This is a genomic window from Enterococcus sp. DIV0724b (assembly GCF_050531475.1).
GTDB classification, from domain to species: domain Bacteria; phylum Bacillota; class Bacilli; order Lactobacillales; family Enterococcaceae; genus Enterococcus_L; species Enterococcus_L haemoperoxidus.
In genome coordinates this window covers 980,414-1,095,756 of the sequence record NZ_CP172890.1, presented here as the reverse complement: position 1 = coordinate 1,095,756, position 115,343 = coordinate 980,414, and the positions used below count along the sequence as shown (strand labels likewise).

Here is a 115,343-nt window from a genome sequence, read left to right as displayed (position 1 = left end):
TTAAGCAAGGCTTGTTGTACGCCTTCACCTGAGACATCTCTTGTGATTGAAACATTTTCACTCTTACGGGCAATTTTATCGATCTCATCAATATAGATAATGCCTTTTTCAGCACGCTCTACATTGAAATCTGCTGATTGTAACAGTTTCAATAGAATATTTTCTACGTCTTCTCCTACATAACCTGCTTCCGTCAAGCTTGTCGCATCTGCGATCGCAAATGGTACATTCAATGTTCTAGCCAATGTTTGGGCTAAAAATGTTTTCCCAGAACCTGTTGGGCCAATTAAACAAATATTGCTCTTTTGTAATTCTACATCTTCAGAGCTTGAATTTTCTGATTGATTTACACGTTTATAGTGATTATAGACAGCCACTGCTAGTGAGCGCTTTGCCTGATCTTGTCCAATTACATATTCGTTTAAGACATCCAATATTTCTTGAGGTTTTGGGACATCCGTTAATTCACGTACGGCTTCATCGTAAAATTCTTCATCAATAATCTCTTTACATAAGTCGATACATTCATTACAAATATAGACACCAGGTCCAGCAACGATTTTTTTCACTTCTTCTTGTGTTTTACCACAAAATGAACAGCGAACTGCACCATTGTTGCTATTTGTATTATCGTACATGCGTGTCACCCCTCTAAAATTAAAAATGACTGTCGTTACAGTCTTAAAATATAATAGCATAAATCAAGTGAAAATGCGAACATTGGATTTGTAAAGATTTGCTAAATAAAGGAATTCTTATGGTATACTAAAAGAGTTAAATCAATTGCTGATTTTGATCAACATTCAGTAAAAAATGGAGGGAATTTCATGCTGGAACAAATGTTATTAGGAACTTATACACGTAGAGAAAGTAAAGGGATTTATCAGATAGCGCTGGATACAGATAAAGAAACACTTTCAGACGCAACGTTGTTAGTAGAAGAAACGAGTCCAACCTACTTAGCTCTAAATCAAAAGGGAGACTTGTTTAACGTCACTTCTGTTGATGGTGAAGGCGGTATGGCTGCTTATAAAAACCATGACGGACACTTCGACTTATTAAATAAAGTCACTGAAGCTGGCGCTCCTCCATGTTATGTTGCACTTGATGAAGAAAAACAACTGGTTTTTGGTGCTAATTATCACCAAGGAATCGTTCATGTTTATCGTATTTTAGCCGATGGACAATTAGAACATACGGATAAGATCGTTCATGATGAACCAACTGGACCACATGAAAATCAAGACAATGCCCATGTGCATTATACAGACTTAACGCCAGATCGTCGTTTAGTAGTCTGTGACCTTGGGACTGATCGCGTGTACACATATGACGTCAGTGAAGCTGGCAAATTATCTGAGGTTGCCCAATATGTAGCAGAACCTGGAACTGGTCCTCGTCATTTAGTCTTCCATCCAAATAATCAATTCGCTTATCTGTTTGGTGAGTTAGATAGTACAGTGACGGTTTTAGCTTATAATGCAGCTGATGGTTCTTTTGAACATGTTCAAAAAGTATCCACTTTACCTGAAGGGTTCAATGAATTTAACGGTGGTGCTGCGATTCGTATTTCTGCGGATGGACGTTTTGTTTATGCATCAAACCGCGGACATGATTCGATTGCTGTTTTTGCAACAAAGGAAGATGGTAGTAAAGTAGAGCGTGTACAATTGATTTCTACCGAAGGCGAAATTCCACGTGACTTTGATTTAGATCCAACAGGAAAATTTGTTGTTGCGGCAAATCAAAATACGGATAATTTAACTCTTTATCGTCGCGACGAAGAAACTGGTCTTTTAGAGATGATTCAAAAAGATGTTTATGCACCTGAATGTGTGTGTGTTTATTTTAAATAGTTATTAGGATCATTAAAAAACGACTTCTCGTGTTTCTTAGCTTTCGCTGAATTCATGAGAAGTCGATTTTTTTATATTGAGTTTTCTATTCTAAAAATTTTGTTTTAACTCTGTTCCTATAACTTTGAATGAAACATCGGTATAATGTTTGTTTAACTCTTCTGTTTTTACATTCATTAAACTGACTTTCACAAATTTATCCAAAGTGAAGCTACTGTTGCTTAGATTAACTCGGTGTTCAGAAAATATTCTTTTGGTATGTCCAATTATTGAAAACACATAAGTTAGCACTTCTTCCTTCTTAATTTCTTTGAATAAATCCTGATATTTCTCTAAATAATCAGAATTATATAGTTCATTTGACCGTTGAATCATTGCTAATACATTCCTTTTTTATAGTGAGCGTTACAAAAAAACTACTTCTTTTGGTACAGATACTAAAATCATTATTAACTCATCTAGAACTTATACGCTCTACGTATGTTTAGGGCACTCACCCCTTAAACTAATCCTCTTAATAATAGGTTATACTTCCTAATGGTACCGAGCGTTTCGCACCTGTTGCACTTGGTACATTTCCTGGACAGTGTTGTAATGTTTGATTTGCTAAAATCGCCATTGCAATTGCCTCTTTTGCTTCTGATGAAAAACCGATTTCTTCTTGGATAAGCACTTTAACTTCTGGCAACTCAGCTTTGATCATAGCAATCAGCGTTTGATTGTAACTCCCTCCGCCACCAATGATCAATTCAGTTTTCCCAATTACAAAAGGTTTAACAGCTTCTGCAATCGATTTAGCTGTAAACATTGTTGCTGTTGCAATCAAATCATTTGGCCCAACTGACCATTTTTCCAATAAAGAGCTAGTAAACTGTTTCCCAAAATCTTCTCGCCCCGTTGTTTTTGGGGGTGATTTTTTTATATAAGGATGGGCCATCAATTCTTCTAATAACTGATGATCAACTGTGCCTTGACTAGCATAAAAACCATCTTTATCATACTCTTGTTTAAAAAAATACAAACATAGCTCGTTCATGATTACATTTCCTGGACCTGTATCAAAGGCAATCATATCTGCTATTTCTCCTGATTTAGGAATAACGGTGACATTACCGATTCCACCAATATTTTGAAGTAGGCGCGTTGTCTCAGGTTTTTGGTATAGTATATACTCTGAATAAGGAACAATCGGAGCACCTTGACCGCCAACTGCCATGTCGCGTTCTCTAAAATTTGAAACAACCGTTGTCTTTGTCCGCTCACAAATTACAGCTGAGGCACCTATTTGTAAAGTTGATGCATAAAAACCATCTCGAGCATAAGGAATATGAAAAAGAGTTTGCCCATGACTGCCAATAAAAGCCAAATCATTTAAAGAAATTTCTGCTTTGTTACAAACATCCAGAACAGCTTGAGCAAAGCATTCACCTAATTCAATGTTTAAAGAACAGATTTTTTCTACATCTGAACTTTCTAATGATAAAGCTTCACGAATGTTTTGAAGTGTTGTGCCTTTAAAAGGAACTGTTAAAAATTTGACCAACTTAACAGAAGTTGTTTCATTTTTGCCTGTGATATCCACCAAAGCTGCATCGATACCATCTAAGGAAGTACCTGACATTAAACCAACTGCATAAACCATGAATTTCGCCTCGATTAACTTATTTTTGTATTTGACTTTTATCGCCTATTGTTTCACTTCATGAAAAGCAAATTTTTGCCAAGGTCTTAGATAAGGTAACAAAATACGGTCAGCTTCCGTAATTTTACCAACAACATTTGATTTACCTGAGTTTTTCATCGGCAATAATGCCACCTGCAGCTCGCCTGCATAATGGGCATATAATGACGATTCAATAATAATATCTCCTGTTTCCATATCAATTGTATTAAATGGAACAAATTCGTGCCCTTTGTATTTTACTCGACTTTGCGTTGAACGAACTACGTAATCAGAAATATCTCCACGATTAAAATGAAATTCATCTAAAATAATTGTTCTTTCTAATTCTGGTGTCTCAGAGTCAATCACACAATCAAATGTTAGACGATAAGGATCGATTTCACTTAAAGCTTTGAGCTCTTCTTCTGAAGCAAAAGCATTAGCGATTATTACATCATCGATCACGTTTGTTGCCCATAGATGTTTAGCTTGAGTAGTGATTGGCCACGTTCGGTGTATTTCTAATGTACACAAGCCTTCTTCTACAGGCCAAGGACCAATAGTTGCTGAAGGAGAATTGATCAATGCTGCTGTCCCGATTCCATGTTCTTTGTATACTTCTGAAGTTGCAAAAAAATGCTCATAATTTAGTCCTGTATAGCGATGAGGATAAAAATTGTGACAACCGAATAATTTGTCCGAATTAGCCTGATAACTTAGAATATTTTCTAGATAACGAGTGCCAGAACTAATATTCAACACGATATCCAACTCTTGTTCATTAAACGTCATAATTGATTCTTCATTTCCGGTAAATCCCATATCCAAACGAATGCCATCTACTCCTATTTCTTTAAAAAAGGTCAAATCCTCATAGCTAATGCCTAATTCTCCAAAAATTCTAGGACTAACATCGGCAATAACATCCATACCTAACCCTTTTCCATAAAGAATCGTCTCTGTAAACTCATTTAAAATCTGCTCTTTTCCTTCTTCAACAGATAATAAGCAAGTAAAAACACGTTTAAAATTATACTTTGCCGCTAAATCCATATACGCCTTTATTGCATCTACGCTACTATGATTTGGATAAACTGAAATCCCTAATTTTCTCATTATCTTAGCTCCTTTACAATCATTTTATTCTATCTGATTTTCGATTCACTTTTCTGATGCTTTTGCTCTACTAGTAAACGACTGCTTTCAAAAAAGATAACTGCCAATAAACCACTAATACCATACACTCCTTGTTTGATGATTTCTGGCATATTTGGAAACATAAGGTTTGGAATCAACGCAATCAAAAAAACAGAACAACCAATCAACCAGCGATTAGGTAGTAGATTCTTCTTTTTTAATTGATGGGTCATTATCAAGCCGACAACAATAAATAAAACACTTGCTACCATAAAAACTATTTTAGTCATTTTTTTGCCTCCTACCTTCTGGCTTTTAAAGAAACAACGGAATGGAAAATCATTAAAGTGTTTTTTCCATTCCGTCTTTTTTTATCTGTTACTCTTATTTTGCGATAGCATGTTCTTTTTCTAATTCATTATTATCGTAAATCATTACAAAAGGATAGTAAATCACTACTGAAATAATAATCAGTACAATATTCAACACAGCTGCTCGCCAATCTCCACCTGTTGCCAAGTATGCGCCAATTGGCCCAGGCAAAGTCCAAGGTGCTGTAAAGATCACACGATTCACTAAGCCAAATTGAGTAGCGAACCACGCAATAGTAGCGGTAACCATCGGTGTTATAATAAACGGGATGATTAAAATCGGGTTCAACACGATCGGTGTTCCGAAAATCAACGGCTCGTTAATATTGAAAATAGCTGGTGCTAGTGTTGCCTTTCCTAATTTTGAAGCGAATTGAGATTTCGTTTTAAAAGCGAGTAACAATGCTAATCCAATCGTACAACCTGAACCGCCGATCCAAATAAACCATTGATAAAATGGCTCTGCTGCGATATTCGGCAACTCTTTTCCAGCAGCCATTGCAGCCGTATTTCCATCTAATAATTGCAGCCATAATGGTCTCGCTAATGATCCAACGATAGAGACCCCGTGAATCCCAAACGACCAAAAGAATGTAATCATGAAGATCAACAGTAAAACACTCGGTAAACTATCCGCTGCACTAACTAAAGGGCTTACAATTTTAGAAATTGTTGAGTGCCAATCAAATCCGATAAAGTAAGTCAAGGTAGAGATTCCTAGAATAACAATCAATGTCGGTGTCAGCGTTTCAAAAGATCTAGCAACAGCTGGAGGCACTTGTTCTGGCATTGTGATTTTAAATCTTGATTTATCCGTGATACGATAAATTTCAACAGCTAAAATCGACGTAATAATCCCAACGAACATTCCTCCACCGCCTAAATTGGCCATCGGTAACACAAACCCAGTAGTTCCTGCTGCATCAAGTGCTTCTGCCGGAATATTAACTGGAACAAACGTTAAAAGAAAAGCAATCGTCGCTAAAATTCCACCTGAAATAACGTCTAAATTATATGTTTTAGATAAACTTGCTCCAATACCAAAGGTTGCGTAAAGGGTCATGATGTACATCGTCATGCGATACGGCAATAAAATCGTCGCTGCATTAGACGTTAGGAACTGCGTGATGCCCCAATCTGCTGGAAGTGGGGGAAAAGCAATGATCAAGAAAAACGATCCAATAATAATCAATGGCAAGGTCGCAATGATCCCATCTCGGATTGCACGCAAATGGCGCTGATTGGCTAATTTTGCCATCGGTCCTGCTAAATGTTCTTCAATAAATTCAGTAAACTTTTTCAATCTTCTCATCTCCTATTTACATTCAACTCATCCATAAAAGCCCTTACAAATAACAATTAAAAAAAATGAATTACAACATAATTGCGTGAACACATTGTTTTATTAGTCAATCTACCAAACGAAACAGCAACTACGCATCTAACTAAATTACTTGAACCTGATTTTAACCTCCTGTCTTTCAATTTTCCGTTTTTCCAGTTCTTCACCTATTTAAAACGTATCGATATTCACCTGCTACACTCATCGACAACCCCATCATACAGTTAAAGAACTATTTTTTCAACATTTATATATAAAAAACGAAATAAAATTTCAATATTCACAATTATAAATCTAAATAAGAAATATTATTCATACTAATATAAATAAATATATTAAAGTTGTATTTTTTGAGTGAAATTTAATTCCTGAAAAGTCATTCAACCATTTTGAGTGAAAATAATAATCAAAAAAAGGTTTTTTTCGACTATTTTTGATTTAAAACTAGCGCAAAATAACTTACATATATATTTTTTCTTAACTCAATCTACATCAAAAATCATAAATCATTATTACCTATTCAGAAAGTAGCCTTTTTTGAACACTTTCGACTAAAAAATGAGAAAAAACTAATCTATACTAAATTTAATTCAAAGGAAGAAGGTTAGTAAAAATGAAAAAGAACAAATTCTATATCTCTATGGGGGTGTCGATATTAACATTAGTAGCAACTGGTATTTTAAATACAACAGATACTTATGCTGAACCTGTAAATAATAAAAATTTAGCGAAAGCCGAACAAAAAATGATGCAACGATATCCTGGTGTTCAATCTGAACTCATTCAGTCAGAAGATACAACTATCTACCGCAAAAACCAATTAGATAATACTTTTGGGGCTAGTAATAACCAATCCAGTGGTGTTTATAAAAGAAATACTGACAGCATTACAATCTACGTTGACGAAAATACAGATCAAACAGCACTGCCAACATATACGATTTCACCGATTATTTTAAATCAATATCTTGATGGGCATCCACAGAAAATTGCTTTAAAAAAAGGAAAAAATACGATCAACAATGCCAGTCAAGGGATTATTCATCTTCAAAATATTACTGCTACAACAACACAGCAAAAATTACTCGTAACTGTTGATGGTGGTATAAAGCTCCCTCGTTTTATCTTAGGTAAAACAACTGAAGCTGATTGGCAAAATCAAGTACGTCAAAGTCCAAATACGCCAGGTTATGAATTAGTAGGAACTCATACCTTAGTCACTGGTTCTAAAACTACTTTGAATCAAGTAAAGGATCCTCAGCGTATTATAGAAACCTATGATAAAGTAGTAAAATTCCATGACGAATCCTCTGGTCTAGATAACAGCACTTCTTTACATAGACAGGATCGCGGATTGATTCAACATATGCGTGAAACACAAGAATCCGGTTATTATATGTATGCTTGGTTCAGCCATACAGCCTATTCGAAAGATTCAGGTATGGCAAAGCTTCTATCCGCTAGCTCTGACACACTTTGGGGACCTATGCATGAACTTGGGCATACCTATCAAATGAATCGCATGACGTGGAACAATCAAACGGAAGTGACTGTAAATATCTATAGTATGAGAAGCGAAAAGAAATTTGGCGACAGAAGTCGTTTAGAACGCGAGAAAGTATACGATAAAATTTTTACTTACTTCAAATTATCTAATAAAAATTATGACAATAATAAGGATCTGTTCGTAAGGCTTGGAATGTTCTGGCAGTTAGAACTCGCTTTTGGTGATAGTTTCTATCCTCAATTGCACAAATTATACAGAGAAGAAGCAAAGGACTTACGTAGCGACTCAGCAAAACAGCAATACTTTATCTCATCCACTTCAAAAATCGCTAATAAAAATTTGCTGCCTTATTTTGAAATGTGGGGCTTGCCAATCACTAATGAAACAAGGCAAACCATTCAAAAATATCCAAAATTAACACATAAAATCTGGGAATACCGTGATGAGATGAAAAATCCAATTAGTCCGATTGATCCTATACAACCAGAAAAACCAGCTACACCGGTAACTCTTTCCATTCTTGATGTAGAGCATAACTTCGTAAAATTCAAATGGACACAAACGCAAGGGGACTCGTCAATAAAAGAGTATATCGTTTATAGAGATGGCAAAGAAATTGGCAGAACAACAACAACAGAATTCACTGACAAAACGGTTCAACCAATGACTACCTACAATTATAACGTTGTGACTATCAGCACAGTTGGTGGAACTTCTGACAAGAGTGCAAGCTTAAAAATAAAAACACCAACAATACCCAGTGCCGAAACACCTGCTCCAACCAAACCAACAGCCATTGTTTCTACTACTATCACTGAAAACTCGATTTCCTTAACTTGGTCTCCTTCAAATAGTTCAGTGGGTATTGCCGGATATAATGTTTACCGTAATGGTGCAAAAATCAGTACAGTAAATGCAACATCCTTTACAGATACTAGTCTCCAAGCAAATACCACCTATACGTATCAAATTACAGCTTTTGATCGCACTCATAAAGAATCAATCAAAAGTGATAGTATTACATTAAAAACAAAGCAAACTGAAACACAACTCTCTACATGGGATAGCAATAAAATTTATACAGCAGAAAATAAAGTCTTCTTTAACGGGGTAGAGTACAAAGCAAAGTGGTGGACACAAGGCAATCGTCCTGACCAATCAGATGTATGGGAATCTCTGTCTAAGAACACGATGGAATGGGAATGTAACAAGGCTTATAACGGTGGAGACAACGTAACATTCCAAGGAAAAACCTATAAAGCAAAATGGTGGACACAAGGCAATCAGCCAGGATCTTCACCCGTTTGGGAAAAGATTTAATTGCATTTTAAAAAGAGAGCGACGCAAAACTGGAGATCAGTTTTGCGCCGCTCTCTTTATTCGAATAAACGATGAGAAAGAATAGCTAATTATTTTTTCTGTTTTTTTAATTTATACGCATACTCGCTTGCTTTGAAAAGTAACCCATTAACTGGCAAATCAAATTCACCAATAAATTCATTCACAGTCGGATTGAAGTTAGATTTAAATTTAATCAACCCATCACTCAAGCTACCTTCCAAACCGCCCATATTGCAAGAAGTACAGCCGCGTTCAAAGCATTCATTGATTGCATCAAACCATGTAACATATGCTGGCATATAGCGTTTGTAACGGTCATCCATCCCTGCATATAAAATTTCACTAGTTGAACCAAACGTGATTGCTAGAGCCCCAGCAACAATTGCAACATCACCAGAATGCGCAATATTTTCTTCCAATTCTGTCATTTCACGTGTTAGAGAAAAATCAAGCTCTTCTAAGTTATGGCGTTTTTTTACTTGATTTTCTTTGAGATTCGCTAGGTCTTCTTTATTTTTATCAAACCGTTGTTTTGTTTCCTCAAAACGTTCTTTCAAATTCACTTGTGCCAACATAATAAATGAATTTTCAGGATAAATCGTTAATAATTTTTCAAAATAGTCGCTATTTCGCAGTGAAATATTTTGGCGTTCTGTTGTTGATTCGATAACTTTAGCAAAATCATCTACTAACTCTGTATGCCCCATTTTAACAATGACACCTTTTTTTTGCGCTTGTTTCATCATTTTCTTTGTGCTTTTTGATAATTGTTCTTCACTGAAATCTTCTTTATAAATATTAGCTTGAAAACGTGGTTGGATCGTTGCATCCATAGCCATGGTCAATCCTTGATGCTTCGCACCGCTTGCGATGATATTATCAATTATTGATTGGGCTGTGGGATCAATCGTTTGTTCTTCCCCTAGATGGAAATCTTTATAATGAACCGTTGGATCCATTTTTACAAATAATGCTCGTTTTTTCTTACCGAATTGTTTTAGCTCTTTTAAAAAAAAGGAAACAAGTTCTGAATTTGTATAATCCATAATTGGTCCACGAGGTGTATAAAGCATCGAAAATTTCATTGGTAGTGGTCTGATCAATACCAAGCTAGAGGCAACTAAGGTACCATTTTCGTAAACACCGACAATCTCTGATCCCCAGTTATCCTTCACCTTAGCCCATGAAGATGACTGTAATAAGTTGCATAAGGGGTGGTTTTCAACAAATTTATCGTGTTCTTTGGCATCAACGCCAATTTTAAATTCAAACATTATATAAAACTCCTCTACATTTTAGCTTCTGTATTACCATATCATAATTTATTAAACAGGAACAGTAAAGTTTTTCATGAAATTGGTTAGAAAACTTTAAGAGACTAACTCAACATTACAACAGTCTTGAGTCAGCCTCTTACAAATGAATTATTACTACTTTTTTTTATTGATCAAAGTCGCTTTTCAAAGTGAACGGATTTATTTATCCAGTACATCACAGGTGCAGCCACTGCCATTGTTACAAACTCACTAAGTGCTAATGTTGCGTAATTCCCCCAAAAGGCTGCTCCGCCTGCTGGTGCTAGCATAAACGCAATAATACACATAGTTGCTGTAAAAAATAGCGTGTTCAGTGCTAAACGTGCGATAACATTAGGTACTCTTTTTTGTAATAAAGCTGTTAGCCCAAGTGAAATAAATGATTGTAATCCGCCATACAAGGCATCCATGGCTCCAAAGCCAAAGAAAAAATTATAGACGACTACTCCACCTAAAACGCCCCACATCAATTTCCGATTGAAAACAACTAAATGATTCAAACTTTCAGAAATTCTAAATTGGATTGGTCCTGACGAAACGGGTGCTACTAAAATCGTTAAGCCAAGATACAACGCCATCACAATAGCGTTCATGGTAATTGCTTTTACTTTACTGTTTGTTGTCACAGTATTTTGCATAGTTTCCCCTTCTTTCTCCTAGTTTTTTTACAAGGGATGGTTGATGAACCTTGTCGAGGATCTGTTTCCTCAAAAAATGATACGTAGGCATTATAGCTCATAATCACTCGTTTCACAATGATAAATTACATTTAATAAATCTTTCAACATTCTAGTTCTTATTTGTATTGTTCAAGCATCCATTATTCTTAATTTTTCACATGTCTGTTATAATAAGACTTTGTACAAGGAGGAAACAAATGAAGAAACATTTTTATCTCGTCATCAATGAGAATGCTGGTAGTGGCACTGGGCGTAAAGCTGCCGATAAGATCATCAAACAACTTCAAACAGCCAACATTGATTACACAACGTTTTATACAGATCATGCTGGACATGAAATAGAGATCGTACAAAATTTAGCACAAACTACATTGATTTCTTGGAACACTGAGCTGGACATCGAAACATTTCCACTGCTAGTCGTTCTTGGCGGAGATGGTACTTTGCATAGTGTACTTAATGCCTTAGATTCCTTTGATTCTAAAATCCCAATTGGTTATATCCCTTGTGGTTCTGGAAATGATTTTGCTCGTGGTGTGGGAATAGCTAGACAGACCGAAAAAGCTTTTTTCCAGTTACTAAAAGCTGAAGTACCACAAGAAATCCAAATCATTACGTATGCTGAAGCTATTCAAGATGAAGTGGGTCTTGCCGTCAATAATATTGGTATCGGTTTAGATGCGGCAATCGTCAATGCAGCTAACACTTCTGCTTCAAAAAGTACATTAAACAAATTTAATATGGGGTCTTTATCTTATATCTTTTCTATTTTAAAGGTATTATTTACCCAAAAAGGGTTTCCCATTCTTGTTGAAATTAACGGAAAGAGTCTTGAATTTGATCGTGCTTTTTTATGCACAGTGACAAAACATCCTTATTTTGGCGGCGGTGTGCCGATTGCGCCTGTTGCTGATCCAAGAAAGCCTGTTTTAGATTTTGTTTTGGTAGAACGGATCAACCTATTTAAGATCTTTTGGCTGATCCTGCTATTGATTCAAAAAAAACAGATGAAATCAAAATACTTTCATCATTTTCAATCTAGTAAATTCCGAATCGTTTCAACAGTTCCTCAATATGTTCATGCTGATGGTGAAATTTTAGGGAAAAGAAGCACTGACATTTCTTTTGGTACAGAAACTAGATTATTTTGGTTTTAAAGATAAAAAAATAAGCAGGAAAAAACAAGTTTGTGTTTTTCCTGCTTATTTTTTAGTTTACTGTTTCAAACGCTTGTTTTAAATCAGCAATCAAATCCTCGCTTGCTTCGATTCCTGTTGAAATCCTCAATAAATCTGGCGTTAATCCATAAGACTCTCTTAATTCTTCTGGAATATCCGCATGTGTTTGTGTTGTTGGATAAGTGATCAAACTCTCAACCCCACCCAAACTTTCTGCAAAAGTAAAAATCGATAAGTTTCGTAAAAAATCTTTGATCGATTCTTGATGTTTGATTTTAAAACTCAACATACCTCCGCGTCCAGGATAGAGAACTTCTTTAACTTTAGAACTGTTTTTTAAAAACGCTGCAACTTCCTGAGCATTTTTTTCATGTCTTTCCATCCGCAAAGACAACGTCTTCATCCCTCTGATTAAGAGCCAGCTGTCAAATGGCGATAAAACAGCTCCGGTTGTATTTAAGCTATAAGCTAATTGTTCGCCTATTTCTTGTGAACGTGTAATTACAGCTCCAGCCAATAAATCATTGTGCCCACCAAGATACTTCGTTGCACTATGAATCACAATATCAGCGCCTAAATCCAGTGGTCTTTGAATCAATGGCGTGTAAAACGTATTATCGACGATCAATTGAGCCTGATGCTTTTTAGCGAAAACTGCTACCTTTTCGATTGATACTTCACTCATCAACGGATTGGTTGGGGTTTCAATAAATACAGCTATCGTTTTATCTGTAATTTCCTTTTCGAATCCTACTTCATCCTCTACATAAATAAAATTATATATCCCCTGCTTTTCTAATTCTTTGAAGTAACGGTAACTGCCTCCGTATAAGTCTCTAGAGGCGACGATTTGACTGCCTACTGGAAATTGGCTGAATACTAATTGAACCGCGCTCATTCCTGAACTAGTCGCTAAACCAACTGCTCCGTTTTCTAAAGTTGCCAGTGCTGATTCGACAACTTCTCTTGTTGGATTTTTGGTTCTGGTATAATCATAGCCCGTCGACTCACCTAGTGTTGGATGCTCATACGTCGTTGAAAAATAAATAGGCGTATTAATCGATCCAGTCACTGGATTTTGATGATTTCCAATTTGTGCCAAAAAAGTGTCTGTTTGAACATTCCCAGATTGTGATTTCTTTTCCATAAACTTCCCTCTTTTCTAGTAAAATAAACTACCTTCATTTGTAGTTGAGCACGTTTCCCGTGTTGCTTTTCATTATATACGCCGAGCGGATCTTAACGCAAGAAATAGTTCAGCAAAACAAAAAAACTGAAGCAGCCGTTTAATGCGTACTCCAGTTTCTCGATCAATTATTTCATGAAATCATAAGGGGTCATCTGTTTCATTCCAATCATCGGATCAATAGTTTGTGATTGTACCAAATCAGGTGTCAGCAACCGATCGATCTCAGATTCAACTTGCTCATCAATTTCTTGAACAGCTTCACTAAATAATGAAATTTCTTCCGTTTTTGTTGAACTTTTTAAGGGTTCGACTGCTTCTTCCACTACCGCAACTGGCTCATCTTCCGTTGCATCATAAACAATAGATTTTTTCTCTTCGGTATCTGTAAATGGCGATTCCTTGTTCAATCCTTCTTCATAGGCTTCTAGCTGCATTTTTGTTGTTAAAGTCATATCGTCAGCACTTATGATCCGCTCTTTCAACATCGTTAAACGACTAGCTGATTCATGCGTAACACACGTGTTAAACGCTTGAACCTCCCCTAACAAAATTAGGATGTCCTTACTTCTGGTCACAGCAGTGTATAATAAATTTCGCTGCAACATACGATGATACTGATGCACCATTGGCAAAATAACCATCTTAAATTCACTACCTTGTGCTTTATGGATCGAACAACAGTAAGATAGAGTGATTTTATTCCATTCATTTCTTTTATAGCTGACTTCATTATTATCGAACTGAATCACTAATTCATCCACTTTATCTTCGGATTCCTTAGCCAAAATAATTCCGACTATTTTACCCATATCACCATTAAAAACATTGAGTTCCGGTGTGTTGACTAAATGCAACACTTTGTCACCGATTCGATAAACTGATTCATTCCATTTTACTTCTTTTTTTGTTCCGTCATTGGGATTAAAAATTTCCTGCATCATTTTATTTAAAGCATCGATTCCAGCCGCACCTCGATACATTGGTGCTAATAATTGAATGTCTTGTGGCGAGAAACCTTTTGCTTTTGCTTTAGATACGATTTGACGAACATACGTCTCAATATGATAAACATCACTTGGGAAAAATGAACGATCTTTTTGATTCACTGTGAAATCTTGCGGTAGTTTTCCTTGTTTGATTTCATGTGCTAAGGGAATAATACTTGAACCATCCCCTTGTCGATAAATTTCTGTCAGTTCTTTTTGAGGAATTTCATTGATTTGCAGTAGATCGTGTAACACTTGCCCCGGTCCAACAGAAGGCAGTTGATCTTTGTCACCAACAAAAATCACTTGCATATTGGTTGGAATCGCCTTAAACAAGGTGTTTGCTAGCCAAGTATCTACCATTGACATTTCATCTACGATCAATAGCCCGCCTTCTAATTCTTTGGCCGTCATACTGGGATTTTTTTCCCGTCCTGTTAAACCCAATAAGCGATGAATAGTACTTGCCGGAAGCCCTGTCGTTTCGTTCATTCGCTTAGCCGCACGCCCTGTAGGAGCTGCTAATAATATAGGAAACATTTCTTGTGTATAATCTTTTATATCTAAGGAAAGGCCATTCAGTTCTGCAAACAAAGAAACAATACCATTGATAACCGTCGTTTTCCCTGTTCCTGGACCACCAGTCAAAATAAAGAGCGGTGCTTTGATTGCTTCTTCGATTGCGGCTTGTTGGGAGTCGCCATATAGAATCCCTAAGCGTTTTTCAATTCCGCGGATATTTTTTTCTATGTCTTTTTTATCGTACTTAATCTCTTTTTTTCGGGAAAGAAAACGTTGAATCGATGTGCCAATCCCCCACTCTGAAAAATACAAGCTGTTCTCAAAAAGTTTAGTCCCTTCTTGTTGTATTTTTCCTTCCTCCACTAAATGAATGATTTGTTCAGCTACCTGATCTAATGAAATTTCAACTGGACGACTAGCTTCAAGTGTATTGATCGTCTCTCTAAGGAGCATCTCCGCTTCTACATAAGTATTACCTGAGCGAACAGAGTGTTGGAAGATTTCATGAGTAATTGCTGCGCGTACTCTTTTATCAGAATCTGCACCAATTCCTAGTTGTTCAGCAATATTATCTGCTCGTTTAAACCCAATCCCTTCGATATCTTCAACTAATTGGTAAGGATTTTCATGAATAACATCTAGTGTCTCTTCTTTATATGTTTGATAAATCGCAAATGAAAGCTGACTACCAAATCCATAACGATTTAAACCAACTATCACTTGTTCCATTCCATGATTTAAGCGGATCGTCTCAATAATCGTTTGACGTTTTTTTTCATTTAATTGGGGTACTTGTTCTAAAACATCAGGAGCTTCAATAATCCGATCAATTGCATCTTCACCTAAGATTTCTACGATTTTTTCAGCAGTTCGTTTTCCAATCCCTGGAAATTTTTCGCTAGAAAGGTAATTTACGACACCGCTGGCAGATGTTGGGCGCTCTTGCTGATAACTATCTACTTGAAATTGTTTACCATAACGAGGATGATCAACAAAATGACCAAAAAAACGATAAATTTCTTCTTCTTGAATTTGACCGAAACTACCTGTCGTTACAATTTCCTTTTCTAGATAATCTGTATTCGTATCTGTAATCTTCACTAACAATACTTTGTAAAAATTGCTAGGGTTTTGAAAAAAGATTGCCTGAACTTGCCCAACCACATATTCTTTTTCATCTTCTTTAAACAACGTATCCACCAATCTCACCTCCCTTTATCAAAAAAATATTTTATTGTAAAAATGAATCATCATTCCATAATTTTAAGGTGTAAGATTGCTCTTTTTCATCATTCTTTGTTTCTAATATCGACAAACTATTATTTTTAAGCCCACCCATACTGCGTAACTCACCTAACTCTTTTCCTGAAAGTGACTGGATCGCCGCTGTTAACGATGCCCCGTGTCCTACAAAAAGGTAAGGCCCATCACCTGTGTCAACAGCTGCTTGGACAACTGATGAAATTCGTGAAATAGCTTGTTCGATTGGTTCACCTTGAAATACCTCTGGATTATATCGGTCTAAGCGAAAGCGCATATGATCCATTTCGTCACTATAAATTTTTCTCATTTCCATGATCGATTGGCCTTCTAACTTCCCTAAACCCAACTCTTTTAACTCGTCAGTAAAAATGATTTCTACTGGTTGTTCCAATTCTTGGTTAATACCTTCTGCTGTTTTTCGTGCTCTCAATGAGGTACTTGAGAAAATTTTTTCAAAAGGTACATTTTTAATTGTCTGACCCAATAACTTTATTTCTTCATAACTTGTTGGAAGCAGTGGTGAATCTCCGGTCATCCCCTGAAACCTAAGTTCCTGATTCCATTCTGTTTTTCCATGACGAGTAAAATATAATTTCATGTTCCTGCTCCCTTGATTCTTATTTATTGAATTTCTACTTTTTGAATTTCCGCTTATTTATCTTATCTAGTGTATCATTTTCACTGGCAAAATTCCATTTAACTATGATGTTTATAAAAAATCAAACAGTCTGATCGTGTTTCAAAAAAAAGAGGAAAAATAGGGTATAATGAAAGAGAAAAACTATATGGTAAGCTAAACAGTCTGTTGCGCTTTTATTTTAAGGAGGAGATCGAATTGTTTTTTGAACAGATTCATCACATCGCGATCAATTGCTCGGATTATGATAAAACAAAAGAGTTTTATGTAGAAAAACTTGGTTTTGAAATTATTCGAGAAAATCGTAGAGAAGATAAAAATGATGTCAAACTTGATTTAAAATTAGGAAATTACGAATTGGAAATTTTTATTTCTCCTGTTGCTCCAAAACGCCCATCTTATCCTGAGGCTTTAGGTCTGCGTCACTTAGCGTTTAAAGTTGAACAGATTGAGGAAGTTATTGCTTTTTTAAATTCTAAAGAAATTGAATGCGAAGCGGTTCGAACAGATACGTTTACAGGAGAAAAGATGACATTCTTCTTCGATCCAGACGGCTTACCTTTGGAATTGCATGAATAATTATTCCTATACACTTACTCTTAATAAACAAAAAACTGTTTCCTCAAAAACAAAAGGGAACAGTTTTTTGCTATTATTTTTTAATCCAACTTATCATTCTCATAATGATGCTTCAATTCCAATGCTGGGAAATTCTGTTGACGCAACGCTTCATAAACTACCAATGCAACTGTATTTGACAGGTTCAGTGAACGAACATGTTCATCATTCATTGGAATTCTTAAACATTTTTCTTCATTATCTCGCATAAATTCTTCTGGCAATCCTGTGGTTTCTTTACCAAACATAAAATAATGATCTTGATTGTCAGTATAATCCATTTCACTATACGTTTGATTCGCAAATTTTGTGATCAAATGTAGTGGATGATCACCTATATAAGTTAAAAAAGCAGCCAAATCCTTATGGTACATAATATTAACGTCATTCCAATAATCTAATCCAGCTCTTTTTAAGTGTTTATCATCGGTTGAAAAACCTAACGGCTCGATGAGATGTAAGGGAGAATTTGTGGCAGCGCAAGTTCGGGCAATATTGCCTGTATTTGCTGGAATTTGAGGTTCAAATAATACAATATGATTTGTCATGATTACAGTTTCCTTTCAATTGAATGACACATTATTTATTTTTTATTCACAAAAATCGACATAAAAAAAACGTATCGCCTCGGTGTCAATCACTGCGAGTCGCTACGTTAGTGAAGCTCTTTTCACTAACTTTTATCAGAACAGGAACCTGATAAAAACCAATGAAAAAACAACTTGTATGTAATATAACACCATTACCGTAGCTTTGCAATACCTTTTAGCAAATTTACCGATTGTAAGCGCTATTTCACTTTTCCTTTTAACATGCGAACGTCAATTGTGATTTCCGATAATGGATTTTTTTTAATTGCTTCTTTTACCTTTTCTGCTACCCCCCACTCAAGTGGAGACATTTCTAACAGATCTAAACGATATTCTTCAGGAACAGAAAAAGTAAATGTTATTTGTTCATTAATTAAAACATCCATCTCTTTAGAAAATTTTGCTAAAACTTTTTCATTTGAGTACGTTTGTTTAGTCTCATCTTCAGGATAAAACGCTGCTCGTAACTCTTTCAAGTACTCCGCTTCAGGAATTACTTTGATGACGGTCCCATCTTTTTTTAAGACTCGCTGAAATTCTTGATAGTGAGATGGAGAGAAAATATTCAAAATCGTATCCATCGATTGATTTGCAAATGGTAGGTTCGTTAAATCCGCCACACACCAAAAAGCATCGATTGGTTGATTACTAGCTAAATAAATCCCATCCTTTGAAATATCAAAACCAAACCTTGAACCTGTTAGTCCTAGTTTAGACAATTCAGATAAAAAACTGCCCTCACCACATCCAACATCTAATGTTTCCCCATTTAAATCCATCGAAGCAATGATTTTTTCCAATAAAGGCTGGTACATCCCACTTTGAATCAATCTACCTCTGTGTAGTAGCATTTTTTTATTATATTCTGTTTGAATGCTATGAGAAAGAAAATAGATTGTGCCTTTTTTTGATAGGTCAAATTGATGGTTCTCTTCACAAATCAAACTATAGTCTTTTAACTGCAATGACTTTTTACATACTGGGCAAAGCAATTGTTCTTGATGTGTTTCTAAAAAATTACGTGCTGAATCAATTTTTTTCAACATAAGGTTACTTCCTATTCACTATAAATTCTGAATCAAGCCGCGAAACTATCGCTTTTTATCTTACAACGAGAAGAAGACTTTGGCAACAGCTAGAATTATGGTACAATGCCTGTGAAGAAAAAACAAGGAGTGAAACGAATGATCAAAGAATTTTGTGCTGAAAATTTCACAAATATCCCAACTGCCATCCGAAATGGTGCTGGACGTATCGAATTATGTGATAATCTCGCTGTCGGTGGTACAACCCCTAGTACAGGTGTTATTGAAGAAGTAGTTTCATACGCTGGAGAAAAGTCGATTCCAGTAATGACGATCATCAGACCACGAGGCGGAGATTTTATTTATAATGATATCGAACTTAAGATCATGCATACAGATCTTATCGAAGCTAAAAAAATCGGCACAGATGGTGTTGTTTTAGGTTGTCTGACAAAGGATAATTGGTTAGACGAAGAAGCACTTGAGTTATTGATCGATACTGCTGAAGGTTTGCAGATCACTTTCCACATGGCTTTTGATGTGTTAAGTAAAGAAAATCAATTTAAAGCGATTGACTGGCTAGCAGAACATGATGTACATCGGATTTTAACGCATGGGGGACCTTCTGGAACAGCTATTGAAGACAATTTTGACCATTTAAATGAATTGATCGCTTATGCTAATGATCGGATTATTATTTTACCTGGTGGCGGTATTTCAGATAAGAATGTTGAAACAGTTATAAGTACTTTAAACGTTAATGAAGTTCACGGCACAAAAATAGTAGGATAATAACTTGATAAAGGGAATAATCAAACTCGAAGTGATTCGATCTGGTTATCTCTTTTTTATAGTCAAAAAAGCCCCCATATCTTCCGACTGGGGGTAACTTTCTTTATCAAACAAAATACTGCATAAATAAACTAGCAATATTAAAATAAATCAAGACACTAGTTAAATCACTCAATGTCGTAATAAACGGGCCACTAGCAACTGCTGGATCAAATCCTAATTTGTCCATCAGCATCGGAATCAAACTACCTGCCAGGTTCGCTACAGTGATCGCACAAAGCATCGCCATCCCAATCACAAAGCCTAACGGAAAATTATGTTGCCAGATGCCAACGACGATGAAAATCGCCACACCTGTCACAGCACCCGTTACAAGCCCGGTTAAGACCTCACTAAGAATCAAACGACCAAAATTATTATCTTTTTCATCTGATACGGCCAGACGTCTGACTGCAACCGCCAATGATTGCGTACCGGCATTTCCAGCAGTCCCTGTAATCAATGAAATGAACACAGCTAAAATACTTGCTTCACTAACTAATTCTTCATAATGGCTGATTAAAGTTGCTGTAGACATTCCTAAAAACAATAACGTAATTAACCAAGGCAGACGTTTCGACGCAGCTTTGATTGGATTTTCACTGACTTCTTCAACATTTACCCCAGCTAAACCAGAGTAATCACTAGCTGCTTCATCATCAATAACATCGATAATATCATCAACCGTAACGATTCCTAAAAGGTGGTCATCATAATCTGTGACTGGTAATGCTAGAAAATCGTAATCACGAATTGTTTGTGCAACATCTTCTTGGTCATCGCCCACATGAACTGAGATGACCCGCTCACTTAATACATCCGAGATCATTGTATCGTCATCATTAACAATCAAATCACGTAATGAAATAACTCCTACCAAATGGTTTTCCTGATCTACCACATAAACATAATAAATCGTTTCAGCTACATCTGCCTGATTTTTCAACACATACATGGCAGAACGTACAGTTTGATTTGCAACGATCGAAACGAATTCTGTTGTCATAATCGATCCTGCTGTATCATCTTCGTAGTGCAGTAATTCTTTGATTTCACCAGCATCTTCTGTACTCATCAAGCTCAGATATTTTGCCTTCTGACTTTTATCCAACATATTCAATAAGTCAACTGCGTTATCTGTATACATTTCTGACAACATTTCTGCAGCGTAACTTGGACGCATTTCCGCAATATAATCCTTCATGTTTTCGTTATCTTCTTCGATAACATCAAACATATCTGCCAACTCTTTTGGTGACAAATAACTATAAATTTGTTTTCTATCTGCTTCATCGATTGATTGATAAAATTGTCCTTGCTCATAAATATGAAGTGTTAAAAATAACTCGCGAAATTCAGCCATTTGCTGCTCTTTCAGTTTTTCTAACAACAATGAGAAATGCTCTTCCATTTCTTGTCCTTCATTCACCTTAACCTCTCCTTTCACTCTATAGTTGATCTACAATTTGTTTCATATCTTCTGCTAAAGGAGAAGTTAGATTTAATCGTTTTTTTGTAAATGGATGGACAAAGCTCAATTGACAACAATGTAACGCCTGTCGAGCAATACCACTATTCATTTTACCACCATACATGTCATCGCCTAACAATGGACACCCAATCGCTTCAAAGTGAACTCTGATTTGATGTGTTCTCCCTGTATGTAGCTGAATGTTTACTAGCGCTTCATCACCCTTACGTTTCGTCAGCCAATACTCTGTTTCAGCCTGTTGGCCTGTTTCGACTATAGTTCTCTTTAATATAGAAGATAGATCACGGCCAATCGGAAGCTTGATTGTTGTATGCTCTTTTAATTCAGATACTGTACCTCCAACCAAAGCCTGATAAATTTTGATGACTTCTTTTTTCCGTAATTCCTGATCCAACATAGCATGGGCAAAACCGTGTTTGGCAAATAACATCAAGCCTGTTGTATCACGATCTAATCGAGTTACTACATGGATCACCTGATTTTTATACTGTTGCTTCTTAAAATATGCCTTCACTCGATTAGCCATAGTACCATTTGGATGGTACTGAGCAGGAATTGATGCAACCCCTGCTGGTTTATTCACGATTAAATAATGTTCATCTTCAAAAACAATATCAATCGGTACATCATCCACGAGTAACGTCTCATGTTCTTTTTCATCAGGGATCGTGATTGTCACTTCGTCACCTAAAGATAACTTGAATAATACATTTTCAACAGAATGATTGACCTCGATTTTACCACCTTGAAACTTGATTTTAGCTAACAGACCTTTAGAAATCCCTTGCTCTTTTAAAAAATATTTAACTTGCTGCGGTTCTTTTTTTTCTACTGTCCAATTAAATTCCATTAATTTATTAATCCTCACTAATAAAGGCATCTTTAACTCGATGCCAAAAATGCATATGTCGGTATGATGCGAAATGAATACGTTCATCTGCAATTCGATAATAAATCGATTTGATATCGTCTTGATAGATGTCCAGTTGATCAACTGTAATCAAATAATCATTACTTTCCTGCAACTTGATTTGAACCCATTCAGTATGAGCAATCACGATCGGAGAACCTAATGTTCGAAAAACCCGATTATTCAATGAAGCAATTTCAGCAAGTTGAAACGCATTGATGCTTGGATGCAAGACCGCACCACCAATACTTTTATTGTAAGCTGTCGATCCCGTTGGCGTTGATACAGATAAACCATCTCCACGAAATCGCTCAAATAACTCATCTTTGATAAAGACATCTGCGACCATCGTACGATTTGCACGCTTGATTGTTGATTCATTCAATGCTAAAAAATGCTTATCTGGTTTATTACCATGAAAACTAATTTTCACATCCAACAAAGGATAACTGATACTTTGCTCTTGATGAACTAACAAGCTTTGAACTAATTCTTCTAACTCATAATCTCGCCAATCTGTATAAAATCCTAAATGCCCCGTATGGACGCCTAAAAAACTGACTTCATCCAGTCGATGACTAAAACGATGAAATGCTGATAATAATGTCCCATCTCCTCCAACAGAAATCACTAGGTCTGGTTGATGGTCATCAATTTCGATTTTATTCTTTTTTAAAAGCAGGAGTAAATGACGGGTAACTTCATTTGATTTGTGTTCATGATTATGAACGATGGCTACTTTCATTTTCCTCCTCCTATTCTTGATCTAACTTCTCTTTATTATCATTGAATTTTTGATAATAATTATCTTTGGATTTTCCTCGTCCATGTGAAAATAGATGTTGCGCTTCTTGAATTTCTTCTCGAATCGTGGACATTTCTTCATCTAATTGGTAAGCTGCTTCAGCTGCACGTTGCAATCGCTCTTTCATTTCTTCTGGAAAAGCACCTTGATATTTATAGTTTAATGAATGTTCGATCGTGGCCCAAAAATTCATTGCTAATGTACGTATTTGGATTTCAGCTAAAATATTTTTTTCACCTGTGATCAATTGGACAGGATATTCTATCACCAAATGATACGAACGATAACCGCTCTCTTTTTTATTTGTAATATAATCTCGTTCTTGAATGATTTTCAAATCTTTTCGATTGCGGATGATATCCACCACTTGCCGAATATCTTCAACAAACTGGCACATGATTCGAAGACCGGCAATATCTTGCATTTCTTCTTCTAAACGATTAACAGGGATATTACGTAATGCCGCTTTTGTTAAAATACTATCTACAGGTTTTACTCGACCTGTTACAAACTCAATAGGTGTATGTTTATTTTGTTCTCGAAACTGCTTGCGGATTCCGCGCAGCTTAACTTTCATTTCTCCAACAGCCTGTTCATACGGTGCCAGAAAAAGCTCCCACTCTTTCTCCATCCTCATCCCTCTATTTCTTTGAATTTGATTCACAGCTTATTTTACCATAGAGCCGAGAAAAATAGGGTAATTTGAGAAATTGTATAAAATTTTTCAACAATAGCGAATTTTTTAACTTCTAGTTCACTTTTCTTGACGTAAACAGGTAAAGTATGCAAAAATTGAATTAAATTAAAGAAGGTAGGTCAAAAACTAGTGAGCGAGAATTTAGAAATAGAATTTAAAACATTATTATCTATTGAAGAGTTTTCACACACCGTTGACTACTTTCAACTAAAAGAAGAGCAATTTTTTACGCAAAGCAATTATTATTTTGATTCAGCCGATTTTCAGTTAAAAGAAAAACATATCGGTTTAAGAGTTCGTATACTATCAAATAATGCAGAAATCACTTTGAAAATCCCTGAAAAAGTCGGCTTGCTTGAAATCAACGATGCGCTTTCTATTGAGGAAGCTCGGCAGATCGTTGAATCGACTACACTTCCAGGTTCTGGAAATGTATACAACAAGTTGACTATTTTAGGAATCGACAAAAACGATTTACGTTTAATCGGCAACTTAACAACTAAACGAGCAGAAATAAAACTTCCCCAAGGTTTACTCGCGCTAGATGAAAGTTGGTACAATGAGCAACATGATTTTGAATTGGAGTTAGAAGTAGATGACGTCGTTAACGGAAAGAAAGATTTTCTTGCCTTATTGAATACTTTGAATATCAAAGAATCCCCGTCACCAAACAAAATCCAACGCATGATGCAAAGCTCAAAAGAGAAAGATTAAGAAGTTATTATAGTAAAAACATATCATTTCATTTTTCCCAGATTTTCTGATAAATTAGGGACACTTAGTTGAGAAATGATGTCTAGTCGCAAAAGGGTCAAATTGGAGGAAGTATGAATGATTGAAATCTATCTGTTCGTTAATCCTTTGGGGGGCATTTGTCTCAACGTAGAAAAGGATATTTTAAAATTGGTTGAAACTGAAAATAAAAAAATTCAATTTCGTTTCATTCCGCTAGTTAATATGCGGACCATAAATCATCTTATAAAGTTGTTTGATATTCCAACACATGATATTGAGCAACGTAATCAATTGTTTGAAGATATTTATTCAGCTGCATTAGATTATAAAGCTGCACAACTACAAGGAAAGAAAAAAGGCCGCCATTTACTCCTTGGCTTACAACAAGCTGTGGCAGTAGAGAACATTCCCTACTCCACAGAACTAGCCGAAAAACTTGTAGTAGAAGCTGGTGGTGACTTGGATATGTTTAAAGCCGATCGAAAGTCTAACTTTGTAAAAGAGTCTTTTCAAACAGATCAACAAATTGCTCGTGAAATGGGAATCGTAAAACACCCATCTGCCGTAGTTTATAACTATACATGTGATCGTGATTTTGGTGTTCTAGTAGAAGACTGCGAGTCAATGGATGAGATTAAAAAACTTTGTGAAACATCTGAAGATAATCTACAGTATTTTCATGAAAAATTTGAATTGAATCATTACAATGAACCTCGAGTTCCACATGGACATTTGCATTTGCTTTAATTTTCAATGATAAAGAGAATGATTAAAAAGTAACCCCTTCGGTTTGATTACGAAGGGGTTACTTTTTCTATTTTTTATTGTTCTAAGGTTGCCACAAGTTCTTCTAATTCACCTAGTCTTGATTCAAAGACTTTCATAGCATCTTCAATATATTGTGGTTTTGTCATATCTACTCCAGCTTTTTTCATTACTTGGATCGGGTAATCACTACTACCTGACTTCAAGTAAGTCAAATAATTTTCCAAAGCATGCGGCTCATTTGCTAATATTTTATTCGCCAATGCAGATGCAGCTGAAAAACCTGTAGCATACTGATAAACATAATAATTGTAGTAAAAATGAGGAATCCGTGACCATTCTAATGAAATTTCTGGATCTTTCATCACTTCTGGACCATAATACTTCTGATTTAATTCTCCATAATAATCACCTAAATACTCACTAGTTAATGGAGTGCCTTTAGCATCTTCAGTATGAATAAAATGTTCAAATTCAGCAAATTGTGTTTGACGGAAAATCGTTCCTTTAAAACCATCTAAATAATGATTCAATACATATGCACGAATTCTAGGGTCTGTCTCTGTTTCCAATAAATATTCTGTTAAAAGATTTTCATTCGTTGTTGAAGCTATTTCAGCTAAGAAAATTGAATAATCTCCATAAACATACGGCTGATTGTTACGGGTAAAATAACTATGAACGCTATGCCCCATTTCATGTACTAATGTGTACAATTGATCTAAACTGTCATGCCAATTCATTAAGATATAAGGTACAGTATCATAGGCGCCAGATGAATAGGCTCCACTACGTTTTCCTTGATTTTCGATCACATCGATCCAGCGATCATTGAACGCTGTTTTCACAACATTTAAATATTCTTCTCCCATTGGATTTAAGGCAGTGATTGCTTTTTCTTTGGCTTCTTCATAAGTATATTTGATTGAAGCCTCTCCTAAAATTGGTGTATACATATCATACATATGTAGTTCATCTAATTTTAACAAACGTTTACGCAGCGATACATAACGATGAAGCAACGGCAACTTTTGATTTACAACATCAATCAATGTATCATAAACACTTTCTGGAATATGATTGTTACTCAAAGCTGCTTCTCTAGCCGAAGAATAGTTACGAACTTTGGCTTTATAATTATGGGCTTTAACATGTGAGCTAAGCGTCTGAGCAAAAGTATTTTTAAATTGATCATAAACCGTATACAAGCCTTTAAACGCTTCTTCACGAACACTTCTGTGTACATTTTCCATTAATTGACCATAAACACCATGAGTCAATTGGATCTTTTCACCATCTTCGTTTTCGATTACTGGAAATTTCAGATCCGCATTATTCAAAATAGAAAACGTATTGCTCGATGCTTCAAAAATTTCTCCAGCACCTGCCAACAATGCTTCTTGATCGGCTGATAGAATGTGCGGACGATCGCTCAAGATATTTTCAATAAAATGTCTATATATATCTAATTTTGGATTCTCTTCGAAATAGCCCCAAATCTTGTCATCACTTAATGATAGTACTTCTGGTTCAAACCAAGCTACTGCTTCGCTTGCTTGTGCTAATAAAGAACTTGCTCTAGCATATAATGCTTGGTAGGTTGTATTCGTCGTATCTTGATCATTTTTTAGATGAGAATAGACATAAATCACTTCGATTTTACGATAAATGCTTAATAGCATTTCAATGCTGCTTAAAAATGTATCGCTGCCTTTATCTAGTGTGCCCTTGAAATGCTCAACTTCTTTTAACTCATTAGATAAGGCTTGAATTGCCTCATCAAAAGCTTGATCATCTTTAAAAATTTTGGTCAAGTCCCAAGTCTTCTCTATTGGTAAACTTGAACGTTCTGGTAATTGCTTTGCTTCACTCATTACATCGGCCCCTTTTTTGAATTATTCTTATATAGATTTATCTTATCACATTTTTAAAAGGAGTAGCAGTTATTAGACATTTATTTTCAATTCTTTTCAACCACTCTTTCACATCGTCTATCTTTTGATCAGAACTTCCAGCTTCAATTTTCCAGCCTGTTTTAACTCGAATTAAATGTTTACAATCAATCAAGTACATCAGCAGTTGATTCAAACAATAGGCTTGAATTGTTTCAAATGGAATATTAGGCAACTCGTATAACAACGCAATGGATTTTTCCAATTCTGTTTTTAGAACTTGAATCAATTCTGATTGCTCAAAAACATTCTGGTCAAAAAACTGTACCCATCTCCAAACTCTTACTTTTAATAGCAGGTCAGAACCTCTACAACAAAAAATATGGAGACCAGGATAATAGAACCAATTTGGCAATTGAAGAAGATGAAATCGATTGTTATATAATTCAGTTTGAACGATTCTTATCTTCTCATCCCTCCTATATAATTTTCTGTTCAACTCAATATAATACCCTTGTACTAGTTCTCCAATTTTGAATTTTCTTTTAATATATATTTTAGATTTATTCGGAAATTTAAAAATTTCCGATAAAAAACCATCGTAAAAGGACCAAACTTTGGTTGAAGAATACACTCTTTTTTTCCAATCCTCTTCAATATGAAAATGCAAAGTCAATTCTTTCATTTCCCAGTCTGCTGTCCACAAATAAAAACCTAAACTATCTGAAAAATAACACAAATTTTTAACTAACTCGCTTAAGACTAAGTGGTTAGAAAATAGTTTTTTTCCGCAAATCCAAATTGGAATAAACCCATGTTTTTGATATCTTTGGGTTCGTTCAACCAATCGCTGTGTACTTAATGAACTACACTGAATCTCTAGAGCAATATTGCCTATCAAAAGATCTGGGCGCTGATTTAATGCTGGTAAATATTTTTCTAATTCATAAGGAATAGATTCCTTTTCACACCATTTTGCAAAAACTTCTTTAAGAGCCAGATGCTCGATTGTCTCCCCTTCAGAATAAATACTGCAGTCACTATTATTATAATGAGAAAAATGCGGTAATTTAACTTTACCGTTCTTTATTCGAACAGGCTGATTGCAAACAGGGCAATAATACATGCTTCCTTTAAGTTGCTCGATTTCTTCTCGAGACAAATTCAACAGTGTTACAACTTCTTTATCTTTTGAATATGCATTCAACATATAACTCACCTCATAATGAAATACGCAAGAAATAGGATGAATCATTAAAAAAGCTGAAACAAAGCAATTATGCTCTGTTTCAGCTTCTTTCGTTTATTCAAAATAATATCTTGTTAATTCTAACGCATTTCGTTCCATGATACATGTTCCATATTCATTCAGTGTCTCAGGTGTAACTGTAGATAAATTAGCAAATTCCAATAACTGAGCTAATTCATTCTCTACATCGTTTTTCCCTAACTCATCCAACAAGAATATGACTTGGAGATAATATGTTCCTTTAAATGTATATAAATTTGCTATCACAGACTGCAAAAATACTTCATTTGCTAGCTGAACCATTGTATCAAAATCATTTAGTTCAAACACTAAATTCTTTACTGTATCATCAGTAAATTCCTGTGTTTCATCCGCAAAGTCTTCTTCGATTTGTTTACGAATTATATTACTAACCTCTTCCGGATTTAGATCATTAAACCCTTCAAAATTAGATACTTCATCGATAGATGCATTCTTACTAATAAATAGTTCCAATCCATCACTTTTCGGCAGAACCTGAAAGGTAACAGCTTCACTACCTTGAAATTCATCTTCCACATCAACTTCTTCTAAAATACTATAGAAAAAATTCTCTACTTCCTTGTGGTTGCCAAGTAAATCTAAAAAAGTGATTCCTCTGTCAGCCAGATCCTCATTACCAATCAACACACGTATGGTATTTTCATTGATATGTTCCATTTCCATGTCGCTACACCTCACTTTTGCTAATCAGGAAACTTATTCTTACGTACATTGTAGCGGAATCACGCCAAATGTAAAGGGAAAAGTAACAATATTCCTAAATAAACTGTTGTCTTAGTATAATCCTTAACTCTTGTTCTATGTACCTATATGTATTTTTTTATAAGTATTTATAAAAAAAATGATAACTCATGTATTGCTATGTAGAGATTAATTGCAAAAGAAAACCCTTGCCACAAGGACAAAGGTTCTCCTTTTACATTTTATAAACCTGCCATCAATTGCGCTTGACGTAATTCCAACTGCCTAACTCCTCTTGGCAAGAAACGTCGAATTTCATCCTCATTAAAACCAACCTGTAATCTTTTTTCATCAATCATTATTGGTCGACGCAACAATCCAGGATTCTCTTTTACTAACTCTAGCAAATCTTGCAACGGAAGTTCATCCAAATCCATATTGAGTTTTTGGAAAACCTTAGAACGAGTAGAGATAATCTCCTCTGTTCCATCTTCTGTCATTCGCAAAATTGCTTTCAATTCAGAAATATTCAATGGTTCTGAGAAGATATTTCTTTCCTTGAATGGAATCTCGTGTTCTTGCAACCATGCACGAGCCTTACGGCAAGACGTACAACTTGGGGAAGTATAAAGTGTCAACATGTGCATCACTCCTTTTTGTGATTCTCATCACTTTTTTGAAACAGGAAATCTAACTGTTTTCCTATTTAATGTAAGTATACCCAATTTCTAATAAAAATACTAGCTCTTTTTCCAAGAAAAAACATAATTTTTCGTTATTTTACGTGTTTTTTTTAAATATTAAAATAAAGTACTGTTTTTTTCAACATAAAATTATAACGTTTTCAAAAACTTAAAAACTAATACAGCTTCAATAATCTGCTACAACTGTACTAGTCTAAAAATTCTGACATTTTATTTTTTTCCAGTAATCCTGTTTTTTTTTCTTTTTAGCTGTATAATGGTAACATGACTTTTTATTAATTGATTAAGGTGGTTACTTTATGGAAACTATTTTTTCAGGCATCCAACCTAGTGGAATTCCCACAATCGGAAATTATATTGGTGCAATGAAACAATTTATTGAATTACAAAATCACTATAACTGTTATTTTTGTATAGTTGATGAACACGCTATTACAGTTCCTCAAGATCCGTTGAAACTACGCCAACAAACTCGTAGCTTAGCTGCACTTTATTTAGCAGTAGGACTTGATCCTGAAAAAGCAACGATTTTCATCCAATCAGAGGTATCGGCTCACGCTGAGGCTGCTTGGATCATTCAATGTAATACAACGATCGGCGAATTAGAACGTATGACTCAATTCAAAGATAAATCACAGAAGAATGGACGCACAGGAGTTAGCGCTGGGCTATTAACTTACCCACCTTTAATGGTCGGAGATATTGTTTTATACAACGCAAACCTGGTTCCTGTCGGTGACGATCAAAAACAACATTTAGAACTGACACGAGATTTTGTAGAACGATTTAATAAACGTTACGGACAAGCAAATCAAGAAATTCTGGTTCTTCCAGAAGTAAAAATCGCCGAACAAGGCGGACGTGTGATGAGCTTACAAGATCCAACTAGCAAAATGAGTAAATCCGATTCAAATGCTAAAGGGTTTATTTCCATGTTGGATGAACCTACTGTCATCCGCAAGAAAATCAAATCAGCTGTAACTGATTCAACAGGCATTATTGAATATGATCCTGAAAACAAACCTGGCATCTCAAATTTACTAAGTATTTTCTCTGCAGCCACCGGTCGACCTATTGATGAAATAGCTGCGGCTTATGAAGGAAAAGGTTACGGTGAATTTAAAACAGATTTAGGCGAGGCAGTCGTTGATTTACTTGCTCCGATTCAAGAACGTTATCATGCGTTACTCGTTTCTGATGAATTAGATGATATCCTTGATAGAGGCGCCGAGCAAGCTCGTTTAGTCGCTAATAAAACATTACAACGAATGAAAAATGCTATTGGCCTAGGAAGAAAACCTCGTAAAAGAAATTAGCAAAAAAACAAGCTGAAAAAATCAGCTTGTTTTTTTAGTCTCTAAATTGTGCATCATGCAAGCGTCGATAATGTCCGCCTTTTGCTAGTAACTCTTCATGTGTTCCTTCTTCTAATATCCCTTTATCGCTGACTACAATGATTCTTGTCGCATGTTTGATTGTTGCCAAACGGTGAGCAATGATTAAGGTTGTTCTACCTTTTGCTAGAGAATTTAGTGATTCTTGAATCACTTGTTCTGTCTCCGTATCTAAAGCAGAAGTCGCTTCATCTAAAATTAAGACTGGCGGATTTTTTAGGAACATACGAGCAATTGCTACTCGCTGTTTTTGACCACCAGAAAGTTTTACCCCTCGCTCACCGATCATTGTATCTAAGCCATCTGACATTTGATCGACTACTTTTTCTAAATGAGCTAGTTGAACTGCTTTTTGGATTTCTTCTTCTGTTGCATCGAGTTTTCCATAAGCAATATTTTCCCGAATCGTACCAGGAAATAAGAAAACATCTTGTTGGACAATCCCAATTTGACTTCTCAATGAAGCTAGTGTCATGTCTTGAATATTGATTCCATCAATGGTAATTCGTCCTTCTGTTACTTCATAAAAACGCGGTAATAAATTACATAGAGTTGTTTTACCTGAACCACTTTGACCTACGAAAGCGACCGTTTCACCTGGTACGATCTGCAAATCAATGTGATTTAATACTTTCGTAGAATCAGCATAAGAAAATGAAACATCCTCATAGATGATGTCACCATGCAAATGATTCACCATCATTGCATCAGGTTTATCTTGAATCGCAGGCTTCTTATCAATCTCTTCTGTAAATCGTTTAAATCCGGCAATTCCTTTTGGATAACTTTCAATCATATTATTCACTTTTTCGATTGGACGGACAAAAACGTTCGATAAAAGAATAAATCCGACGAACTGACCATCTGTAATCTCACCTTTAATCGTATAATATGCCCCAAAAATCAATGCGAACAAATTGATCAAACGAATTAAAAAGTAATTATATGCAGAGCTGATTCCCATTACTTTATAAAAAGTTATTTTGGATTGGCGGTAGGCTTGATTCAATCCTTCAAAGCGCTTACGTTCAAATGGCTCATTAGCAAACGACTGAGTCACACGAATCCCACTGACAGACGCTTCCACCCCTGCATTAAAGTCTCCAAGGTTATCGTAAATTTTTGTATTAACTTTTGTCATCTTCTTATTGAAGAAAATTAAGGCCACCGTGATGAATGGCAACACGATAAATGTCGCTAAAGCCAGTTGCACATGGATTTGAAGCATCAAGTAAAATGATCCAACTAAGGTCATGATTGTAATAAATACATCTTCTGGCCCATGGTGGGCAACTTCAGATATTTCAAACAAATCTGTCGTCAATCGACTCATCAGTTTCCCAGTCTTTTGATTATCATAATATTCAAACGGTTGCGTTTGTAAGTGTTCATATAATTCTCGGCGCATATCCGTTTCAATATTGACACCTAATTTATGACCAAAAAATACCACGATATACTGTAAAAAAGTATTAAGTATATAAAATAAAAGCAAACCAGCACAGGCTAATCCAATCAATCGGAAATTTCCCTTTGGCATGATTTTATCGATGACTTGATTCACAACAACTGGAAATGACAATTCCAGCAAACCAGCTAGAACAGCACAACCAAAATCTAAAATAAATAAGTGCTTATATGGTCGATAATAACTAAAAAATCGTTTTAACATAAACTCCCCTTTCTTCTGACACTATGACTATTATACGCAAAGAAAGAGCAGTATGCAAAGTTTGAAAACTCTTAAATACTTAAAAATAGCTGTGATGTATCTTCATCCAATCTATTCTAGTCATTAAACAAATAATCGTATTTAATTCAAAAAAACAGACAAGAAAAAGAAGTCACTACTAACGCCATTTTTAAGTTTAAAAATTGTTATTTAAACTATATTATAGATAAGTCTATGTGCTCAAAACATAGCTACTATTTATTATTATAAGGAGTGTTTAAGTGAAAACAGCTAAATTAGTTATTGGGATTATAAGTATTATTTTATCATTATTAGTTTTATTTCAATCTTGTGTTGCAGGCATAGCAAACAGCATAAATAACAATGGCGAAGCGAGTGGAAGTGCGGGTATGCTTTTAGCCGTCTGTTTGTTAGTAGCAGGAATTGTTGCTATTGCAACTCGAAATTCTTCAGGTAATGGTGGGTTTGTCGCTGCTGGATTTTATATTGTAGGGGGAATCATTGCTTTCTTACTGGCTGGTGGATATGGAGATCTATATATTTGGTCAGTATTATCTATTATTTTTGGTGCAACTTTCGTTATTGGGGATACGAAAAAAGATAATCTCAGATAGACAAGTCATCACATTTATTGAAAATCCAAACTGGAGGAAAGACATTCTCTCCAGTTTTTTAGACATTTTGAAAACCTCTATATACTGTTATGTCAATCACTTGATAATACGTAAGCAATTTGGTAAATTATACGTATACATGTACATCATAAAAAACACCGATGAGTAGCTTATGTCTTGGGGAAGATAGGCCTGATCGGTGTTTCTGTTTTTTATTATACTAAATGTAGGAATTTTTTTCTACTTCAAAAATTTACTATCGATGTTACTTTTCTGAAGAATAAATTCGCCAAACATGTTTTTTTATTTGCTTTTTGATCAATAAAATAGCTTTAGTCTTTCACAGATGAATAGAGCTTTATCCTTATGTCAAAAAAATTTTTATTTTCCATATAACACTCACCTTCTTATAATCGATCCCCAATTAATAGTCCTATCCTGTCAGCATTCTAATCTAAATTAAAATTTTCTTTCTGTTCTTTTGTGAAAAAGTTCGCTACAATGAAAGAGGATTTTGAAAAATTTCCTGAAAATTATTAAGGGGTGCAATTTTTTTAATGAAAACTATTGTTTTTGATGTTGATGATACGATTTATGACCAGCAACAACCTTTTAGAAACGCAATTAAATCAGTGTTTCCATGTGTAAAAAATGAAGACATGCATGCATTGTATATTCGTTTTCGTTTCCATAGCGATGAAACTTTCCCAAAGGTCATGGCTAACGAATGGACACTAGAATATATGCGCTTTTACCGAATCAATGAGTCATTAACAGACCTGAATTATCCACCTGTTTCACAAGAGGATGGTCTAACTTTTCAAAAAACGTATGAAGATGAACTGGATAATATCGTCATGCATCCAGAAGTAAAAAAAGTATTTGATTTCTTAAAAGAAAAAAATATTCCCATGGGGATCATTACAAATGGACCTACAGATCATCAATTTAAAAAAGTAAAACAACTTCAACTTGAAAATTGGGTTCCTACTGACAATATTATTATTTCTCAAAGTACTGGTTTCCAAAAACCGGAAAGAGAAATTTTTGATCTTGCGGCAAAAGAGTTCGGAATGGACTGTGAACGCACATTGTATGTAGGCGATAGCTTCGAAAATGATATCGCTGGTGCTAAAAATGGTGGCTGGAAATCGTTATGGTTCAATCATCGTTTGAGAGATATGCCTGCTGATGAAGAACCTTATCATATTAAAGAAGTTACTTCTTTTGAAGAGTTATTTCCAACGATTCAATCGTTATTTTCATAAAAGAGAAATGCAGCATACACTTAGATTTTCTCTAAGCATATGCTGCATTTTTCTTTTATTCCCCAATACTCAAAATCATTCGAATATCGTCTTCTGTCATTTTAGCTAATTGCTCTTCGTTTCCTTGGATCACTTTTTGGAATAGTTCACGTTTTTCCTGTTGTAACGAGTTCATTTTTTCTTCAACCGTTCCTTCTGCAATCATTCTCCAAACTTCTACCACATTCTTTTGACCAATTCGATGTGCACGTCCGGCAGCTTGTTCTTCTACAGCCGGATTCCACCATAAATCGTAAAGAATCACAGTATCAGCACCAGTTAAATTTAAGCCGGTTCCTCCTGCTTTCAATGAAATCAAAAAGACATCTTTCTCACCAGCATTAAAAGCATCTGCCATTTCCATCCGTTCTTTAGGTTTCGTACTTCCTCTTAAGTAGAATGTTGATAAATCTAATTTATGCAGTTCTTCTTCGATGATTGATAACATACTGGTAAACTGAGAAAAGAGCAACACACGTCGATTGTTTTCTTTAGCAGCTACCAACAAATCTTTAACTTGTTCTAGTTTTCCAGAACCACCGGTATAATCATCAATGAACAAACTAGGATCACAACAAATTTGGCGTAAACGAGTTAATCCTGCTAGAATGCTCAAGCGATTCTTCTTGAAAGCATCTTGATCCATTTGACTAACATCTTCTTGCATTTGTTTTAGATAAGCTAAGTAAACCGTCTTTTGTTCTTCCGTGAGAACACTGTATAAATTACTTTCGATCTTATCTGGTAAGTCTGCTAACACCGTTTTCTTGTCTCGTCTTAGAATAAATGGCTGAATCATTTTAGCGATTTCTTCTGGTTTCATCGACCTAAACAAGGTCTTAGAAGGAAATAATCCTGGTATGATCATTTGGAATATTGACCATAATTCATCTAAATTATTTTCGATTGGTGTGCCACTTAAAGCAAAACGTTGAGGAACTTTCAAACTTTTTAACGCTTGAGCTGTCTTTGTTCCGCTATTTTTTACCATTTGGGCTTCATCTAATATCAAATAACCTAAATTTAATCCTTGATACATATCAATATCTTGTCTAAGACTCGCATATGAGGTGATCAACACATCTAATTCTGCCTGATTTGCTAGTTTTTCACGTTCAGATTTATTTCCAGCAACGACTTCTGCTTGTAAATCTGGAGCGAATTTCTTTAACTCAGCTGCCCAGTTATAAATCAAACTAGCTGGCGCTACGATCAACGCTGCTCCTGTTTGTTTTTGTTCTTCTTTTTCAGATAATAAATAGGTAATTGTTTGAAGGGTTTTCCCAAGCCCCATTTCATCTGCTAAAATACCACCAAATTGATAATAACTAAGCATTTTTAGCCATTTAAACCCATCGATTTGATAATTTCTAAGCGTTGCTTGGATTTTTTTAGGTAGGACCGCTTCAAATTCCTCTGGATGGGTCAAATTTGAAACCATTTCTCTAAAGGAATCTGAAAAATGAGCCCGAGTATTATTTTCAAGCATACTTTCGATCATCAACCCTTGATTTCTCGGTACTTGAATCGTTCCTTGAACATTTTTCATATTATTTCTCAGCATCGTCAAAACTTCACTTGTCTGTTGAAACTCTTCTGAGTCTAAAGATAAAACTTCTCCAGTCTCCAAAGTATAAAAACGATCATTTCGTAATAAGCTGGCTAAAACAGCATCAATTTCTTGTTCTGCGATCCCAGTTATATCAAAGCGCACATCTAGCCAAGAATCAGAGTCAGAAACTTCGATCAAGGGTTGATGATGAGCCGCATCTAAATACAATTCACGTAATTTTTTCCCCATACGAACTTCACCTAAATGACGGAAAGTCGGAACTTCTGCTTTAAAGAAATAATATAGACGTTCACCAGCTGGTAAAACTTTTTCATACCCCTCCGCAACTTTTTGATAGCCGAATGCCGTTAATTGTTCTAGGATTTTTTGTTCTTGTTTTCCATCACGCACTACTTCTTGATTTGCTCCAGAAACAACTGAATGCTCCTTATCGGTTGAAAAAACAACTTCTCCATAAGTGAAGTCCACCCGAACTTTGATCATTCCTTTGATTTTCCGAAAAATAAAGATTGTCTCTAACGGATGATAAATCACTTCTTGAGCTACATCTTCACTAACCGTCACTGTCCCTAGTTTTTCCAATAAAGGTATAACACTACCAAATAAATCTGATAACTCAGGTTTTTCATAGATGATCTCTGGTTTTTCAATCCTTTTTAGCAATTGTAACAAGGTCGTATAGATTGCTTCTTGTTCTTGTGTAAAAATATAGACTTGATCTTTACTAAACCCCCATTGGTAATGAGATAAAAAGGTTGTTATCTGATCATCTATTACTAACTTATACGTACTGTCTAGTTGTTTGCTTAGATCAAAATAAATTGGCAAAGCGCCTTTTACGAATGTAAGGCGACGGTATTTTGTTTCCTCATCGTTTAATTGAAAATGAGGGATTTGACTCATTTTTTCAAGTAATTTTTGTCCTTGATCAATTGGTAAAACAAGATACCGTTTATCGATTTTCCCTTTGACTTGAATACCATTAGAACCCAATAATTGACTCGTTTGATAAATTGCCGCCAACTGCTCCAACAACTCTTGATTTTCAATTGAAAAAGCTTCTTTGACTATATCAAAATGATGCTGCTTATTGATTAAAAAGCTACCTTCTTTTTGGAATGTCTGGAAAAACTCACCAATATTTTTAATGATATAGGTTTTAGGTTTGACGCCTTGATTTCCAAGTCGCAGCGAAACACCTAAAACAGCTAACTCTGGATAGTAATTGTTTGTTTCAATCACATCCACAATATATTCAACGGTCAACGGTGTGATTTTACTTTTTTCTTCTGATTGATTCAGCTTAGCAAAACCTTTGGTAAACATTTCTGAAATAGACAGAGATCGTTTTTCAAAAGTAACTGGTTGATCCGCTTTTATGATTCTAGAACTTCCTTTGTGACGTAGATATAGTTCAACTGCAACAGTATGCTTGCAATAACCATGATCTTTCCAATAAGGGCATTCACAAATATCATTTTCTTTGGCTGTGCCATCTAATTGCACACGATACAGTTCATTTCCTAAAACTTCTGCATGCCAAATTTTTTGGTCAGGATCTTGTACGACCGACAAGACTCTGCCTTCTTTCATATATTCCCTGCCACGTTCAACGATTCTTTCTGGAATACTCCACTTCATGTTCTCACCTCCTCGGTTAAGCTGTTTGATAGGTCACTTGACTTTGACCATTTCCGTTTGTTTGGATTTGTAATTGCTGTGGAATTCGTGCTTTTAATTCACTTACATGACTAATAATACCGATCATTCTTCCTTCATTTTCGATTGTTTCCAATGCCTCCATCGCCATTTCCAAGGCTTCTTCATCTAAAGAACCAAATCCTTCATCAATAAACAACGCTTCAATTAAAACACCGCCAGCTTGCTCTTGGATTACTTCTGCCAATGACAGTGCCAACGCTAAAGCTGCGATAAAGCTTTCACCACCGGATAAAGTATGAGCACTGCGAGTACTTCCAGCATTATCATCATATACATTGATTTCAAGGCCCGTTTGATTCTTATAACTTCCGGAATCTTGATTCAATTCAAATTGATAACGATTATTCGTTAATAAACCCAAACGTTGATTGGCAACTTTTAGAACCTCTTCTAAATACGTTTGTAAGACATATCTTTCCAAACTCGTTTTTCTTGGATTATCACCGTTGACAGTCGTTGCCAATTGATGTAAAGCAGTCACTTCTTCCCACTGCTGCTCAACTGAAGCAATCAATTCTTTGACTTGTTTTTGAATTTTTTCATTGGCTTGAATTTTTTCTTGCTGTTGATAGTAATTTACTTCTTTTGCTTCTAGCGAAACTGTCAATGCTGCAATGTCCTCTACTAGGTTCGTTGTCTCCGGCTGTTCCTTATTTTTCAGCTTTTGTTCTAGTTCGTTTAATTGAAATGTCAGTTGATCTTTCTTCTTATCAAAAGCAGTCAATTCTTCTTTGATTGCTTCTAATTTTGACACTTCTTTCAATAAAAGACGGACTATTTTCTCGTTGAATTCAAAATTTGATTCTTTTAAAGCAGTAGTTAATTCTTGTTCTAATGCTATTTTTTCTGCTAAATTTGCGGCTTGTTCTTTTCCAAGATGTGCTTCACTATTTTTCAATAATAATTGGCTTTCTTTGACCTCAGCAAGTTTTTCTTCGATTTCTTGCTTTTCTGTTTCCCATTGGATTATTTGCTGTTCTAGTAGTTTTTTGCTCGTTATTATTTCAGTTAAAGTTAGATGTTCATCACTTAATTGTTCTGAGATCGTTTTTAGCTTTGTTTGATTAGCTGATTGTTCTTGCTGCTTTTCAGTGACAACGGTCTCGTGTTCAAGCACTTTTAGTTGTTGCTCTTTAACCGACTTTTCTAGTTCGATACATTTAGCTTTAGCAATCTCGATTTGCTCTAATTCAAGTTCAATTTTGTCAGTCCAAATTTGAAAATCAGCCGTCACTTGTTCAATTGCTTCTGGGATTAACGACGTTTTTAGCGTGATAATTTGTTTTTCTTGTAATTGTTTGACTAATGAACTAACTTTGTTATTTTGCCCGTCTAATTCCTCTTGTAGTTCTTGTTCAGTAAGTTTTACTTGAGCAACCTGCGCTTTTAATTTTGCAACCATCGCTTCTTGTTTTTGAGCTGTTTTCTCAATGTCATTGAGTTGATTTTCGATTGCTTGAATTTCCTCTAACGAAAACTCTTGATGCTCGTTTTGATTTGGATGCTCCACTGAACCGCAAACTGGGCATGGTTCGCCGTCCACTAAAAACAAACTCAAACGGCTGATCTGCATTTTTGCCCACTGGCTTTTTTGCTTGGCTACTTGTTGATACATCGACTCTTTCTCAATCATAGCTTGCTTTAGTTGTGCACTCTTATCCTTCAACTGTTCCTTGATTGCAATTCTTTTCACTTCAAGTTGTTGTTGCTTTTCCCAATTTTCTAAAAAAGTCTGCCATTGCGCTTGATGACGTTCTAATTCTAGCTGTTCTTTTTCAATTTGAACCTGTCTTTCTATAACAATGCGTTCCTTTTGATAGTCTTGTTCAGTTTTTACTTGTATTTCTTTTATTTCAGTGAGCTTTGTTTTTAATGTCTCTAGCTCTATAGCATTTTTTTTGATCGTGTTCGATACTTTTTCCTTCTCTTCATAGAGCGGGATTTGGAATTGTAACGTTGTAACTTTTTCTTTGATTTTATTTATTTCAGCAACTTGAGCTAAAGTTTCTTTTTGTGCACTTTCCCATCGTTTGATTAGTTGCTGCTGGGTTATTTGTTTTGTTCGGTTCGCTTTGAGCTCTTGCTCGTTAGTGATAAGTAAATTGACTTTGTCATCGATTTTTTCAATCAAACCTTGATGATTTTTCACCCATTGCAGTTGTTGTTCTTCAAATCGTAATGTTTCGATCTTCTCGGCCGCTTGGTCTAATTCTTCTTTTTGTTTTTTTAGCTGGGTTTGTTTTGTAAACTCATTTGCTAGTTCTTCCAAAGCAAATTTTTCTTGTTCTTTTTTCTGCTTTTGTTTTTGTAAAATAGACAACTCTGATTTTTCTGTAGCTTGTAGCTTGATCATCTCTTCTTGTTGCTGCTCTAACATAGCTAATTGTTGCTCTACAGAAAGCTCTTCTTGTAATTTTTCTTGCCAATATAGTTGATCTAATTTTGCTTGGATGGTTTGCTGCGTTGCTTCAATACCTTGATTGACGGTCTTCAATTGAGATTTTAACAGCTCATTTAAGGTCTGATACAATTGTGTGCCAAACAAATTTCGTAGCACTTTTTCTTTATCATTACTATTTGCAATTAAAAATGTTCTAAATTCTCCTTGCGGTAAGAGAACAATCTGAGCAAATTGCGTTGCATCTAAATGCAGCAGTTCTTGAATAAAGCTATCTACTTCTCGGCGTTTCGTGTATTCTCTAAGCTCTTTTCCAGAAGAATCTTTGACGATCAGTGAGATCTTTGCACTTTGAGTACGAGTACCATCACCACGTTTTTTATAAAGTTCTTGTTCTGGTTTTCTCGTGATATCATAAAAATAGTCGCCATGAGAAAAAGCTAAATGAACCTCAGTTGGTTCCGATGGATCTGCAAATGTTGATCGCATTTCTTTACCTTGTCGTAACTTTCCTGAGCTTTCACCAAATAAAGCATAACTCATTCCATCAAAAATAGTGGTTTTCCCGGAACCTGTCTTGCCACTGATCAAAAATAGTGACGAGTCCTCAAACTTATTAAAGTCAATCGTTTCAGCAATGTAAGGTCCAAAGTTTTTTAATGTTAGTGTTAATGGTTTCAACTTATTTCCCTCTTTCTGCTTGATGAAGCGCTGCTAGGTTGTCTTTGATCCAAGTTTGTTGTTGTTGAGTCAATTGTTCTCCTGTTACTTCCGAAAAGAACTGATTGACTAATTCCGTTGGTGCCAAAGCTTTGATCTCTTTTTTTGCTGCTCTATTTTTTTCTTTTACTTCTCTTCCAAATAATCGTTCGACACCGATCACTCGTGGATAAATTTGGCGTAACTGATTCATCATATTAGGAATCACAGCGCGATCTGTTAACTGGATATGTAAATAGCTTTCGCGGTCGATCGATTCATAAAATTCCTGAGTGGTCAATTCTTTAAAACTTCCTTCGAGTTGTATCAGGTCTCGTAGTGGTGTAATTTCTTTAAATTCAAATGTCGTTTTATCAACCACAGTATCTACGATCCAAACCCCTTTTTTCTGACTCATTTCTGATAATGAAAACTTTAAGGGTGAACCACTATAACGTGCATTTTCGGCTTGCAATGCATTTTTCCCATGTAAATGCCCTAAAGCTACATAGTCAAATGATTCAAGTAACGACAACGGTACGGTATCCAAACCACCAACCATCAATTTTGTTTCTGAATCAGACTTTTCACTACCTGCTACAAAAAAATGACTGACCAAAACATGAGCCATATCTGGTTTGAATTGTTTTTCCATTTCTGTAATGACTTCTTTCATTGCTTGTTCAATCGTTCGAATTTCTTCATTATCAAAATATAATCGAGCAGAAATCGGTTCAAAATAAGGCAATAGGAAAAATTGAGTGTTCTTCATCTCCACCGGCTCAAACGCCTGATCCAACCGAGTATTCAAATGGAAATCTGATTGAATAAACCATGGCCCGCCCGTTTCTAAACGCGTACTACTGTCATGATTACCGGAAATTGCCAACACGGGAAATTTTTCTTGTAAATTCATTTCTACGATCATTCGATTGAAGACTTCGATTGCTTCAACTGAAGGAACTGAGCGATCATATAGATCACCTGCAACGACTATTGCATCCACCTTTTCCTCTTTAGCGATCTTTAGAATCTGCTGGAATGCATCTGCTTGCTCTTCTAATAAATCGTAGCCATGTAATTTTTTGCCAATATGCCAATCTGCTGTATGTAAAAAACGCATTTTCCCACCACCTAAAAAAGTCCTTCTTACTATTATACCAAATTTACGGAGAAATATATGGTTCAAACGTATAGAAATTTTTGAAAGTAAAAAAAAGCCTGAAATACAACTCCTAGAGTCATATCCAAGCCCTAAAGGATCGAATCGCAAATACTGCTACTATTCTTTCACTTCATATTTAAAATTAGGATCGATTTCTTGATCTAAGCTGTCAAAAGTCGCCTGCATTCTGCGTTCAACCTCAGCAATTCCTTCTTTATCCATTTTCGGAATATCGCTCACATCAATTGGTTCACCAAAACGAACAGTCACCCGACGGCGTTTAAATAAGTCTTTCAGCGTCAACGGTCCTTGATACACAGCTGGAACGATTTTAACTTTGGCCATTTTGGCAATCAAAGCCACGCCGCCTTTTAACTCTGAAGAATGACGCGTTCCACTTGGAAACATTACCAAGCTTAAATCAGTATTCTTTAGTGTTTTTACTGGTGTCTTGATAGCACTTGGACCTGGTTTTTCCCGATCAACTGGAAAAGCATTTGCATGTTTTAAAATAAAACTTAGAAAAGGATTCTTAAATAATTCTTTTTTCGCCATAAAACTAAACTTTTTCGGTGATCCACCTACAGCTAAATATAATGGCTCCCACCAAGTTCTATGAGGCGCAACTAAAATATAATTTTCATTTTGAGGAATGCGGTCTTTCTTTTCATAATGTGCATTGCCGTTGATAATAAATAAAACAACCCGGACAACTCCACGCATAAATGTAAAAAACATGTTTTTCTTCCTTTCTTTTCACTAGCTATAAGTATGCCGAAAACTAACGCTTTTGACAAGTCTTTTTCACACGTTTCTTCTAATCTTAATTGTAGTATAATATAAGGATATCATCTCTTCCATCAAAGAGCTTTACGATATAATTTAAGAAAACGGGAGGTTACGTTAATGCTTGACTATAAATCACTGAATCAAAAAGAAAATGAAACCAATTTGATCAAACTACTTTCTGAAAACCAAGAAGAAGAAAAAAATGTTCCAGCCGAAAAAAACCTTCCCTTCTCTTTAGCTTTATATGATAATGAGCTTTATATTGGCGGTATTACAGCGAATAAATGGATGAACGCGACCCATATTTCTTTGTTGGCAATCAATAAAAATTATCGTAGCAAAGGGTATGGCCTGCAGCTCCTAAAAAAAGCAGAAACTTTTGCTATCGATTCAGGTTCTAGCCTTATAACAATCAATACGCAAGATTATCAAGCAAAAAACTTCTATGAAAAATACGGCTATCAAGTGTTTGGACAGCTTGTTGACACGCCATTTATTGGCACTACAAAATATTATTTAGTGAAACGAATTTAAAACGAAAAAAAGTAAAGGAATGAGTTGAACATGTTACTACCAGGTGAGAGAATCGATCAGTTATTTGCTGATGATATCCAAATCATTCAAAGCAAAGAAGTTTTTTCTTTTTCAATAGATGCTGTCTTATTAGCAAATTTCCCTGCATTTCCCAAAACTGGTACGATCGTTGATCTATGTGCTGGAAACGGAGCTGTTGGTTTATTTGCTAGCCGAAAAACCAAAGCTAAAATCACACAAATCGAGTTACAAGAACGTCTAGCTGATATGGGGAAAAGAAGCATCAAACTAAATCAGTTAGATGAGCAAATAAAGATGGTTGAATTAGATTTAAAAAAAGCTACGACTGTTGTTAAACCAGATTCTGCTGATTTAGTTTTATGTAATCCACCTTACTTCAAAGAACTGCCAACCAGTCAAAAAAATCCAAATCCTCACTTAGCCATCGCCCGTCACGAGATTCATACGACACTGTCAGAAGTGATCGAGGTTTCAGCAAAGCTTTTAAAAACAAATGGTCGTCTTGCAATGGTTCATCGCCCAGATCGTTTTTTAGATATTCTACAGGCAATGGAATCAGCCAATATTGCACCAAAAAAAGTTCGTTTTGTTTATCCTAAGGTTGGTAAAGAAGCGAACACTTTATTGATTGAAGGAATCAAACAAGGTAAAAAGGACGGATTTAGAGTCTTACCGCCTTTGTTTACTTATGACGAACAAAATAACTATCTCCCAGAAATGAAGGCGATGTTGTATGGAAACTGATCATTATTTTTATGTTCTTTACTGTAAAGATGATACTTTTTACGGAGGTTATACAACAGACCCTGAAAGACGTTTAAAGGAACACAACAGCGGTACGGGGGCTAAATATACAAGACTTCCTTCACGCTTGCCTGCAAAAATGATTCATATTGAAAAATTCAGCAGCCGCAGTGACGCTACAAAAGCAGAATATGCATTTAAAAAATTAACGAGAAAACATAAAATAGCGTACTTAAAAGAAAACGGAGCGAGTGGATGGGCTTAATAATTTGAGAATTTAGAACAGCTGAAAAGTTCTATTCTAACTTAGGTTTTCAAGTGAAGAATAACGAATAAGTTGAAGATGAACATGGCTATATCCTTATGGAAAAAATAAAAAATCCCCAACCGATTATTTTTAAATCGACTAAGGATTTTTTTCTTGTTCCCTATATAAGTTCTTGTTTAACCTTATAAAGTAAAAACAATAAAAATACCACATTCACGAATAAAAATAGCGGTATAAAATCTTGGATAAGCAAACTAATGATGATCCATATCGCAAAATAAATCACACTTTTACTAATGAACGGAAGGTAATTATGCTCTTTTTTTGTATAAATGATCATATTAACAATCGTTCCGCCTAAGAAACAAGCTAAGCTAGCAGCCAAACAAAGTACAAAGAAAAGTGGTTTGATCTGCGCTTCTACATAATTTTCATACAAAATAAGTGACAAACCTAGGCCAACGAAAATAAAATAATGCGAATGGATCAAAACCAAACCGGCTGTTTCTTTTTGTCGCTCGATCCCTGATTTATACACTGCATTGTAAAAAAGAAACATTACAACAACCATCAGAAAGAACAAGACACTACCAATACTTATTTTATTAAAAACGATCGTATTGGCAACTGCAATCACTGCTTCACCAAATAATAATAGCGTAAATAGACTATAACGCTCCGTTAAATGTCCAAAATTCGTAGGAAAGTCTTCCAAATTTTTCTTCATAACTATCGGGAAAAATGCTGTAATAAAAATAGAAATCGCATACACACTAAAACGAATAGAATACGCTCCCCACGGTAAAATCGTGATAAACCCGATCAATCCAGTTGCACATAACATAATCGCTAATTGATAACATAACTTTTTAACAACAGAATCTTCCGTACTTCTCATTTTCAAATAATACTGCAACGCAATACTGAAAAATAAAATAGAAGTTGCTCCTGCAAATGTAAAATGTGTCTTCTCAAAATCAACATTGATCGACTGAGCCAAAATAATTACCCAGAACATATCAAAAAATAAAAATAGCGCACTTATCTTATTCTTAATAGAAAATCGGTTAGCAAAAACAGTTTGGTATGTCCAAATCGTCCAAAAAACTAGTGTCAACATTAGAAACTCACCCATGCTTTTGAAGGATAGCACTTGATCTGCACCAACAAATAGAATTGATGCAATACGACTGATTGCATAAGCAAAAATCAAATCATAAAACAGTTCGAACTCGGAAACCTCTTTTTTTAGTACCTGCATTCGATCACTTCCATTCTGATTGATAGTTGTATGGTTCCTTTTAATTATAATCGCGATTGCCTACTTAATACAAAAATAGTGACCCTTTTTGGACTTTTTACAGAAAATAAAGAGCCAGAAACTAAACAGCAGTTTTGTTTCTGGCTCTAAACCCAAATAAACGGCGAGAAAAAAGCTAAGTACATTTTATTCCCCTCACACAACAACTTCTAAGAGTTGAACTCTTCGGAAATAGGCTGAAATTATTGTACAATACCTACTTGTTTCTCAGAGATAGACACTTTCGTCTCGTCCGATCAGATTCTATTCAATTATTTGTGCTCCTAATGTTTGTTTGAAATGACGTAACGCCCATTCATGTCCAACTGGATCAAAACTTGCGACCGCATTTTTATGAATGACAATTTTATACCCTAAATTATAAGCATCCACAGCCGTATGCAGTACACAGATATCCGTACAAACACCAACTAAATGGATCTCTGTGATCGCTCTTTCACGCAAGCGTATATCTAAATCTGTTCCACTAAAAGCTGAGTAGTGTCGCTTATCGATCCAATAAACGTTTGCTTGCTCACGACTTTTTTCATAAATATTAGCAAGTTCTCCGTATAGATTTCGCCCAATCGTACCAGCAATATTATGCGGCGGAAACAAGCTATTCTCTGGGTGATAAGGATCATTTTGATCATGTCGGTCAATAGCATAGACCACAAAGTCTTTATTTTCAGTGAATAGTTTTGTCACTTCAACTAAAGAGTCCTCAATCGCTTGGCCCGCATGCCCAGTTGTAAGAGTACCATCTGTTGCGACAAAATCATTCGTATAATCTATTGAAATCAATGCTTTCATCCTAAGACCTCCAAACAATAATATGATAAATTAAACCAGATGCTTCACAAAATTAATCACCATTTGCGCAGATTTTTCTCCTGCTTCTTCAATAAATTCATCAAATGTTTGAGTAGCTTCATGATCTGCTGTATCACTGATAGCTCTAACAACTAAAAAGGGAATATTAAATTGCGCCGCTGCTTGAGCAATTGCCGCACCTTCCATTTCACAAGCTAACGCTTCTGGAAACTCGGTAATGATTTCTTTTACTTTTTTCTGATCGTTAACAAAAGAATCTCCTGTTACGATCAAACCGTGATGAATTGACATGCCTGTTTTTTCAGCGGCTTTATTCATTTCAAGTTTTAAATAGTCGCTTGATTCATAATACAATGGCATTCCTGGTAATTGTCCTGGCTGATAGCCAAATCCAGTAACATCTACATCAAAATAAGCTAATTTATCTGCTATTACGACATCCCCAACAGATAGACCTTGTCCAATACCACCTGCTGATCCTGTGTTGATTACCATATTTACACCATATTGATGAATCAATAAAGTGGTCGTAACAGCAGATAATACTTTGCCGATCCCAGAACGGACTACAATCACTTCATGACGCCCCAAAGAACCTGAAACAAATACTGCTCCAGCTCTTTCCCAAGATCGAGTATCAGATAACGCTTCTTTTAAAATTTTTACTTCTTGATCCATAGCACCGATAATTCCAATTTTCATCGTAATTTCCTCTTCTCTATAAATTCAATACTATAAATATTACAATAGCCAACAAAATTGCCACAACAATAATAGCTTTCGTGAGTGTACTACTGCGCTCACGAATTTTTGTTTGCTCATTTGAACGTGATTTAGTAATTTCCTTTTGCTTCTTGTGTTCTTTTCGGTAAAAACTAGCTATTTCTTTTTCTTTTTTACGGTACTCTTTGTCAGCTTCTTTTTGTTCTTGCTCAAATAATCTTTGTGCTTCTTTGTCAGCTTCTTCTTTTCGTTTCCGTAATTCTGTCCGAGTGACCAGCGGACCTTTACTCATTGTTTATCCTCCTTCAGCAGCTTTTTTAGTTGCTGCAGTTCCCAATACTGCACGGCAAAAATTGTTTTTGCATCACAAATTAGGCCACTGGCAATTTCTGCTTTCGCTTCCTCTAATGTTACTGTATATAATTCTAATACTTCGTCATCATCTTGAGGACGGGGATTAGGAACTTTCTCTAAATCTTCGGCATAATAAATATGAAGTAGTTCATTAGCAAATCCTGGAGAAACATACATAGACGTCACAAAGGTAAACTTATTTGCTCGAAAGCCAGTTTCCTCTTCTAACTCTCTTTCTGCCGTTTCTTTCGGATGGTCATGTTCACCTGGATCAATTTTACCAGCAGGGATTTCTAAAAGAACTTTTTCCATTGGTTTTCTAAATTGCTTAACCATGATCATTTTATTATCAGCCGTAATAGGAATGACCGCAACAGCTCCTGGATGAAATACTAATTCACGTGTGCTCGTTTCGCCATTTGGCAAACGTACTTCGTCTAAAACAACGTCAATTATATGTCCTTTAAATATCTCTTTTCTGGAAATCGTCTTTTCCTCAAACTCTTCAAAGTTCATCATGTCCTTCACCAATCTTTCTATGGATATAATACCTTAATTTTGAAATTTTATCACTTATCGTTCTTTTTGTGAATCTTTTCTTTGCTATAACTTGCTATTTTAAGATATCTTCTTTATTTATTAATACTTAATTAAACTTTTCAATAAATGAAACATTTCATCTAATTATACCAGTAAATCAAAATGGGGATAGCCTCATTCAACAACACACAAGTTTAAAGGAGAAGCAGGACTATATAAATAGTCTTGTTTCTCCTTTTAGTTTATCTGTATCTACTTATTTTTGCAATTCAGCCAGAGAGTTCATGACTTTGATTAAATCGGCTTTGTTACTCTCTTTTTTTTCTGCCAGTGTCCAACTGATACACTGCAAATAATGATCCTTACTTTCTACTAAATCGTAGATGTAGTAAACTTCCACACCATCTTTACTTGCAATAAAGCTACGACGTTCACCTTTTAGTTCATTGTACTTGATCGTTTCTTTCTTTTCATCCGTTATTTCGCCCAAATCAGATAGATCAACAGAGCTTTTGAATGCATCGAAACTGTCAAAATCTTTTTTTGCTTCGCTTAGCACCATATAGTATTCTTCATTCGCAGCATTCTTTAAACTAACGTCGGCATTATCACTTAATTCTTTGGCTTCTACTGACTGCCAGCCTTCTGTTAATTCTACTTTAAAGTTTCCATTTTTGGTTTTGATTACTTCTACCTTGCCTTTTGATTCATCTGATTGTTCTTTCGTTTCTTCGGTGGCCGCTTTATTCTCGTCTAGCGTACCACTTGTTGCAGATTTATCCCTAGGTTCGTAGAACACTTCATCGTCCCCATAAGAACTCGATTCCTCAGAACTTGTTTCTTCTATATAAACGTCATCGTCTACTTCTTCCACAACTTTACGTCCAGAACAGCCTGTGATCACTAATCCCACTATCAATATGGTCATGATTTTAAATTTTTTCACACTGTTTCTCCTTTTATCCTAATCATTCACTTTCATTATACCTCACGTTTCCTAATTTTCATCATATTTCTTTTTGACTTTTTTGTGAACAATTTAGTTCATTCTACATCTAAAGTAGTAAAAAACGCTATTTTCCCTTGTCATTTCTTACATTTTCTCTAAATATCAAAATCAACCTTTGGACTGATATTCTTTCTAGCCTAGAATGTGCTAAAATAACTTATATAGCGGAGGATAGTAACTTTCGATGGAATAAATGATTGGAGGGAATATAAATGAGAAAAGGAAAACTTATTCAAATAATTGCTTATTTATTTTTAGCAGGTTTAGTTCTGCGTTTTATTACTGGTATACATATGCCAGCAGTTATCGTGGTTCTTTTGATTCTAATGGTCCTACTTTTTACTGGCACAAAGAACAAGGTTGGAAAAAAAGAAGATCAATTGCCTAATCTTACAAAGTCTAGGGAAGAACACTATGAAACGATTGGCATGACGGATCAAGAAATTGATTTTTTCCGCGATACAATGAATACGACTAAAAAACAAATTGTTCAGTTACAAGAAAATATGAATGCTTCTACTAAATTAAGAGCGATCGACTTACGTAATGATACGTTAAAAGTCTCAAAAGCCTTATTTAAAGAATTAGTCAAAGATCCAAAAAAATTACACTTAGCTAATCACTTTCTTTATACCCACTTACCTAATTTAGTTGATTTAACAGGTAAATATTTAGAGATAGACGATCATGAGATCAAAAATAAACAAACCTATGAAAAACTAGAAGAAAGTGCTCAAATTATCGATCAAGTCTCTAAATTGATCAAAAAAGACTACGAACAATTTGTAGCAGAAGATTTAGAGGACTTGGATGTTGAGATTTCCGTTGCTAAAAATAGCTTAAAAAGAGATAATGAAAATAAAAATAATGAGTAGTTGCCTGAAACAAGTAAAAAAATACAACGAAATCAAGCTTTGATACTTTATCATCAAAGCTTCATCTCAGGTAAACATGGTTGTTTGGTACAGAGGTAACAATGCGAAATGGAGCTACTATAACATTATTTAGCTACACAAATCACTCCCTAGAAAAATAGATTACTTTGAAGAATTGATTATTTCAGAGTAATCTCCTATTTTCTACAGAATTAACTGATTTGTTTCGCTTTTAAATTTAGGAGGAATCATAATGGAAAATGACTCAAAAGATGTAACCCCAGTAAATGATACACTGGATGATTTATTAAATAACCCTTTTTCAACACCTATCGATTCATTAACAACAACACAACAAAGTGAGATTTCTGCTTTGCAAGATAAGCAAGTTGCTGACCGTTTAGTTGATAAGTTACCAGCCGATAGACAAGCTCAAGCAAGAGAACTTGCTTCAAAAATCGATGTTCAAGATTCACAGGCTGTCATCACTTATGGGTCTGCAGCCCAAACAAAATTAAGTGAATTTTCACAATCAATGTTAAATCATGTACAAGCACAAGACATTGGCCCTGTTGGTGATTCATTAACTGACTTAATGTACCGATTAAGTGAAGCGAATCCTGATCAGCTTAGAGCTGGTGAAGGAAACTTCTTTTCAAAAATGCTTGGGAAAGTAAAACAATCTGTTTTTGAAATCACGGCAAAATACCAAAAAATTGGTGCTCAAATCGACAAGATCTCAATCAAATTAGATCATGAAAAAAATGGTCTTTTAAAAGATAATTTAATGTTGGATCAATTATATAATAAGAACAAAGACTATTTTGATGCCTTAAATATATACATCGCAGCTGGTGAATTAAAGATGGAAGAACTTCAAACGACAATCATCCCTGAAGCAATGAAAAAAGCGGAAGAATCTGGTGATCAAATGGATGTTCAAATCGCCAATGATTATACACAATTTTTGGATCGTTTAGATAAGCGAACGCATGATTTACGCTTAGCACGTCAAATCACGATCCAACAAGCGCCACAAATTCGTTTGATTCAAAATACCAATCAAGCTTTAGCTGAGAAGATCCAAGCATCAATCAATACTGCAATTCCACTTTGGAAAAACCAAGTAGTCATCGCTTTGACTCTTTTACGTCAAAAAGATGCTGTTACAGCACAACGTCAAGTATCTGAAACAACAAATGATTTGTTGAAGAAAAATTCTGAAATGCTTAAAATTTCGGCAATCGAAACTGCGAAAGAAAATGAACGTGGCATTGTTGATATCGATACACTTCAAAAAACTCAAAACGATTTAGTTGAAACAATCCAAGAAACCTTACGAATCCAGCAAGAAGGTAAAGAAAAACGCCGTGCAGCTGAAATCGAATTAGGCCATATGGAAGAGGATTTAAAGAGTAAATTATTAGAGTTGACTCAATAGCGATATAAAAAATACTTAACCAAGCCACCGTTGCTTGATTAAGTATTTTTTTTATACTAATTCGTGATAAGACATGCGGATTTTCTCAAATAATTTCGTATAAGGTTTTAAGCCTGTATATAATTCGATCGTCTGATCCAAACCTTGCTCTCTAATCGCTTCTTGTAATGCACAAGCCTCTGCATCTGTAGGTTCTTTGAACTTCATTGCAGCAGCAATTGCAATTGCTAAAGCTTTCGGTGTTTCATTAAAGGCCTCTACAAATTGTCTTGCTGGTTGGATAAAGCGATCATTTTCTCCGATTTTTCTAATCGGTGATCGTCCAACACGAGTCACATAATCTGAAACATAAGGATTTTTGAATCGATCAATAATTTTATCAATATACGCTTGATGCTCTTGGTGAGAAAACTGAAATTTTTTCTCTAACAAAGCCCCTGTTTCTTCTAACGCACTACGTACGATGAAGAGAACTTTTTCATTGTGAATCGCATCTTCGATTGATTCTATGTTTCTTATATGACCAAAATAAGCTGTTACAGCGTGTCCAGTATTGACAGTAAATAATTTACGCTCAATATAAGGCGTTAAATCTGGTACATAGTTTAGTCCAGTGATTTTTGGTGCATTTCCTTCATTTATCGGTGCTTCTACTACCCATTCATAAAATGGCTCTACCGTTACAGTTAGAGGGTTTTCATGCTGTTGGTTTGGCACGATCCGATCAACAGCTGAATTAGGGAAAGCAACAAATCTATTAACATATGCTTTAGCCTCAGCTGATAATAATGGCAACACAGCTGATTGAAGTATTTCAGAGCCTCCGATCATATTCTCGCATGCGATCACCGTTAAATAGTGTGTTGAGTCGCTTCTTAATTCAATCCCTTTAGCAATGATTTCTGCTATTCTCGGCAAAATGGATGGACCAACCGCGGTTGTGATCAGCTCAGCTTCACTAATATATGCCGCTAATTGTTCTGTTTCAGTCATACTATTAATTGCTTTGATTCCTTTGACTGTAAAACGTTCTTGCTCTTTGTTTGCTAAAATCACGTCATATTGCCCTTGTTCATTAATTTGTGTTACGATTTTTTCATTTACATCAGCAAAGATCACATCATAACCAGCTTGAACTAATAACCAACCAATAAAGCCTCGACCAATATTGCCAGCTCCAAAATGAACAGCTACTTTTGTCATGCTCTCACCTCTTCTTTGAATAGTCCAATGATCTCTTCTTTCGTTTCAGCAGCTATCAACTGTCTTACTTTTTCCATATCAGAACAAACTAGGGCAATACTAGACAATAATTCTAAGTGTTCATCTCCTAACCCAGCGATTCCAATAATCAGACGCACTTCATTTCCATCAAATTCTACACCTTTAGGTACTTGTAAAATGACGATTCCTGACTGATTGATTAAAACTTTTGAATCATCTGTTCCATGTGGAATTGCAACCATATTACCAATATAGGTTGTCGTTAGTCTATCTCGTTCAACCATTTTTTGAATATAATCTATAGACACATATCCCTGACTTACTAATTGTTTTCCCGCAGCTTCGATAGCTGCTTTTTTGCTGGAAAAACGTTTATTCAATACTATATCTTCTTGTTTTAATGTCAACATATTATTTTTTCCTCGATTCTAAATAAATTAATAATTTTTGCACAAAATACGTCGTGATTTCTTCATTCATACCCTTCTCCAAAAGCTGAATCATTTGGTTATTGTCAACAAACAAAGTACTGATATAACTAATTACTTCCAAACCTTCTTGAGAAAATTTCTCAGGAACTAGCAGTAAAACGATTCGATCAATTAGCATTTTTGTATGGTCCATCGTTTCAATGTAGATAGACTGCTCTAATGAAAATAATTGAAAAAAAGGTTCTTTGATTGATTCATTACGGGCATGAAATAGTCCGATTTTTGTCTCAGGTATACCAAATGCTTTCCAATTGCCATCGTATAAGAAAGTGCTGACTAATGACTCAACGTCTAACTCCGGTACTTTTTCCAAAAGCTGTGTATAAATGACCCTAATCGTATCTTCCATTGTTCCTAGGTTTTCGTTTAACTTTGAATAGCTAAAATTCTTTAAAATTGTGAGAACAATCGAAGCGAAGACTTGTTGTTGTTCTAGAAAATGAGTTGCTTCAAGTAACGTTAACTGCACCGCTTGTTCTTCTTGTGCAATTTTTTTATGGTATCCACTATGCAAACTTTTCAAAAATACACTAATTTGAGAGAGTTCTCTTTCAGTTAAAATAGGTGAAACTAAGAAATAATCAAAATCCACTTGACCTAAATCAATTGTAGAAATAATGATATTATAACTACCTTCCGCTTTCTTTTTTCCTAATTCAAATAAGGAAACTGTTTCTAATTTTTTCAATTGAGGAATTCGCTGACGTAATCGAGTAACCAACATCCTTGACGTACCAATACCACTAGCACATACAACTAATCCCGAAAAACTATTTTCACTTTCTAATTGCAATAGTACCGAACCAAAATGCAAAACCAAATAGCCAATTTCCTCATCCGGGACTGACTTTTCTTGATACACTTGATCGAACGCTCGCCTGACCACTTCAAAGAGATCCGCATAATCTTGTTTGATCGAATGGATCAATGGATTATAAATTCGCATGCCTTGACGCAATCGTCTTAGGGTAGGACGTAAATGAGCAATCAGTCCTTTTGTTAAAAGTTCTTTTGGTAATTTTTGATTAAGTTCAGCTTCAACGTTAGTAATTAATTGTTTAACTAAAATCATTACTTCCAATTCTTCATTTTCCATGAAGTAAATCGCATTTTCAGTGGTTTTCAGACCTCTAAGATGGGTCGTCACATAAGCTGCTTCACCTACAGGTACAAATTCTGCTTCCATATCTAAAATATCAGCTAGCATGTTCTGTGCTGCAATAAATTCTGGATAGTCCCTCATTTTATCGCTGGTTCCATTTGGTTGAATGAAATTTCCTGCAATCATTCGTTCAACTGAAATTGAAATGTGTACAATCAAATTCGCATACGCTTCATCATTGATTCCCTCAGAAGTGTTACTACGCCAATTTTTAACACTTTGCTCCACTTTTTTTAATAGTGATTCACTAACTAAATCAAGTAAGCGATCTTCTACCCAATCATTGGTAGCCAGATCTCGAGATTTTTCTTGGAAAAATTTTAGTAATCGATAATCGGGAAATTGTTCCCCAAAAAGCGCACTCATCAAACTTCTTTTTTGTGCTTCATCAGCTTTTAGCGATACACCAAAGCCTCTCCTTCTTTCAATTTTGACTGTGTTCGGTAGTCGTTCTTCAATTTTAGTCAGATCATTGCTGATTGTTGAGATCGTAACATTTAGATCGTTCGCAAGCCCAACCAATTTTATGCTCTCTTCTTTTAAAAGCACTTTAAGAATTTTCTGTTGGCGTTCTTCTGGACTATAGTCGCTATAAGATAAATCCATTAATTGCCAGCGGAAGCGTTGTTTATCAGAATCCTGTCCAATCAAGGTTAAGACTCCATGCTCTTTCGTAAACTTAAGCTGATAAGAAGCCAAGATACTTTCAACTTCCTTTAAATCACGCCGGATAGTTCGTGGACTAACACGTAAATCTTCAGCCAATTCATTAATAAAAACAGGCCGATTATTGGTCAACAGCTGTTCCATGATTAGCCGAGCTCTTGCTGAAAGATACATGGAATTCTCCTCTCAAAAACGTTATTATTTAAACAGATGTTTTAACGACTGATAACTTTTCAACTAATTCATCATATTTATCACTACTCAAAAAATTATCAACAGATACATGATACGCTTTAGGTAATTTTTCTTTTGCTCGTGTAGTTAAATCTTTATGAGTCACTACAATATCCGCATCTTCTGGTAATTGTGCTATAGCTGAGTTGACAACTTCAATCGGTAATCCCGCTTTTTTCACCTTGTTTCGCAAAACAGAAGCACCCATTGCACTAGATCCCATCCCTGCATCACAAGCAAAAATAATTTTTTTCGTATGGGCAAGTGTTTCAACTGTATCACTCATTTTTTCAGCAGTAGAAAAGCTTGTTTGCACTTCTGGTGTCATCGTTTTGCGACCTTTTAAAGCACTCGCTTTTTCAGAAGCATCCTCAATAGTTATATCTGCCACTTTTGAAGTCTTTAAAACAACAGCAGAGATAGCAAATGAAACGACTGTCGCTACAACGATTCCTGCAAAGACACCCAAATAACCATCTCGCGGCGTCATAGCCAAAATTGCAAAAATACTCCCAGGTGAAGCAGGTGCTACTAATCCAGCGTTAAATAGTGAAAAAGTCAACACACCTGCCATTCCACCACCGATTGCAGAGAGAATCAATACAGGTTTCATCAAAATATATGGGAAATAAATTTCATGAATACCGCCTAAAAAATGAATGATCATCGCTCCAGGAGCAGTTTGTTTTGCACTGCCTCGTCCAAAGATCGTATAAGCCAATAATATCCCCAATCCAGGACCAGGATTTGACTCTAATAAGAACAAAACAGAACGACCACTTTGTGCAGCCTGTTCAATCGCAATTGGACTAATCACACCATGGTTAATCGCATTATTCAAGAATAATACTTTTGCTGGTTCAACGAAGATACTTGCTAAAGGAAGCAATGCGTTCTCAACTAAAAAGCCAACACCCGTGGCCAAAATATTATTCAATCCTTCAACAGCTGGGCCAACGATCAAGAACGCAATAATCGCTAAAATTGATGCTAAAATACCAGATGAAAAATTATTGACTAACATCTCAAAGCCCGGTTTGATCTTACCATCAACTAATTCATCAAATTTTTTAATACAATAGGCACCAGCAGGTCCAACCATCATTGCTCCGAGAAACATTGGAATGTCAGCTCCTGTGATCACTCCCATCGTGACCATTGCTCCAACGACTCCGCCACGAATATCGTAGACTAATCGTCCACCTGTAAATCCAATCAAGATCGGCAACAAATAAGTAATTGTTGGCCCTGTTATTTCATTCAATTGTTCATTAGGAAACCAGCCAGTAGGGATAAATAAGGCAGTCAAAATGCCCCAAGCAATAAATGCCCCAATATTCGGCATAATCATTCCACTAAGAAAACTGCCGAACTGCTGAACTTTCACTTTTATATTCCCTTGAGTTTGATCCATTGTTTTCCTCCTTCTTCTGAAAACAAGAAAAATATTAAGTCTTTTGATCTGCGCAGATCACTTTTTTGATAGAGCTTTTCTTGTCTTCTACATTGTAAACGCTCTCCTATACGGTTACAAGAAGATGAAAGTGTAGTTTTGTCCAAAGCTTTTGGACAAAAATTGAAGAATAAATGAATAACACAAAAAAACTGAACAGAGCATTTTTTGCTCTGTTCAGTTCTTTTATAAAACGCTCATCTAATTAAAATAAATAGACGCATGTCTTGAACAATTGGGATTAAACAAATGTCCGCAATTTAAACATTCCGTTTGCTCCTTATATTCCTTAGCAGTCATTTCATTTTGGCAAACGCCACAAAGAACTACTTTTGCTTTTGACACATCTGAGTTTGGCCAAGGCATGAACCTATGCTCTTCCAATTCATCATGACAGTGAAAACAGGCATAATATTTTCTGCAAAAGTAACATTTATTGGCAATCACATCCACTAAAGAACCATAATGAATGCATCGACTATTGTTATCAATCGTTAATCCAAATATATTTGCCAAACTATTTTCCCCTTTTGGAAAGCGATTTTGAAATCCTTTTTGCTATAATAGCAGTTAGAAATGCTTTCATCGTATCGCCAGGAATAAAAGCTAGACTTCCCAACAAACTTTTTGACAGTGTAACATCTGATAAAAGACTCACTCCAACTGCGCCACAAAAATCAATAAATAAAGCGCCAAATAATAAAGTAATGCCAAATCCATACGCACTATTTTGATTATTTGGATTAAATTTTTCACTCATCCAGCCAATAAAAAAGGTAGCAAATGGATACGCTAAAAGATAGCCTGCTGTGATACTGAAAAAGACAGTCATTCCCCCTCTACCACCAGCTAGAATTGGAAAACCGATTGCAACAAGAAGTAGGAAAAGCATTGTTGCAATCGTACCGTTTTTCTTACCTAACAGTAATCCACTAAGCATAAATCCGGCGTTTTGAATCACGATAGGCACTGGTAAAAAACTAATTGGAATAGGTGGAAAAAAACCTAAAACAATAATAATACTGACCATAATTGCAATTTTAGTCATGTCTTTAGTTTTCATTTTTTCTCTCCAAACGATAAATTATATTTTATATAATTAAAAATACTATTTCCAAACACTTTTGTCAACCTTTTACAAATAAAGGTTAACCAAAAAGTGATAGTTCCTGAAATAGATTGATTTTCTTGAAAGAAAAACACGTGTTTAGTTGTTTTTCCTGATGATAATGATACAATAAAGTAAAAATTACTTTTATCTTATTTAGAGAGGATGAATAACTTGACACACTTTAGTTCAAAGGAAGAAGAAAAGCAATATTATGAACAACAAGCTGATGAAGCTGACTTTCTAAAATGGTACCACCAACAAGAACTTCCTGAATATGAAAAGCCTTCTCTGACTGTAGATATTGTTTTGATGTGCTATAACAAAGAAGAAGATCAACTGAAAATACTGTTAATTAAACGAAAAAGTCATCCCTACAGAAATTCTTGGGCATTGCCTGGCGGATTTGTAAATCGTAATGAGTCAACTGGTGAAAGTGTGTTGCGAGAAACAAAGGAAGAGACTGGTGTCGTGATTTCCAAAGACAACATCGAGCAACTGCACAGTTTCAGCAGACCTGACCGTGACCCACGTGGTTGGGTAGTAACAGTTAGTTACCTCGCATTTATAGGTGAAGAACCATTGATTGCTGGAGATGATGCTAAAGAAGTTCGCTGGTTTACAATGGAACGCAAAGAAGGCACGCTTTTCCTTACAAACGATGATGTAGAAATTATTTTGGATTTGAATACCGGAGCTTCAACTGGAAAAGATACTTTGGCTTTTGACCATAGTGAGATCATCCTGAAGGCTTTCAATCGAGTTGCCAATAAAATGGAACATGATCCTCAGGTTTTACAAGTTTTAGGAAAAGACTTTACAATCACAGAAGCCCGAAAAGTTTTCGCTAAATTTTCCGGTATTGATTATAAAACCATTGATCACTCAAATTTTAAAAAAGCCATGCTTCATCATTTTAAAGAAATTGGAGAACGTCCTGTTGGCATCGGACGCCCCTCAAAAATCTATCAATTAAAACCTGAGAACTCTTACAAAAAATAATATTTTATTCAATAAAAGGAAGACTACTGTTATGGCAATTTATTTAAGAAAAGCTGCTCCAACTGATCTAACCAAAATAATGGACGTTATTAGGGCAGCTCGTCAGTTTCTCCATGCTCATACTATTCCTCAATGGCAAAACGGTGAGGGTCCAGATGAAAAACAATTGATACAAGATATTGCCACTCAACAATGTTATGTTTTGATTGTCGATCAAGAAATTGCTGGCCTCGGGATTATCTCATCTGACATTGAAGAACCTTATGAACAGATAAAAAATGGTCATTGGCAACAGGCATCAAAGGATTATGTCGTGATTCATCGCGTTGCCATTGATCCTGTATATCACGGTAAAGGACTAGCATTACTTTTAATGAACTTACTAATTACTACTGCGAGATTAAATAATCAATTCGACATTCGAATCGATACTCATCCAGATAATAAGCCGATGCAGCATCTAATTAAAAAAGCTGGCTTTCATTATCAAGGTGAGTTATCATTGCCTGTGGCTGATGGTCAACGATTTGCTTATCAATTAATTCTCTCATAAATAAGAAATGTGAAACATAAATCAGTAAATTAGCTGATTTATGTTTCACATTTTTTATAGCCGCTCGACTTGGAACTTCTTTGCTAATTATTCATAAGTGAACGAATAAATGGTCATAATCAGAGTTTCATCTAGTAATCAATTCAAATATAATTAATGTACATTTATCTTTATAGCTAATAAAGAATATACCGTAGAAGTCATATGGGTTATAGAAATTACCTCTTAAATTGCTTGTCTGGTTGCATCACATTTCCAACACCTCATCATCTTTCAGACACCATAAAAAGCCTCTTCCTAAAACTTTATTAGGAAAAGGCCATTTAGTTAAAAGTTATACTATCACTGCAGTCAGGTGATTGATTTTAAAACAATACTCTTTAACACAGTACTTTGTCATTTTAAAATTTGTTTCGCAATAAAACTCGAATACTTTACTTGACCATCTACATTAGGATGGACACGATCATCGTAAAACCATTCATCATGTTCATTACTATAACCGTACCAGTCAATAACAACTAGATTTTTATATTTCTTTTTCATAGTTTCTAACATTGCATTAACTTCATTCTGCCATCGACGTGTTGGAACGCGAACATTGATCCAATAAACTTTACGCTTAGAACCAATTGCTGTCATAAACTCATCAAATTGAGCTTCAGTAAATGACCCATTCGTTCCCAGACCAACTAAAACATTCTCTTTCAACAATTTTTCTTTATCTAATTTTTCAATGATCGGTGTGCTCGTATAAAGTTGTCTACCAACTTCACCATCAACAATCATTTTAGGAAAAATCTCTTGCAGTCCAGCGGCTGCATCCAGAATAACCGAATCTCCGAAAGCCGTGATCTCCATCTCTTGTGCTTTCTTAATTTCTTCTGCCGTTAAATCAAAGTTAGCTTCTGACTCTTGAGCTGATTGTTTTGTAGACTCTGTAGTCTTTCCTTCGTTTTTCGCTTTTTCTTCAGCTTTTCGCTGATCTGCTTTCTTTTTGTTTGCTTCAATATTTTTTTGTAATTGCTGTTGATCAGCAGTTACTTCATTTGAAGGTGCGATAGCAAAAGCAAAAAGAGCAAAACAGGATAAAACCACACTGATCAACGTAGTCACTTTAGGGACCGTAAGCCATGGTTTCTGGAAAAAATCTTTGATAGCAAACCATGTATATTGATAATAAAACTTACCCAAGGGCTTTTCAATAAAACGGTAAGAAAGTTCACTGATTCCTAAAATCAGTGCAATTTCAATTAAAGAATGAAGGAACACATGATCACTTAGATTTGTAATTTTTGCTTCGTAAAAAATCATAATTGGGAATTGATACAAATAAATACCATAACTTCTTCTACCAAACCAAGTAAATACTGGATTTGTCAGCCAACGGTTCAAATCAGCACCTGGATGCGCCGTAACTGCAACTAACATTGTCGCAAAGATGCTGACAATAAACATCCCTCCGTAATAAACAAAAGAAAAATGATCTGCTAGGAATAAGAAAGAGAGCAATAAAACTGCTAAAGAGGCAATTCCTACACCATTCAATAAAGTTTTAGCTTTTATCGGAATTTCTTCTTTTAATCGGTAGCTTGGCCAAACAAAAGCCAAACCACTTCCCATTAAAATAGAAAATAGTCGTGTATCTGTTCCATAATAGACTCTCGTTGGATCTGCTCCTGGACTATAAAGAACTGCCATCAAAATCCCTGAACCAACGGCTAGGGTCATAATCAAACCAAAAATCTTACCACTATGTTTAACATACTTTTTAAGAACAATAAATAACAAAGGCCAAATCAAATAATTCTGTGCTTCAACAGCTAACGACCAAATATGAGTAAATGGCGACTGAGTTGTAAATCGATCAAAATAAGAAAAACCTCTGAAAATCTGCCACCAGTTATTATAGTAAAGTACGCTGCTGGCGACTACACTGCGTAAGTTATTCAATAAATCTCTTTGAAAGAGTACAATATACGCTGAAGCTGCGACCAGCATGGCAACAAGTCCAGGATAAAGTCGCTTCATCCTTCGAATATAAAACCCTTTAACATCAATTGTTTCAGTTTGAAGCCATTCTTGTCTTAGTAAATCAGTAATCAAGTATCCAGAAACTGCAAAAAAAATAGGGACGCCTAAATAGCCCCCACGCATTATATTAGGGAACAAATGATAGAGAATCACACCAATGACTGCAATGGTTCGAATCCCATCGAACCCCGTAATATAACGGCGATTTTCTAATCTTTTTTTATTATTCATTTATATTTTCCAACTTTACTAGTATTCTTTTTTATATTTCGAGTAATTTTTAACAAAGGAAACATGATATTAAAATGGATAGATGATAGAAAAAATAAGTCGCGTTTGACCAAAAAAAGGTGGTCTGTTGAAGTGTAAAAAGATTTCTATCTGGCTCATGTTCTTTGACGGTCGTAGTTTTTCTGACCGATTTAATGTAGTAAGTTAAATATACGTTCTTTCCTAACAAATGGCAAGAGCTCTCACTCCATTTTTTGACTTTTTTAAGTAAATTTTAGACAATTCAAAATAAAAAAGATTGAACAATATGCAAGAATTTAATCTTACAGACTATTCAACCCGATATTACAAGTTTTATTGTTGTTTACGGAGCATTTTCTAATATCCAAATAATTGTTAAATGATACATTTTATCTTCATATATTTTTTCAGGCTAGACAGATAATATGTTTTTTTGTCCACTGTAAAATCTGTCGTTGTTTTGTCATCAAACATTTTCCCGCCCATTCACCGTTCTCATCTTTTCTTTGAGAACGAATAAGTTACATTGTTTGGAGTATAAACAAAAGTGATCTCTCCTGCTGTTTTCCCAATTAAGCTAATTTCAAAAATAGACCCCTTAATAAAAAGGATTTTCAACTTTCTCTAAGTGATCTATTTGCTATTTTTTTCGTTTACTCGTTAGACAAGTAATGCATATAGCGAAGGATTGTCCTTAAGATCAATATAATTAGGATCAAACTCAGCCATTTTTTTCAGTAAATTTGGTAGTTCCTCTTGATCTTTTAATAATATTCCCAACACAACTGGTCCTGTTCCACGATTGACTTTTTTTGTATATTCAAAACGAGTGATATCATCATTGGGACCTAAAATATCTGTCACAAACTCTCTTAATGCACCCGGGCGTTGCGGAAAATTAATTACAAAATAATGTTTTAGCCCTTCAAAAATTAATGAACGTTCTTCGATTTCTTCCATACGGTTAATGTCATTATTACCACCGCTGATAATACAAACAACGTTTTTCCCTTTTATGTCCTCTTTGACTAACTCTAACGCAGATACACTTAATGCTCCAGCTGGTTCTACAACAATTGCTTGTTTCGTATATAACTCCAAAATAGTTGAACAAACTTGTCCCTCATCAACTGCTAATAGATCATCCACATACTCTAGAGCATGCTCATAGGTTAAATTACCAACTTGTTTGACTGCAGCACCATCAACGAATTTTTCAACGTTATCCAACATGACTGGCTCGCCCTTATCGAAAGCCGCCCGCATAGACTGAGCGCCTAAAGGCTCAACACCGATTACTGAAGTTGTTGGACTAACACTTTTCGTATATGTTGAAACCCCACCTACTAAACCGCCTCCGCCAATTGCTGCCAGTAAATAGTCTACTTGAAACTCAGACGCCTTAGCTTCTTGGAATATCTCAACTGCCACAGTTCCTTGACCTGCCATAATATTTAAATCGTTAAAAGGATCAATAAAGGCTTGATTATTGGCTTTAGCATATTCTTTAGCGGCTTTAGCAGAAGCGTCAAAGGTGTCTCCAATCAATTGAACTGTTACCTCGTCTCCACCGAAGAATTTCACTTGAGAGATTTTTTGTTGCGGCGTAGTGGTCGGCATAAAGATCGTAGCTGCGACCTGCATTTCATGACAAGTGTACGCAACTCCTTGGGCATGATTTCCAGCACTAGCACAAACTACACCATTTTTTAGCATATCATGAGACGTTTGCTTAATCGCATAATACGCTCCTCTTAATTTGAAAGAACGAACTTTTTGTAGATCTTCTCTTTTTAAATAAACATTACATTTGTATTTTTTTGATAAGTACAAATCGTATTGTAATGGTGTTTTCGTTACGACATCTTTTAGTGTACCGTATGCTTCTTCGATATTTTCTTTTGTTAATTTCACCAAATTTTCCTCACCCTTTATTATGTAAAGGGTTGAGAAAAATAACTTCTTTCTCAACCCCTATTTACTATTTTAGTCTTCTCTTGAAACAAATGGCATCATTTTACGTAGTTCTGCCCCCACTTTTTCAATTGGGTGTCCAGCGTTCTCTTTGCGCATTTGATTGAATTCTTTAAAGCCGTTTTTGTTATCATCAATGAATCCTTTTGCAAATTTGCCATTTTGGATATCAGTTAGAACTTCCTTCATGTTGGCTTTGGCTTCAGCAGTAACGACACGAGGTCCTGAAACGTAATCGCCATATTCAGCAGTATTTGAGATAGAATTACGCATTTTCTCAAATCCTCCCTCATAAATAAGGTCAACAATCAGTTTTAATTCGTGACATACTTCAAAGTAGGCTAACTCTGGTTGGTAACCCGCTTCTGTCAATGTTTCAAAGCCCGCTTCGATCAAGCTTGTTAAACCTCCGCACAATACTGCTTGTTCACCGAACAAATCCGTTTCGGTTTCTTCTTTAAACGTCGTTTCTAATACGCCCACACGAGTGGCACCGATTCCTTTTGCATAAGATAACGCAACATCACTCGCTTTGCCTGTTGCATCTTGATATACAGCAAATAATGCAGGTACTGCAAATCCTTCTGTAAAGGTACGACGAACAAGGTGTCCTGGTCCTTTAGGAGCAACTAAGAAAACATCCACATCTTTTGGTGGGTTGATTACATCAAAATGAATATTGAAGCCATGACCGAATGCTAACGCATTGCCTGCTTCTAGATTTGGTGCAATTTCATTGTCATAAAGATCTCCTTGAATTTCATCTGGAGCTAAGATCATGACTACGTCTGCTTTTTTAGATGCTTCTTCAACTGATAATACATCGAAACCATCGTTACGAGCAGCTTCTGCTGATTTTCCTTCGCGAATCCCGATAATCACTTGATTGCCGTTATCTCTTAGATTTTGTGCATGAGCATGTCCTTGTGAACCGTATCCGATGATTGCGATTGTTTTTCCTTCTAATTGATTGTTTTCTACTGAGTTATCATAATATACTTTTGCCATTTTTGAACCCTCCAAATTTTTTATGCTTATAAGCGTATGCTTTAAGACCTGTTTTTAGTTGTTGCCTCTAGTAAATCCGGTGACACCTGTTCGTGCTAATTGTTTAATGCCGTAAGGTGCGACAACATCAACGAACGCACTGATTTTTTCGCTCGTTCCTGTGACTTGAATCACGACTGAACGTGTACCAACATCGATAACATTTGCTCTAAATGGATCGATCACAGAGAGTAGTTCCGCTCGAACAGCTGCTGGTGCATTGACTTTAACTAATGCTAATTCTCTTTCTAAATGTGGTTCATCTGTAATATCGGAAACTTTGATCACATCGATTTGTTTGTTTAATTGTTTAGTGACTTGTTCGCTTTCATTTAAGTCTGCCACTTGGACAATGATAGTGATTCGAGATACATTGTCTAATTCTGTCGGTCCGACTGAGATACTGTCGATATTGACTTGTCTACGAGTCAAAACACCACTAAAGCGATTTAAGACACCAGAATTATTGTTGACTGTTGCTGTAATAATCCGTCTCATTTTAGTCCACCCCCAGCATTTGATAGTTTGCTTTGCCTGCCGGAACCATTGGTAAGACATGTTCCGTAGGTGAAACCATGACTTCGATCAACAAAGGCCCCGTTTCTTTAAACGCTTCTGTTAATTCAGCCTCTACAGTTTCAGGATCATCGATCCTAATCCCTCTGATATGATAAGCTTCTGCCATTTTCACAAAATCTGGTTGGGAGGTAAAAACTGATTCCGAACGGCGACCGTTGAAGAAACTTTCTTGCCATTGACGCACCATTCCTAATGATTGATTATTCAAAATCACGATTTTGATTGGAATATTGTATTCATTTAAAATAGCCAATTCTTGGTTGGTCATTTGAAATCCACCATCACCAACAAAAAGTACGACTTCTTTATCTGGACAACCTAATTTGGCCCCAATTGCCGCAGGCACACCATAGCCCATTGTCCCTAATCCGCCGCTTGTAACAAGTTGTTTTTCATTTTTAAAAGGATAAAACTGAGCGGCCCACATTTGGTGTTGCCCTACATCCGTTGCCACGATTGCTTCACCATTTGTTAACTCTCCGATAAATTCAATAACTTTTTGAGGTTTGATTTCTGCTTTTTGTTCTTTATCGTATTTAAATGGATGTCGTTTTTTTCTGGAAAGATTTAATTTTTTCCACTCAGTACTATCTGCACAATTAATATCGAATTTTAGCATTTCTTTTAATGTTTCTTTCGCATCTGCTACAATTGGAATTTGGGTATCGATCGTTTTTCCGATTTCGGCCGGATCAATATCGACATGAGCAATGATTGCATTAGGTGCAAATTCTTTTGGTGCGCTCGCCAACCGATCATCAAAACGAGAACCGATATTGATCAAAAAGTCGCAATCTGTCAAAGCCATATTTGCCGCAAATGAACCATGCATGCCTCCCATTCCTAAAAATAGTTCATTATCTGTTGGGACAGCACCTAATCCTAATAACGAACTCAAGGTTGGCACTTGATATTGGTTGATGAATTCTACCAGTTCTTTTCCTGCATCAGCATGTAAGACACCTGCCCCAACTAATACCAAGGGTTTCTTTGCAACAGTCAAAGCTTCCATTAATTTTTTTACTTGGAGTTTATTAGGTTTAACCGTTGGCTGGTAGCTTGGTAAGTTAAGCTTGACCTCAATATCTGCATCTGCTTCCATAATCGTCATATCTTTTGGCAAGTCGATTACAACTGGGCCTTTTCTGCCCGTTGTTGCAATATGAAAAGCTTCTTCAATGATTCTCGGTAGTTCTTTGGTCTCCCGCACTTGGTAATTATTTTTAGTAATCGGCATTGTAAGTCCAATGACATCCGCCTCTTGAAAAGCATCTTTTCCGATACCATCTGTAACGACTTGACCTGTGAAAACAACCATCGGGATCGAATCGCTCATCGCATCAGCAATGCCTGTGATAGCATTTGTTGCACCAGGGCCACTAGTTACGATCACGACGCCTGGCTTTCCTGTAGCTTTGGCGTATCCTTCTGCTGCATGAACTGCACCTTGTTCATGTCTTGTCAAAATATGAGGAATATCGCCATCATATAATGCATCATATAAAGGAAGTACCGCTCCACCAGGATATCCAAAAATCATCTCTACTTTTTGCTTCAACAACGCATCAATTAAAATCCTTGAACCATTTTTCATTTTTCTCTGTTTTTCTACCATGAGCTTCCCTCCTCTAGTCTAGCAAATCTTCTGGAATCTGCATGATTCCCCCAGTATGAGCTGAAGTAACTAACGCCGTATATCGAGCTAAGTATCCTGTTTTTACTTTCGCCTTGAATTTTGGCAATTGGTCATTTCTTTTCGCCAACTCTTCATCTGAAACATGTAATTCTAGTGTTCGATTTATTAAATCAATTTCAATCTCATCACCATCTCTGACTAAAGCGATTGGGCCACCTGCAGCAGCTTCTGGAGAAATATGTCCTACCGCTATTCCTCTGGTCGCGCCTGAAAAACGTCCATCTGTAATTAAAGCAACATCTTTTCCTAAACCACGCCCAACGATACTAGAGGTCGGCGCCAACATTTCCGGCATACCAGGCCCACCTTTTGGTCCTTCATAACGAATAACTACAACATGTCCTTTTTTAACAGTATGATCATCTATTGCTGCAACAGCTTCATCATGAGAGCTAAAACAAATCGCTTTACCTACGAATTTTTTGATAGATGGATCCACTCCGCCAACTTTGATTACGCTGCCTTTTGGTGCAATATTTCCATACAATATTGATAATCCACCTACTGGGCTGTACGGATTCTCTTTTGGATGGATAACTTCTTCATTTTTTATTACAGCATCCTGAACATTTTCACGGATTGTTTTTCCAGTAACTGTGATGCGATCTGGATGGATCGCATTGCCTAAGTCTACTAACTCTTTCATGATTGCTGGCACGCCTCCTGCTTCATGAACATCATGCATTGAATAAGCGGATGATGGGGCAATTTTTGATAGATAAGGAACACGTTCAGCAATCGCATTAACTTCTTCTAAGTTGTAATCGATCTCTGCTTCATTGGCAATCGCTAATGTATGCAAAACAGTATTAGTTGAACCCCCCATTGCCATATCTAATGCAAACGCATCATCGATTGCTTCTTTCGTAATGATATCTCTTGGTTTGATTTGTTTTTTGACTAGATCCATCAAATGAAAAGCTGATTGTCGAACAAGTTCTCTACGTTCATCTGATACTGCTAAGATTGTTCCATTTCCAGGTAATGCCATTCCTAAAACTTCCATCAAACAGTTCATTGAGTTGGCTGTAAACATTCCGGCACATGAGCCACAAGTCGGACAAGCATTTTGTTCCATAAAATTGAATTCTTCTTCTGTCATTTTGCCTTCTTTAAAGGTACCAACGGCTTCAAACATATTCGAAAGTGTCAAGGTATGTCCTGTTGGATCAAGTCCAGCTTTCATTGGACCACCTGAACAAAAAATTGCTGGTACATTCGTTCGAACACTTGCCATTAGCATTCCTGGAGTGATTTTGTCACAGTTAGGAATATAGAATACGCCATCAAACCAATGTGCATTTATCACGGTCTCTGCAGCATCCGCAATGATTTCTCTACTGGGTAATGAATAACGCATACCAATATGTCCCATCGCAATGCCGTCATCTACACCGATCGTATTGAATTCAAAAGGAATTCCTCCAGCTTCACGAATCGCCTCTTTAGCAACATCCGCTAACTCTCTTAAATGAACGTGTCCTGGAACTATATCAATATAAGAATTACAAATTGCTATAAACGGTTTGTTCATATCTTTAGCATTTTTCACTTGCCCAGTTGCATAAAGCAAGCTTCTGGCGGGAGCCGCCTCGATTCCTTTTTTGATTTTATCACTACGCATTTTTCATCCACTCCAATTCAGTTATCTCCAGAAGATCTCTTTTTTGCTTCTTCTGATTCATTTTCTTATTTACTCTGCTCGACTCTTTATAAAACTTTCTACAAAAAAAGCATCCCATCAATTGAATGGGATGCTTTAGTAAGACCCCCATTTACCAAAGACAAACAGGACTCTAACATCTGCGAAATTTCTCAGTGTTCTAAGTCCTACACGATAAAATAATGACTAATACGTGATTGTTGTTTGTCTTTTGCATGGCAATGGTCTCCTTTTTATAAAAAAAATCTACAAAGATTAAAATAGCATGTGATAAATAAAAGCTTTTGTTAACTATATACCTAATAAATGAGAATGTCAATAAAATTTGATAAAAAGATTCAGAAAATTCTAAAAACGTTTGTATTTACTTTTTTACTTATTGTTTATTATTTTCGTAACAATTAAAATCAAACGATTTTAGTATTATATTTCTCTCTTATAATTCAAATCATTCCTCAGCATTTCCACATTATAAATTAAAAACAGCTGCTGCTCGGTTTTGCTTGAGCAGCAGCTGTTTAAAATATCTTAGCCTCTTTGGAAATAATATAGAGGCTTATGTGTCAAACGTTTCATTTGTCTTTTTTTATCTTCAATAATCGACAGTAACTCTTCTGAAAAACTTTCTAAGATAACTCGGCCGCCTTTATACGTACTTCCTCCCATTGAGATCACTTCATCAGGCGTTAAGATGACTTTTCTATGAGCGATTTTTTTGAAGAACTCTTCAATCAAATAGGTCGGTAAGTAAAAATTATTTTGAGCCGAAAAAGATTCTAAATAGATAAAATCATCAATACTGATATAACAATCATCCATCGATATAAAATTCACGGATTTATCTACATATATATCTCTTTTCTGTAAAATCTCATTGATTTTTTTATTCAAAAGATTCAACGTTTCTATTTCTTTAACAAAATTTTCTAGTTCTCGGTAACGTACTGATTTACGTTGCTCATACGTTACACTTAGCGCAACACCAATTGATGCAATAACTGCACCAACTAACACACCAGTCATACCTGCGATAAAAACAACCATTCGGATTCCCTCACTCTTTTCATTCTTGTTTTTTTAGTATAACATACTCTTTCACAAGCGTAAAAAAATAAGATAGAAAAAACAAAGGATTAAAAATCAATTGATCCAAGTAAAAGAAGTCTGAATCCTTTGTATAGCCATACTCTATTAACTAGTTTAAATAGATTTTTCAAAGCATTAAAGTTGACCTTTATTGACCAATAAAGTATACTTTTTTTAAGCATTAAGGTATGCTTTGTGATAAAATGATTTGAAGAGTTTTTTATATAGGAGGAATATACTATGAATTTAATACCAACAGTCATTGAACAATCATCTCGTGGAGAAAGAGCATATGACATTTATTCACGATTATTAAAAGATAGAATCATCATGTTAAGTGGTCCGATCGATGATAATGTAGCGAACTCAGTCATTGCCCAATTACTATTTTTGGATGCACAAGACTCTGAAAAAGACATCTATATCTATATCAATTCGCCAGGAGGAAGTGTTTCTGCCGGATTAGCAATCTTTGACACAATGAATTTTGTTAAAGCCGATGTGCAAACAATCGTTCTTGGTATGGCAGCTTCTATGGGAAGTTTCTTATTAACTGCTGGTACAAAAGGCAAACGTTTTGCTCTACCTAATGCCGAAATCATGATCCACCAACCACTAGGTGGCGCACAAGGTCAAGCAACTGAGATCGAAATCGCAGCTAAACACATTCTAGATACGCGTGATCGCTTGAATAAAATCTTGGCAGAACGTACTGGTCAACCACTTGAAGTCATTGAACGTGACACAGATCGTGATAACTTTATGACTGCTCAACAAGCAAAAGAATACGGTTTGATCGATGAAGTAATGGAAAACAGTAGCTCTTTAAGCAAATAATAACTTCTATGTCCAAAATTTCTTTTGAAAATTTTGGGCATTTTTATTTAAACTAAAAGCGAAAAGAGCTACACTTAGAACAGAAGATATGAAAGGATGATACTAAAATGGATATTTCAGTTATCGATGCAACAAAAGTTACAACAAAAAATGGTTTAGCAATTGGGAGCGATTCAGCACCCGTGAAAATGGTTGAATTTATGAATGTTCGCTGTCCGTATTGTAAAAAATGGTTTGAGGAATCGTTTGATTTATTGAATGAGTATGTCAAAGAAGGGAAAGTTCAACGAATCATCAAACTTTTAGATAAAGATAAAGAAAGTTTGCAACGCGGTAATGTGATGCATCATCATATCAACTACGATTTGCCAGAAAAAGGCCTGACTGATTTGAAACAAATGTATGATACACAAGATCAATGGGGAAATCTTTCTTTAGAAGATGTAGCAGTATTTGCTGAAGATAATTTACAACTACCTAAAAAAGAGGTACCTGCAATTGTCCAATCAGTGATTGAGGAAGCAACAGCTGCAAATATCAAATTTGTGCCAACGATCGTGATTGGTGAACATATTTTTGATGAATCAGTGACAAAAGAAGAACTGATTCATTATTTAGAAGGTAAATAATAAAAAGAATTAGAAGCGGCACTTATTGTGTTGACTCTAATTCTTTTTTTAATCAATACATCCACTTCTTTCATACTAAATTTTAAGCTTTCAAAAATGTAACATACCTTTAAAATTGAGTTGGATTCAGTTATACTTACTAAAAATGATCTAATGAAAAGAGTGAATGAGTATGTTGAATAATAAAGTGATACTTTTAAAAAAATGGATTGTTGAAAATAAATCACTAATCTTTTTGTCAGTTCTTATCAATCAATTAGCTGTTTTGGCTATAGGAATAGTAAATTTCACTTACATTGATGATGCTGCACGACAGATTACTGGTGTTACTGATTTTGCGCGAAGCTATTCCCGTTGGGGCAGTGAAATCGCATCTTGGTTAGTACAAGGAAGTAGACATCTAACAGATATGGGGTTAACCACTCATATTATTACAGGTCTAATTTTATCATTAACCAGTCTTACTGCAGTCTACTGCTTAAACAACAAAAAACTAGCCGTGTTGCCTCTCATCGTTTCCGCAATTATTGGTTTAAATCCTTGGTTTTTACAAAGTATAAGTTTTAGATTTGATAGTCCGTATATGGCATTAAGTATTTTATTTTCAATAGTTCCTTTTTTATGGTGGGATAAAAAATCAAAGGTTTTCTTTATATCATCAATCATAAGTATTTTTATTATGTGTAATACATACCAAGCTTCTTCTGGTATTTATATTATTATGGTATTAGCTCTTTCTTTAAAAGAAATGCTAGCAAATATGCATCCTCAAAAAACTTTAAAAACAGTTTTGTTATCCGCAGCCGCGTATATTATAGCTTTGTTCATTTACGTTTTTGAGACAAAATTGAATCCTGGATTGAATCAGCGAGGAGGACATGTTGTAATTGCGGATCTAAAAGATATACCTCAGACCATTTTTACAAATAGCCAAATGTATTTGCATAGAATTTTTCAGCAAAGTACCAAGCTTTGGCTTGCCTTGTTTGCAATTTTAATCCTATTATTTATAATTACGAGTATTTTAAATTCAAAATTAAGTTTCTTTAAAAGCATAACTTTTGTATCACTCTATTTAATCTTAGGTTCTGTACTAAGCTATGGTGTATTTCTAATTTTCCCTGAACAATTAGCTTTAGTCGCGCCAAGATATGCTTATGGCTTTGGCGTATTCACATCTATAACCTTTATTGTACTTCTGAGTAACTTAACACCTTCTTTGCTTAGCAAAACGTCTAAAGTATTCGTTTGTTTATTCTGTTACTATATCCTTTCGTTTCCCTTTATCTATGCTTCAACACTCTATTATCAAAAGGAAGCATTTGAAAGACAAAGTATGATCTTGGCTGATAGTTTAAAAAATTTGGTAAATACAGAAACAAGAGCCATTTATTCTGATACGTTATTTAAAGATTCTCCTATTCTAATCAATTCAGTAAGAAACTTTTCTATCCTAAAAGAGTTAGTGCCATCAAATGCAACAATTTATTGGCCAAACCAATTACTCTTTAAAACCATTACTGGAATGAATATTACTATTAATCAATTCAATCCTAAAACTGTTAAATTTACCTCAAGTGAACTAAAACTATCTGATTATTATTATGAAATTTATGAGCGAGATTATGATCTATATATTATTAGGAAATAAATAAAGTGGCTGAAGTATAACTTGTAAAGTTATACTTCAGCCACTTTGAGTTTAAATGAATCATTATCTATAAACAACTCTCTCGGAAATAGAAATAGGTCCTTATCGACAAGTTATTTATCTGTTACGCACTTGGTTCTCTTAACTTATCCGCAAATTCATTAATTTTACGAATTCGGTGATTGATTCCTGATTTTGAAATGGCACCTGATGGAATCATTTCCCCTAATTCTTTTAAACTTACTTCTGGATATTCTAATCGTAATTCCGCAATTTCTTGTAATTTTCCCGGTAACGCTGCTAAACCTACTACACTTTCGATATACTGAATATTTTCGATTTGTTTTGATGCTGCATCGATCGTTTTATTAAGATTCGCCGTTTCACAATTGACCAAACGATTCACTGAATTACGCATATCTCGTACGATACGAACATCTTCAAATTTCAGCATCGAATTTGTCGCACCGATCAGTGTTAGAAAATCAGCGATTCGTTCTGCCCCTTTAAGATAGGAAATATAGCCATTACGACGTTCTAATGTTCGCGCATTTAAATCATAATAGTTCAGCATCTGGCAAATATCATCATTGTGTTCTTCGTAAATCGAAAATATTTCCAGATGATAGCGGCTTGTTTCTGGATTGTTGACAGATCCAGAGGCCATAAAAGCTCCTCTCAAATAGGATCTCATTTTTTGTGCATTTCCGATAATATCATCTGATACATGGGTATTAAACATCATTCCATCCAGAATATCTAAATCAGCCAGCACACTTTTCGTATCTTGCTTTAGTCGTACGATATACACATTATTCTTTTTTAATTTCATTTTTTTTCGGACTAATAATTCTGAGCGAACATCATAATGATCTTTTAAAAGAGAATAGATTCGTCTGGCGATCGCTGCATTTTCAGTTTGAACATTCAATACAAATTGCTGATTCACAATACTTAATGAGCCATTCATCCGAATCAAAGCAGCTAATTCTGCTCGTGCATGTTCTCGATGAACCTCTAAAGTTGTCAGCTCTTTTTTTACATCTGCTGCAAAAGACAATCTCCCCACTCCTTTCCCTTGTTCTTACTCATTAATATCTTGCGCCGAATACAATACGGAATAATTCATCCACAACTTTGTCACCATCATGAAAAACACCGCCATCACGTAATTTTAAAAAGTCCGTAGAAATCACACGACAGCCTTCATCTCTCAATGTTTGGAAATCATGTTCTACCTGAACTAAATATTCGTCATAAACTTCCGGATCCATATAACCATCAGGGACATTTTCAGTATTGACTAAAACAGTGTCAACAAACTTACTTTTAAGATGTTCGTGCAATACACAAACATGATCAGCATCAGTAAAATGCTCCGTTTCCCCTTTTTGAGTCATGATATTACAAATGTAGACCACTTCACCTTCAGCGTTAATGATTGCTTCTCCGATTTCCTTGATCACTAAGTTAGGTAAAATACTTGTAAACATACTACCAGGCCCTAAAACAATCATATCTGCTTCTTCAATTGCTTTTACAACTTTTCTAGCAGCTTTTGGTTGTTCGTCATCATTAGTGTTCGTTACAAAAACATGATCGATCGTTTTTCGATCAACAGCAATGTTTGATTCGCCAACGGCAATAGAGCCATCTTTAAAGACAGCATGCAACGTCAGCGGCCGTTCAGAGGAAGGATAAATATGTCCATCCACATGCATCATTTTTGAAAGTAACTGAATTGCTTCATACGTACTACCACGCATTTCTGAAACAGCTGCAATAATCAAATTTCCAATTGCATGATTGGCAAAATATTTATCTGATTTATCAAAACGATATTGAAAAATATCTTCATAAAGCTGTGGCATATCAGATAAGGCAACTAATACATTGCGCAAATCTCCAGGAGGTGTCATATTCATCGACTCTCGAATTTCACCGCTACTCCCTCCATCATCTGCAACGGTTACCACAGCTGTAATGTCCGCACTTTGATTACGCAAACTTTTTAAGATAACAGGTAAGCCAGTCCCTCCACCGACAACAACGATTTTGGGTTTTCTAATACGGTATGTTTTCATTTTCATGAGCGGTTCACCGTCTCTTTACGCTTTCCTTTATCTCGATGGGTAATGTTGACATGATAATCTTGCCCAAGCTCTTTACCTACACGCTCTGTCAACGCAACCGAACGATGCTGTCCACCTGTACAGCCAATAGCGATCGTAATGCTTGATTTGCCTTCTTTTTCATAACCGGGCATCACATTTTTTAACAAATCAATAAATCGCACATAAAAATTTTCTGTTTCTGGAAAACTCATTACATATTCATAGACAGATGGATCTTGTCCTGTCAGTGGTCTTAATTCTGGTATATAATGTGGATTTGGTAAAAAACGTACATCCATGACAATATCTGCGTCGATCGGCAATCCGTATTTAAACCCAAACGAAACAAGTTCGACACGAAACTCATGGGTATCTCTTGATTTAAACTCTTCATTGATTCTTTCTCGCAATTGCCTAGGTGATAAATCAGTCGTATCGATCACAACTTGAGCATCTCCTCTGATTTCTTCAAGAATCGCCCGCTCTTTTCTGATTCCTTCTGTAATCAGACCATCCATCGCTAGTGGATGAGCACGACGCGTTTCTTTATAACGAGAAACAAGTTCTTCATCAGTCGCATCTAAAAACATAATCGTTGTATCGATCAGATTTGTATTTTCAAGTTCTACCAACATATCTTGAATTTCTCTAAAGAAATTTCGAGAACGTAAATCAATCACCAAAGCGATTTTCGTTACTTTCCCAGATTCTTTGATCAACTCCCAAAACTTAGGAATCAAACTTGGGGGCATATTATCAATACAAAAATACCCCATATCTTCAAAACTTTGAATAGCTACAGTTTTTCCTGCTCCGCTCATTCCAGTGATTATAACTAATTGTAAATTATCAGCCATTTTTTCGCACTCCTTTGGAAACATTTTACTAATTATAGCATCCCGGGCGTATCAAAGAAAGCTTTTCAAACAATTCTAGTCTTTCATTCATACTTTCTTAGGAATTTATAGGTTCGAATAAGTTCTTTGATATTAAAATTCAAATACATCTGGATTTAACTTTAACAATGAATATTTAGCTATTTATAAAAAACACAAATAATAATAAATGTTATTAAAATAAAACAAGCATTATATTCATATAATATATAGATAAAAAGACTAAAATAAACGTTTGAAGTTTATTTTAGTCTTTTTTTGTTTATTAGTTTTTTTGATACTATATATAATGATTTATTAAGGGTTACTCAACCTATGTTAGCATACTCAACCCCAAATCTTTAAAAACTATGCATTTTCAATAACGTCAAAATAAGCTAAGTTCAAAACAGGATCATCACAATTTATGACTGGACGATCTGTAGGATGGCATTTAACAACTCTGACTTGTACATCTTCTTCTTTTTTGGAGATGGCCTCTCCTACAAAAAACCAAGAAAAATTTGATCCATGACAAACATAATGCTCACCAATTTTTACTTCTCTCTTTTCCAAGAAAAAATCATCCTTTCATACTCTTTTGATAATTATAGAATATCATGTTTTTCCGATAAATATCATTCAACTTACGTATAGATACTTTCTTTTTTTGACTATTTTTAGATTAAAGTGATTAAAAAACGTAAGTTTTTATTTATTTTATTATTTTTCTCTCATTTTCATTTCCCATACCTTTTACTATATTTTTTTCCACTGTATTATAAAACTTTTAAAACAAAAAAAAGACAACCTTCATTAGAAGGCTGCGCTTTTCTCTTTTGAACGGATTATTTATAGAAGGAAAGATATATACCAATTAGGTTGAACAATATATCTATCTGACTGTGATTTTACTTCAATATTACGAAGAAATCAATAGTAATAGATAATTTTCATTCAAACTTCATTCTTTCTTTAAAAACAGTGATAATACTTTCAAAATGGAGTATACCAATTTATAAAACTCGTTTTAAATATTTTCCAGTGTAGCTTGCTTTGACTTTAGCAATTTCTTCTGGTGTTCCTGTTGCAACAATTGTTCCTCCACCGTCTCCACCTTCTGGACCCAAATCAATTACATGGTCTGCTGACTTTATTACATCCAAATTGTGTTCAATAACAAGTACAGTATTCCCAGCTTCAACAAGTCTTTCTAATACAACTAACAAGCGAGCAATATCATCCGTATGCAATCCTGTTGTCGGTTCATCTAAGATATAGAAATTCTTACCGTTAGAATTTTTATGAAGTTCACTTGCCAGTTTCATTCGTTGTGCTTCTCCACCAGATAATGTAGTGGCCGGCTGTCCTAATGTGACATACCCTAAGCCTACATCGACGATTGTTTTCAATTTACGATGGATCTTAGGGATATGTTGAAAGAACTCTACTGCATCTTCCACTGTTAGATCTAAGATATCAGAAATATTTTTTCCTTTATAGTGAACTTCTAGTGTTTCAGAATTGTAACGTTTGCCATGACAAATTTCACATGGAACATAAACATCTGGTAAAAAATGCATTTCGATCTTAATTATTCCATCCCCACGACAGGCTTCACAACGGCCGCCTTTTACATTAAAGCTAAAGCGTCCTTTTTTATACCCACGAACTTTTGCTTCATTCGTTTTGGCAAATAAATCACGGATATCATCAAAAACACTTGTATATGTTGCTGGATTACTTCGCGGTGTACGACCAATCGGGCTTTGATCGATATCAATGATTTTTTCTATATTATTGTAACCAGTGATACTTTTGTGTTTTCCTGGTTTATTGGAATTACGATTGATTTTTTGTGCTAAGGCTTTTTTCAAGATTTGATTCACTAAGGTACTCTTCCCGGATCCAGAAACCCCAGTCACTGCCACAAACTCTCCTAATGGAAATTCAACTGTGACATTTTTCAAGTTGTTTTCCGTTGCACCTGTCACTTTGATTTTTTTGCCATTGCCTTTACGACGCTCTTTAGGAACAGGGATTACTTTTTTCCCAGAAAGATATTGACCTGTTAATGAATTAGGATTTTTTGCTACTTCATCTGGAGTTCCTGAAGCAACGATTTCTCCACCTAAATGCCCAGCTCCAGGTCCTACATCGATTAAATAGTCAGATGCTCGCATCGTGTCTTCATCGTGTTCAACAACGATCAGTGTATTACCTAAATCACGCATTTTCTTAAGTGACTCGATCAAACGGTCATTATCCCGCTGGTGTAGTCCAATCGATGGTTCATCTAAAATATATAAGACACCAGATAAATTTGAACCAATCTGGGTTGCTAAACGAATTCTCTGAGCTTCTCCACCTGATAATGTTCCTGCTGCACGACTCAAAGTTAAATAATCTAGCCCAACATTTTTTAAAAAGTTCAAACGATCTTCTACTTCTTTTAAGATTGGTTTTGCAATCATTTGCTCTTGTTCAGACAATTTAACCGTTTCAAAAAATTGAACCGCATTTTTGATTGCTAATTGACTGACTTGACCGATATTTGTATTATCTATTTTGACTGATAGAGCTTGCGGATTCAAGCGATATCCTTTACATGTTTGACAAGTTAATTCAGTCATATATAAACGCATTTGGTCACGAGTAAAGTCACTATTTGTTTCATGGTAACGACGTTTGATATTGGTTAAAACACCTTCAAATGGTACTTCTACATCACGTACTCCACCAAAATCATTCTCATAATGGAAATGGAAAGGTTCACCATTTGAACCATTTAAAATAATATCCTGATGTTCTTCTGGTAGCTCATTAAATGGGGTATCCATATCAATGTTAAAACTATCTGCTGCTTGTTCCAGCATTTGCGGATAATATTGAGAGCTGATTGGATTCCAAGGAGCAACCGCTCCTTCACGCAAGGTTTTGGTGGGATCAGGAATAACTAGATCACGATCGACTTCTAATTTAATTCCTAATCCATCACAATCAGGACAAGCGCCAAATGGGGCATTAAAAGAAAACAATCTTGGTTCTAATTCTCCCACTGTAAAGCCACAATAGGGACAAGCGTAATGTTCACTGAAAAGCATTTCTTCCCCGTCGATCACATCTACTAATGCATAACCATCAGCTAATCGTAATGCAGCTTCAAATGAATCAAACAAACGAGAACGGATTCCTTCTTTTACGACGATTCGGTCTATGACGATCGCAATATCGTGTTTTTTATTTTTCTCAAGTTCAGGAGCTTCTGTTACATCATACGTTTCTCCATCAACCCGCATCCGTACATAGCCTTCACGTTGAATCATTTCAAAGACTTTTTTATGTTGCCCTTTTTTCTTAACAATTACAGGTGCTAAAACTTGAAGTTTAGTTTTTTCTGGCAGCTCCAACACTTTATCTACCATTTGCTCAACAGATTGACTCGTAATTTCAGTACCATCGTTAGGACAAATTGGGTGCCCGACACGAGCGAATAAAAGTCTTAGATAATCATTGATTTCAGTCACTGTACCAACAGTTGATCTAGGATTTTTACTCGTTGTTTTTTGATCGATAGAAATTGCTGGACTCAGTCCGTCAATACTGTCCACATCAGGTTTATCCATTTGACCTAAGAATTGTCTAGCATATGCTGAAAGACTCTCTACATAGCGACGCTGACCTTCAGCATATAATGTATCAAAAGCCAATGAACTTTTCCCAGAACCTGATAAACCTGTAACTACAACCATTTTGTCACGAGGAATCGTAACATCTATATTTTTTAAATTATGAGCGCGTGCGCCATGAATGACGATTTTATCATTTGCCATTATTTATCTCCTTTGCTGTGAAACACAGCCACTGTTTTTATTCCGCTGCTTTCAACTCCAAAATCGTATCTCTTAAAGTCGCTGCAGTTTCAAAGTCTAATGCTTTAGCCGCATCCCGCATTTCTTTTTCTAATTTCATCAATAAATCAGCTTTTTCTTGACGACTCAATTCATGATACGATTTGTCGATCTTGATTGTTTCGCCCTTTTCATTTGTTTTAGAAATTGAGATCAACTCGCGAATTTCTTTAATGATTGTTTTTGGTGTAATGCCATGTTCTTCGTTGTATTTTTCTTGGATCGAACGACGACGTGCGGTTTCATCCATTGCTTTTTGCATCGAATCAGTAATTTTATCTGCATACATAATGACGCGGCCATCGGAGTTACGAGCAGCACGTCCAATTGTCTGGATCAATGAGCGTTCACTTCTCAAGAAGCCTTCTTTATCTGCATCCAAAATCGCAATCAATGATACTTCTGGTACATCCAATCCTTCACGAAGCAAGTTGATTCCTATCAGCACATCAAATTCACCTAAACGTAAATCGCGAATGATTTCCGTTCGCTCTAGCGTTTTGATATCACTATGAAGATATTTAACTTTAATACCTAGTTCTTTAAGGTAGTCTGTTAAATCTTCAGACATTTTTTTCGTTAACGTGGTAATAAACACACGTTGATCTTTTTCTACACGATCATGGATTTCTCCCACTAAATCATCGATTTGTCCCATAATCGGACGAACTTCAATCAACGGATCTAACAATCCCGTTGGTCGAATGATCTGTGGTATCACGGTATCTGTTTGTTCATATTCATAAGGTCCAGGAGTCGCAGAAACATACACGACTTGGTGGACGTGTTTTTCAAATTCTTCTAATCGTAATGGTCGATTATCCAAAGCACTCGGCAAACGGAAACCATAGTCTACTAGCATTTGTTTTCTAGCCCGGTCACCATTATACATCCCGCGAATTTGAGGCATTGATACATGGGACTCATCGATCACGAGTAAAAAATCATCTGGGAAGAAGTCGATCAATGTATACGGTGGTTCTCCTTCTGATCGGCCGTCCATATGACGAGAATAATTTTCAATACCAGACGTGTAGCCCATTTCTCTCATCATCTCGATATCATAATTAGTCCGTTGTTCTAAACGTTGTGCTTCCAACAATTTATTTTCACTGCGTAAGACTGTTAGACGCGCCTCTAATTCTTCTTGAATTTGCGAAATGGCATGTTCCATATGATCATCATTGGTCACAAAGTGAGTCGCAGGGAAAATCGCTACATGTTCAGTCTCACCGATTACTTCGCCTGTTAAAGCGTCCACTTCTCTTATTCGTTCAATTTCATCCCCAAAAAATTCAACTCTTAAAGCATGATCATCTCTTGAAGCAGGGAAAATCTCAACTACATCACCCCGTACACGAAAGCGACCGCGCTGAAAATCAATATCATTTCGCTCAAATTGAATATTTACGAGATCTGTTAACAGCTGACTTCGATCCATTTCCATACCTACACGAATAGAAACTACCTGTTCACTATACTCCTTAGGGTCCCCTAAACCAAAAATACATGATACAGAGGCAACGACGATCACATCATTTCTTTCTAATAAAGAACTTGTCGCTGAATGCCGTAGTTTGTCGATTTCATCGTTGATACTAGCGTCTTTTTCTATATATGTATCACTTGAAGGAACATATGCTTCAGGTTGATAATAGTCATAATAACTAACAAAATACTCGACCGCGTTATTAGGGAAGAATTCTTTAAATTCTCCATAAAGCTGTCCAGCTAATGTCTTATTATGAGCAATCACCAATGTTGGTTTGTTCACTTCCGTTATTACATTGGAAATCGTAAATGTTTTACCGGTTCCTGTCGCACCCAATAAAATTTGTGCTTTTTCCCCGCCTTCGATTCCTTCAACTAACTTTTTAATTGCTTCTGGCTGATCCCCATCCGGCTTATATTTTGATACTAAGTCAAATGTATTGGAGGTCTCTCTTTCTATCATCCAACATCCTCCTCTTACTTCATTATTTGTGGATTCAATTCAATGTAAACAACGGTCAAATCAGCTGATGTATAACGCATCTAGCTATGGTAATACACCTCTTTTGACTTTGATGATTCATGCTATTTATAAGAATTTACAACCTTAAAATTGAAAAGAAACTCCTACAATTATTTTAACATACCGAACATATTTTCGCTAGTTTTAGAATACCTTGCGTATACGCAATTTTTACTAATTTATATTTTATTTAACCTTTTGTTTGGGTCTATTTAGTTTGAATGAATAGTATGAGTATCCAGTTATCACAACTCAGATATGTCATATAACATGACACGGAATGTTAGGAAATGATTTTTTTTTAACTTTCTCGTTGTGAATGACTTGTGTTTTAGCCTTTTTTTACTATATAATTATCCAATATGCAAATATAGGAGGTATTTTATGAAAAGGAAACACTTTATACTGTCATTCATTGTAATGATGGCAAGTCTACTGACATTTACCCTTGGGCAGAATGCTCAGGCTGAGGAAAAAACATATAATATAGGAACGGATTTGACTTTTGCTCCCTTTGAGTTCCAGGATTCTAAAGGAGAATATGTCGGAATCGATGTTGATTTGCTTCATGCAATCGCTGAAGATCAGGACTTTAAGGTAAATTTGAAGCCACTTGGGTTTGATAGTGCGATCCAAGCGGTACAATCAAAACAAGTTGACGGTATGATTGCCGGCATGAGTATTACAGATGAGCGTAAAAAATCTTTTGACTTCTCAGAATCTTATTTCGACAGTGGGCTTCAAATGGCAGTCAAAAAAGGCAATGACAAAATCAAAAATTACGAAGACTTAAAAGGAAAAACAGTCGCAGCGAAAGTCGGGACTGAAAGTGCCACTTTCTTAGAGAAAAATCAAGAAAAATACGGCTATACAATTAAAAATTTCGATGATGCTACCGGTCTTTATCAATCACTTGAGAATGGTGAAGCTGATGCAATTTTCGATGACTATCCTGTTTTAGGCTATGCCATAACAAATGGGCAAAAGCTTCAATTAGTTGGTAAAAAAGAAACGGGTAGCTCTTATGGTTTTGCCGTTAAAAAAGGCCAAAATAAAGAATTGATTGAAAAATTCAATGCTGGTTTAAAAGAATTAAAGAGTTCAGGGAAATATGAGGATATTGTAGGGAAATATATTTCTACTGGCTCTGAAACAACTACTACTGATTCTAAAATGGAAAAGATCCAACCTAAAAAAGATACTTATGTGATTGCTAGTGACTCTACATTTGCACCGTTTGAATTTCAAAATGCTGACGGTAAATACGAAGGAATCGATGTTGATTTAGTAGAACGCATCGCTGAGTTACAGGATTTTAATATCGAGTTTAAATTTATAGGATTTAGTTCTGCTGTTCAAGCCGTTGAATCTGGTCAAGCAGATGCTATGATTGCAGGAATGACGATCACAGATGAACGGGAAAAATCATTTGACTTCTCCACCCCTTACTTTAACAGCGGCATTCAAATTGCTGTCAAAAAAGGCAATGACAAAATTCACTCATATGAAGATTTAAAAGACAAAAAAGTTGGTGCTAAAATTGGGACTGAAAGTGCCGATTTCCTTGAAGCCAACAAAGATAAATATGGTTTTTCAATCAAATATTTAGATACAACAGATGCTTTGTACAGTGCTCTTGAAATTGGCGAGATCGATGCAATGATGGATGACTATCCTGTTATCGGTTACGGCGTTGCTCAAAAACAACCCTTAGCTACTCCGATTCCTCGTGAAGAAGGCGGAAAATATGCTTTTGCCGTTAAGAAAGGTAAAAACCCAGAGTTGGTCCAAATGTTCAATGAAGGTTTGGCTGAACTAAAACGAACTGGCGAATACGATGAAATCATCGGAAAATATGTTAAAGATGGTTCTTCAGAAAACAAAGTGGATGAATCAACATTTGTTGGTATGATCCAAAATAACTGGAAACGTCTATTGAGTGGCTTGTGGATGACCATTCAATTAACACTAATTTCATTTATTTTAGCTTTGATCGTCGGTGTGCTTTTCGGATTATTTAGCGCTTCTCCATCAAAAACATTACGTGTGATTTCTACTATTTACGTTGATATCATTCGTGGTATTCCTTTAATGGTGCTAGCCTTCTTTATCTACTTTGGCTTGCCAGGAATTTTAGGGTTCAATATTCCCGTTTTCCTTGCTGGAATCATTACATTAACGTTGAATGCGAGTGCTTATATTTCTGAAATCGTACGTGGCGGTATCAATGCTGTACCCGTTGGCCAAATGGAAGCTTCTCGTAGTTTAGGTCTTTCATACAACCGTACGATGCAAAAAATCATTTTACCGCAAGCAATCAAAATTATGATTCCATCATTCGTTAATCAATTTGTTATTTCTTTAAAAGATACAACGATTCTATCTGCAATCGGCTTGATCGAGTTACTTCAAACAGGTAAAATCATCGTTGCTAGAAACTTACAAAGTACAATGGTTTACTTCGTAATTGCAATGATGTATTTGATTTTGATCACAGCCTTAACGAAATTAGCTAAAGTTTTGGAAAAGAAGGTGAAATAATATGGCTGAAAAAATTCTAGTAGAACATTTAGTAAAAAAATATGGTGATAATACCGTTCTTAATGATATCAATGTATCCATTCAAGAAGGCGATGTTGTTTGTGTTATTGGCCCTTCCGGTTCAGGTAAAAGTACCTTTCTTCGTTGTTTGAATCAACTTGAAGAAGCAACTAGCGGCGATATTATAATCGATGGTGCAAATTTAACGGACAAAAACACAAATATCAATAAAGTACGTCAACATATTGGGATGGTTTTCCAACACTTCAACCTATTCCCTCACCTATCAATCATGGAAAATATTACGTTGGCACCTACAGACTTGGGTCGCCTTTCAAAAAAAGAAGCTGAAGAAAAAGCAATCAAGCTTTTAGATACAGTTGGGTTAGCCGATAAAAAAGATAGCTATCCTGAATCATTATCTGGCGGTCAAAAGCAACGTGTAGCCATTGCTCGTGCCTTAGCAATGAATCCGGATATCATGTTATTCGATGAGCCGACTTCTGCACTAGATCCTGAGATGGTCGGCGATGTATTGAATGTTATGAAAAAATTAGCAAAACAAGGAATGACGATGGTCATTGTTACCCATGAAATGGGCTTTGCAAAAGAAGTAGCGAATCGTGTCATGTTTATTGATGGTGGGAATTTCTTAGAGGATGGTACGCCACAGCAAATCTTTGAAAATCCGCAAAATGAACGGACGAAAGATTTCTTGGATAAAGTATTGAATATTTAAAAAGAAAAAATGGATTGCTCTTAATACAGAGTGATTCATTTTTTTTAATCTCACTTTATTCTTGAAAATTTACACTTTTTAAAGTAAATTTGAACAGACTATCAACGAAAAGGAGTATTTTTAATGAAGCGATTAACTGCTTTTTTTACCGATGATTTATTATTTACAGTTTCTTTTCTAATTGCTATTATCAGTTGTTATTTTGGGGCCTTCTCTTTAAAATCAATTGATTTCAACGTTATTTTTTGTTTATTTGGTTTGATGCTTTTTGTAAAGAATATTGAAAATCTTGGTATTTTGAACTATTTTGCTGAAAAAATGATTGATTTTTCAGCAACAACACGTAGCTTGATTAGAAATATCGTTTTATTATCATTTATCAGTTCAATGATCCTGACCAACGACGTAGCGATACTAACGTTAATGCCTATTTACTTAACGATCATAAAAAAATTTCCAGCAATGGAAAACAAGATTGCTGGCGCAGTATTACTAATTGTCGCTGCAAATTTAGGTAGTAGCTTTTTCCCATTTGGAAATCCGCAAAATCTTTTTTTATTCTCATTCTATTCTCTTTCAACAGCACAATTTTTTGAATGGGCGTTGCTTCTGCTATTTTCTTCACTTTCGTTTTTATTGATCGCTTTTCTATTTATAAAAAAAAGAACGATTCCCAAACAAAACAGTTCACTTCCAATAATCAATAAGAAAAAAATGTTTTTTTTAAGCCTAACTGGTCTTTTCATCTTGTTCGGTGTATTTAATGTACTTCCTTATTTTATCGTCATCCCCATCGCTGCAATTATCCTAACTATTTATGATAAAGAAATGCTTAGACAAATCGACTATAAATTACTGTGGACGTTTGTATTTTTCTTTATTGCTGTCGGGAATTTTTCTCAAGTAGACATGATTTCAACGTTTATAAAAGAACAATTTACGTCGAATACTCGCACATTTTTTGGAAGTATTCTAGTTAGTCAGATGATTAGTAATGTTCCGGCAGCTATTCTGATTGCACCATTCACAGAACAAGCACAAGCACTTTTTTTTGGAGTGAATGTAGGTGGTTTAGGCACGATCATTGCTTCATTAGCAAATTTGATTGGGTTTAAACTATATAAAGAATATTACCCTGCACAATCAAAAAAGTTTATTTTGCAATTCACTTTAATAAACTTCGTATTTTTGATTTGCTTTGTTCTATTTTTTAGCTTTTTATTGTAAAAAAAGAGGCCGAGACAAACACCCATGAGGGCTATAGCCCTCATGGGTGTTTGTCCCACGCTTTCTTATTTTTAATTAGTTAGCAATTGCTTCAAGTCTAGCCTTCACGTCTTGTTCTGAAAGTTCATTTCTCATCACATAGCGATTTGCAGGATGATGGCGACATTCATCTGAACAGCTGCCAAGATACTTCGCTTCATTTTCTTCTGATGCTAAAATTTGTTTATTACAGAAAGGATTTGCACAGTTGATATATCGTTCGCAAGGTGTGCCGTCAAACCAATCTTTACCGATGATTTTTTTATCTACGTGATTGATTTCAACACTGATTCGCTCATCGAAGACGTACATTTTACCATCCCACAACTCGCCTCTTGTTTCTGGATCTTTTCCGTAAACTGCGATACCGCCGTGAAGTTGGGAAACATCTTCAAAGCCTTCTTTCATCAACCAGCCAGAAAATTTCTCACAGCGAATTCCACCCGTACAATAAGTGACAATTTTTTTATCCATAAATTGTTCTTTATTGTCTCTGATCCATTGCGGCAATTCTCTAAAGTTACGAATATCAGGACGAACAGCCCCTCTAAAATGACCTAAATCAAATTCATAATCATTTCTCGCATCGATCACAACAGTGTTTTCATCAAGTAATGCTTCTTTAAATTCAGCTGGTTCTAGATATTTTCCAGTTAATTCTAATGGATTAACATCTTCTTCCAAGCTTAAAGAAACGAGCTCTTTTCTAGGACGAACAAACATTTTATGAAAGGCATTTTCTGGCACTTCATCGATTTTGAAATAGGTATCTTTAAAGCGTTCATCCGCTAACATTGCTTCCATATAAGCATCAGTATCTGCAATCGTTCCTGAAAGTGTGCCATTGATTCCTTCTGTTGCCACTAAAATTCTTCCTTTTAGGTTCAATGATTTACAAAAAGCTAAATGCTCCTTTGCAAATTCTTCTGGGGTTTCAATCGTCGTGTATTTATAATAAAGTAATACGCGGTAATCCATTTTATCTTTCTCCTTTTTCTAAGAAACTGTTTTGCTATCTCCATAATAACTGTACAGTCCCTATTTTATCTTCATACGTATTTAGTATATAAAAAAATAAATAAGAAAAGCGAGCTATTTGCTTGTGTATAAATACACAGATTAAAAAGTACGGTAAAATTAAAACTACCCAAGCTTTCCAAAAAGAAAAGCTTGAGCAGTTAGTATAGACTGACTTATTATTGACCTGATACTGCAAAATAATTCTCATCATTATCAGCAAAGTTAAAAACTAATCCAGTTGGTAATTGAACTAATTCCCCTACTCGTACACCAGCATCTTTCATTTTTTTATATAAATCTATTACATTGTCTGCAAAAAACATCAATGACGGAGTATTACCAGCAACTTCTGGTGAATGTTGTTGAATAAATTCTAAATCGTATAAAACAATCATTGTTTCTGCAGTTTCGCTTGGCGCAATTTCTACTACAAGTGTGCCGTCAACGGCATCTCTTTCTTTTTCGACAAAACCGATTTTTTGCCAGAACTTACTTGATTCCTCAACGTTCGTTACATATAACATTATTTTGATTTGGTTAGTAAACATGGTTTTTGCTCCTCATCTTTTTTTTCATTTTAAATTAAATGCTTTTTCATTATATACTTTTTATCATAGCTTATGGCAAGATTTATGAAAATAAATTTGCTTGAAAAAAAATAAGACATGATTTTAAAAAATCACATCTTACTTTTCATTAATTAACTATCTTGGGGAAGAAAAGTAAATCACTTCTTATGCATTTTCTTCAATAACTAAATTGCGATCATTCAAAACATCACGATCTAATTCATTGATTCTTGAACTAGTCACAATTCCTGCAACCATGCTATCACTAACGTTAACAGCTGTTCTAGCCATATCAATCAATGGTTCTACAGAAATCACTAATCCAACGATTGCAACTGGTAAATTCATTGATCCTAAAACGATCAATGAAGCAAATGTTGCTCCTCCACCGACACCAGCAACACCAAATGAGCTGATTGTTACGATCGCAACTAACATTAAAATAAATTCTAAACTAAAGACATTGATTCCCACAGTTGGTGCAACGATTGTTGCCAACATCGCAGGATAAACCCCCGCACAGCCGTTTTGACCAATCGATAAGCCAAAGCTTGCCGCAAAGTTAGCTGTTGCATCATCAACGCCTAATGCTTTTGTTTGTGTTTCAATATTTAAAGGTAATGCTCCGGCACTTGATCTTGACGTAAAAGCAAAACTCAATACTGGGAATGATTTTTTCAAATAATTCACTGGGTTTACTTTAACTGCAACTAAGATCAATAAATGAACCAGCATTACAATAATCAACGCGGTATAAGAAGCCAGTACAAATTTCCCTAAATTAAGGATCGCATCAAAATCACTTGTTGCAACAACGTTAGTCATCAACGCTAAAACCCCATAAGGCGTTAAACGTAAAACCAACGTCACAATACGCATCGTGATTTTGTACAAACTATCAATTAGATTTGCAAAAAATTCTGCTTCTTTCGGTGCTTTTCTTTTCACACCTAAGTATGCAACGCCGACAAATGCAGCAAAGATTACGACACCGATCGTACTTGTTGGACGAGTCCCAGCAAAATCTGCAAAGACATTTCTAGGAATAAAGGCTAAAATTTGTTGAGGAATCGATAAGTTTTCAACGGTTTCCTGTCTCGTTGCAAGTTCTGCAATTCGTGCCGTTTCTGCCGTTCCTTGTGTAAATTTGGCGCCTTGTAGTCCAAACAACATTGTTGTTCCGATACCAATCAACGCAGCCACAGCCGTTGTGCCTAATAATGTTGCTAGCACATTGAAACTAATTTTGCCTAATTGCTTGGATTCTTTCATCTTAGTAAATGCTCCTACGATAGAAACAAAAACCAAGGGGATTACGAGCATTTGTAAAAATGCTACATATCCATTACCTACGATACCGATCCATTCCATTGCTTGCGTTGTGACTTTGTCTTGCGTACCGAATGCGAATTGAATAATTCCACCTAATACAATACCGACACCTAATGCGGCAAAAACACGAGTTGAAAATTTGTAGTGTTTCGTTTGCATACGATAAAAGACATATAACACAGCAAGAAATGCAAGGACCACTAAAACAGTGATGAGTGTTGTCATTTTTTTCCTCCTATATTTTAATTTAAATGACAAGTCCATCAAAGGAAGTAAAGGTTCCCGGGGATCATTCTTCAACGACCCGCCCTAAAAATAAACAATTCATTTTCAGTGATAGATCTATTGTACCTGATTTAAATGGTTGAGGGGTACTATTTTGTTTCTATAATGATAGAAAAAAGAGTTTGTGATAGTCAAAAACTATCACAAACTCTTTAATTGAACATCCTATTCAGCTGCTGACTGGAAGTTTAATTGGATACCAGGCTTGTCTAATGCAATTTCAGTGACTTCATAAGCCATACGTTGCACGATATCGAACAACGGACTAACCAACTCATCCACTTCCTCTTGTGAAATATCATCTTGCGTTTCAATCTTATGATTGATGATATGATTGATTTGGCTAACTGAACCTGATAATAGATATTCCTCAAAAACTAAACGAAACTCTAAGCGAGCTGCAATAATTGAATTTTCTTTTGGATAGTTTTCATCGGTTGATTCGATTGGTGAAAAACCTACTCTAAGATCCGTTTCTACCTCTTCCATATCCTGTGTACGCATATCGTAATGAAAAGCCTCAACGACTTCTTGTTGACGTTTTATTTCCATGAATTAAAATCTCCTTTTTTTAAGTTCAAGAACTATTATTTCTATCCAAATTAATCTGAACAAAGCATAGTCTATCTATGTTTTCATTATACCACACATCTTTTTATCACAAAAACTCATATCCTCTTTTTAATCTAATTTTTAAACGAATGAATTGGGGCAGGAATACGGCCACCACGCAAAATAAAATCAGTAGAAGCATAGTTATTGACTTTCATAACTGGGGCTCTGCCTAATAATCCACCAAACTCAACCATATCACCAACTTTTGTCCCTTTTGCTGGTATAAGTCTAACAGCCGTCGTTTTGTGATTGATTACACCAATCGCTGCTTCATCTGCAATCATTGCAGCAATTGTTTCTGCTGATGTCTCACCAGGTATCGCCACCATGTCTAAACCAACGGAACATATTGCCGTCATTGCTTCTAATTTTTCTAGATTCAGCGCACCATTATTAACTGCATCGATCATTCCAGCATCTTCTGAAACGGGAATAAATGCACCTGATAATCCACCAACATGATTACAGGCCATGACACCGCCTTTTTTCACTGCATCGTTCAACAATGCCAAAGCAGCAGTTGTTCCATGAGTCCCTACACTTTCTAAACCCATTTCCTCCAAAATATAAGCTACGCTATCACCCACAGCTGGAGTTGGGGCTAAGGATAGATCGACAATTCCAAAAGGTACATCAAGACGTTCTGATGCTATTTTTCCAACCAATTGTCCCATTCTAGTAATTTTAAATGCCGTTTGTTTTACTACTTCTGCCACGACATCAAAGGGCTCTCCTTTGACTTTTTCTAATGCTCGTTTAACAACACCAGGTCCGCTCACACCTACATTGATCACACAATCCGCTTCGCCAACTCCATGAAACGCCCCTGCCATAAACGGATTGTCTTCTACCGCATTAGCGAATACCACCAATTTAGCACAACCCATATCAGATTTTTCTGCAGTTTCTTTGATTACATAGCCCATATGACGAACTGCATCCATATTGATTCCTGCTTTGGTTGAACCGATATTTACAGAAGAACAGACAAATTCTGTTTCAGCTAACGCTTGTGGAATCGAATTAATCAAAATTTCATCACCATGTTGGTAGCCTTTTTCAACTAGCGCACTGAATCCACCAATGAAATTGACCCCCACTGCTTGAGCTGCTCGGTCTAACGCTTTCGCATATTTCACATAATCTTTGTCTGGGCTTGCCGCCGCAATAATTCCAATCGGTGTTACAGAAATTCGTTTGTTAATGATCGGAATTCCATACTCAGATTCGATCTCTTCACCAACTTTAACTAGATTTTTGGCTAAACGAGTGATTTTATCATAGATTTTTTCACACGCTCGATCACTATCGCTATCAATGCAATCTAACAATGAAATTCCCATTGTAATGGTTCGAATATCTAAATTTTCTTCTTCAATCATACGGATTGTTTCTAGAATCTGATTCGTTTCCAAAATATTTCCTCCTAAATTTAAAAGCGTAGTGGGCCGTTTAGGACTAGCAGATTTCATCTTTTCCCTAGACCTTCAATCCTTCTTAGGAATTGATGTGGTCGAATCCTAGACCATACTCTGTAGCTAAACACCCAAGCACTGATTATTATAGTTTATGCATAACATTGAAGATTTCTTCATTTTGAATACTGATTGTCACATTTAGTTTCTCACCTAAAGTGTTTAATTCAGAACGGATTGCTTCAAAATCGTTCTTTTCTTTAGAAATTTCCAATACCATCATCATTGTAAAATAGTTGTCCATGATTGTTTGGGAAACATCAATAATATTCATGTCCAGTTCAGCTAACTTTTGACTAACTCCTGCAATGATTCCCACTTTGTCTTTACCAATTACAGTTAATACTGCGCGCATATCATTTCCTCCTAAATTTAAAAGTTGAAAGAGCTTTTGTAGCACCAAGTAAAAAATAGGAAAAAATGACTGAGATGCTTCTTTTCTCATTCCATTTTTGTCTTTTTTCTGAGGTGGTAGCTCTTGAAGTTAGATAATATAAAACTTAAATAAGTTTTTCCTATTATATCATAATTTGTTCAGCTATTAACAAAAAATCAGAACAAAAGACTTTAAAAAGTAGTGATTGTTCGCTTTTTATTTTGCACAAAAAAGCTTCTGAGATTTTCATAAATGTTCTCAGAAGCTTTATAATTAAACCGTTTTATTGAATTGTTCTTTACAAGTTGAACAAGTAACCTTGATTTTGCCTTTGCCTTTTGGTGCTCGTAATTGCTGTTTACAGTTTGGGCACTTGAAAAAAGTATAAGTCTTGCGCTCTTTGAGCTTTTCTTTTGAAAAATTAACTTTCTTTTTTAGTTGCTGTACTTTTAAAACATAGCGAGTATTTTCATTGGAGCGAGGATAAATTCTTTTAGAGAAAAAACGATAGTTCATCCATAATAAAAGTGCCACTGCTAACCAAAACGCAATCGATGTTGGTAAAAATAAATTAAGCAATAATAGTATCAGACTAATCTTCATCAAGGTATTATTCAATTGATCCATGCGGGCGTATCTTCCTACCAATAATTTTTGAATTTTTGCATTCCAGCGAAGTAACCGTTCAAGCCAAATTTGTCCCATATGATCCCTCTTTTCTTTGCTATTATCTCAATCAATAGTCGTAGTTTCAAGAGGTATAGTGAAAAAATCTAGAACAAATCAAAAATAAATCTGGTTGATTTTCACAATTTCGTCTTTGACTTTTTCTTTTAATTCAATTGGGCTTACTACTTCAATTGAAGCACCAAATGATAACAAGTAAGAAGTTAGCCAAGCTCCTTCTGGCTGCCAGGTTTTTACTTTAGTATATTCTGTATCTTGCTCTATTTTGATATTAGGTAAATCTTCTTGTACTCGTTAAAATAGGTCATTTTTTATCTTAAATTCAATATATATCTTTGAAAATTCTGGCTGATAATCTTTGATCAAATAAGCTTCATCGATATCGTTAGTAGAAATTACTAGATCGGTCATCCTTCTTAATTTGAATAGTCAAGTGGTTTTTCTAACACAACAATAACCAGCTAAATACCAGGCATTTTGCTTGAAAATCAATTTATTTGGCATTGCTTCTCTTATAGTTTTTTGGCCTTTTCCATTAATGTAGGAAAAAATGATACACTTTTTTTGATTTTTGGCTTTGGTGATCAATCCGATCAGATTTGCTTCATCTTCTCGACCCCAAGTTGAAAAATCTATATCGATCCATTGTTCTACTTCTTTTTTAAATAAGGAGGACAGTTTATTGACTAAAGGGGTTACGCTTTTTAAATTAGTCGCTGCTAAATTTTGCAGAGCTAAAATGATCTGATCTTGCTCTGCATCATCTACAAAAGTAGCGGACAAATGATGCGTGTCCAACAAATGAATTCCGCCATCTCGTCCGCTTTGAGCGTATACTGGAAAACCTAACGCAGACAACGTGTTAATATCTCGATAAATCGTACGTGTCGATACTTCCAGTTGTTCTGCTAGGATCATTGCATTCGCTTTATTATGCATCGTTAAATAATGCATAATATAAAACAATCTAGAAAGATTATTCATTGTCCTTGAAATCCAAAATCAGCTTACTATTGTCACCAACAAAATCATATTGATAAGAGCCAGTCAATCCTTGTAATTCTCCAGTACTTTTAATGATCATGCCTGGGGAATCAAGTGATCCTTTATCGAAAATTCCCTTTTCAGCCGCTGTAAAGGTTCCTGTTTTTCCTTTATATTGGCCTTCAAAGTGAAGGAATCCTGTGATTCTAGCTGTTGCAAGATGACCATCTTCTTTATTGCTTTCTAAATAATAGAGCAAATACTCCACCCATGCTTTACCTTGCAAAGCGCCTTCAAGTTCGTATTCTGCTCGAACTCGATTCACCGGAAAGTCTATTTTTTGTTCATCTACTGCTTGTTCGTCCCATTTTGTTACGCTGAATGTTACACTCATACTTATCCCTCCTTATGAATTACAGGATAGCAAACATATGTTCTTTTTACAAGCGAACAGCGTATTAAAAATTTATTTTGATACACACATACTTATTTCTTAGTTCAATAGGGCTTCTGTAATTTTTCTGCTAAATACCGTCACGTTTTCTGAATTAGACGCTGCCGTCGTAACATCTAAATGACCAGGATCTTTTGACCATGCGCCTGAATCTGCAGTTAAATAAATGCTTAACTTTTCTTCATTTTTATGTTTATTTAGGTAATCAAGAACAGTTTTAGGTGGATCACTTGATTGAACTGTCGATAAGACGATTACTTTATCCCAGTCTTCAATCTTATTTTCCCCAATTTCTTCAACCGATTCTACTTGTATATAAATATTTTCATCCACTAGATTTTTTTTAAGTTCATTGATTACCTCATTTTTAAAAGCACGGTCTTGAGTGTAAATAATAGCTTTATAGGAATCGGACTTTTTCTTTAGCTCTTTATTGATTTCATAACTTGAAGTAACACCTTGAATCCTTGCCATGCGGTAATATCCTAAAAATCCAGCTCCTCCTAGTGCAATTAGAACAATTCCGATCAATCCATATTTGAACATTTTATTTTTCCATAATTTTTTCATTTTTTTGCCCACTTTCCTTATTTTATTCGTAACGTAACGCTGTTATTGGGTCTAATTTTACTGCTGGATAAAGTGCGAAAATCACGCCTAATATTCCCGCTATCCCTAATGCTGCTGGTGCATTGAGCGGTGCTAGCTGAATGATTTGATCAAAACCAATACATAATTCAATTACTGGATCTGCTAAAAATTGGATTAAATGGGCAAAAGTGTTGGATAAAAGCATAATATAGATTGCCTCCGTCCTGAATAAACGATTGATATATGCTTTTTTATAGCCAATTGATACATTTTTTCTCACCTATCTATTATCCTTTAACTGATTTTTTTCGAGCCATAGATAAACAAATATGATTGCTGCTGAAAGACAAGCATTTAAAATAAACGTACTTGGATAAACATTTCCATTATTAACTGGTAATGCGATATTCATGCTTTGAGGAAAGTAATAACGAGTGACGTCATTCAGCAAAACAATCAGTATCCAACCAATTGCCACAACAACTATTTTTGATAAATTTGGCAACCATAATTTAGCAACAATACCTCTGAGCAAAATCAAATAACTGATCGTACCGGCAAGATAAACAGCTAACTCTAACGCTAGTAGTAGTAGTTCTACTAGGTCTAACGAAATCATTGTAAAATTAAACACTAAATTGATTGCACCAATCATGATGACTTGAATATAAGAAAGTAAATATTTGGCAGTGATTTTCTCAAAAGGTGACTGATTAGCTGTGCTTGCTAATGTCAGATGATTCGACTTTATATCTAGTTGATTGATCCGCCAAGTCAAAACGATTGACGCCCCTACAGAGATTACAATTGGTAGACGCTCCCACTGAGATTCGGGTATCATTAATTGAAAAACATATTTAGCAAAATAACTGGTTAAAATCAAAAGCAAACTACTTAAAAAGAACTTCTTGCTTTTTTCATGATAAAAATTAAATAAACGTATCATTGGCTTCCTCCTCATAGATTTCTTTTAAAGACAAACATTTTCGTTCCCGTAGGTCTTCCAAATTGATTACTTCGCAATATCTATTTGGATTCATAAATAATACATCTGTAAATAAGGTATCCATCTCTTCAATAAAATTTGTTGAAACTAAAATTAGTTTGTTTTCACCACTGGCTTTCCTCAACATTTTTTTTACTTGTATGCGAGAGGAATAATCTAAATAAGCAAATGGCTCATCTAGCAGAAAAATACTTGTTGCTTTGGCGTATTCACATGCAATCTTCACTTTAACTTTAGTACCCTCTGAAAGTTCCTGCCATTTTTGCTTAGGAGAAATCTGCCAGAGTTCAAGTTGCTCTATCGCCTTTTCTAGCTGAAAACCAGGAAATAATAAAGTATACTCAATCAGTATTTGTCTAATCGTTTGGGTATCTTCAAAATAGTTAATGGTTGATGCATAGGCTATGCTAGATTTAAATAAAGTACTACTTTGTGGCTGATCATTGTATAGGATCAGCCCAGTGCTAATATTTTTTTGTCCAGAAATACAATCTAATAGAGTTGTTTTCCCCGTTCCGTTTTTTCCGAGAATACCGAGAATTTGACCATCACTTAAGTCAAAAGATAACTCATGAAAAATATTTTTTTGATATTCTTTACCGATATTTTTTACCCGTAATTTATTCATTTGCACTCCTCACAATCCGTTCAATGATGTGCTTATTTTCGTTCTGTGTTAAATCAAGCTTCTTTAATTGAACGATGAAAGCTTCTATATGTGCTTCAATCAATCGTAAGCGTAAATCTGTAATTTTATCCGTTTTGTTTGTCACGAACTTACCAATCCCTCTCTGACTGATCAAAATTTTTTCTTGTTCTAAAAGACTGTAGGCCCGTTGAATAGTTGTTGGGTTTACCTCTAAATCTTCTGCCATTTGTCTGACAGATGGCACTTTTTCATTTGGTTGCCATTGGTTACTAGCAATCAAATGTTCGACCTGCTCGATAATTTGTTTATAGATGGGTCTGTTTCCATCATAATTCACCTGCATCCTCCCTTTCCTAGTTGTATGCTGTACTGTTTCAGCCATACACTCAACTGGTAAAACCTATTTTAGAGGAAATAAAAAAAACGATTTATATCACTGATATAAATCGCCTAAAGTTGCTTTATTTATGGAAAGTTAGTTCAAAGAATTAATCAGATTATGCTATACTTTCTATACTTGAAAGGGGGAGGAACCAATCGAATTATATAAAAATAATCTACTTTTGATTGACTATTTAAAGAAAGTTCCTCATAGTAAATGGTCAGAAAAAACGTATCAAAAAGATACTTTGGTCGTTGATGAATATGAAAAAACGAAAAATATCTATTATGTTGTTGAAGGTGTTCTTTGTGTGGAAATCCTTAATGATGGCAAACGCTATATTTCTTCTTTTATTTTTCAAAATGATTTTTTCGGCTTGGATAGTTTTTCTACCTTTAAACAAAAGGAGCATAGTATTCGTGTCATTAGTGAAGATGCTACAATTTTTTGCTTACCAAAGGACAAGTTTCTTCTTTCATTAAACGAAGACCCTCATTATTATGAGTTAATGCTGACTAATTTTGCTGACATCTTCCAACGACATTACGGTTATTTTAATTTTCTTCATTTACCTACTACTAAACGAATGAAACATGCACTGACTTATTTGAGTGATCACATTGGTATCGTAACAGAGAGCGAACAGTTGGAATTACCGACATTTATCACACAAGAAGTATTATCAAAATTCTGCCGTACATCACAATCCAGAGTTTCCGTTTCTTTAAATGAATTGGCAGAAGAAGGCTGGTTAATAAAAAAGAAAGTTCCAATCACTATGAAATAAAAAAGTCAAAAATCAGTATCATGCTGATTTTTGACTTCTTACGAATAGACGGCGGAAACAAAAACAGTCCCTTCTTATTGCTGCAGAACACAATAAGCTAACAGTTGATGTTGCACAGTAACTACTTGGTTCTCTTGGGGAAACGCTTTTGTTCCACGCCTTTTTATTTATCTTGTTTTTACGATCATTTCTAAGGCCTTTATCATTTCTTCTCCAGCTAGATCGATATTTTCATCTTCCATACACTGCTTTAGATTTTCAGTTACTACAAGCCCTATGACTTTATCGATACTTGAACGAACTGCCATCAATTGCGTCACAACTTCTCGGCAATCTTTTCCTTCATCCATCATTTTTAAAATACCGCGAATTTGTCCTTCCGAACGTTTCAAACGATTCGCTAATTTAGGATCACAAGCCATCCACAACTTCTCCTCTCCATGCAGACATACCGCCCATCACATTCGTAACGTCATACCCTACTGAAGCAAAATATTCACTCGCCATTTGCGAGCGCCCGCCGGCATGACAGATAATATAGTAGTGTTGAGTTTTGTCTAATGATTCTGCTGTTTCTTGTAGCGTGCTTAGTGGTAGATTTTTTGCACCTTTGATGTGTCCAGAAACATATTCATCTTCCTCACGTACGTCTATGATTGCTAGTTGATTTCTTTTTTCTAATTGTTCAAATTCATCGATCATGATTGATTTATACATTATTTAATAACCTCCTGAGGGTAAATTGTACTGTATAGTTGAAACGCACCATCTAAATTTTTAACGTTAAAGTCATTATTTTTCAAAATTCGTTCTGCTAAATAACTGCGTTGCCCACTTTGACAGCTTACAATGATTTCTTTATCGGATGGAAGTTCCGTTAGACGACTTCTTAATTCATCCAATGGAATATTTTCAGCTTGAGGTAATGAACCGTTACTCTTCAGTTCTCCTGGGTTTCGCACATCTAGTAAAAAGGCACCATTTTCAATTGCTTTTTTCAATTCGTAGTATTGAATAGTATCAGAAAAACCTTCAACAATATTAGTCGCAGCATAACCAATCATATTAACAGGGTCTTTTGCTGAACCAAATGGTGGTGCATACGTAAATTCTAATTCGGGCAGATCCATAACGGTCATATCTGCTTTGATTGCAGTTGCTATAATATCAATTCGTTTATCCACACCATCTTGACCAATCGCTTGGGCGCCATAGATTTTTCCCGATACAGGATGAAAAAGTAACTTCATCACGATCGGGTGACTCCCTGGAAAATACCCCGCATGGCTTTTGGATGTTGTGTGAACGGCTTTATATTCTACATTATTGTTACGTAATTGACGCTCACTTAATCCTGTGCTCGCTGCCGCGAGATCAAACACTCGCACGATTGCAGTGCCTATACTTCCTTGGTTTTTACGAGCAACACCTGCGATCACATCCGCTACTTGGCGTCCTTGGCGATTGGCTGGTGAAGCAAGCGAGATCAAAGCATCTTCTTGTGTAATTTGTTGTTTGACAATGATCGCATCTCCAACTGCATAAATATCTGGATCCGTTGTTTGATATGTTTCATCTACAACAATACCACCACGTATGCCAGTTTTCAAATCAGCAGCAACGGCCAGATCACTAGATGGTTTGACACCAATCGATAGCACTGTAAAATCACTTGAAATTGTTTCACCTGAGCTTAATTTGATTTGTTTTCCTGCTTTTTTAAACTCTGTTGCTCCGGATCCTGTATAGACAGTGATTCCTTTTTCTTTTAATTCTTTTTCAACAAAGGCCGCCATTTCCTCATCTAAAGGTGGTAAAATTTGTGGTGCTGCTTCTACGATTGTGACATCAATGCCTAAATGACTCAAATTTTCAGCCATTTCTAACCCGATGAACCCTGCACCAATCACAACGGCTTTTTTAGGGTGCTCATTTTTGACAGTTGCTACGATCTTATCGACGTCTGGCACGTTTCTTAATGTATAAACATTTGTTGCTTCATTCAGCCCTTCGATTGTCGGTAGCACTGGTTGTGCCCCAGGTGAAAGAATCAGTTTATCATAACTGATTGTGTCCTCTTTGCCGTTTGCGTTGGTTAATACTGTTTTATTTTTTCGATCGATTTTAACTGCTTCTGTTTCTGGATAAACGTCAATATTGAATCTTTTTTTCAACTGTTCAGGTGTTTGTAAGATCAATTCAGAGCGTTCACTGATTTCTCCTGATACGTAGTAGGGCAAGCCACAATTTGCAAAAGAAACATAGGGGCCCTTTTCTAAAACGATGATTTCAATCTCTTCTGATAATCTTCTTAATCTAGTCGCAGCTGACATTCCGCCTGCTACACCACCAATAATCACTACTCGCATTATAATTTTCCTCCTCTGACTTCTCCACGCCAAGCACTCATGCCACCTTTGACGTTGATTGCATTGATTCCTTTAGCTTTTAATTTTTTTACAGCTTGCCGACTTCTCATTCCAGATTGGCAAATTACATAAACTGGTTCTTTATCTTTGTTTACATAAGAACCAATTTTACTGAGGGGTATATTTTTTGCTCCAGATATGTGACCCGATGCAAATTCTGTCTTTTCTCGAACATCAATCACTTCTGGCTTTGTTGCTAATTTTTGTTGAAGTTCACTTGTACTAACTGAATTTCCTTTAAAAAATGAAAACATTTGCTCCTCCTTTATACCCTATAGGGTATTTACAAAAACAATCATAAATGATTTTTTTTGAGTTGTAAAGCACTTTGTTTATTATTTTTTATGATTAAAAAAATAATTAGTGCCTTATTTATTAATCAATCTGAAGTATTTATTAAGAAAGCCAAACAAATATTAACTTCTTTGGCATATTTTTGTAACATATAAGCTCTATACTAAATGTAACACTTTAAGAAAAGAGGTTATTATATGAATCAAGGAATTCTAAGAAGACAAAATATTTTACCATTACTATTGATTCTACTTCTTTCATTTGCTAGTCTTTTCCTTATTTTTAATAAAGAAGAACAACCAATCCAAGATGAAACCACTGCTTACCAGCAGATTTTTATTGATGAAATAGCAACTGAAGCTAAACTTTTACAGAAACAGACTCATTTATTCGCCAGTATCACTATTGCTCAAGCAATTTTAGAATCTGACTGGGGTCGTAGTGATTTAGCAGTAGAAGCAAAAAATTTATTTGGAATCAAAGGAGCTTTTAACGAACAATCTAGCATTATGCCTACAGATGAATTTGTTGACGGCGAGCGGATCACGATCGATGATTCTTTTAAAAAATATGAAACGATCCAAGAATCAATGGTCGATCATATGGAATTTTTAAAAGGTGGGACCTATGATGCAATTAAAACAAGTAAAAATTATCAAGAGGCCGCTGTTGCTTTGCAAAATGGAGGCTATGCAACCGATCCAGACTATGCCGAAAAATTGATTCAATTGATTGAGGAATTTAAACTTTATAAGTATGATAAATAATAAAAGCATATCATGAGCGGTTCTTATTTGATGCTGCTATGCTTTACATTGATTGAATTTTTTACTAATTCATCCCTTTCTCATCCTAAAGAAAAATAGATTTTTAAAAGGAGTCGTGAACATGAATATTTTAGTTGCCGATGATAGTCCCGAAATGGTGCAAATCGTTAGTGCTTATTTAAAAAAAGGCGGATTTAAAGTCTATACTGCACTTGATGGTGAAGAAGCATTAGATATTTTTTATCAAGAAAAATTAGATTTAGCCGTTATTGATTGGATGATGCCTAAAATAGATGGACTAAAAGTCATTAAAACAATCAAAGCTGAAAGTTCATTAAAGGTCTTGATGCTAACCGCAAAATCAACCGGTGAAGATGAGTTTCTTTCTTTATCTAGTGGAGCAGATGACTATATTACCAAACCTTTTCACCCACAAGTGCTCTTGTTACGTATTAAAAAATTACTTAGTTTGGCTCATTCATTTTATATCAAAGATTTACTAATCGAACCCGCTAATTTGAAAGTTTGGAAAAATGAGCAACCAGTAGATTTAACAAAAAAAGAATTTGATTTATTGATGATGCTCATTAAAAATCGTGGCAGTATTTTAACCAGAGAACAACTATTAGTCGGAGTTTGGGGTATGGATTATGATGGTGTAGCACGTACTGTGGACACACATATTAGAAGGCTTCGTGAAAAAATTGGCGATGAGATTATCACCACCAAACGAGGAGTGGGCTATCTCATTGAACAAGAAAACTAGAAAAATCAGTACAACACTCACATTGACCTTTTCACTGATTATTGTAGGTAGCTTTATCATCATGTTTCTTTTAAATAGTCTGATTGTTCCTTATTACTATTTTTCTAAAATGGATCATAAAGTCACCTCCGTTATGACAGATATTCAACAAAACACCCGATCTGAACAACAACTAGCTGAATTAGAAGAGAACAATCAAGTCACGATCATCTCACGAAGTTTAGATGACACCTCTCTTGATGATTTTAATGAAGCCTTGAATGTAGAGTTGAATCGAAAAAAGGTCGCATTAAATCGCTTTTGGATTACACAAGAAACATTGGATCAACTACAAAATACATCTCAATCTGTCCAACGAAATTTTGACCAAGGGAAGCAAAAATCCAGCTTCTTGGTTGAGATGAGGGTGATCGATCATACCTTTTATTTAGTTGGTGTTTCAACAGTCAATTTTTCCGAAACCGCTAATCTAATCAATACATTTAACTTTATTTCTTTGAGTCTGACATTGGTTCTAATCATTATCCTAATTTACATCTCTGTTCGGAAAATAACAGATCCTTTAGTCAACTTAAAAAAAGTAGCGGAAGAAATCACTGGGTTAACATTTGTGACGACTGATGATATTCCAGCGAATGAAATTGGTGAATTAGCGCTTAGCATCAACAAAATGAGTTATGCTTTAGCTTCTTATCAAAAAAATTTATTAGCTAAAAATGAACAACTTAAACAATTCACAGCAGACTTGACCCATGAATTAAAAACACCGATTGCTTTGATAAAAGCATATGGCTCTGGTATTGAAGATGATTTAGACGACGGAACGTATCTTGAGGTGATTTTACAACAAACCCAACGATTGAATGATATTGTTGATCAAATGTTGGATTATGCAAAATTGGAGCAACAACAGCCAATCAATAAAGTTCCACTACACTTGTCAGATACCTGGAGACAAACAGTGACTGAGCTTACGCCGACCATGGAAGAAGAGGAAATTCTATTATTAGAGGCCGCTAGCGACAGACCTCTTTCATTGATCGAAGCTGATCCAATATTGATCAAACGTGTTTTTGAAAATTTATTGACGAACAGTCTAAAATATACAACTGACAAAGAAATTCAAGTTAGCTGGCGAGAAACAGACGAATTCATTGAATTTACGATTAGTAATCAAACAGCCCTACCTGCTGATTTTGATGTGAACAAGCTTTGGGAAGCCTTCTACGTTCACGAAAAATCACGGAATAAAAACTTGTCAGGAACAGGACTAGGCTTATCGATCGTTCAATCGATCATGCAAGAACATAGATTTACAATCGAAACAAGATTAGTCCATCAAACATTGATTTTTGTTCTACATTTCTATAAACCTGAAAGACAAGCGTAGCATTTTACGCTTGTTTTTTTTGATGTCTGAATTTGGCATTTTTCTGTAACATTCACTTAGTAAAATTAGGGTACGCTATTGAGTTGAGCTAGTTTGCTCAGCTTTTGTATTATCTAGCTTTACAGGCTTGCTCCTCGGAAAAAAGATGAACTATGCTTGAGGCAAAGAACGCCTCAGTCATACTTCCCTATTTTTCTGTTGGAGCAGGACGAGCCTGCTCAGCTTTTGTATTATCTAGCTTTACAGGCTTGCTCCTCGGAAAAAGATGAACTATGCTTGAGGCAAAGAACGCCTCAGTCATACTTCCCTATTTTTCTGTTGGAGCAGGACGAGCCTGCTCAGCTTTTGTATTATCTAGCTTTACAGGCTTGCTCCTCGGAAAAAAGATGAACTATGCTTGAGGCAAAGAACGCCTCAGTCATACTTCCCTATTTTTCTGTCGGAGCAGGACGAGCCTGCTCAGCTTTTAAATTAGGAGGAACCCATGAAAAAATTGTCTATCTATCTTGGCTTAGCCGCAATCACATTCTCTTTATCCGGTTGTCATTTCAACCAAAGTAATGCAACAAACAAAGCAGAAAAGTTAATTGTCAACAATGAAATTGAAAAAAACAAGACTTATGCTAAAACTGATTTCTCTTTTGATGTTGATCCAGCAACTTTCACTGTCTCTATTACTGAAAATGGTGAAAAAGCAGAAGTGTCAAAACCTCAAGAACCAAAGGTAGTCTCTGAACTAAAGAAAAGCAAAGAAGAAATCAGTTGGACTTATCCGAATGAACAAATCAAGGTAAAAGTGAAAAAAGAAAACAATCATCTAGCTGTGGCACTCACAAGTTTATCCGATGAAGATACTTCTTTTACTTGGCCTAAATTAGACGCTAAAAACTATGTACTCCCGATTGCTGAAGGAAAAACAATTCCTAATGATCAAAAAGAGTGGCTTGCCTACTTTAAACAAAATGAAGAATTATCAATGAGTGAAGCTTTCTCAATGAGCTTTTTTACAACAAATCAAGAAACTTTTGCTACAACTTTTGTAATGGATAACACTTTTAACAGTGATCTTTTAACAAAAACCGAGCCTCACCTTACTTTGGAAGCTAACCACAATTTTATTGGCTTCGACAAAAATAAGACCATGAATTACCGACTTTATGTTACCGATAACGATCCTGTCGCGATCGCCAAGACCTACCAAATGGATCGAATCGATTTAGGTCAATTCAAGACACTTGATGAAAAGGAAAAAGAAAATCCAGAAATCAAGAAAATGCGTGGTGCAATTCAAGTTTATTACTGGAACAGCCGCATTTTAACAACGGAAGATATTAACTGGGACAAACTACCTCAAATGATTGATGAACCAATTTTTCAATGGATCGCTGAATTATTGACTCAATACGGTGAAGATGGTTCTGAGGAATACTTAAAGGCTTTAGAAGCGTTTAAAAACAATGAAGGCTATAAATATGAAAAAAACACCTTCTTAACATCGATTAATTATGTTCTGCTTTATCCACAATTTTATACTAAAGATATTTTCAAAAATCCGGATGCAGACGCACAAAAATTGATTGATAAAGGCATCGATAAACTAAGTGAACAAGAACGCTACACTTTGAATAAACACTTATTAGCCGGTGTCCTAGGTGATTTAGTCCCCCCACTTGCGCAATGGGGACAAGCAACGTCATCTGATGTTTTTAAAGAGATGAAAGACTCAGGAGTTGAAAATGCTTGGATTGGTCTACCAAACTGGGCGAATGGCTTGATGAATCCTGAAATGGTCAAAACTGCAGCTGATCAAGGGTATCTGATTGGTCCTTATGATTCTTATCAGTCGATTCAAGAAAATGCTAGCATCGATTGGAATACCGCTTCTTTCCCTAACAAAAATCTATATGACAATGCAACTGTCACGAAGAAAAACGGTGAAAAAGTTGCTGGTTTCTTGGGTAAAGGACGCAAGCTTAATCCAACACTGATTTTTCCTGATGTAGAAGAACGATTTACTGGCATCATGCAAAATAAAATTCCATTCAATTCTTGGTTCTTAGATACGGATGCTGCTGGTGAAATTTATAATGACTATAGTCCAGATCACTTAACTACACAAAGTGAAGATGTTGCCGGACGTTTAAAACGGATGGATTATTTTAATCAAAACGGTCTAGTTGTCGGTTCTGAAGGTGGGAATGATTTTGCTTCAAAAAATATGGTTTTTGCTCACGGAATCGAAACACCTGTCATTATGTGGTCTGATCCTGATATGCGTGAAAATAAAGAAAGTGACTACTATGTGGGAAGTTACGCTGCTTTAGATGGCGGTATTCCAACAAAATATAAAAAAGTCGTACCAATCAAGGAAGAATACAAAGCAATTTATACTGATCCTGTTTATTCTCTGCCACTGTACAAGCTTGTTTACAACCGTTCAGTGATTACTTCTCATCAATGGGAATGGGATAGTTATAAAATCAAAGATCAAGTCGGCGAACGTCGTATGAAAGAGTATTTGTACAATACTCCGCCAATGATGCATATCGATAAAGCAGCTTGGGAGGAGCATAAACAAGATATTTCTGATAATGCTAAAATTTGGACTCCTTTCCAAAAAGCAGCTTTACAACATGAAATGACTGATTTTAAAGTGTTAACAGATGATCGTTTAGTTCAAAAAACTGAATTTGGTGATTCTTTATCTGTGATTGCAAATTTCTCTGATACTGATTATGAAGCAGATGGTGTTAAAGTTGCCAGTCATACTGCTTTGATCATAAACGATGGGAAAGAAACTGTTGTAAAAACAGAGGATTAACCATGAAAAAGAAACGAAGCCGAAATAAATGGCTTCGTTTCTTTTCTATTTTTTCAACTTAAACATCATCACAACAGGATTATGATCTGAATTTTTAAACTCAGCATCAATCACTTTTCCACTAACATTCTCAACATTTTCTGAAATGATAAATCCATCAATCAACGCTACAAACGACTCTCCTTTTTTATAAGGTTTATCCAAATTGCGAACTGATGGTACTGGTATTTTTCTTTCACTTAAAGCCGCAACTTTTAAATTCTCTGGTAATTCTTTTTTAGGAAAAGGCTGCAGCCATGTGTATTCTTCTGTGGTATCATTTTTAAAAGTCTCAGTCGAAGAATCTAGCAGATCATGGTTAAAATCACCACCACCAACAACATAATTTCCTTTTTTATATTCATTTTCCATATGATCAAATAATTTATGGACTTGTTCTTTTTGTATTTTTTGGTCTTTGATGTAGGCAGATAAATGAACATTATACAGCATTAGATATTTGCCATTCTCAACAGGGATTTTTGATACAGTAAACGCACGGTCTAAATCAAAAAATTTATTAAAATTCGTTTCGATTGGTAAGCTATAGCGGGTACTTGCTTCAATGATATTATTGCTTAAGGTTAAAATACCTGATTTTGATTTTCCGATTGGATCTAAAATCGGATACATCAGAAACGCTGAATCGTAATTCGATGCGAATACGCTAGAATAGTCCGTGAATTGCTGAATGAGTTGCGATACTTCATCCACATTACGACTACGGGTCGCTTTTTCATCAACCTCTTGAAATAAGGCAAAATCAGGACTGATTTTTTTAGTCGTATTGATCACGCCAGAAATATTTTCGATCACACTCTCTTTACTTACAGCTTTTGATTGTTTGCCACCATCCATAAAGAATGTATAATCTGGTGTGTAAGAGCCATAGCCAATATTGAAGGTTGTGATTTTATATTCCTTATCAGTCGATGCTTGTTTTACTTTAGCTTTTTGATTGATTTCAATAGGCAAGTTGTCCGCGGTTCTAGAGTAACTAAAATAAACATAGCCAACATAAGCTAGAATGATTGCGATAAAAATGGCGAGAATGCCTATATAGATCTTGATACTTTTTTTTAAGTTCATTATTTTCTCAACTTTCTACTGTGTACTTTCCATTCTACAATAAGAGCAAACTGATTCATTTGAAGGCATTGGTGCTCCACAAAAATGACAGATTTTATTGCCTACTTTATTCGTTTTCTTTGGTGTTCGAATAACGGCTTCTTTTTCAACAACTTTTGTTACTGCAGCTCGGGTCACTTTATGTTTGTCCACAACGGATTTCCTTTTTGGTTCATCTTCTCTATAAAAAAGACTCGTAACTGCATCAAAAACACCGATCCAGATAAGTATATCATTATCCCAATCACTAGAAAAAATACATACGAAAAGTAAAATACCACCGGAAATAAAATTCCTATTTAAAAGCCTAGGAATTCCCGTTGCGCCAAATACCAAAGTAAGGAAAAAAGTAGTCCAAGGTTTTATATTATACAACAAACCAGCTCTTTTGATCATAAATAGACTATTTTTTATAACTGCCATATTTTTATTTTCCCCCAACACATTTCTATCTTTTTAACGTAATATCCATTATAAGCATAAAATTGATTAGATTCAATATGGTATGAAAATAGCTTGAAAATCATTTTAGCTACATCTGATTTTCAAACTATTTTAGGATTTATATTGAACTAAGTTCTTCTCTTTCGGTATCCAGTTTCCTTATTTATTAATTTTTTTGTACTAGCTCGGCAAGCTTATTTACCGTATTCGCATTTCTAATCGTAATTCGACTATACATCTTGGTGCCAACGATTTTTGACCAACGGCTTTTAGAAAATGTTTTTATTGGTGCTGACCAGAAAATAACTCGTTCATGATATGCTACTTTTTCATAGCCTGCTTTCGCTTCACCGACAGATGCAATCACTTCTTCTGTTGTCGTTGGCGGAATCACAAAAATGACATTGTGTTTCGATTCTTTATCCGCATTCCACCATTTTGGTATCTCTTCTAACGCTGTCAGTAAAGCCTTAGCAGAGATGATCGTCACTATGATAGTGAGTTTAAACTCTTTTTCAATCAATTTTTCACACTCGTCAGTTAGTTGTAAAACATCTGTTACTTCACTAGAGAAAATAACATTTCCACTATTCAAATACGTAACCACATTTTTAAATCCATGTTGCTCAAAGCTCTCTTTCAAAGTTGCCATGACAACTCGATTTTTTCCACCAACATTCACACCACGTAACAAGGCTATATAGGTTTCCATTAGTATATCCCTCCTACCTAATAAATCATTCTTGTTAAAGTAAATATTTTCTTCAAGATCACTCTTATATTATAATAAAGAAAACAATAACTAGAAAGAAAAGAGGACACAGCGATGAAAGATATCAATGAATTTTTTTCAACTATCAGCGAACCCGAACATCGTAAACGCGCAGAAGAGTTGTTTGATTGGACGATGAAATCATATCCCCAATTCAACGTTGTCATAAAATGGAACCAACCTATGTTTACTGACCATGGAACATTCATTATTGCATACAGCTCGTCTAAAAAACATCTTTCAATTGCGCCAGAAACTGTCGCGATTTCAGCATTCAAAGAGGCTATTGAAAAATCTGGTTATCAACATACTGATAATATCATTAAAATCACTTGGGATCAGCCGATCGACTTTTCATTATTGAAAAAAATCATTGATTATAACATTCAAGAAAAAATTGATTATACAAAATTTTGGAGAGAATAGATTATATAATGGACACCTTATTCAAAAAAGTTTCATCGATAAGAAATTATTGAAGTAGTAAAACTGATTTAAATCTATTATTATTTAGACATAGAGAGTTACTTAATTATCTTCCCCAAAGATAAAATAAGAATCAAGAGCGTGGAACAAAACTAAAAAACAGTTTTGTTTCGCGCTCTAAATCCGAATAAACGGCGAGAAAAAAGCAGATCCTTCGGAAATAAGCTGAACGCTTTTGTCTCGGCCTATTTTTATCGGTATTTTATTAGACTTCTTAATCTTACAATGATAAATGGATTTCAGATTGCGCGTTAGCCTATATTCTTCTTTTTTCCTTACCGAACAAAAGGTTAAGAATTTCTATAGCAAAAAAAGGCTGATACTTATAACACCAGACCTACTTTTTACTCATTGCGTTTAAATTTTACTATTTTAAAAAACTTATTGACGAAACTCCTACCTTTAAGTTAAGATAATATTACAAAATTAAATAAAAAAAGGCGCTCTGCAGGAGGACCGCAAATCATCCCGCAGAGCCCTGTATTATCAGCACAAACTAATAATACAAGTTGCCTCCGTCAATAGTTCATTGACTATTCTCATTGTACTAAAAGTAAGAAAAGATTGCTAGTCATTTTTACGATTTCAATGAATTAGTTCATGCATATTTAGCGAACGCTTCATGGTATTAGTTGCTGACTAATATCATTTTTTTTGGTTTTGAATTTATTTTCAGATAATTAGAGCGAAAAACAAAATAAACAGGCACTCTGTAAGAAGACCGCAAATCCTCTTACAGAGCCCTGTATCGTCAGCACAAACTGACAATACAAGTTGCCCAGGTCAATGCGCATTGACTCATTCATTTTACCTAAAATTTGTAAGAAATACTAGCTTTTTTTTACAAGTTTTATTATTTGGAGAGTTAATGATGTCTTATTGAGCTTTTGCACGGTATTGGTTGGTGATCAATACCGTATTTTTTTCGCTCTTTTTATAAATAGTAAACACCAAGTTCTCCTTTTTTCTTAACCCTTTTCTATATTCATCTCTTGGTGTTTACGAGCTGATGTTACTGAAATTATTTGCCACCGTGCTTTTCTATTTAGTTTAAAAAAGTTGCCGAGTCAATGCGTACAACAACAAATGATAAAAAAATAAACATGCAAACAAATAATTTCCTAGATCTACAAAACTAAGTAGCTAAAAGTAATAAATAATTCCCAGTGCACCAGTGATAGTTAGATTCTGTCTGGCGGAAGACAGACTCTAGCTTTAAACTAAAAAATAGTGGTTTTGCAGAGCCTACTATTTCAAACAGTTGTTTAACTATGATGCTATTCCTTTTTAGTAAACTACCAACCAACCATTTTACCAATATAGATTAAACAACTGTTTGTTTTTTATGTGAAGATTTCCAGAAAAGACTATTAAGGAAAAACTTCTATTTATCACTAAGAACACATGCATAAAAAAGTACTTACTCTTTCTTCTATTCTACAAATTTTGCTTAACGATTTACTTTTTTTCAAAAGAAGTTTTCCCTCTATAAATCCTCGATAAAGTGCTCTGGATACTTATCCCAATACTCCATATAAACTCTGTCTTGATTCTCATCAAAATTTAGTTGATACATTCTAAAGGTCACTTTAATATCTTTAGGTTGCCATTGTTCCTTATACGAATAGTTGTAAATCATCCCATTTTTTTGCATGACTTTGCCACTTCCAATATTATCTATATCATGCGTAGCTGTAATAAAAGCCCAGCCTTGTATTTTTAAAAAATCGATAACTGCCTCACTTGCTTCTGTCACTATACCTTTGCCCCAATGCTCTTTTTGAAGGCCATAGCCGAAATCATGACTCTCACTGCCACTTGCTGCGATATACCCGATTGGATGGTTGTTCTCTTTAAGACAGATTACAAAATAATAACCATCATTTTCTTTGTAGTACGGTTTGATATGTTCTTTATAGAATTTTTTTGTATCATTTATGTCTTTCATGGGATACCAAGGAAGATATTTATTAACCTCTTTATCAGATAATAGTGTGTTCAACGCATTTAGATCTGTTTCTGTTGATTCGATTTCTCGAATAATCAATCTTTTCGTTTCTATCATTAAGATTCTCCTGAGTCTAAAACTTTTTTGTTCAACTATCTGGAAATAAAAAACAGAGTATCTCGCATAATAAAAGCTAATGCTTCATTTATGTTATCCTTGATCCGATTCAACTTTATTCTTTTGATACCATTTTACGAGAACACACTATTATAATCAATTATTTTTTATGGTTATTATCGTCTAGCTTATCAAAAGTAACAAGTTGCTCAATCGTAGTCCCCAGCACTTCTGAAATAGCATACATTAATAACAAAGAAGGATTGTGCTTATTTTTTTCTAAATTAATAATCGTCTGTCTTACAACGCCTACTTTATTTGCGAGCTCATCTTGAGACATTTTAAGATCTGTTCGATAAGTGTGTATATGAACATCGAGGATTTTACTTCTTACCATTCCAAACTCCTTTCTGATTGATTTTGATAATTCTTAAAACAAATTAATTTGTCTTAGAACTATTCTAAAACTTTTTTATTTAATAAACTCATATTTCCAACCATTAACCAAAAAATACTTAACTTAATGTTACCACATAAGATAAAAGTAGGAAATACTATAGAGGTGCTAAATAACCTTTTTCGTTAAAAAAACAAAATTGCAGAACATACCCTATTTCATTTGACCTAGAGTTAACTCTAAGTGTTAAAATGAAAAGAGTAATAACACGGGAGGAAACCAAAATGGGCTACAAAATAAATGAATTCTCAAAAATGACTGGCCTTACGCCATATACTCTACGTTTTTATGAAAAAGAAGGATTGCTTACGGTGAAAAGAGAGCAAAATAATATTCGGATTTATGATGATCGCAATAAAGAGTGGATCGATTTTTTTATGCATTTAAAAAAAAACAGGGATGACGATTGACGATTTAAAACAATATCTTATTTGGTGGTATGAAGGTGATGAAACAAATCAGGATCGATTAGATTTATTGAAAAAGCAAAAAGAGAACGCTCTAAACGAAATGAAACAAATTCAAGAGGGAATTGACATGCTTGATTATAAAATCGATGTTTATACAAAAAGAGTTCTAGGAAACTAAAAAAGCAAATCAAAACTAACAGATAGTTTTGATTTGCTTTTTAAATTTGTTTTCAGGCGCTATTCCTCAAACTATTTATTATAAATTTTCGGACCTTTACGCATGTTTCTGCGGTCATTTTTAGGCTTCTCCATTTTTTCAGATCTGCCTCCACCTTGTTTCTTCTTGATTAACTCTAACATTTTTTTCTTTGTATCCATATTTACACCGTCCTTGTTAGCAAAGTAACTGACTCGATATGAGTCGTTTGCGGGAAGTTATCCACCGGCTGTACTTCTTTTACTTCAAAGCCGCCCTCAACGAGTAAGGCAAGGTCTCGTGCCAATGTTGCTGGATTACAACTAACATAAACAATACGGTACGGTTTTGTCTCGATCAACGTTTCCACTAAACTTGCTTCTAAGCCTTTACGTGGTGGATCAACGATCACAACATCTGGTTTTATGTCATTTTCGATCATTCTTGGTAATGCTTCTTCAGCTAATCCTGCTGTAAATGTTGCATTCGTGATATCGTTTAATTTTGCATTGCTCTCAGCATTTTTCGCTGCTTCTTCGATGACTTCCACACCATAAACGTGTTTTGCATCTTTCGCCAATGTTAAACCAATCGTACCGATTCCACAATACGCATCTACAACAATCTCTTTACCAGTCAATGCTGCGTATTCTTTGACTTTATTGTACATCACTTCCGTTTGTTGCGGATTTACTTGGTAGAATGAACGAGAAGAAATTTCAAATTTCAAATCAAAAATCGTATCGATCATTTTATCTTCACCATGTAATAGAATCGTTTCATCTCCGAAAATCACATTAGTTCTCTTTGGATTCACATTTTGCACGATGCTAACAACTTCCGGTAAAGCTTCTAAAATATCCGGAATGATTTTACTTGAGGGGAATAGTTTTGGTGTTCTAGTAATTAGAACAACCATCATTTCACCTGTGTGGTAACCACGACGAACGACAATATGACGTAAGTTACCTGTATTATCTGATTCGTTGTAAGGTTTGATGCTATAACGTCTCATGATGTCACGGATTTTGATAACTGCATCATCGATTTTAGGATCTTGAATATAGAAATGTTCTAATGGAATTAGGTCATGACTATTTTTTCTAAAGAAACCCGTTTGTAGTTTGTCTTCAATTTTTCTTACTGGAATTTGAGCTTTATTGCGGTAACCCCAAGGATTGTTCATGCCTATTGCATCCAGCACTGGAACATCTGGTAATTTTGCTACACGCTGCATCACATTTTTCACTTGGTCTGTTTTAAAAGTCAATTGAGCGCCGTATGCTAAATGCTGTAATGGACTGATCCCAACTTTAGTAAAGTTAGCGTCTTTAACTGGTACACGGTCTTCGCTTGATTTTAAGATGGTCAAGACTTTTCCATAACCAAAACTTTTGCCAACTTTCAGTACTTTGATTTCGATTTTTTCACCAGGTAAGGCATTTTCTATAAAAAGCGGGTAACCATCAACTTTGGCAACACCCATTCCTTCATGTGTCAGATCAATAATATCAACTTCGATTGTTTCATTTTTGTTCACGGGAAAATTATTCATAAGTCGCTCCTTCTTTAATGCGCTTCTCTCATTCTAATGAAAAAATGTTAGAAAAGCAATAGAGAGTTTGTTTCTACAGCTAAAAGAAGTAAAAATCAATTTTTCTATTTAATTGATTTCAGCTAGTTTATTTTCAATCAGCTGAATCACTTGTTTTTTTGCTTCTTCACTTTCGATAAAATCATACTTATCTCCATCAATTTGGATTTTAGGGCTCTCATTGTATTCCTCAAACCATTTTTCATAGCGTTTATTCAATTCTTTATAGTAATCATACAAAGCTGGATCTTGTTCTACTTGCTCATAAGTTCGTCCCCGTCTTTGAATACGTTCCAACATCTTAGGAAATGATATTTTAATATGCACTAATAAATCTGGGCGCTTTTTATTCGCTGCAAAAGGCAATTCTTGCAGCATATTTTCTAATAAAGAATCATACACTTTTACTTCAGTCTCATTCGCTCTTCCTAAGTCAGCGTTTAAATGAAATAATAAAGAATCTTCATAGATCGAACGATCCAATACATTGTTTTCATGAGAAAGTGCTTGTTTAATACTATCAAATCGCTTGTTTAAGAAATAAATTTGTAGTAAAAATGCATATTTTTTAGGATCTGCATAAAATAAGGGTAATACTTCATTATCCTCAACTGATTCATAAAAAGCTTCTGATTTTAAATGTTCTGAAATAATTTCTGTTAAACTTGATTTCCCTGCACCAATTGTACCTGCTAAAACGATCACTGCCATCGAACTCCCTACCTATTAATAATTATTTTTTTTAATTTTTAGCCAATGGATCATGCCATAAATAGAATTGATTGTATACATGCAGTACATGACAAACAATGCATAATCTCCCCCAGCATGGATCCCCGCTCTAAACCATAATACTATAGAAAACAAATTACCTAACAACCAAAAAACGAATTGTGACTGATATCTTTTGATCATCAATAGCATCGCTGTTGCCGACACACTAAATGTGACTGCATCCAGCAATTGCTGTGCATCATTGACGAAACCTAAAATAGAATAAGCAACAATGCCGATTCCCAGCCAAATGAATCCTACATAGAGCCATTGAATGCCTTTTAAAGTTTTTACATCTGTCACATTACCTGATCCATCTTCGCTGACTTTTAACCATGTATACAAACCTGTAATATCCATTACAATGTAAAAACTTTGAAGTAGAACTTCTGCGTATACTCGAGTTTTAAATCCAAAATAGCCGATGATCAGCGCACTTATAAAACCAAATATATAATTGCTAGCTTTTCCTTGGGC

109 protein-coding genes, 1 pseudogene and 1 riboswitch (2 of these 111 running past the window's edge) are annotated in these 115,343 nt (G+C 35.3%); of the genes and pseudogenes, 31 read left to right on the top strand and 79 right to left on the bottom strand.

The features are described 5' to 3' along the window. Window positions 1–638, bottom strand: partial view of an ATP-dependent Clp protease ATP-binding subunit ClpX gene (gene clpX / locus IGJ02_RS05120; protein ID WP_010760745.1) — the 5' portion only. The gene continues 616 nt to the left of window position 1, outside the view; 638 of the gene's 1,254 nt are visible here — the first part of the coding sequence; the start codon lies at window positions 636–638; the stop codon falls past the left edge of the window. Between the two features lie 189 nt (window positions 639–827). Here clpX and IGJ02_RS05115 point away from each other — a divergent pair, with 189 nt between their 5' ends. Further along, on the top strand, window positions 828–1,856 hold the full coding sequence (locus IGJ02_RS05115; RefSeq protein ID WP_430603502.1) for a lactonase family protein: 1,029 nt from the start codon (window positions 828–830) through the stop codon (window positions 1,854–1,856). 90 nt (window positions 1,857–1,946) lie between these two features. Here the strand turns inward: IGJ02_RS05115 and IGJ02_RS05110 are convergent, their stop codons facing one another. From IGJ02_RS05110 to IGJ02_RS05090, 5 genes are all read right to left on the bottom strand, one after another. Then, window positions 1,947–2,231, bottom strand: a complete 285-nt coding sequence (locus IGJ02_RS05110) for a hypothetical protein (protein ID WP_430603501.1) — start codon at window positions 2,229–2,231, stop codon at window positions 1,947–1,949. A 139-nt stretch (window positions 2,232–2,370) separates the two neighbouring features. Next, window positions 2,371–3,498 (bottom strand): anhydro-N-acetylmuramic acid kinase AnmK, encoded by a 1,128-nt coding sequence (gene anmK, locus IGJ02_RS05105; RefSeq protein WP_430603500.1) that lies wholly within the window; start codon window positions 3,496–3,498, stop codon window positions 2,371–2,373. Window positions 3,499–3,543: 45 nt separating this feature from the next. After that, window positions 3,544–4,635, bottom strand: coding sequence for a DUF871 domain-containing protein (locus IGJ02_RS05100; protein WP_430603499.1), 1,092 nt, complete (start codon window positions 4,633–4,635; stop codon window positions 3,544–3,546). A gap of 29 nt (window positions 4,636–4,664) precedes the next feature. Next, window positions 4,665–4,946 (bottom strand): hypothetical protein, encoded by a 282-nt coding sequence (locus tag IGJ02_RS05095; protein ID WP_430603498.1) that lies wholly within the window; start codon window positions 4,944–4,946, stop codon window positions 4,665–4,667. 94 nt (window positions 4,947–5,040) lie between these two features. After that, the gene (locus IGJ02_RS05090) at window positions 5,041–6,339 is read right to left on the bottom strand and encodes a PTS sugar transporter subunit IIC (protein WP_430603497.1); all 1,299 of its coding nucleotides are present in this window, start codon (window positions 6,337–6,339) and stop codon (window positions 5,041–5,043) included. A gap of 643 nt (window positions 6,340–6,982) precedes the next feature. Here IGJ02_RS05090 and IGJ02_RS05085 point away from each other — a divergent pair. Then, window positions 6,983–9,196 carry a M60 family metallopeptidase gene (locus tag IGJ02_RS05085; protein WP_430603496.1) on the top strand — a complete coding sequence of 738 codons (2,214 nt, stop codon included), beginning with the start codon at window positions 6,983–6,985 and terminating at the stop codon, window positions 9,194–9,196. A gap of 89 nt (window positions 9,197–9,285) precedes the next feature. On the opposite strand, the gene IGJ02_RS05080 is transcribed toward IGJ02_RS05085, so the two are convergent. After that, window positions 9,286–10,491: an aminoacyltransferase gene (locus tag IGJ02_RS05080; RefSeq protein ID WP_010760737.1), complete on the bottom strand. Its 1,206-nt coding sequence runs from the start codon at window positions 10,489–10,491 to the stop codon at window positions 9,286–9,288. A 173-nt stretch (window positions 10,492–10,664) separates the two neighbouring features. Next, the gene (locus IGJ02_RS05075; protein WP_010760736.1) at window positions 10,665–11,171 is read right to left on the bottom strand and encodes a QueT transporter family protein; all 507 of its coding nucleotides are present in this window, start codon (window positions 11,169–11,171) and stop codon (window positions 10,665–10,667) included. A gap of 12 nt (window positions 11,172–11,183) precedes the next feature. Continuing rightward, window positions 11,184–11,229: riboswitch (PreQ1 riboswitch) on the bottom strand. Window positions 11,230–11,410: 181 nt separating this feature from the next. Between IGJ02_RS05075 and IGJ02_RS05070 the strand changes: the two genes are divergently transcribed. Beyond that, on the top strand, window positions 11,411–12,370 hold the full coding sequence (locus IGJ02_RS05070; RefSeq protein WP_430603495.1) for a diacylglycerol/lipid kinase family protein: 960 nt from the start codon (window positions 11,411–11,413) through the stop codon (window positions 12,368–12,370). A gap of 52 nt (window positions 12,371–12,422) precedes the next feature. On the opposite strand, the gene IGJ02_RS05065 is transcribed toward IGJ02_RS05070, so the two are convergent. The 3 genes from IGJ02_RS05065 to IGJ02_RS05055 form a co-directional block, all read right to left on the bottom strand. Continuing rightward, window positions 12,423–13,538, bottom strand: coding sequence for a PLP-dependent transferase (locus tag IGJ02_RS05065; RefSeq protein ID WP_430603494.1), 1,116 nt, complete (start codon window positions 13,536–13,538; stop codon window positions 12,423–12,425). 167 nt (window positions 13,539–13,705) lie between these two features. Beyond that, a complete protein-coding gene (gene recD2, locus IGJ02_RS05060; protein ID WP_430603493.1) occupies window positions 13,706–16,288 on the bottom strand; it encodes an SF1B family DNA helicase RecD2 in 2,583 nt (860 codons plus the stop codon). Between the two features lie 31 nt (window positions 16,289–16,319). After that, window positions 16,320–16,949, bottom strand: coding sequence for a histidine phosphatase family protein (locus IGJ02_RS05055; protein ID WP_430603492.1), 630 nt, complete (start codon window positions 16,947–16,949; stop codon window positions 16,320–16,322). A 237-nt stretch (window positions 16,950–17,186) separates the two neighbouring features. On the opposite strand from IGJ02_RS05055, the gene gloA2 reads away from it, so the two are divergent. Further along, a complete protein-coding gene (gene gloA2, locus IGJ02_RS05050) occupies window positions 17,187–17,567 on the top strand; it encodes an SMU1112c/YaeR family gloxylase I-like metalloprotein (protein WP_430603491.1) in 381 nt (126 codons plus the stop codon). An 80-nt stretch (window positions 17,568–17,647) separates the two neighbouring features. Here the strand turns inward: gloA2 and trmL are convergent, their stop codons facing one another. Then, window positions 17,648–18,154, bottom strand: a complete 507-nt coding sequence (trmL, locus tag IGJ02_RS05045; protein ID WP_010760730.1) for a tRNA (uridine(34)/cytosine(34)/5-carboxymethylaminomethyluridine(34)-2'-O)-methyltransferase TrmL — start codon at window positions 18,152–18,154, stop codon at window positions 17,648–17,650. A gap of 242 nt (window positions 18,155–18,396) precedes the next feature. Next, on the bottom strand, window positions 18,397–19,242 hold the full coding sequence (locus tag IGJ02_RS05040; RefSeq protein WP_430603490.1) for a methyltransferase domain-containing protein: 846 nt from the start codon (window positions 19,240–19,242) through the stop codon (window positions 18,397–18,399). A 138-nt stretch (window positions 19,243–19,380) separates the two neighbouring features. Between IGJ02_RS05040 and IGJ02_RS05035 the strand changes: the two genes are divergently transcribed. Further along, entirely contained in the window at window positions 19,381–20,013 is a 633-nt protein-coding gene (locus IGJ02_RS05035; RefSeq protein ID WP_010760728.1) for a copper homeostasis protein CutC, read from the top strand. 106 nt (window positions 20,014–20,119) lie between these two features. On the opposite strand, the gene mgtE is transcribed toward IGJ02_RS05035, so the two are convergent. Genes mgtE through IGJ02_RS05015 form a run of 4 tightly spaced genes read right to left on the bottom strand, consistent with a single transcriptional unit; the run spans window position 20,120 to window position 23,890 of the window. Continuing rightward, complete coding sequence (gene mgtE, locus IGJ02_RS05030; RefSeq protein WP_430603489.1) at window positions 20,120–21,481, bottom strand: magnesium transporter; 1,362 nt, start codon at window positions 21,479–21,481, stop codon at window positions 20,120–20,122. 19 nt (window positions 21,482–21,500) lie between these two features. Next, window positions 21,501–22,394, bottom strand: a complete 894-nt coding sequence (locus IGJ02_RS05025; RefSeq protein WP_010760726.1) for an RluA family pseudouridine synthase — start codon at window positions 22,392–22,394, stop codon at window positions 21,501–21,503. Between the two features lie 7 nt (window positions 22,395–22,401). After that, window positions 22,402–23,199: an NAD kinase gene (locus IGJ02_RS05020; RefSeq protein ID WP_010760725.1), complete on the bottom strand. Its 798-nt coding sequence runs from the start codon at window positions 23,197–23,199 to the stop codon at window positions 22,402–22,404. 10 nt (window positions 23,200–23,209) lie between these two features. Further along, entirely contained in the window at window positions 23,210–23,890 is a 681-nt protein-coding gene (locus IGJ02_RS05015; protein ID WP_010760724.1) for a GTP pyrophosphokinase, read from the bottom strand. A 195-nt stretch (window positions 23,891–24,085) separates the two neighbouring features. Between IGJ02_RS05015 and IGJ02_RS05010 the strand changes: the two genes are divergently transcribed. Together IGJ02_RS05010 and IGJ02_RS05005 are read left to right on the top strand one after the other, a co-directional pair. After that, window positions 24,086–24,670, top strand: a complete 585-nt coding sequence (locus IGJ02_RS05010) for a CYTH domain-containing protein (protein WP_430603488.1) — start codon at window positions 24,086–24,088, stop codon at window positions 24,668–24,670. A gap of 117 nt (window positions 24,671–24,787) precedes the next feature. Then, window positions 24,788–25,438 (top strand): DsbA family protein, encoded by a 651-nt coding sequence (locus tag IGJ02_RS05005; RefSeq protein WP_010760722.1) that lies wholly within the window; start codon window positions 24,788–24,790, stop codon window positions 25,436–25,438. 74 nt (window positions 25,439–25,512) lie between these two features. Here IGJ02_RS05005 and pepF read toward each other — a convergent pair whose 3' ends face one another. From pepF to spxA, 4 genes are all read right to left on the bottom strand, one after another. Next, window positions 25,513–27,330 (bottom strand): oligoendopeptidase F, encoded by a 1,818-nt coding sequence (gene pepF, locus IGJ02_RS05000; RefSeq protein WP_010760721.1) that lies wholly within the window; start codon window positions 27,328–27,330, stop codon window positions 25,513–25,515. A gap of 37 nt (window positions 27,331–27,367) precedes the next feature. Then, window positions 27,368–28,558, bottom strand: a complete 1,191-nt coding sequence (locus IGJ02_RS04995) for a competence protein CoiA (RefSeq protein WP_010760720.1) — start codon at window positions 28,556–28,558, stop codon at window positions 27,368–27,370. A gap of 93 nt (window positions 28,559–28,651) precedes the next feature. Then, window positions 28,652–29,302 (bottom strand): adaptor protein MecA, encoded by a 651-nt coding sequence (locus tag IGJ02_RS04990; RefSeq protein ID WP_430603487.1) that lies wholly within the window; start codon window positions 29,300–29,302, stop codon window positions 28,652–28,654. A gap of 260 nt (window positions 29,303–29,562) precedes the next feature. Continuing rightward, window positions 29,563–29,961 (bottom strand): transcriptional regulator SpxA, encoded by a 399-nt coding sequence (spxA, locus tag IGJ02_RS04985; protein WP_010760718.1) that lies wholly within the window; start codon window positions 29,959–29,961, stop codon window positions 29,563–29,565. A gap of 362 nt (window positions 29,962–30,323) precedes the next feature. Here spxA and trpS point away from each other — a divergent pair, with 362 nt between their 5' ends. Continuing rightward, entirely contained in the window at window positions 30,324–31,340 is a 1,017-nt protein-coding gene (gene trpS, locus IGJ02_RS04980; protein ID WP_430603486.1) for a tryptophan--tRNA ligase, read from the top strand. A gap of 34 nt (window positions 31,341–31,374) precedes the next feature. On the opposite strand, the gene IGJ02_RS04975 is transcribed toward trpS, so the two are convergent. Further along, complete coding sequence (locus IGJ02_RS04975; protein WP_430603485.1) at window positions 31,375–33,090, bottom strand: ABC transporter ATP-binding protein; 1,716 nt, start codon at window positions 33,088–33,090, stop codon at window positions 31,375–31,377. A 281-nt stretch (window positions 33,091–33,371) separates the two neighbouring features. Here IGJ02_RS04975 and IGJ02_RS04970 point away from each other — a divergent pair, with 281 nt between their 5' ends. Then, a complete protein-coding gene (locus IGJ02_RS04970) occupies window positions 33,372–33,725 on the top strand; it encodes a hypothetical protein (RefSeq protein ID WP_430603484.1) in 354 nt (117 codons plus the stop codon). A gap of 557 nt (window positions 33,726–34,282) precedes the next feature. Further along, the gene (locus IGJ02_RS04965; RefSeq protein WP_430603483.1) at window positions 34,283–34,993 is read left to right on the top strand and encodes an HAD family hydrolase; all 711 of its coding nucleotides are present in this window, start codon (window positions 34,283–34,285) and stop codon (window positions 34,991–34,993) included. A gap of 55 nt (window positions 34,994–35,048) precedes the next feature. On the opposite strand, the gene IGJ02_RS04960 is transcribed toward IGJ02_RS04965, so the two are convergent. From IGJ02_RS04960 to IGJ02_RS04945, 4 genes are all read right to left on the bottom strand, one after another. Further along, window positions 35,049–38,246: a DEAD/DEAH box helicase gene (locus tag IGJ02_RS04960; RefSeq protein ID WP_010760713.1), complete on the bottom strand. Its 3,198-nt coding sequence runs from the start codon at window positions 38,244–38,246 to the stop codon at window positions 35,049–35,051. A 16-nt stretch (window positions 38,247–38,262) separates the two neighbouring features. Further along, the gene (locus IGJ02_RS04955) at window positions 38,263–41,406 is read right to left on the bottom strand and encodes an AAA family ATPase (protein ID WP_430603482.1); all 3,144 of its coding nucleotides are present in this window, start codon (window positions 41,404–41,406) and stop codon (window positions 38,263–38,265) included. Window position 41,407: 1 nt separating this feature from the next. Beyond that, complete coding sequence (locus IGJ02_RS04950; RefSeq protein ID WP_010760711.1) at window positions 41,408–42,547, bottom strand: exonuclease SbcCD subunit D; 1,140 nt, start codon at window positions 42,545–42,547, stop codon at window positions 41,408–41,410. A gap of 159 nt (window positions 42,548–42,706) precedes the next feature. Continuing rightward, window positions 42,707–43,327, bottom strand: coding sequence for a lysophospholipid acyltransferase family protein (locus IGJ02_RS04945; RefSeq protein ID WP_010760710.1), 621 nt, complete (start codon window positions 43,325–43,327; stop codon window positions 42,707–42,709). A gap of 168 nt (window positions 43,328–43,495) precedes the next feature. Between IGJ02_RS04945 and IGJ02_RS04940 the strand changes: the two genes are divergently transcribed. Genes IGJ02_RS04940 through IGJ02_RS04930 form a run of 3 tightly spaced genes read left to right on the top strand, consistent with a single transcriptional unit; the run spans window position 43,496 to window position 44,942 of the window. Then, on the top strand, window positions 43,496–43,912 hold the full coding sequence (locus tag IGJ02_RS04940) for a GNAT family N-acetyltransferase (protein WP_430603481.1): 417 nt from the start codon (window positions 43,496–43,498) through the stop codon (window positions 43,910–43,912). Window positions 43,913–43,942: 30 nt separating this feature from the next. Then, entirely contained in the window at window positions 43,943–44,677 is a 735-nt protein-coding gene (locus IGJ02_RS04935; RefSeq protein WP_010760708.1) for a tRNA1(Val) (adenine(37)-N6)-methyltransferase, read from the top strand. Then, window positions 44,667–44,942, top strand: coding sequence for a GIY-YIG nuclease family protein (locus IGJ02_RS04930; RefSeq protein ID WP_010760707.1), 276 nt, complete (start codon window positions 44,667–44,669; stop codon window positions 44,940–44,942). The genes IGJ02_RS04935 and IGJ02_RS04930 overlap by 11 nt, the downstream gene beginning before the upstream one ends. Window positions 44,943–45,105: 163 nt before the next feature. Here the strand turns inward: IGJ02_RS04930 and IGJ02_RS04925 are convergent, their stop codons facing one another. The 6 genes from IGJ02_RS04925 to IGJ02_RS04900 all read right to left on the bottom strand — a co-directional run bounded on the left by IGJ02_RS04925 (window position 45,106) and on the right by IGJ02_RS04900 (window position 49,642). Beyond that, entirely contained in the window at window positions 45,106–46,206 is a 1,101-nt protein-coding gene (locus IGJ02_RS04925; RefSeq protein WP_430603480.1) for a low temperature requirement protein A, read from the bottom strand. Between the two features lie 303 nt (window positions 46,207–46,509). Next, on the bottom strand, window positions 46,510–47,058 hold the full coding sequence (locus IGJ02_RS04920; protein WP_010760705.1) for a cysteine hydrolase family protein: 549 nt from the start codon (window positions 47,056–47,058) through the stop codon (window positions 46,510–46,512). Window positions 47,059–47,088: 30 nt separating this feature from the next. Next, window positions 47,089–47,781 carry a 5'-methylthioadenosine/adenosylhomocysteine nucleosidase gene (locus tag IGJ02_RS04915; RefSeq protein ID WP_430603479.1) on the bottom strand — a complete coding sequence of 231 codons (693 nt, stop codon included), beginning with the start codon at window positions 47,779–47,781 and terminating at the stop codon, window positions 47,089–47,091. Between the two features lie 16 nt (window positions 47,782–47,797). Further along, the gene (gene macP, locus IGJ02_RS04910) at window positions 47,798–48,094 is read right to left on the bottom strand and encodes a cell wall synthase accessory phosphoprotein MacP (RefSeq protein ID WP_010760703.1); all 297 of its coding nucleotides are present in this window, start codon (window positions 48,092–48,094) and stop codon (window positions 47,798–47,800) included. Continuing rightward, on the bottom strand, window positions 48,091–48,675 hold the full coding sequence (locus IGJ02_RS04905) for an NUDIX domain-containing protein (protein WP_034682907.1): 585 nt from the start codon (window positions 48,673–48,675) through the stop codon (window positions 48,091–48,093). The genes macP and IGJ02_RS04905 overlap by 4 nt, the downstream gene beginning before the upstream one ends. 277 nt (window positions 48,676–48,952) lie before the next feature. Further along, window positions 48,953–49,642, bottom strand: a complete 690-nt coding sequence (locus IGJ02_RS04900; protein WP_430603478.1) for a hypothetical protein — start codon at window positions 49,640–49,642, stop codon at window positions 48,953–48,955. Window positions 49,643–49,917: 275 nt separating this feature from the next. On the opposite strand from IGJ02_RS04900, the gene IGJ02_RS04895 reads away from it, so the two are divergent. Continuing rightward, window positions 49,918–50,580 (top strand): 5-bromo-4-chloroindolyl phosphate hydrolysis family protein, encoded by a 663-nt coding sequence (locus tag IGJ02_RS04895; RefSeq protein ID WP_430603477.1) that lies wholly within the window; start codon window positions 49,918–49,920, stop codon window positions 50,578–50,580. A gap of 253 nt (window positions 50,581–50,833) precedes the next feature. After that, complete coding sequence (locus IGJ02_RS04890; RefSeq protein ID WP_010760699.1) at window positions 50,834–52,021, top strand: toxic anion resistance protein; 1,188 nt, start codon at window positions 50,834–50,836, stop codon at window positions 52,019–52,021. Window positions 52,022–52,072: 51 nt separating this feature from the next. Here IGJ02_RS04890 and IGJ02_RS04885 read toward each other — a convergent pair whose 3' ends face one another. From IGJ02_RS04885 to IGJ02_RS04860, 6 genes are all read right to left on the bottom strand, one after another. Next, window positions 52,073–53,224: a mannitol-1-phosphate 5-dehydrogenase gene (locus tag IGJ02_RS04885; RefSeq protein ID WP_430603476.1), complete on the bottom strand. Its 1,152-nt coding sequence runs from the start codon at window positions 53,222–53,224 to the stop codon at window positions 52,073–52,075. Then, window positions 53,221–53,655, bottom strand: coding sequence for a PTS sugar transporter subunit IIA (locus IGJ02_RS04880; protein WP_430603475.1), 435 nt, complete (start codon window positions 53,653–53,655; stop codon window positions 53,221–53,223). The genes IGJ02_RS04885 and IGJ02_RS04880 overlap by 4 nt, the downstream gene beginning before the upstream one ends. A 1-nt stretch (window position 53,656) precedes the next feature. Then, window positions 53,657–55,738 (bottom strand): BglG family transcription antiterminator, encoded by a 2,082-nt coding sequence (locus IGJ02_RS04875; RefSeq protein ID WP_430603474.1) that lies wholly within the window; start codon window positions 55,736–55,738, stop codon window positions 53,657–53,659. Between the two features lie 28 nt (window positions 55,739–55,766). After that, the gene (locus IGJ02_RS04870; protein WP_430603473.1) at window positions 55,767–57,212 is read right to left on the bottom strand and encodes a PTS mannitol transporter subunit IICB; all 1,446 of its coding nucleotides are present in this window, start codon (window positions 57,210–57,212) and stop codon (window positions 55,767–55,769) included. A 240-nt stretch (window positions 57,213–57,452) separates the two neighbouring features. Further along, window positions 57,453–57,767, bottom strand: a complete 315-nt coding sequence (locus tag IGJ02_RS04865) for a CHY zinc finger protein (RefSeq protein WP_430603472.1) — start codon at window positions 57,765–57,767, stop codon at window positions 57,453–57,455. 1 nt (window position 57,768) lies between these two features. Continuing rightward, window positions 57,769–58,314, bottom strand: coding sequence for a biotin transporter BioY (locus tag IGJ02_RS04860; protein ID WP_430603471.1), 546 nt, complete (start codon window positions 58,312–58,314; stop codon window positions 57,769–57,771). A gap of 219 nt (window positions 58,315–58,533) precedes the next feature. On the opposite strand from IGJ02_RS04860, the gene IGJ02_RS04855 reads away from it, so the two are divergent. Together IGJ02_RS04855 and IGJ02_RS04850 are read left to right on the top strand one after the other, a co-directional pair. Next, window positions 58,534–59,361 (top strand): NUDIX domain-containing protein, encoded by an 828-nt coding sequence (locus IGJ02_RS04855; protein WP_010760693.1) that lies wholly within the window; start codon window positions 58,534–58,536, stop codon window positions 59,359–59,361. Window positions 59,362–59,440: 79 nt separating this feature from the next. Then, window positions 59,441–59,914: a GNAT family N-acetyltransferase gene (locus tag IGJ02_RS04850; protein WP_430603470.1), complete on the top strand. Its 474-nt coding sequence runs from the start codon at window positions 59,441–59,443 to the stop codon at window positions 59,912–59,914. Window positions 59,915–60,310: 396 nt separating this feature from the next. Here the strand turns inward: IGJ02_RS04850 and IGJ02_RS04845 are convergent, their stop codons facing one another. The 7 genes from IGJ02_RS04845 to IGJ02_RS04815 all read right to left on the bottom strand — a co-directional run bounded on the left by IGJ02_RS04845 (window position 60,311) and on the right by IGJ02_RS04815 (window position 70,203). Continuing rightward, window positions 60,311–62,179 (bottom strand): acyltransferase family protein, encoded by a 1,869-nt coding sequence (locus IGJ02_RS04845; RefSeq protein WP_010760691.1) that lies wholly within the window; start codon window positions 62,177–62,179, stop codon window positions 60,311–60,313. A 681-nt stretch (window positions 62,180–62,860) separates the two neighbouring features. Beyond that, a complete protein-coding gene (gene ilvA, locus IGJ02_RS04840) occupies window positions 62,861–64,114 on the bottom strand; it encodes a threonine ammonia-lyase IlvA (RefSeq protein ID WP_010760690.1) in 1,254 nt (417 codons plus the stop codon). Window positions 64,115–64,186: 72 nt separating this feature from the next. After that, window positions 64,187–65,182 carry a ketol-acid reductoisomerase gene (ilvC, locus tag IGJ02_RS04835; RefSeq protein WP_010760689.1) on the bottom strand — a complete coding sequence of 332 codons (996 nt, stop codon included), beginning with the start codon at window positions 65,180–65,182 and terminating at the stop codon, window positions 64,187–64,189. A 54-nt stretch (window positions 65,183–65,236) separates the two neighbouring features. Continuing rightward, window positions 65,237–65,719 (bottom strand): acetolactate synthase small subunit, encoded by a 483-nt coding sequence (gene ilvN / locus IGJ02_RS04830; RefSeq protein ID WP_430603469.1) that lies wholly within the window; start codon window positions 65,717–65,719, stop codon window positions 65,237–65,239. A gap of 1 nt (window position 65,720) precedes the next feature. Then, window positions 65,721–67,415 carry a biosynthetic-type acetolactate synthase large subunit gene (gene ilvB / locus IGJ02_RS04825; protein ID WP_010760687.1) on the bottom strand — a complete coding sequence of 565 codons (1,695 nt, stop codon included), beginning with the start codon at window positions 67,413–67,415 and terminating at the stop codon, window positions 65,721–65,723. Between the two features lie 13 nt (window positions 67,416–67,428). Next, window positions 67,429–69,120: a dihydroxy-acid dehydratase gene (gene ilvD / locus IGJ02_RS04820; RefSeq protein ID WP_430603468.1), complete on the bottom strand. Its 1,692-nt coding sequence runs from the start codon at window positions 69,118–69,120 to the stop codon at window positions 67,429–67,431. A 567-nt stretch (window positions 69,121–69,687) separates the two neighbouring features. After that, complete coding sequence (locus IGJ02_RS04815; RefSeq protein WP_010760685.1) at window positions 69,688–70,203, bottom strand: hypothetical protein; 516 nt, start codon at window positions 70,201–70,203, stop codon at window positions 69,688–69,690. Window positions 70,204–70,485: 282 nt separating this feature from the next. Between IGJ02_RS04815 and clpP the strand changes: the two genes are divergently transcribed. The 3 genes from clpP (at window position 70,486) to IGJ02_RS04800 (ending at window position 73,362) form a co-directional block, all read left to right on the top strand. Then, window positions 70,486–71,082, top strand: coding sequence for an ATP-dependent Clp endopeptidase proteolytic subunit ClpP (gene clpP, locus IGJ02_RS04810; RefSeq protein ID WP_010760682.1), 597 nt, complete (start codon window positions 70,486–70,488; stop codon window positions 71,080–71,082). A 107-nt stretch (window positions 71,083–71,189) separates the two neighbouring features. Next, entirely contained in the window at window positions 71,190–71,711 is a 522-nt protein-coding gene (locus IGJ02_RS04805) for a DsbA family protein (RefSeq protein WP_430603467.1), read from the top strand. Between the two features lie 172 nt (window positions 71,712–71,883). Continuing rightward, window positions 71,884–73,362: a glucosyltransferase domain-containing protein gene (locus IGJ02_RS04800; protein ID WP_430603466.1), complete on the top strand. Its 1,479-nt coding sequence runs from the start codon at window positions 71,884–71,886 to the stop codon at window positions 73,360–73,362. A 124-nt stretch (window positions 73,363–73,486) separates the two neighbouring features. On the opposite strand, the gene whiA is transcribed toward IGJ02_RS04800, so the two are convergent. The 6 genes from whiA to uvrB all read right to left on the bottom strand — a co-directional run bounded on the left by whiA (window position 73,487) and on the right by uvrB (window position 82,216). Continuing rightward, on the bottom strand, window positions 73,487–74,422 hold the full coding sequence (gene whiA / locus IGJ02_RS04795) for a DNA-binding protein WhiA (protein ID WP_010760679.1): 936 nt from the start codon (window positions 74,420–74,422) through the stop codon (window positions 73,487–73,489). 31 nt (window positions 74,423–74,453) lie between these two features. Further along, on the bottom strand, window positions 74,454–75,452 hold the full coding sequence (locus tag IGJ02_RS04790) for a gluconeogenesis factor YvcK family protein (protein ID WP_010760678.1): 999 nt from the start codon (window positions 75,450–75,452) through the stop codon (window positions 74,454–74,456). After that, on the bottom strand, window positions 75,449–76,333 hold the full coding sequence (rapZ, locus tag IGJ02_RS04785; protein WP_010760677.1) for an RNase adapter RapZ: 885 nt from the start codon (window positions 76,331–76,333) through the stop codon (window positions 75,449–75,451). The genes IGJ02_RS04790 and rapZ overlap by 4 nt, the downstream gene beginning before the upstream one ends. 387 nt (window positions 76,334–76,720) lie before the next feature. Beyond that, window positions 76,721–76,927 carry a hypothetical protein gene (locus tag IGJ02_RS04780; RefSeq protein ID WP_010760676.1) on the bottom strand — a complete coding sequence of 69 codons (207 nt, stop codon included), beginning with the start codon at window positions 76,925–76,927 and terminating at the stop codon, window positions 76,721–76,723. A gap of 440 nt (window positions 76,928–77,367) precedes the next feature. Then, window positions 77,368–80,184 carry an excinuclease ABC subunit UvrA gene (gene uvrA, locus IGJ02_RS04775; protein ID WP_430603465.1) on the bottom strand — a complete coding sequence of 939 codons (2,817 nt, stop codon included), beginning with the start codon at window positions 80,182–80,184 and terminating at the stop codon, window positions 77,368–77,370. 37 nt (window positions 80,185–80,221) lie between these two features. Beyond that, entirely contained in the window at window positions 80,222–82,216 is a 1,995-nt protein-coding gene (gene uvrB, locus IGJ02_RS04770; RefSeq protein ID WP_010760674.1) for an excinuclease ABC subunit UvrB, read from the bottom strand. A gap of 444 nt (window positions 82,217–82,660) precedes the next feature. Here uvrB and IGJ02_RS04765 point away from each other — a divergent pair, with 444 nt between their 5' ends. From IGJ02_RS04765 to IGJ02_RS04755, 3 genes are all read left to right on the top strand, one after another. Further along, window positions 82,661–84,817 (top strand): amino acid ABC transporter substrate-binding protein/permease, encoded by a 2,157-nt coding sequence (locus IGJ02_RS04765; RefSeq protein ID WP_010760673.1) that lies wholly within the window; start codon window positions 82,661–82,663, stop codon window positions 84,815–84,817. 1 nt (window position 84,818) lies between these two features. Then, window positions 84,819–85,556, top strand: coding sequence for an amino acid ABC transporter ATP-binding protein (locus IGJ02_RS04760; protein ID WP_010760672.1), 738 nt, complete (start codon window positions 84,819–84,821; stop codon window positions 85,554–85,556). Between the two features lie 123 nt (window positions 85,557–85,679). After that, window positions 85,680–86,783, top strand: a complete 1,104-nt coding sequence (locus IGJ02_RS04755; RefSeq protein ID WP_430603464.1) for an SLC13 family permease — start codon at window positions 85,680–85,682, stop codon at window positions 86,781–86,783. A gap of 75 nt (window positions 86,784–86,858) precedes the next feature. Here the strand turns inward: IGJ02_RS04755 and IGJ02_RS04750 are convergent, their stop codons facing one another. From IGJ02_RS04750 to IGJ02_RS04680, 15 genes and pseudogenes are all read right to left on the bottom strand, one after another. Then, the gene (locus tag IGJ02_RS04750; RefSeq protein WP_430603463.1) at window positions 86,859–87,800 is read right to left on the bottom strand and encodes a rhodanese-related sulfurtransferase; all 942 of its coding nucleotides are present in this window, start codon (window positions 87,798–87,800) and stop codon (window positions 86,859–86,861) included. A 218-nt stretch (window positions 87,801–88,018) separates the two neighbouring features. Then, window positions 88,019–88,390, bottom strand: coding sequence for a VOC family protein (locus IGJ02_RS04745; protein WP_010760669.1), 372 nt, complete (start codon window positions 88,388–88,390; stop codon window positions 88,019–88,021). A gap of 186 nt (window positions 88,391–88,576) precedes the next feature. Next, window positions 88,577–89,968 carry an L-cystine transporter gene (locus tag IGJ02_RS04740; RefSeq protein ID WP_010760668.1) on the bottom strand — a complete coding sequence of 464 codons (1,392 nt, stop codon included), beginning with the start codon at window positions 89,966–89,968 and terminating at the stop codon, window positions 88,577–88,579. A gap of 225 nt (window positions 89,969–90,193) precedes the next feature. Continuing rightward, window positions 90,194–90,580 (bottom strand): DUF1149 family protein, encoded by a 387-nt coding sequence (locus IGJ02_RS04735; RefSeq protein ID WP_010760667.1) that lies wholly within the window; start codon window positions 90,578–90,580, stop codon window positions 90,194–90,196. Window positions 90,581–90,714: 134 nt separating this feature from the next. Further along, window positions 90,715–92,058 carry a PFL family protein gene (locus tag IGJ02_RS04730; RefSeq protein ID WP_034682922.1) on the bottom strand — a complete coding sequence of 448 codons (1,344 nt, stop codon included), beginning with the start codon at window positions 92,056–92,058 and terminating at the stop codon, window positions 90,715–90,717. Window positions 92,059–92,203: 145 nt separating this feature from the next. Next, window positions 92,204–92,473 (bottom strand): ACT domain-containing protein, encoded by a 270-nt coding sequence (locus IGJ02_RS04725; RefSeq protein WP_430603462.1) that lies wholly within the window; start codon window positions 92,471–92,473, stop codon window positions 92,204–92,206. A gap of 294 nt (window positions 92,474–92,767) precedes the next feature. Beyond that, window positions 92,768–93,199 (bottom strand): hypothetical protein, encoded by a 432-nt coding sequence (locus IGJ02_RS04720; protein ID WP_430603461.1) that lies wholly within the window; start codon window positions 93,197–93,199, stop codon window positions 92,768–92,770. 78 nt (window positions 93,200–93,277) lie between these two features. Beyond that, a pseudogene (locus tag IGJ02_RS04715) lies at window positions 93,278–93,454 on the bottom strand (WYL domain-containing protein); the annotation flags it as partial. Window positions 93,455–93,610: 156 nt separating this feature from the next. Beyond that, window positions 93,611–94,165 (bottom strand): helix-turn-helix transcriptional regulator, encoded by a 555-nt coding sequence (locus IGJ02_RS04710; protein ID WP_430603460.1) that lies wholly within the window; start codon window positions 94,163–94,165, stop codon window positions 93,611–93,613. Next, on the bottom strand, window positions 94,158–94,559 hold the full coding sequence (locus tag IGJ02_RS04705; RefSeq protein WP_010760661.1) for a DUF3224 domain-containing protein: 402 nt from the start codon (window positions 94,557–94,559) through the stop codon (window positions 94,158–94,160). Before IGJ02_RS04705 ends, IGJ02_RS04710 begins: the two co-directional genes overlap by 8 nt. Before the next feature lie 99 nt (window positions 94,560–94,658). After that, a complete protein-coding gene (locus IGJ02_RS04700; RefSeq protein WP_430603459.1) occupies window positions 94,659–95,189 on the bottom strand; it encodes a hypothetical protein in 531 nt (176 codons plus the stop codon). Window positions 95,190–95,211: 22 nt separating this feature from the next. After that, the gene (locus IGJ02_RS04695) at window positions 95,212–95,490 is read right to left on the bottom strand and encodes an ABC transporter permease (RefSeq protein WP_430603458.1); all 279 of its coding nucleotides are present in this window, start codon (window positions 95,488–95,490) and stop codon (window positions 95,212–95,214) included. Continuing rightward, entirely contained in the window at window positions 95,491–96,156 is a 666-nt protein-coding gene (locus IGJ02_RS04690; protein WP_430603457.1) for a hypothetical protein, read from the bottom strand. After that, on the bottom strand, window positions 96,140–96,844 hold the full coding sequence (locus IGJ02_RS04685) for an ATP-binding cassette domain-containing protein (protein WP_430603456.1): 705 nt from the start codon (window positions 96,842–96,844) through the stop codon (window positions 96,140–96,142). The genes IGJ02_RS04690 and IGJ02_RS04685 overlap by 17 nt, the downstream gene beginning before the upstream one ends. Then, window positions 96,837–97,208 (bottom strand): GntR family transcriptional regulator, encoded by a 372-nt coding sequence (locus IGJ02_RS04680; protein ID WP_010760656.1) that lies wholly within the window; start codon window positions 97,206–97,208, stop codon window positions 96,837–96,839. The genes IGJ02_RS04685 and IGJ02_RS04680 overlap by 8 nt, the downstream gene beginning before the upstream one ends. 220 nt (window positions 97,209–97,428) lie before the next feature. Here IGJ02_RS04680 and IGJ02_RS04675 point away from each other — a divergent pair, with 220 nt between their 5' ends. Next, on the top strand, window positions 97,429–98,034 hold the full coding sequence (locus tag IGJ02_RS04675; RefSeq protein WP_010760655.1) for a Crp/Fnr family transcriptional regulator: 606 nt from the start codon (window positions 97,429–97,431) through the stop codon (window positions 98,032–98,034). Window positions 98,035–98,201: 167 nt separating this feature from the next. Here the strand turns inward: IGJ02_RS04675 and IGJ02_RS04670 are convergent, their stop codons facing one another. The 4 genes from IGJ02_RS04670 to IGJ02_RS04655 are packed head-to-tail and all read right to left on the bottom strand — an operon-like array spanning window position 98,202 to window position 100,717. Next, window positions 98,202–98,456, bottom strand: coding sequence for a metal-sensitive transcriptional regulator (locus IGJ02_RS04670; protein ID WP_010760654.1), 255 nt, complete (start codon window positions 98,454–98,456; stop codon window positions 98,202–98,204). Beyond that, on the bottom strand, window positions 98,446–98,751 hold the full coding sequence (locus tag IGJ02_RS04665) for a rhodanese-like domain-containing protein (protein ID WP_010760653.1): 306 nt from the start codon (window positions 98,749–98,751) through the stop codon (window positions 98,446–98,448). The genes IGJ02_RS04670 and IGJ02_RS04665 overlap by 11 nt, the downstream gene beginning before the upstream one ends. After that, window positions 98,751–100,403, bottom strand: coding sequence for an FAD-dependent oxidoreductase (locus IGJ02_RS04660; protein WP_430603455.1), 1,653 nt, complete (start codon window positions 100,401–100,403; stop codon window positions 98,751–98,753). Before IGJ02_RS04660 ends, IGJ02_RS04665 begins: the two co-directional genes overlap by 1 nt. After that, window positions 100,403–100,717, bottom strand: a complete 315-nt coding sequence (locus IGJ02_RS04655) for a rhodanese-like domain-containing protein (protein WP_010760651.1) — start codon at window positions 100,715–100,717, stop codon at window positions 100,403–100,405. Before IGJ02_RS04655 ends, IGJ02_RS04660 begins: the two co-directional genes overlap by 1 nt. A gap of 237 nt (window positions 100,718–100,954) precedes the next feature. Between IGJ02_RS04655 and IGJ02_RS04650 the strand changes: the two genes are divergently transcribed. From IGJ02_RS04650 to IGJ02_RS04635, 4 genes are all read left to right on the top strand, one after another. Further along, the gene (locus IGJ02_RS04650) at window positions 100,955–101,524 is read left to right on the top strand and encodes a glycoside hydrolase family 73 protein (RefSeq protein WP_010760650.1); all 570 of its coding nucleotides are present in this window, start codon (window positions 100,955–100,957) and stop codon (window positions 101,522–101,524) included. 121 nt (window positions 101,525–101,645) lie between these two features. After that, the gene (locus tag IGJ02_RS04645; protein ID WP_430603454.1) at window positions 101,646–102,290 is read left to right on the top strand and encodes a response regulator transcription factor; all 645 of its coding nucleotides are present in this window, start codon (window positions 101,646–101,648) and stop codon (window positions 102,288–102,290) included. Continuing rightward, window positions 102,274–103,680 carry a sensor histidine kinase gene (locus IGJ02_RS04640; protein ID WP_430603453.1) on the top strand — a complete coding sequence of 469 codons (1,407 nt, stop codon included), beginning with the start codon at window positions 102,274–102,276 and terminating at the stop codon, window positions 103,678–103,680. The genes IGJ02_RS04645 and IGJ02_RS04640 overlap by 17 nt, the downstream gene beginning before the upstream one ends. 484 nt (window positions 103,681–104,164) lie before the next feature. Then, complete coding sequence (locus IGJ02_RS04635; protein ID WP_430603452.1) at window positions 104,165–106,501, top strand: glycoside hydrolase; 2,337 nt, start codon at window positions 104,165–104,167, stop codon at window positions 106,499–106,501. 45 nt (window positions 106,502–106,546) lie between these two features. Here IGJ02_RS04635 and IGJ02_RS04630 read toward each other — a convergent pair whose 3' ends face one another. From IGJ02_RS04630 to IGJ02_RS04620, 3 genes are all read right to left on the bottom strand, one after another. Then, entirely contained in the window at window positions 106,547–107,629 is a 1,083-nt protein-coding gene (locus IGJ02_RS04630; protein ID WP_430603451.1) for an endonuclease/exonuclease/phosphatase family protein, read from the bottom strand. Window positions 107,630–107,644: 15 nt separating this feature from the next. Further along, window positions 107,645–108,091, bottom strand: coding sequence for a hypothetical protein (locus IGJ02_RS04625; protein ID WP_430603450.1), 447 nt, complete (start codon window positions 108,089–108,091; stop codon window positions 107,645–107,647). A 187-nt stretch (window positions 108,092–108,278) separates the two neighbouring features. Then, window positions 108,279–108,824: a DUF1697 domain-containing protein gene (locus IGJ02_RS04620; RefSeq protein WP_430603449.1), complete on the bottom strand. Its 546-nt coding sequence runs from the start codon at window positions 108,822–108,824 to the stop codon at window positions 108,279–108,281. 114 nt (window positions 108,825–108,938) lie between these two features. Between IGJ02_RS04620 and IGJ02_RS04615 the strand changes: the two genes are divergently transcribed. After that, window positions 108,939–109,310 (top strand): iron chaperone, encoded by a 372-nt coding sequence (locus tag IGJ02_RS04615; protein WP_010760644.1) that lies wholly within the window; start codon window positions 108,939–108,941, stop codon window positions 109,308–109,310. Between the two features lie 1,546 nt (window positions 109,311–110,856). On the opposite strand, the gene IGJ02_RS04610 is transcribed toward IGJ02_RS04615, so the two are convergent. Both IGJ02_RS04610 and IGJ02_RS04605 read right to left on the bottom strand, forming a co-directional pair. Continuing rightward, a complete protein-coding gene (locus IGJ02_RS04610; protein ID WP_430603448.1) occupies window positions 110,857–111,435 on the bottom strand; it encodes a GNAT family N-acetyltransferase in 579 nt (192 codons plus the stop codon). A 160-nt stretch (window positions 111,436–111,595) separates the two neighbouring features. Further along, window positions 111,596–111,832, bottom strand: a complete 237-nt coding sequence (locus IGJ02_RS04605) for a helix-turn-helix transcriptional regulator (RefSeq protein ID WP_010760642.1) — start codon at window positions 111,830–111,832, stop codon at window positions 111,596–111,598. A gap of 284 nt (window positions 111,833–112,116) precedes the next feature. Between IGJ02_RS04605 and IGJ02_RS04600 the strand changes: the two genes are divergently transcribed. Beyond that, the gene (locus IGJ02_RS04600) at window positions 112,117–112,302 is read left to right on the top strand and encodes a MerR family transcriptional regulator (RefSeq protein ID WP_430603447.1); all 186 of its coding nucleotides are present in this window, start codon (window positions 112,117–112,119) and stop codon (window positions 112,300–112,302) included. Beyond that, window positions 112,292–112,480, top strand: a complete 189-nt coding sequence (locus IGJ02_RS04595; RefSeq protein WP_430603446.1) for a hypothetical protein — start codon at window positions 112,292–112,294, stop codon at window positions 112,478–112,480. Before IGJ02_RS04600 ends, IGJ02_RS04595 begins: the two co-directional genes overlap by 11 nt. Window positions 112,481–112,551: 71 nt before the next feature. Here IGJ02_RS04595 and IGJ02_RS04590 read toward each other — a convergent pair whose 3' ends face one another. From IGJ02_RS04590 to pnuC, 4 genes are all read right to left on the bottom strand, one after another. Next, entirely contained in the window at window positions 112,552–112,680 is a 129-nt protein-coding gene (locus IGJ02_RS04590) for a hypothetical protein (RefSeq protein ID WP_010760640.1), read from the bottom strand. A gap of 2 nt (window positions 112,681–112,682) precedes the next feature. Then, window positions 112,683–114,053: a 23S rRNA (uracil(1939)-C(5))-methyltransferase RlmD gene (gene rlmD / locus IGJ02_RS04585; RefSeq protein ID WP_430603445.1), complete on the bottom strand. Its 1,371-nt coding sequence runs from the start codon at window positions 114,051–114,053 to the stop codon at window positions 112,683–112,685. A gap of 108 nt (window positions 114,054–114,161) precedes the next feature. After that, window positions 114,162–114,803: a deoxynucleoside kinase gene (locus tag IGJ02_RS04580; protein ID WP_034682934.1), complete on the bottom strand. Its 642-nt coding sequence runs from the start codon at window positions 114,801–114,803 to the stop codon at window positions 114,162–114,164. A 15-nt stretch (window positions 114,804–114,818) separates the two neighbouring features. Next, window positions 114,819–115,343, bottom strand: the 3' portion of a protein-coding gene (gene pnuC, locus IGJ02_RS04575; protein WP_430603444.1) for a nicotinamide riboside transporter PnuC. 165 nt of this gene lie beyond the right edge of the window; the window shows 525 of its 690 coding nt (coding positions 166–690); the start codon falls outside the window, past its right edge; its stop codon occupies window positions 114,819–114,821.

What these genes read in the sequence shown, in the direction of transcription:
- macP (WP_010760703.1), bottom strand. Translation starts at nt 48,094, where the DNA reads ATGAGTAAAGGTCCGCTGGTCACTCGGACAGAATTACGGAAACGAAAA.
- IGJ02_RS04940 (WP_430603481.1), top strand. Translation starts at nt 43,496, where the DNA reads ATGCTTGACTATAAATCACTGAATCAAAAAGAAAATGAAACCAATTTG.
- IGJ02_RS04960 (WP_010760713.1), bottom strand. Translation starts at nt 38,246, where the DNA reads ATGAAGTGGAGTATTCCAGAAAGAATCGTTGAACGTGGCAGGGAATAT.
- IGJ02_RS04805 (WP_430603467.1), top strand. Translation starts at nt 71,190, where the DNA reads ATGGATATTTCAGTTATCGATGCAACAAAAGTTACAACAAAAAATGGT.
- IGJ02_RS04680 (WP_010760656.1), bottom strand. Translation starts at nt 97,208, where the DNA reads ATGCAGGTGAATTATGATGGAAACAGACCCATCTATAAACAAATTATC.
- IGJ02_RS04945 (WP_010760710.1), bottom strand. Translation starts at nt 43,327, where the DNA reads ATGTTTTTTACATTTATGCGTGGAGTTGTCCGGGTTGTTTTATTTATT.
- IGJ02_RS04860 (WP_430603471.1), bottom strand. Translation starts at nt 58,314, where the DNA reads ATGAAAACTAAAGACATGACTAAAATTGCAATTATGGTCAGTATTATT.
- IGJ02_RS04650 (WP_010760650.1), top strand. Translation starts at nt 100,955, where the DNA reads ATGAATCAAGGAATTCTAAGAAGACAAAATATTTTACCATTACTATTG.
- IGJ02_RS05110 (WP_430603501.1), bottom strand. Translation starts at nt 2,231, where the DNA reads ATGATTCAACGGTCAAATGAACTATATAATTCTGATTATTTAGAGAAA.
- trpS (WP_430603486.1), top strand. Translation starts at nt 30,324, where the DNA reads ATGGAAACTATTTTTTCAGGCATCCAACCTAGTGGAATTCCCACAATC.
- IGJ02_RS04870 (WP_430603473.1), bottom strand. Translation starts at nt 57,212, where the DNA reads ATGGATCAAACTCAAGGGAATATAAAAGTGAAAGTTCAGCAGTTCGGC.
- IGJ02_RS04845 (WP_010760691.1), bottom strand. Translation starts at nt 62,179, where the DNA reads ATGAATAATAAAAAAAGATTAGAAAATCGCCGTTATATTACGGGGTTC.
- ilvB (WP_010760687.1), bottom strand. Translation starts at nt 67,415, where the DNA reads ATGGTAGAAAAACAGAGAAAAATGAAAAATGGTTCAAGGATTTTAATT.
- IGJ02_RS04995 (WP_010760720.1), bottom strand. Translation starts at nt 28,558, where the DNA reads ATGTTGAATGCATATTCAAAAGATAAAGAAGTTGTAACACTGTTGAAT.
- IGJ02_RS04740 (WP_010760668.1), bottom strand. Translation starts at nt 89,968, where the DNA reads ATGACAACACTCATCACTGTTTTAGTGGTCCTTGCATTTCTTGCTGTG.
- rapZ (WP_010760677.1), bottom strand. Translation starts at nt 76,333, where the DNA reads ATGGCTGATAATTTACAATTAGTTATAATCACTGGAATGAGCGGAGCA.
- IGJ02_RS04965 (WP_430603483.1), top strand. Translation starts at nt 34,283, where the DNA reads ATGAAAACTATTGTTTTTGATGTTGATGATACGATTTATGACCAGCAA.
- IGJ02_RS04750 (WP_430603463.1), bottom strand. Translation starts at nt 87,800, where the DNA reads ATGGATTACCGCGTATTACTTTATTATAAATACACGACGATTGAAACC.
- IGJ02_RS04890 (WP_010760699.1), top strand. Translation starts at nt 50,834, where the DNA reads ATGGAAAATGACTCAAAAGATGTAACCCCAGTAAATGATACACTGGAT.
- rlmD (WP_430603445.1), bottom strand. Translation starts at nt 114,053, where the DNA reads ATGAATAATTTTCCCGTGAACAAAAATGAAACAATCGAAGTTGATATT.
- IGJ02_RS04600 (WP_430603447.1), top strand. Translation starts at nt 112,117, where the DNA reads ATGGGCTACAAAATAAATGAATTCTCAAAAATGACTGGCCTTACGCCA.
- IGJ02_RS04875 (WP_430603474.1), bottom strand. Translation starts at nt 55,738, where the DNA reads ATGTATCTTTCAGCAAGAGCTCGGCTAATCATGGAACAGCTGTTGACC.
- IGJ02_RS04790 (WP_010760678.1), bottom strand. Translation starts at nt 75,452, where the DNA reads ATGAAAATGAAAACATACCGTATTAGAAAACCCAAAATCGTTGTTGTC.
- uvrA (WP_430603465.1), bottom strand. Translation starts at nt 80,184, where the DNA reads ATGGCAAATGATAAAATCGTCATTCATGGCGCACGCGCTCATAATTTA.
- IGJ02_RS05055 (WP_430603492.1), bottom strand. Translation starts at nt 16,949, where the DNA reads ATGAAATTATATTTTACTCGTCATGGAAAAACAGAATGGAATCAGGAA.
- IGJ02_RS04915 (WP_430603479.1), bottom strand. Translation starts at nt 47,781, where the DNA reads ATGAAAATTGGAATTATCGGTGCTATGGATCAAGAAGTAAAAATTTTA.
- IGJ02_RS04630 (WP_430603451.1), bottom strand. Translation starts at nt 107,629, where the DNA reads ATGAACTTAAAAAAAAGTATCAAGATCTATATAGGCATTCTCGCCATT.
- IGJ02_RS04595 (WP_430603446.1), top strand. Translation starts at nt 112,292, where the DNA reads ATGACGATTGACGATTTAAAACAATATCTTATTTGGTGGTATGAAGGT.
- IGJ02_RS04620 (WP_430603449.1), bottom strand. Translation starts at nt 108,824, where the DNA reads ATGGAAACCTATATAGCCTTGTTACGTGGTGTGAATGTTGGTGGAAAA.
- IGJ02_RS05015 (WP_010760724.1), bottom strand. Translation starts at nt 23,890, where the DNA reads ATGGAGAAAGAGTGGGAGCTTTTTCTGGCACCGTATGAACAGGCTGTT.
- IGJ02_RS04880 (WP_430603475.1), bottom strand. Translation starts at nt 53,655, where the DNA reads ATGTTGACATTAAAACAAGAAGATATAGTATTGAATAAACGTTTTTCC.
- IGJ02_RS04705 (WP_010760661.1), bottom strand. Translation starts at nt 94,559, where the DNA reads ATGAGTGTAACATTCAGCGTAACAAAATGGGACGAACAAGCAGTAGAT.
- IGJ02_RS04645 (WP_430603454.1), top strand. Translation starts at nt 101,646, where the DNA reads ATGAATATTTTAGTTGCCGATGATAGTCCCGAAATGGTGCAAATCGTT.
- IGJ02_RS05100 (WP_430603499.1), bottom strand. Translation starts at nt 4,635, where the DNA reads ATGAGAAAATTAGGGATTTCAGTTTATCCAAATCATAGTAGCGTAGAT.
- IGJ02_RS04710 (WP_430603460.1), bottom strand. Translation starts at nt 94,165, where the DNA reads ATGAATAATCTTTCTAGATTGTTTTATATTATGCATTATTTAACGATG.
- IGJ02_RS04685 (WP_430603456.1), bottom strand. Translation starts at nt 96,844, where the DNA reads ATGAATAAATTACGGGTAAAAAATATCGGTAAAGAATATCAAAAAAAT.
- IGJ02_RS04660 (WP_430603455.1), bottom strand. Translation starts at nt 100,403, where the DNA reads ATGCGAGTAGTGATTATTGGTGGTGTAGCAGGCGGAATGTCAGCTGCG.
- IGJ02_RS05040 (WP_430603490.1), bottom strand. Translation starts at nt 19,242, where the DNA reads ATGTTGAAAAAAATTGATTCAGCACGTAATTTTTTAGAAACACATCAA.
- IGJ02_RS05085 (WP_430603496.1), top strand. Translation starts at nt 6,983, where the DNA reads ATGAAAAAGAACAAATTCTATATCTCTATGGGGGTGTCGATATTAACA.
- IGJ02_RS04765 (WP_010760673.1), top strand. Translation starts at nt 82,661, where the DNA reads ATGAAAAGGAAACACTTTATACTGTCATTCATTGTAATGATGGCAAGT.
- IGJ02_RS04920 (WP_010760705.1), bottom strand. Translation starts at nt 47,058, where the DNA reads ATGAAAGCATTGATTTCAATAGATTATACGAATGATTTTGTCGCAACA.
- IGJ02_RS04625 (WP_430603450.1), bottom strand. Translation starts at nt 108,091, where the DNA reads ATGGCAGTTATAAAAAATAGTCTATTTATGATCAAAAGAGCTGGTTTG.
- IGJ02_RS05070 (WP_430603495.1), top strand. Translation starts at nt 11,411, where the DNA reads ATGAAGAAACATTTTTATCTCGTCATCAATGAGAATGCTGGTAGTGGC.
- uvrB (WP_010760674.1), bottom strand. Translation starts at nt 82,216, where the DNA reads ATGATAGAAAGAGAGACCTCCAATACATTTGACTTAGTATCAAAATAT.
- IGJ02_RS04905 (WP_034682907.1), bottom strand. Translation starts at nt 48,675, where the DNA reads ATGATGAACTTTGAAGAGTTTGAGGAAAAGACGATTTCCAGAAAAGAG.
- IGJ02_RS05115 (WP_430603502.1), top strand. Translation starts at nt 828, where the DNA reads ATGCTGGAACAAATGTTATTAGGAACTTATACACGTAGAGAAAGTAAA.
- IGJ02_RS05090 (WP_430603497.1), bottom strand. Translation starts at nt 6,339, where the DNA reads ATGAGAAGATTGAAAAAGTTTACTGAATTTATTGAAGAACATTTAGCA.
- trmL (WP_010760730.1), bottom strand. Translation starts at nt 18,154, where the DNA reads ATGACAAATCATATTGTATTATTTGAACCTCAAATTCCAGCAAATACA.
- IGJ02_RS04950 (WP_010760711.1), bottom strand. Translation starts at nt 42,547, where the DNA reads ATGCGTTTTTTACATACAGCAGATTGGCATATTGGCAAAAAATTACAT.
- IGJ02_RS05035 (WP_010760728.1), top strand. Translation starts at nt 19,381, where the DNA reads ATGATCAAAGAATTTTGTGCTGAAAATTTCACAAATATCCCAACTGCC.
- IGJ02_RS04800 (WP_430603466.1), top strand. Translation starts at nt 71,884, where the DNA reads ATGTTGAATAATAAAGTGATACTTTTAAAAAAATGGATTGTTGAAAAT.
- IGJ02_RS04615 (WP_010760644.1), top strand. Translation starts at nt 108,939, where the DNA reads ATGAAAGATATCAATGAATTTTTTTCAACTATCAGCGAACCCGAACAT.
- clpP (WP_010760682.1), top strand. Translation starts at nt 70,486, where the DNA reads ATGAATTTAATACCAACAGTCATTGAACAATCATCTCGTGGAGAAAGA.
- ilvC (WP_010760689.1), bottom strand. Translation starts at nt 65,182, where the DNA reads ATGGCAAAAGTATATTATGATAACTCAGTAGAAAACAATCAATTAGAA.
- IGJ02_RS04935 (WP_010760708.1), top strand. Translation starts at nt 43,943, where the DNA reads ATGTTACTACCAGGTGAGAGAATCGATCAGTTATTTGCTGATGATATC.
- IGJ02_RS04925 (WP_430603480.1), bottom strand. Translation starts at nt 46,206, where the DNA reads ATGCAGGTACTAAAAAAAGAGGTTTCCGAGTTCGAACTGTTTTATGAT.
- IGJ02_RS04735 (WP_010760667.1), bottom strand. Translation starts at nt 90,580, where the DNA reads ATGGAAATAAAACGTCAACAAGAAGTCGTTGAGGCTTTTCATTACGAT.
- IGJ02_RS04850 (WP_430603470.1), top strand. Translation starts at nt 59,441, where the DNA reads ATGGACGTTATTAGGGCAGCTCGTCAGTTTCTCCATGCTCATACTATT.
- IGJ02_RS04655 (WP_010760651.1), bottom strand. Translation starts at nt 100,717, where the DNA reads ATGTTTTCATTTTTTAAAGGAAATTCAGTTAGTACAAGTGAACTTCAA.
- IGJ02_RS04690 (WP_430603457.1), bottom strand. Translation starts at nt 96,156, where the DNA reads ATGATACGTTTATTTAATTTTTATCATGAAAAAAGCAAGAAGTTCTTT.
- IGJ02_RS04895 (WP_430603477.1), top strand. Translation starts at nt 49,918, where the DNA reads ATGAGAAAAGGAAAACTTATTCAAATAATTGCTTATTTATTTTTAGCA.
- IGJ02_RS04635 (WP_430603452.1), top strand. Translation starts at nt 104,165, where the DNA reads ATGAAAAAATTGTCTATCTATCTTGGCTTAGCCGCAATCACATTCTCT.
- IGJ02_RS05005 (WP_010760722.1), top strand. Translation starts at nt 24,788, where the DNA reads ATGATTGAAATCTATCTGTTCGTTAATCCTTTGGGGGGCATTTGTCTC.
- IGJ02_RS05065 (WP_430603494.1), bottom strand. Translation starts at nt 13,538, where the DNA reads ATGGAAAAGAAATCACAATCTGGGAATGTTCAAACAGACACTTTTTTG.
- IGJ02_RS04725 (WP_430603462.1), bottom strand. Translation starts at nt 92,473, where the DNA reads ATGCGCGCAGTATTAACTGTAATTGGTAAAGACAAAGTGGGAATCATT.
- IGJ02_RS04670 (WP_010760654.1), bottom strand. Translation starts at nt 98,456, where the DNA reads ATGGCTTGTGATCCTAAATTAGCGAATCGTTTGAAACGTTCGGAAGGA.
- IGJ02_RS04720 (WP_430603461.1), bottom strand. Translation starts at nt 93,199, where the DNA reads ATGGGACAAATTTGGCTTGAACGGTTACTTCGCTGGAATGCAAAAATT.
- pepF (WP_010760721.1), bottom strand. Translation starts at nt 27,330, where the DNA reads ATGAGTGAAGCAAAGCAATTACCAGAACGTTCAAGTTTACCAATAGAG.
- IGJ02_RS04610 (WP_430603448.1), bottom strand. Translation starts at nt 111,435, where the DNA reads ATGATAGAAACGAAAAGATTGATTATTCGAGAAATCGAATCAACAGAA.
- ilvD (WP_430603468.1), bottom strand. Translation starts at nt 69,120, where the DNA reads ATGCGTAGTGATAAAATCAAAAAAGGAATCGAGGCGGCTCCCGCCAGA.
- IGJ02_RS05080 (WP_010760737.1), bottom strand. Translation starts at nt 10,491, where the DNA reads ATGTTTGAATTTAAAATTGGCGTTGATGCCAAAGAACACGATAAATTT.
- IGJ02_RS04885 (WP_430603476.1), bottom strand. Translation starts at nt 53,224, where the DNA reads ATGACAAAAGTAGCTGTTCATTTTGGAGCTGGCAATATTGGTCGAGGC.
- IGJ02_RS04815 (WP_010760685.1), bottom strand. Translation starts at nt 70,203, where the DNA reads ATGGTTGTTTTTATCGCAGGTATGACTGGTGTGTTAGTTGGTGCAGTT.
- anmK (WP_430603500.1), bottom strand. Translation starts at nt 3,498, where the DNA reads ATGGTTTATGCAGTTGGTTTAATGTCAGGTACTTCCTTAGATGGTATC.
- IGJ02_RS05075 (WP_010760736.1), bottom strand. Translation starts at nt 11,171, where the DNA reads ATGCAAAATACTGTGACAACAAACAGTAAAGTAAAAGCAATTACCATG.
- IGJ02_RS04760 (WP_010760672.1), top strand. Translation starts at nt 84,819, where the DNA reads ATGGCTGAAAAAATTCTAGTAGAACATTTAGTAAAAAAATATGGTGAT.
- IGJ02_RS04665 (WP_010760653.1), bottom strand. Translation starts at nt 98,751, where the DNA reads ATGTATAAATCAATCATGATCGATGAATTTGAACAATTAGAAAAAAGA.
- IGJ02_RS04590 (WP_010760640.1), bottom strand. Translation starts at nt 112,680, where the DNA reads ATGGATACAAAGAAAAAAATGTTAGAGTTAATCAAGAAGAAACAAGGT.
- IGJ02_RS04700 (WP_430603459.1), bottom strand. Translation starts at nt 95,189, where the DNA reads ATGAAAAAATTATGGAAAAATAAAATGTTCAAATATGGATTGATCGGA.
- IGJ02_RS04745 (WP_010760669.1), bottom strand. Translation starts at nt 88,390, where the DNA reads ATGTTTACTAACCAAATCAAAATAATGTTATATGTAACGAACGTTGAG.
- ilvN (WP_430603469.1), bottom strand. Translation starts at nt 65,719, where the DNA reads ATGAGACGGATTATTACAGCAACAGTCAACAATAATTCTGGTGTCTTA.
- IGJ02_RS04990 (WP_430603487.1), bottom strand. Translation starts at nt 29,302, where the DNA reads ATGGAAATGGAACATATCAATGAAAATACCATACGTGTGTTGATTGGT.
- IGJ02_RS04930 (WP_010760707.1), top strand. Translation starts at nt 44,667, where the DNA reads ATGGAAACTGATCATTATTTTTATGTTCTTTACTGTAAAGATGATACT.
- IGJ02_RS04580 (WP_034682934.1), bottom strand. Translation starts at nt 114,803, where the DNA reads ATGGCAGTGATCGTTTTAGCAGGTACAATTGGTGCAGGGAAATCAAGT.
- IGJ02_RS04975 (WP_430603485.1), bottom strand. Translation starts at nt 33,090, where the DNA reads ATGTTAAAACGATTTTTTAGTTATTATCGACCATATAAGCACTTATTT.
- IGJ02_RS04605 (WP_010760642.1), bottom strand. Translation starts at nt 111,832, where the DNA reads ATGGTAAGAAGTAAAATCCTCGATGTTCATATACACACTTATCGAACA.
- IGJ02_RS04755 (WP_430603464.1), top strand. Translation starts at nt 85,680, where the DNA reads ATGAAGCGATTAACTGCTTTTTTTACCGATGATTTATTATTTACAGTT.
- IGJ02_RS05025 (WP_010760726.1), bottom strand. Translation starts at nt 22,394, where the DNA reads ATGGAATTTAATTGGACAGTAGAAAAAAAAGAACCGCAGCAAGTTAAA.
- IGJ02_RS05020 (WP_010760725.1), bottom strand. Translation starts at nt 23,199, where the DNA reads ATGAAAGTAGCCATCGTTCATAATCATGAACACAAATCAAATGAAGTT.
- IGJ02_RS05095 (WP_430603498.1), bottom strand. Translation starts at nt 4,946, where the DNA reads ATGACTAAAATAGTTTTTATGGTAGCAAGTGTTTTATTTATTGTTGTC.
- spxA (WP_010760718.1), bottom strand. Translation starts at nt 29,961, where the DNA reads ATGTTGACACTTTATACTTCCCCAAGTTGTACGTCTTGCCGTAAGGCT.